The sequence below is a fragment of the Pseudomonas helvetica genome, from assembly GCF_039908645.1.
In the GTDB taxonomy this organism is placed as follows: Bacteria; Pseudomonadota; Gammaproteobacteria; order Pseudomonadales; family Pseudomonadaceae; genus Aquipseudomonas; species Aquipseudomonas helvetica.
Window position 1 is genome coordinate 5,195,371 of the sequence record NZ_CP150917.1, and the last position, 114,391, is coordinate 5,309,761.

106 protein-coding genes and 1 pseudogene (2 of these 107 running past the window's edge) are annotated in these 114,391 nt (G+C 59.4%); 53 read left to right on the forward strand and 54 right to left on the reverse strand.

The features are described 5' to 3' along the window. From algK to AABM55_RS24085, 9 genes are all read left to right on the forward strand, one after another. A protein-coding gene (gene algK / locus AABM55_RS24045) for an alginate biosynthesis TPR repeat lipoprotein AlgK (protein ID WP_347927947.1) crosses the window boundary here: on the forward strand, positions 1 to 550 show its 3' portion. 875 nt of this gene lie to the left of the window's left edge; 550 of the gene's 1,425 nt are visible here — the last part of the coding sequence; its start codon lies beyond the left edge, outside the window; its stop codon occupies positions 548 to 550. Then, positions 547 to 2,031 (forward strand): alginate export family protein, encoded by a 1,485-nt coding sequence (locus AABM55_RS24050; protein WP_347927948.1) that lies wholly within the window; start codon positions 547 to 549, stop codon positions 2,029 to 2,031. Before algK ends, AABM55_RS24050 begins: the two co-directional genes overlap by 4 nt. A gap of 26 nt (positions 2,032 to 2,057) precedes the next feature. Further along, positions 2,058 to 3,650, forward strand: coding sequence for a mannuronan 5-epimerase AlgG (algG, locus tag AABM55_RS24055; RefSeq protein WP_347927949.1), 1,593 nt, complete (start codon positions 2,058 to 2,060; stop codon positions 3,648 to 3,650). A gap of 11 nt (positions 3,651 to 3,661) precedes the next feature. Next, entirely contained in the window at positions 3,662 to 5,110 is a 1,449-nt protein-coding gene (locus AABM55_RS24060) for an alginate O-acetyltransferase (RefSeq protein ID WP_347927950.1), read from the forward strand. A gap of 8 nt (positions 5,111 to 5,118) precedes the next feature. After that, positions 5,119 to 6,243, forward strand: a complete 1,125-nt coding sequence (locus AABM55_RS24065; RefSeq protein ID WP_347927951.1) for a mannuronate-specific alginate lyase — start codon at positions 5,119 to 5,121, stop codon at positions 6,241 to 6,243. Positions 6,244 to 6,452: 209 nt separating this feature from the next. After that, positions 6,453 to 7,931: an MBOAT family protein gene (locus AABM55_RS24070; protein WP_347927952.1), complete on the forward strand. Its 1,479-nt coding sequence runs from the start codon at positions 6,453 to 6,455 to the stop codon at positions 7,929 to 7,931. An 11-nt stretch (positions 7,932 to 7,942) separates the two neighbouring features. Beyond that, the gene (locus AABM55_RS24075; protein WP_347927953.1) at positions 7,943 to 9,118 is read left to right on the forward strand and encodes an alginate O-acetyltransferase; all 1,176 of its coding nucleotides are present in this window, start codon (positions 7,943 to 7,945) and stop codon (positions 9,116 to 9,118) included. Between the two features lie 14 nt (positions 9,119 to 9,132). Beyond that, positions 9,133 to 9,786 carry an alginate O-acetyltransferase AlgF gene (locus tag AABM55_RS24080; protein ID WP_103315726.1) on the forward strand — a complete coding sequence of 218 codons (654 nt, stop codon included), beginning with the start codon at positions 9,133 to 9,135 and terminating at the stop codon, positions 9,784 to 9,786. 309 nt (positions 9,787 to 10,095) lie between these two features. Beyond that, positions 10,096 to 11,547 carry a mannose-1-phosphate guanylyltransferase/mannose-6-phosphate isomerase gene (locus AABM55_RS24085; RefSeq protein ID WP_054593914.1) on the forward strand — a complete coding sequence of 484 codons (1,452 nt, stop codon included), beginning with the start codon at positions 10,096 to 10,098 and terminating at the stop codon, positions 11,545 to 11,547. A gap of 74 nt (positions 11,548 to 11,621) precedes the next feature. On the opposite strand, the gene AABM55_RS24090 is transcribed toward AABM55_RS24085, so the two are convergent. Further along, entirely contained in the window at positions 11,622 to 14,360 is a 2,739-nt protein-coding gene (locus tag AABM55_RS24090; RefSeq protein WP_347927954.1) for an RHS repeat-associated core domain-containing protein, read from the reverse strand. 168 nt (positions 14,361 to 14,528) lie between these two features. On the opposite strand from AABM55_RS24090, the gene AABM55_RS24095 reads away from it, so the two are divergent. From AABM55_RS24095 to AABM55_RS24115, 5 genes are all read left to right on the forward strand, one after another. Continuing rightward, complete coding sequence (locus tag AABM55_RS24095) at positions 14,529 to 14,993, forward strand: multidrug transporter (RefSeq protein ID WP_103315727.1); 465 nt, start codon at positions 14,529 to 14,531, stop codon at positions 14,991 to 14,993. A 39-nt stretch (positions 14,994 to 15,032) separates the two neighbouring features. After that, positions 15,033 to 15,857: an SDR family oxidoreductase gene (locus AABM55_RS24100; protein WP_054593925.1), complete on the forward strand. Its 825-nt coding sequence runs from the start codon at positions 15,033 to 15,035 to the stop codon at positions 15,855 to 15,857. 241 nt (positions 15,858 to 16,098) lie between these two features. Then, positions 16,099 to 17,370, forward strand: coding sequence for a hypothetical protein (locus AABM55_RS24105; RefSeq protein WP_347927955.1), 1,272 nt, complete (start codon positions 16,099 to 16,101; stop codon positions 17,368 to 17,370). 197 nt (positions 17,371 to 17,567) lie between these two features. After that, positions 17,568 to 17,966 (forward strand): DUF4440 domain-containing protein, encoded by a 399-nt coding sequence (locus tag AABM55_RS24110; protein ID WP_347927956.1) that lies wholly within the window; start codon positions 17,568 to 17,570, stop codon positions 17,964 to 17,966. Positions 17,967 to 18,191: 225 nt separating this feature from the next. Continuing rightward, positions 18,192 to 18,566 carry a DUF6124 family protein gene (locus AABM55_RS24115; protein ID WP_347927957.1) on the forward strand — a complete coding sequence of 125 codons (375 nt, stop codon included), beginning with the start codon at positions 18,192 to 18,194 and terminating at the stop codon, positions 18,564 to 18,566. A 155-nt stretch (positions 18,567 to 18,721) separates the two neighbouring features. Here AABM55_RS24115 and AABM55_RS24120 read toward each other — a convergent pair whose 3' ends face one another. The 4 genes from AABM55_RS24120 to AABM55_RS24135 are packed head-to-tail and all read right to left on the reverse strand — an operon-like array spanning position 18,722 to position 23,494. Beyond that, positions 18,722 to 19,585 carry an HlyD family secretion protein gene (locus AABM55_RS24120; protein ID WP_347927958.1) on the reverse strand — a complete coding sequence of 288 codons (864 nt, stop codon included), beginning with the start codon at positions 19,583 to 19,585 and terminating at the stop codon, positions 18,722 to 18,724. Between the two features lie 10 nt (positions 19,586 to 19,595). Continuing rightward, positions 19,596 to 19,796 carry a DUF1656 domain-containing protein gene (locus AABM55_RS24125; protein ID WP_054593931.1) on the reverse strand — a complete coding sequence of 67 codons (201 nt, stop codon included), beginning with the start codon at positions 19,794 to 19,796 and terminating at the stop codon, positions 19,596 to 19,598. Continuing rightward, positions 19,786 to 21,972: an FUSC family protein gene (locus tag AABM55_RS24130; protein WP_347927959.1), complete on the reverse strand. Its 2,187-nt coding sequence runs from the start codon at positions 21,970 to 21,972 to the stop codon at positions 19,786 to 19,788. The genes AABM55_RS24125 and AABM55_RS24130 overlap by 11 nt, the downstream gene beginning before the upstream one ends. Before the next feature lie 10 nt (positions 21,973 to 21,982). Beyond that, positions 21,983 to 23,494, reverse strand: a complete 1,512-nt coding sequence (locus AABM55_RS24135; RefSeq protein WP_347927960.1) for an efflux transporter outer membrane subunit — start codon at positions 23,492 to 23,494, stop codon at positions 21,983 to 21,985. 188 nt (positions 23,495 to 23,682) lie between these two features. Here AABM55_RS24135 and AABM55_RS24140 point away from each other — a divergent pair, with 188 nt between their 5' ends. Beyond that, positions 23,683 to 24,651 (forward strand): LysR family transcriptional regulator, encoded by a 969-nt coding sequence (locus tag AABM55_RS24140; RefSeq protein ID WP_054593934.1) that lies wholly within the window; start codon positions 23,683 to 23,685, stop codon positions 24,649 to 24,651. Positions 24,652 to 27,332: 2,681 nt separating this feature from the next. After that, on the forward strand, positions 27,333 to 28,307 hold the full coding sequence (locus AABM55_RS24145) for a D-glycerate dehydrogenase (protein ID WP_103315737.1): 975 nt from the start codon (positions 27,333 to 27,335) through the stop codon (positions 28,305 to 28,307). 60 nt (positions 28,308 to 28,367) lie between these two features. Here the strand turns inward: AABM55_RS24145 and AABM55_RS24150 are convergent, their stop codons facing one another. Beyond that, entirely contained in the window at positions 28,368 to 28,760 is a 393-nt protein-coding gene (locus AABM55_RS24150) for a hypothetical protein (protein ID WP_347927961.1), read from the reverse strand. A 248-nt stretch (positions 28,761 to 29,008) separates the two neighbouring features. On the opposite strand from AABM55_RS24150, the gene AABM55_RS24155 reads away from it, so the two are divergent. After that, complete coding sequence (locus tag AABM55_RS24155; RefSeq protein WP_103315739.1) at positions 29,009 to 29,518, forward strand: DUF2165 family protein; 510 nt, start codon at positions 29,009 to 29,011, stop codon at positions 29,516 to 29,518. Positions 29,519 to 29,566: 48 nt separating this feature from the next. Here AABM55_RS24155 and AABM55_RS24160 read toward each other — a convergent pair whose 3' ends face one another. Then, the gene (locus tag AABM55_RS24160; protein WP_103315740.1) at positions 29,567 to 30,469 is read right to left on the reverse strand and encodes a DMT family transporter; all 903 of its coding nucleotides are present in this window, start codon (positions 30,467 to 30,469) and stop codon (positions 29,567 to 29,569) included. Positions 30,470 to 30,608: 139 nt separating this feature from the next. Between AABM55_RS24160 and AABM55_RS24165 the strand changes: the two genes are divergently transcribed. Then, positions 30,609 to 31,484: an AraC family transcriptional regulator gene (locus AABM55_RS24165; protein WP_347927963.1), complete on the forward strand. Its 876-nt coding sequence runs from the start codon at positions 30,609 to 30,611 to the stop codon at positions 31,482 to 31,484. A gap of 21 nt (positions 31,485 to 31,505) precedes the next feature. On the opposite strand, the gene AABM55_RS24170 is transcribed toward AABM55_RS24165, so the two are convergent. From AABM55_RS24170 to AABM55_RS24225, 12 genes are all read right to left on the reverse strand, one after another. Further along, positions 31,506 to 32,558: a hypothetical protein gene (locus AABM55_RS24170; protein WP_347927964.1), complete on the reverse strand. Its 1,053-nt coding sequence runs from the start codon at positions 32,556 to 32,558 to the stop codon at positions 31,506 to 31,508. Further along, complete coding sequence (locus tag AABM55_RS24175) at positions 32,558 to 34,999, reverse strand: TonB-dependent receptor (RefSeq protein ID WP_347927965.1); 2,442 nt, start codon at positions 34,997 to 34,999, stop codon at positions 32,558 to 32,560. The genes AABM55_RS24170 and AABM55_RS24175 overlap by 1 nt, the downstream gene beginning before the upstream one ends. A gap of 137 nt (positions 35,000 to 35,136) precedes the next feature. Beyond that, the gene (locus tag AABM55_RS24180) at positions 35,137 to 36,837 is read right to left on the reverse strand and encodes a bifunctional metallophosphatase/5'-nucleotidase (RefSeq protein ID WP_347927966.1); all 1,701 of its coding nucleotides are present in this window, start codon (positions 36,835 to 36,837) and stop codon (positions 35,137 to 35,139) included. A gap of 38 nt (positions 36,838 to 36,875) precedes the next feature. Further along, entirely contained in the window at positions 36,876 to 37,520 is a 645-nt protein-coding gene (locus tag AABM55_RS24185) for a MotA/TolQ/ExbB proton channel family protein (protein ID WP_054593943.1), read from the reverse strand. 35 nt (positions 37,521 to 37,555) lie between these two features. After that, on the reverse strand, positions 37,556 to 39,799 hold the full coding sequence (locus AABM55_RS24190; protein ID WP_054593944.1) for a TonB-dependent receptor: 2,244 nt from the start codon (positions 39,797 to 39,799) through the stop codon (positions 37,556 to 37,558). A gap of 58 nt (positions 39,800 to 39,857) precedes the next feature. Then, positions 39,858 to 40,607 (reverse strand): energy transducer TonB, encoded by a 750-nt coding sequence (locus AABM55_RS24195; RefSeq protein WP_347927967.1) that lies wholly within the window; start codon positions 40,605 to 40,607, stop codon positions 39,858 to 39,860. A gap of 4 nt (positions 40,608 to 40,611) precedes the next feature. Further along, entirely contained in the window at positions 40,612 to 41,019 is a 408-nt protein-coding gene (locus AABM55_RS24200; protein WP_054593946.1) for a biopolymer transporter ExbD, read from the reverse strand. 178 nt (positions 41,020 to 41,197) lie between these two features. Next, entirely contained in the window at positions 41,198 to 42,187 is a 990-nt protein-coding gene (locus tag AABM55_RS24205; RefSeq protein WP_347927968.1) for a FecR family protein, read from the reverse strand. After that, positions 42,184 to 42,756 carry an RNA polymerase sigma factor gene (locus tag AABM55_RS24210; RefSeq protein ID WP_347927969.1) on the reverse strand — a complete coding sequence of 191 codons (573 nt, stop codon included), beginning with the start codon at positions 42,754 to 42,756 and terminating at the stop codon, positions 42,184 to 42,186. Before AABM55_RS24210 ends, AABM55_RS24205 begins: the two co-directional genes overlap by 4 nt. Positions 42,757 to 42,958: 202 nt before the next feature. After that, complete coding sequence (locus tag AABM55_RS24215; RefSeq protein ID WP_103315746.1) at positions 42,959 to 43,861, reverse strand: alpha/beta fold hydrolase; 903 nt, start codon at positions 43,859 to 43,861, stop codon at positions 42,959 to 42,961. Beyond that, complete coding sequence (locus AABM55_RS24220; protein WP_103315747.1) at positions 43,861 to 44,643, reverse strand: class II aldolase/adducin family protein; 783 nt, start codon at positions 44,641 to 44,643, stop codon at positions 43,861 to 43,863. The genes AABM55_RS24215 and AABM55_RS24220 overlap by 1 nt, the downstream gene beginning before the upstream one ends. A gap of 195 nt (positions 44,644 to 44,838) precedes the next feature. After that, positions 44,839 to 45,294 (reverse strand): flavodoxin, encoded by a 456-nt coding sequence (locus AABM55_RS24225; RefSeq protein ID WP_216742438.1) that lies wholly within the window; start codon positions 45,292 to 45,294, stop codon positions 44,839 to 44,841. Positions 45,295 to 45,447: 153 nt separating this feature from the next. Here AABM55_RS24225 and AABM55_RS24230 point away from each other — a divergent pair, with 153 nt between their 5' ends. Together AABM55_RS24230 and AABM55_RS24235 are read left to right on the forward strand one after the other, a co-directional pair. Beyond that, the gene (locus tag AABM55_RS24230; protein ID WP_347927970.1) at positions 45,448 to 45,921 is read left to right on the forward strand and encodes a PAS domain-containing protein; all 474 of its coding nucleotides are present in this window, start codon (positions 45,448 to 45,450) and stop codon (positions 45,919 to 45,921) included. A 54-nt stretch (positions 45,922 to 45,975) separates the two neighbouring features. Further along, on the forward strand, positions 45,976 to 46,581 hold the full coding sequence (locus tag AABM55_RS24235) for a hypothetical protein (RefSeq protein WP_054593953.1): 606 nt from the start codon (positions 45,976 to 45,978) through the stop codon (positions 46,579 to 46,581). 3 nt (positions 46,582 to 46,584) lie between these two features. On the opposite strand, the gene AABM55_RS24240 is transcribed toward AABM55_RS24235, so the two are convergent. Further along, the gene (locus AABM55_RS24240; protein ID WP_347927972.1) at positions 46,585 to 47,535 is read right to left on the reverse strand and encodes a MerR family transcriptional regulator; all 951 of its coding nucleotides are present in this window, start codon (positions 47,533 to 47,535) and stop codon (positions 46,585 to 46,587) included. A 206-nt stretch (positions 47,536 to 47,741) separates the two neighbouring features. Here AABM55_RS24240 and AABM55_RS24245 point away from each other — a divergent pair, with 206 nt between their 5' ends. The 7 genes from AABM55_RS24245 (at position 47,742) to AABM55_RS24275 (ending at position 52,532) form a co-directional block, all read left to right on the forward strand. Beyond that, positions 47,742 to 48,311: an antibiotic biosynthesis monooxygenase gene (locus tag AABM55_RS24245; RefSeq protein WP_054593955.1), complete on the forward strand. Its 570-nt coding sequence runs from the start codon at positions 47,742 to 47,744 to the stop codon at positions 48,309 to 48,311. A 170-nt stretch (positions 48,312 to 48,481) separates the two neighbouring features. Beyond that, complete coding sequence (gene folM / locus AABM55_RS24250) at positions 48,482 to 49,192, forward strand: dihydromonapterin reductase (RefSeq protein ID WP_054593956.1); 711 nt, start codon at positions 48,482 to 48,484, stop codon at positions 49,190 to 49,192. A gap of 23 nt (positions 49,193 to 49,215) precedes the next feature. After that, complete coding sequence (gene folE, locus AABM55_RS24255; protein ID WP_054593957.1) at positions 49,216 to 49,776, forward strand: GTP cyclohydrolase I FolE; 561 nt, start codon at positions 49,216 to 49,218, stop codon at positions 49,774 to 49,776. 2 nt (positions 49,777 to 49,778) lie between these two features. Continuing rightward, entirely contained in the window at positions 49,779 to 50,150 is a 372-nt protein-coding gene (gene folX, locus AABM55_RS24260) for a dihydroneopterin triphosphate 2'-epimerase (RefSeq protein WP_054593958.1), read from the forward strand. Between the two features lie 68 nt (positions 50,151 to 50,218). After that, on the forward strand, positions 50,219 to 50,515 hold the full coding sequence (locus AABM55_RS24265) for a DUF1244 domain-containing protein (protein WP_054593959.1): 297 nt from the start codon (positions 50,219 to 50,221) through the stop codon (positions 50,513 to 50,515). Between the two features lie 734 nt (positions 50,516 to 51,249). Next, positions 51,250 to 52,113 (forward strand): AraC family transcriptional regulator, encoded by an 864-nt coding sequence (locus AABM55_RS24270; RefSeq protein ID WP_054598174.1) that lies wholly within the window; start codon positions 51,250 to 51,252, stop codon positions 52,111 to 52,113. Positions 52,114 to 52,145: 32 nt separating this feature from the next. After that, the gene (locus tag AABM55_RS24275; protein ID WP_054593960.1) at positions 52,146 to 52,532 is read left to right on the forward strand and encodes a cupin domain-containing protein; all 387 of its coding nucleotides are present in this window, start codon (positions 52,146 to 52,148) and stop codon (positions 52,530 to 52,532) included. A 215-nt stretch (positions 52,533 to 52,747) separates the two neighbouring features. On the opposite strand, the gene AABM55_RS24280 is transcribed toward AABM55_RS24275, so the two are convergent. The 5 genes and pseudogenes from AABM55_RS24280 to AABM55_RS24300 all read right to left on the reverse strand — a co-directional run. Then, complete coding sequence (locus tag AABM55_RS24280) at positions 52,748 to 54,292, reverse strand: MDR family MFS transporter (RefSeq protein ID WP_347927973.1); 1,545 nt, start codon at positions 54,290 to 54,292, stop codon at positions 52,748 to 52,750. Further along, positions 54,285 to 55,457 carry an HlyD family secretion protein gene (locus AABM55_RS24285; protein ID WP_347927974.1) on the reverse strand — a complete coding sequence of 391 codons (1,173 nt, stop codon included), beginning with the start codon at positions 55,455 to 55,457 and terminating at the stop codon, positions 54,285 to 54,287. Before AABM55_RS24285 ends, AABM55_RS24280 begins: the two co-directional genes overlap by 8 nt. Beyond that, positions 55,454 to 56,956: a TolC family protein gene (locus tag AABM55_RS24290; RefSeq protein WP_347927975.1), complete on the reverse strand. Its 1,503-nt coding sequence runs from the start codon at positions 56,954 to 56,956 to the stop codon at positions 55,454 to 55,456. Before AABM55_RS24290 ends, AABM55_RS24285 begins: the two co-directional genes overlap by 4 nt. Before the next feature lie 204 nt (positions 56,957 to 57,160). Further along, positions 57,161 to 57,901, reverse strand: coding sequence for a helix-turn-helix transcriptional regulator (locus AABM55_RS24295; RefSeq protein ID WP_054593964.1), 741 nt, complete (start codon positions 57,899 to 57,901; stop codon positions 57,161 to 57,163). 62 nt (positions 57,902 to 57,963) lie between these two features. Beyond that, positions 57,964 to 58,131: pseudogene (locus AABM55_RS24300) on the reverse strand (2-isopropylmalate synthase); the annotation flags it as partial. A 565-nt stretch (positions 58,132 to 58,696) separates the two neighbouring features. On the opposite strand from AABM55_RS24300, the gene AABM55_RS24305 reads away from it, so the two are divergent. Beyond that, positions 58,697 to 59,035, forward strand: a complete 339-nt coding sequence (locus AABM55_RS24305) for a HopJ type III effector protein (protein ID WP_103315751.1) — start codon at positions 58,697 to 58,699, stop codon at positions 59,033 to 59,035. Between the two features lie 164 nt (positions 59,036 to 59,199). On the opposite strand, the gene trxB is transcribed toward AABM55_RS24305, so the two are convergent. After that, positions 59,200 to 60,162: a thioredoxin-disulfide reductase gene (gene trxB, locus AABM55_RS24310; protein ID WP_347927976.1), complete on the reverse strand. Its 963-nt coding sequence runs from the start codon at positions 60,160 to 60,162 to the stop codon at positions 59,200 to 59,202. A gap of 315 nt (positions 60,163 to 60,477) precedes the next feature. On the opposite strand from trxB, the gene cysZ reads away from it, so the two are divergent. Then, positions 60,478 to 61,233, forward strand: coding sequence for a sulfate transporter CysZ (gene cysZ, locus AABM55_RS24315; protein ID WP_347927977.1), 756 nt, complete (start codon positions 60,478 to 60,480; stop codon positions 61,231 to 61,233). Between the two features lie 64 nt (positions 61,234 to 61,297). Further along, on the forward strand, positions 61,298 to 62,509 hold the full coding sequence (locus tag AABM55_RS24320; RefSeq protein WP_103315801.1) for a glycosyltransferase family 1 protein: 1,212 nt from the start codon (positions 61,298 to 61,300) through the stop codon (positions 62,507 to 62,509). On the opposite strand, the gene AABM55_RS24325 is transcribed toward AABM55_RS24320, so the two are convergent. The 3 genes from AABM55_RS24325 to AABM55_RS24335 all read right to left on the reverse strand — a co-directional run bounded on the left by AABM55_RS24325 (position 62,478) and on the right by AABM55_RS24335 (position 64,862). Next, on the reverse strand, positions 62,478 to 63,581 hold the full coding sequence (locus AABM55_RS24325) for an NADH:flavin oxidoreductase (protein ID WP_347927978.1): 1,104 nt from the start codon (positions 63,579 to 63,581) through the stop codon (positions 62,478 to 62,480). The genes AABM55_RS24320 and AABM55_RS24325 overlap by 32 nt on opposite strands. A 188-nt stretch (positions 63,582 to 63,769) precedes the next feature. Next, positions 63,770 to 64,252 (reverse strand): glutathione peroxidase, encoded by a 483-nt coding sequence (locus tag AABM55_RS24330; RefSeq protein ID WP_019691915.1) that lies wholly within the window; start codon positions 64,250 to 64,252, stop codon positions 63,770 to 63,772. A 124-nt stretch (positions 64,253 to 64,376) separates the two neighbouring features. Next, entirely contained in the window at positions 64,377 to 64,862 is a 486-nt protein-coding gene (locus tag AABM55_RS24335; protein ID WP_054593973.1) for a peptidylprolyl isomerase, read from the reverse strand. Here AABM55_RS24335 and AABM55_RS24340 point away from each other — a divergent pair. The 3 genes from AABM55_RS24340 (at position 64,831) to AABM55_RS24350 (ending at position 68,239) form a co-directional block, all read left to right on the forward strand. After that, positions 64,831 to 65,169, forward strand: coding sequence for a DUF3565 domain-containing protein (locus tag AABM55_RS24340; RefSeq protein ID WP_081013853.1), 339 nt, complete (start codon positions 64,831 to 64,833; stop codon positions 65,167 to 65,169). The genes AABM55_RS24335 and AABM55_RS24340 overlap by 32 nt on opposite strands. Before the next feature lie 61 nt (positions 65,170 to 65,230). Then, positions 65,231 to 67,330, forward strand: a complete 2,100-nt coding sequence (gene pta, locus AABM55_RS24345; RefSeq protein ID WP_054593975.1) for a phosphate acetyltransferase — start codon at positions 65,231 to 65,233, stop codon at positions 67,328 to 67,330. Beyond that, positions 67,331 to 68,239 (forward strand): acyltransferase, encoded by a 909-nt coding sequence (locus AABM55_RS24350; RefSeq protein WP_347927979.1) that lies wholly within the window; start codon positions 67,331 to 67,333, stop codon positions 68,237 to 68,239. Between the two features lie 203 nt (positions 68,240 to 68,442). Here AABM55_RS24350 and cysN read toward each other — a convergent pair whose 3' ends face one another. The 3 genes from cysN to AABM55_RS24365 all read right to left on the reverse strand — a co-directional run bounded on the left by cysN (position 68,443) and on the right by AABM55_RS24365 (position 72,195). Next, the gene (cysN, locus tag AABM55_RS24355) at positions 68,443 to 70,341 is read right to left on the reverse strand and encodes a sulfate adenylyltransferase subunit CysN (RefSeq protein ID WP_054593977.1); all 1,899 of its coding nucleotides are present in this window, start codon (positions 70,339 to 70,341) and stop codon (positions 68,443 to 68,445) included. Between the two features lie 9 nt (positions 70,342 to 70,350). Next, positions 70,351 to 71,268 (reverse strand): sulfate adenylyltransferase subunit CysD, encoded by a 918-nt coding sequence (gene cysD, locus AABM55_RS24360; protein ID WP_019691910.1) that lies wholly within the window; start codon positions 71,266 to 71,268, stop codon positions 70,351 to 70,353. A 168-nt stretch (positions 71,269 to 71,436) separates the two neighbouring features. Beyond that, on the reverse strand, positions 71,437 to 72,195 hold the full coding sequence (locus tag AABM55_RS24365; RefSeq protein WP_347927980.1) for a Nif3-like dinuclear metal center hexameric protein: 759 nt from the start codon (positions 72,193 to 72,195) through the stop codon (positions 71,437 to 71,439). Between the two features lie 102 nt (positions 72,196 to 72,297). On the opposite strand from AABM55_RS24365, the gene algW reads away from it, so the two are divergent. The 3 genes from algW (at position 72,298) to AABM55_RS24380 (ending at position 76,440) form a co-directional block, all read left to right on the forward strand. Beyond that, positions 72,298 to 73,452: a Do family serine endopeptidase AlgW gene (algW, locus tag AABM55_RS24370; protein WP_054593979.1), complete on the forward strand. Its 1,155-nt coding sequence runs from the start codon at positions 72,298 to 72,300 to the stop codon at positions 73,450 to 73,452. A 141-nt stretch (positions 73,453 to 73,593) separates the two neighbouring features. Then, complete coding sequence (locus tag AABM55_RS24375; protein ID WP_347927981.1) at positions 73,594 to 75,699, forward strand: TonB-dependent siderophore receptor; 2,106 nt, start codon at positions 73,594 to 73,596, stop codon at positions 75,697 to 75,699. A 12-nt stretch (positions 75,700 to 75,711) separates the two neighbouring features. Further along, positions 75,712 to 76,440: a DUF4198 domain-containing protein gene (locus tag AABM55_RS24380; RefSeq protein ID WP_347927982.1), complete on the forward strand. Its 729-nt coding sequence runs from the start codon at positions 75,712 to 75,714 to the stop codon at positions 76,438 to 76,440. A 162-nt stretch (positions 76,441 to 76,602) separates the two neighbouring features. Here the strand turns inward: AABM55_RS24380 and hisC are convergent, their stop codons facing one another. The 10 genes from hisC to AABM55_RS24430 all read right to left on the reverse strand — a co-directional run bounded on the left by hisC (position 76,603) and on the right by AABM55_RS24430 (position 84,569). Next, the gene (gene hisC, locus AABM55_RS24385; protein WP_347927983.1) at positions 76,603 to 77,655 is read right to left on the reverse strand and encodes a histidinol-phosphate transaminase; all 1,053 of its coding nucleotides are present in this window, start codon (positions 77,653 to 77,655) and stop codon (positions 76,603 to 76,605) included. Positions 77,656 to 77,657: 2 nt separating this feature from the next. Continuing rightward, positions 77,658 to 78,983 (reverse strand): histidinol dehydrogenase, encoded by a 1,326-nt coding sequence (gene hisD, locus AABM55_RS24390; RefSeq protein WP_054593983.1) that lies wholly within the window; start codon positions 78,981 to 78,983, stop codon positions 77,658 to 77,660. A 124-nt stretch (positions 78,984 to 79,107) separates the two neighbouring features. Then, positions 79,108 to 79,743, reverse strand: coding sequence for an ATP phosphoribosyltransferase (gene hisG / locus AABM55_RS24395; RefSeq protein ID WP_007941260.1), 636 nt, complete (start codon positions 79,741 to 79,743; stop codon positions 79,108 to 79,110). 125 nt (positions 79,744 to 79,868) lie between these two features. After that, entirely contained in the window at positions 79,869 to 81,134 is a 1,266-nt protein-coding gene (murA, locus tag AABM55_RS24400) for a UDP-N-acetylglucosamine 1-carboxyvinyltransferase (RefSeq protein WP_054593984.1), read from the reverse strand. Positions 81,135 to 81,156: 22 nt separating this feature from the next. Next, entirely contained in the window at positions 81,157 to 81,408 is a 252-nt protein-coding gene (locus AABM55_RS24405) for a BolA family protein (protein WP_019691904.1), read from the reverse strand. Between the two features lie 114 nt (positions 81,409 to 81,522). Then, positions 81,523 to 81,828 carry a lipid asymmetry maintenance protein MlaB gene (locus AABM55_RS24410; RefSeq protein WP_054593985.1) on the reverse strand — a complete coding sequence of 102 codons (306 nt, stop codon included), beginning with the start codon at positions 81,826 to 81,828 and terminating at the stop codon, positions 81,523 to 81,525. Continuing rightward, a complete protein-coding gene (locus AABM55_RS24415) occupies positions 81,825 to 82,484 on the reverse strand; it encodes a phospholipid-binding protein MlaC (RefSeq protein ID WP_054593986.1) in 660 nt (219 codons plus the stop codon). The genes AABM55_RS24410 and AABM55_RS24415 overlap by 4 nt, the downstream gene beginning before the upstream one ends. 11 nt (positions 82,485 to 82,495) lie before the next feature. Continuing rightward, complete coding sequence (mlaD, locus tag AABM55_RS24420) at positions 82,496 to 82,963, reverse strand: outer membrane lipid asymmetry maintenance protein MlaD (RefSeq protein ID WP_054593987.1); 468 nt, start codon at positions 82,961 to 82,963, stop codon at positions 82,496 to 82,498. Beyond that, positions 82,963 to 83,760 carry a lipid asymmetry maintenance ABC transporter permease subunit MlaE gene (gene mlaE / locus AABM55_RS24425; protein ID WP_347927984.1) on the reverse strand — a complete coding sequence of 266 codons (798 nt, stop codon included), beginning with the start codon at positions 83,758 to 83,760 and terminating at the stop codon, positions 82,963 to 82,965. The genes mlaD and mlaE overlap by 1 nt, the downstream gene beginning before the upstream one ends. Continuing rightward, positions 83,760 to 84,569: an ATP-binding cassette domain-containing protein gene (locus AABM55_RS24430; protein WP_054593989.1), complete on the reverse strand. Its 810-nt coding sequence runs from the start codon at positions 84,567 to 84,569 to the stop codon at positions 83,760 to 83,762. The genes mlaE and AABM55_RS24430 overlap by 1 nt, the downstream gene beginning before the upstream one ends. Positions 84,570 to 84,845: 276 nt before the next feature. Here AABM55_RS24430 and AABM55_RS24435 point away from each other — a divergent pair, with 276 nt between their 5' ends. The 10 genes from AABM55_RS24435 (at position 84,846) to AABM55_RS24480 (ending at position 91,899) form a co-directional block, all read left to right on the forward strand. Continuing rightward, positions 84,846 to 85,820: a KpsF/GutQ family sugar-phosphate isomerase gene (locus AABM55_RS24435; protein ID WP_054593990.1), complete on the forward strand. Its 975-nt coding sequence runs from the start codon at positions 84,846 to 84,848 to the stop codon at positions 85,818 to 85,820. Beyond that, a complete protein-coding gene (locus AABM55_RS24440; protein ID WP_054593991.1) occupies positions 85,820 to 86,344 on the forward strand; it encodes an HAD family hydrolase in 525 nt (174 codons plus the stop codon). The genes AABM55_RS24435 and AABM55_RS24440 overlap by 1 nt, the downstream gene beginning before the upstream one ends. A 7-nt stretch (positions 86,345 to 86,351) precedes the next feature. After that, positions 86,352 to 86,924 carry an LPS export ABC transporter periplasmic protein LptC gene (lptC, locus tag AABM55_RS24445; RefSeq protein WP_103315763.1) on the forward strand — a complete coding sequence of 191 codons (573 nt, stop codon included), beginning with the start codon at positions 86,352 to 86,354 and terminating at the stop codon, positions 86,922 to 86,924. Next, positions 86,911 to 87,456, forward strand: coding sequence for a lipopolysaccharide transport periplasmic protein LptA (gene lptA / locus AABM55_RS24450; RefSeq protein WP_019691896.1), 546 nt, complete (start codon positions 86,911 to 86,913; stop codon positions 87,454 to 87,456). Before lptC ends, lptA begins: the two co-directional genes overlap by 14 nt. After that, complete coding sequence (gene lptB / locus AABM55_RS24455) at positions 87,456 to 88,181, forward strand: LPS export ABC transporter ATP-binding protein (RefSeq protein WP_019691895.1); 726 nt, start codon at positions 87,456 to 87,458, stop codon at positions 88,179 to 88,181. Before lptA ends, lptB begins: the two co-directional genes overlap by 1 nt. 181 nt (positions 88,182 to 88,362) lie before the next feature. Beyond that, a complete protein-coding gene (locus AABM55_RS24460) occupies positions 88,363 to 89,856 on the forward strand; it encodes an RNA polymerase factor sigma-54 (protein WP_103315765.1) in 1,494 nt (497 codons plus the stop codon). Between the two features lie 109 nt (positions 89,857 to 89,965). Continuing rightward, positions 89,966 to 90,274, forward strand: a complete 309-nt coding sequence (gene raiA / locus AABM55_RS24465) for a ribosome-associated translation inhibitor RaiA (RefSeq protein WP_054593994.1) — start codon at positions 89,966 to 89,968, stop codon at positions 90,272 to 90,274. Positions 90,275 to 90,286: 12 nt separating this feature from the next. Continuing rightward, positions 90,287 to 90,751: a PTS IIA-like nitrogen regulatory protein PtsN gene (gene ptsN, locus AABM55_RS24470; RefSeq protein WP_054593995.1), complete on the forward strand. Its 465-nt coding sequence runs from the start codon at positions 90,287 to 90,289 to the stop codon at positions 90,749 to 90,751. Between the two features lie 2 nt (positions 90,752 to 90,753). Next, a complete protein-coding gene (gene rapZ / locus AABM55_RS24475; RefSeq protein WP_054593996.1) occupies positions 90,754 to 91,611 on the forward strand; it encodes an RNase adapter RapZ in 858 nt (285 codons plus the stop codon). A 15-nt stretch (positions 91,612 to 91,626) separates the two neighbouring features. Beyond that, on the forward strand, positions 91,627 to 91,899 hold the full coding sequence (locus tag AABM55_RS24480; protein ID WP_054593997.1) for an HPr family phosphocarrier protein: 273 nt from the start codon (positions 91,627 to 91,629) through the stop codon (positions 91,897 to 91,899). Between the two features lie 218 nt (positions 91,900 to 92,117). Here the strand turns inward: AABM55_RS24480 and pmbA are convergent, their stop codons facing one another. Next, positions 92,118 to 93,464, reverse strand: coding sequence for a metalloprotease PmbA (gene pmbA, locus AABM55_RS24485; protein WP_054593998.1), 1,347 nt, complete (start codon positions 93,462 to 93,464; stop codon positions 92,118 to 92,120). 108 nt (positions 93,465 to 93,572) lie between these two features. Here pmbA and yjgA point away from each other — a divergent pair, with 108 nt between their 5' ends. Beyond that, complete coding sequence (gene yjgA / locus AABM55_RS24490) at positions 93,573 to 94,097, forward strand: ribosome biogenesis factor YjgA (RefSeq protein ID WP_054593999.1); 525 nt, start codon at positions 93,573 to 93,575, stop codon at positions 94,095 to 94,097. Positions 94,098 to 94,145: 48 nt separating this feature from the next. Here yjgA and tldD read toward each other — a convergent pair whose 3' ends face one another. The 8 genes from tldD to mreB all read right to left on the reverse strand — a co-directional run bounded on the left by tldD (position 94,146) and on the right by mreB (position 105,346). Then, the gene (gene tldD, locus AABM55_RS24495; RefSeq protein WP_019691887.1) at positions 94,146 to 95,588 is read right to left on the reverse strand and encodes a metalloprotease TldD; all 1,443 of its coding nucleotides are present in this window, start codon (positions 95,586 to 95,588) and stop codon (positions 94,146 to 94,148) included. A gap of 4 nt (positions 95,589 to 95,592) precedes the next feature. Next, positions 95,593 to 96,453, reverse strand: a complete 861-nt coding sequence (locus AABM55_RS24500) for a carbon-nitrogen hydrolase family protein (protein WP_347927985.1) — start codon at positions 96,451 to 96,453, stop codon at positions 95,593 to 95,595. Between the two features lie 68 nt (positions 96,454 to 96,521). Then, the gene (locus AABM55_RS24505) at positions 96,522 to 100,325 is read right to left on the reverse strand and encodes a YhdP family protein (RefSeq protein ID WP_347927986.1); all 3,804 of its coding nucleotides are present in this window, start codon (positions 100,323 to 100,325) and stop codon (positions 96,522 to 96,524) included. A 69-nt stretch (positions 100,326 to 100,394) separates the two neighbouring features. Continuing rightward, positions 100,395 to 101,852, reverse strand: a complete 1,458-nt coding sequence (gene rng, locus AABM55_RS24510; protein ID WP_054594003.1) for a ribonuclease G — start codon at positions 101,850 to 101,852, stop codon at positions 100,395 to 100,397. A 45-nt stretch (positions 101,853 to 101,897) separates the two neighbouring features. After that, positions 101,898 to 102,515: a nucleoside triphosphate pyrophosphatase gene (locus AABM55_RS24515; RefSeq protein ID WP_347927987.1), complete on the reverse strand. Its 618-nt coding sequence runs from the start codon at positions 102,513 to 102,515 to the stop codon at positions 101,898 to 101,900. A 43-nt stretch (positions 102,516 to 102,558) separates the two neighbouring features. Then, on the reverse strand, positions 102,559 to 103,041 hold the full coding sequence (mreD, locus tag AABM55_RS24520; RefSeq protein WP_019691882.1) for a rod shape-determining protein MreD: 483 nt from the start codon (positions 103,039 to 103,041) through the stop codon (positions 102,559 to 102,561). Beyond that, complete coding sequence (mreC, locus tag AABM55_RS24525; protein WP_256585154.1) at positions 103,041 to 104,165, reverse strand: rod shape-determining protein MreC; 1,125 nt, start codon at positions 104,163 to 104,165, stop codon at positions 103,041 to 103,043. Before mreC ends, mreD begins: the two co-directional genes overlap by 1 nt. Before the next feature lie 143 nt (positions 104,166 to 104,308). After that, positions 104,309 to 105,346, reverse strand: coding sequence for a rod shape-determining protein MreB (gene mreB / locus AABM55_RS24530; protein WP_002555108.1), 1,038 nt, complete (start codon positions 105,344 to 105,346; stop codon positions 104,309 to 104,311). 210 nt (positions 105,347 to 105,556) lie between these two features. On the opposite strand from mreB, the gene gatC reads away from it, so the two are divergent. The 6 genes from gatC to AABM55_RS24560 all read left to right on the forward strand — a co-directional run bounded on the left by gatC (position 105,557) and on the right by AABM55_RS24560 (position 110,879). Continuing rightward, a complete protein-coding gene (gene gatC / locus AABM55_RS24535; RefSeq protein WP_007915356.1) occupies positions 105,557 to 105,844 on the forward strand; it encodes an Asp-tRNA(Asn)/Glu-tRNA(Gln) amidotransferase subunit GatC in 288 nt (95 codons plus the stop codon). A gap of 16 nt (positions 105,845 to 105,860) precedes the next feature. Next, complete coding sequence (gene gatA, locus AABM55_RS24540) at positions 105,861 to 107,312, forward strand: Asp-tRNA(Asn)/Glu-tRNA(Gln) amidotransferase subunit GatA (RefSeq protein ID WP_054594006.1); 1,452 nt, start codon at positions 105,861 to 105,863, stop codon at positions 107,310 to 107,312. Positions 107,313 to 107,322: 10 nt separating this feature from the next. Then, a complete protein-coding gene (gene gatB, locus AABM55_RS24545) occupies positions 107,323 to 108,768 on the forward strand; it encodes an Asp-tRNA(Asn)/Glu-tRNA(Gln) amidotransferase subunit GatB (protein ID WP_054594007.1) in 1,446 nt (481 codons plus the stop codon). Between the two features lie 226 nt (positions 108,769 to 108,994). Further along, positions 108,995 to 109,369, forward strand: a complete 375-nt coding sequence (locus tag AABM55_RS24550) for a septal ring lytic transglycosylase RlpA family protein (protein WP_103315770.1) — start codon at positions 108,995 to 108,997, stop codon at positions 109,367 to 109,369. 50 nt (positions 109,370 to 109,419) lie between these two features. Further along, complete coding sequence (locus AABM55_RS24555; protein WP_347927988.1) at positions 109,420 to 110,490, forward strand: calcium/sodium antiporter; 1,071 nt, start codon at positions 109,420 to 109,422, stop codon at positions 110,488 to 110,490. Further along, on the forward strand, positions 110,487 to 110,879 hold the full coding sequence (locus AABM55_RS24560) for a carboxymuconolactone decarboxylase family protein (protein WP_054594010.1): 393 nt from the start codon (positions 110,487 to 110,489) through the stop codon (positions 110,877 to 110,879). The genes AABM55_RS24555 and AABM55_RS24560 overlap by 4 nt, the downstream gene beginning before the upstream one ends. A 190-nt stretch (positions 110,880 to 111,069) precedes the next feature. Here AABM55_RS24560 and AABM55_RS24565 read toward each other — a convergent pair whose 3' ends face one another. The 3 genes from AABM55_RS24565 to AABM55_RS24575 form a co-directional block, all read right to left on the reverse strand. Then, positions 111,070 to 112,011 (reverse strand): AEC family transporter, encoded by a 942-nt coding sequence (locus AABM55_RS24565; RefSeq protein ID WP_103315772.1) that lies wholly within the window; start codon positions 112,009 to 112,011, stop codon positions 111,070 to 111,072. A 177-nt stretch (positions 112,012 to 112,188) separates the two neighbouring features. Further along, positions 112,189 to 113,742, reverse strand: coding sequence for a galactarate dehydratase (gene garD / locus AABM55_RS24570; protein ID WP_347927989.1), 1,554 nt, complete (start codon positions 113,740 to 113,742; stop codon positions 112,189 to 112,191). An 11-nt stretch (positions 113,743 to 113,753) separates the two neighbouring features. Beyond that, a protein-coding gene (locus AABM55_RS24575) for an MFS transporter (protein WP_347927990.1) crosses the window boundary here: on the reverse strand, positions 113,754 to 114,391 show its 3' end. It continues 724 nt past the right edge of the window; only the last 638 of its 1,362 coding nucleotides appear in the window; its start codon lies off the right edge, out of view — the gene reads right to left on this strand; the stop codon is at positions 113,754 to 113,756.

Consider the following 114,391-nt stretch of genomic DNA (forward strand, 5'->3'; position numbering starts at 1 on the left):
CGAACTGGGTGACGTCGCCAAGATGATGGAATACCTCGAAAACGGCCGAGCCGCCGATCAGCCGCGCGCCGAACTGTTGCTGGGCAAACTCTACTACGAAGGCAAGTGGGTGCCGGCCGACGCCAAGGTCGCCGAAGCACATTTCCAGAAAGCCGTGGGCAAGGAAGTCGCCGCCGATTACTACCTCGGCCAGATCTACCGCCGTGGCTACCTGGGCAAGGTCTATTCGCAAAAAGCCCTGGACCACTTGCTGACCGCTGCGCGCAACGGCCAGAACAGTGCCGACTTCGCCATCGCCCAGTTGTTTTCCCAAGGCAAGGGCACCAAGCCCAACCCGCTCAACGCCTATGTCTTCAGCCAGTTGGCCAAGACACAAAACACCCCGCAAGCCACTGAGCTGGCGCAAACACTCGAAACCCAATTGCCGCCTGCGCAGCTGGCCGAGGCCCAACGTCTGTTGAAACAGGAACAGGCCACACGTGGCGCCTCGAGCCATAGCACGTTGCAAGTCGAGGCCCTGCAAGAAAAAGACGGCGAGGAATCTCTATGAAGCTCAATCCATTCGTTCAAGCCGGAATCGGCCTGACCTTCGCCCTGTTGTGGTCCTGCCCGACATTGGCCGCGATGACTGACACCAAGAACTACGGCCTGGAAGTGAAAGTCACTGGCCAGTCCGAAGACGACAGCGACCTTGGCACCAAGCCCGGCGGCGACGTCAACGGCGTTGCCCTGGACCTGCGTCCATGGGTCTACGGTGAAAGCGGCAACTGGAGCGCCTACGCGATGGGCCAGGCGGTGACTGCGACCGACATCATCGAAACCGACACCTTGCAGTCCGATACGCAAGGCGCCCAGAGCAGCGGCAACAACGGTCGCCAGAGCAAGAAAAACTACCTGGCGATGCGTGAGTTCTGGATCGGTTACAGCGGCCTGACGCCCTACCCCGGCGAGCAGCTGAAACTCGGTCGCCAACGCCTGCGCAACGACGACGGCCAATGGCGCGACACCAACATCGAAGCGCTGAACTGGACCTTCGACACCACCCTGTTGCGCGCCAACGTCGGTGTCGCCGAACGCTTCAGCGAGTACCGCACCGACCTCACCGAATTGGCGCCCAAGGACAAGGATCGCCTGCACGTGTTCGGCGATATCGCAACCCAATGGACGCCTGGTCAATGGGTCGGGCTGCGTGCCCATCACACCCATGATGACGGCAAGCTCGACTTCCCGACACCCGGCGAAGCCCCTGACTCGCTCGCCAAGAAACAAAACGGCGACCTGAGCTGGCTCGGCGTGGAAGCCAACAGCGATGCCTACAACTGGCGCAACACCAACACCGTCAACTACTGGGCCAGCCTCACCGGCATGAGCGGCAACCGTGACACCGTGAATCCATTGAATGCCGATGGCAGCCGCCCGATCGATGCCTCGAAAAACGGCGACGTCAGCGGCTGGGCCACCGACCTCGGCGTGCGTCTGCGCCTCGATCCGCAATGGCAAGTCGGCGCGGCCTACGCCCGTGCCAGCGCCGATTACGAGCAAAACGGTTTACAGAGTAACCGCTCGAACTACACCGGTACGCGCTCGCGGGTTCACCGCTTTGGCGAGGCCTTCCGTAGCGACATGAACAACATGCAGAGCGCCACGCTGTTCGGCTCCTGGATGCTGCAGGACGATTACGACGCCAGCCTGGTCTACCACAAGTTCTGGCGCGTCGACGGCAACAAGCCGGTCGGCAGCAACGGCATCAACGCCGTCGAGAACAACTACGACGACGTCACCGGCGCGCTGCTGTCCAGCACCTCGTTGCCGCTGGTGGATGGCAAGACCGACCTCGGCCAGGAAGTGGATCTGGTGGTCACCAAGTACTTCAAGCAAGGCCTGCTGCCGGCCGGTTTGAGTCAGTCAATCGATGAGCCCTCGGCGCTGGTGCGCTTTCGTGGCGGTGTGTTCAAGCCGGGCGATGCCTACGGCAAACAGGTCGACTCGTACATGCACCGTGCGTTCATCGACGTGATCTGGCGCTTCTGATGCGAGCCGCCAAGGGAGTGCCCCAGATGAACAACCCTGCGCTCAAAGGCTCGCTCAGCCTGCTGGTCGGCGCGATGCTGCTGACCAGCTCAGCGGTGTTCGCCAGCGTTGAGCCGGCAGCTCCTGCCCCAAAAGGGCAGCAAGCGATCGTGGCCAAAGGACTGCAACAGGCCAAGACCTATACCGTCAGCAGCGCTCCGACCGCATCACTGGAACTGGCGGCACCAAAACTGCCCGACCTGTCCGGCTACACCGCGCAAGCCGTCGCGGCGAAGATCGTGCGCAGCAAGGCCGGCAAAGTCAGCGTGCGCCGGATGATGCAGGAAGACGCCTTGAAGGACTTCATCGGCGGCGATAACAAGATGGCTGAATGGGTGGTACGTCAACACGGCATTCCTCAGGCGATCTTCATCGACGACGGTTACGTCAACCTCAAGGACCTGACTCAGAAGCTGCCCAAGCAATACTTCAGCGAGACCTCGCCCGGCGTGTTCCTCGCCAGGTTGCCGATCGTGGTCGGGCAAAAAGGCATCCTCGAAATCGACCAACAGACCCAGGAGTTGCGTCTGTCCGAAGAGGCCGGTTCGTTCATAGTCAACGACGGCCAGCTGTTTGTGCGTGACAGCAAAATCACCGGCTGGCGCGAGAAGGACAACGGCCCGGCGAGCTTCCGTTCACCCAAGGACTTCCGTCCGTTCCTGCTGTCCTGGGGCGGCACGCAGACCTACATCGTCAACAGCAAGCTGGCCAGTTTCGGTTACTCCAACAGTAAGTCCTACGGGGTGAGTATTTCCCAGTACACGCCGAACATGGCCAAGGTACTCAAGCGCCCGGAACCGACCGGCTGGATCATCGGCTCAGAGTTCTCGGACATGTGGTACGGCTTCTACTGCTATGAAACCCGCGACTTCGTGGTCAAGGGCAACACCTACCGCGACAACATCGTCTACGGCATCGACCCCCACGACCGTTCACACGGCTTGATCATCGCCGACAACACGGTGCATGGAACGAAGAAGAAGCACGGCATCATCATTTCCCGCGAAGTGAACGACAGCTTCATCTTCAACAACCGCAGTTACGACAACCACCTCTCGGGGCTGGTGATCGACCGTAACAGCGTCAACAACCTGATCGCCTACAACGAGATCTACCGCAACCACACCGACGGCATCACCCTCTACGAGAGCGCCGACAACCTGCTGTGGGGCAACAAGGTGATCAGCAACCAGCGCCACGGCATCCGCATTCGTAACAGCGTGAACATTCGCCTCTACGAAAACGTCGCCATGAACAACGGCCTGACCGGGGTCTACGGGCACATCAAGGACCTCACCGACACCGACCGCGACATCAAGCTCGACCCGTTCGATGCCGAGGTCTCGCTGATCGTCGTCGGCGGCGAACTGGCGGCCAATGGCAGCGGACCGCTGTCCATCGACTCGCCATTGAGCGTCGAGCTGTACCGGGTGTCGATGCTCGCCCCGACCAAATCCAGTGGCATCAGCTTCTCGGGAATCCTTGGCGAACGCCAGGACGAAATCCTCGACCTGCTGGTGCGCCAACAGAAAGCCGTGCTGATCGACCCCGTCGAACGCCAGACCGAAATGCGCGACTGAGGATGACTTTCATGAAACCCCATTTGATCAAACTGTTCAGCCTCGCCGGCCTGACTGCCGCGATGTCTGCCGTAAGCTTTACGGCGAGTGCAGACGACGCCAAGGCACCGAACTTCAGCGCCGAACCCTGCTGCAACCTATGCCCGGAAGCGCACGACGCGAAGAACTACACCACGCGTTATCAGCAAAACTTCACCACCCTGGTGCAAGCGCAAGGCGACTGGTTGTTCCGCACCCAGGAAGACCTGCGCACCGAATTCAACACCACGCCCGAAGGCTATCGCCGGCTCAAGCAACTGCACGACGCCTTCAAGAGCAAAGGTGTTGAACTGGTGGTGGTGTATCAGCCGACCCGTGGTCTGGTGAACCGCAACAAGCTCAACCCGCAAGAAAAAGCCGCGTTCGATTACGACAAGGCGCTGAAAAACTACCAGGGCATGCTCGGGCGTTTTGCCGAGATGGGCTATGTGGTGCCGGACCTGTCGCCACTGACTAACGAATCGCTGCCAGACACCCTGCCCGCCCACGATTTCTACTTCCGTGGCGACCAGCACTGGACGCCTTACGGTGCCCAGCGCACGGCGAAAATCGTCGCCGAGAAGGTCAAGCAGCTCCCGGCCTTCGCCGGCATTCCCAAGCGCGAATTCGAGACCAAGCGGTCCGGGCGCATGGGCAAGACCGGCACCCTGCACAACATGGCCGGGCAGCTCTGCGGTACCAGTTACGCGATCCAGTACATGGACCAGTTCACCACCGAGCCTAAAGGCGAAGCGGCAGACGGCGACCTGTTCGGCGATTCCGGCAACCCGGAAATTACCCTGGTCGGCACCAGCCACAGCGGCAAGAACTACAACTTCGCCGGGTTCCTCGAAGAGGCCATCGGTGCCGACATTCTCAACGTCGCTTTCCCCGGCGGTGGTCTGGAAGGTTCGATGCTGCAGTACCTGGGCAGTGAAGACTTCCAGAAGAAGCCGCCGAAAATCCTCATCTGGGAATTCTCGCCGCTCTATCGCCTCGACCAGCAAACCATCTACCGCCAGATGATGGCGCTGCTCGATAACGGCTGCGAAGGCAAAGAGGCACGGATGTCCGGCAGCGCCACGCTCAAGCCGGGCAAAAACGAGTTGATGGTCAACAGCAAGAACATCGACCTGCGCAACAGCGACCATCAGGTCGACATCCGTTTCGCCGATCCATCGGTGAAAACCCTGCAAGCCACTCTCTGGTACATGAACGGTCGCCACGAAGACATCAAGATCGACAAACCCCACACCGCAGATACCGACGGGCGTTTCGCCTTTGAATTGCGCACCGATGAAGACTGGGCCACGCAGAACCTGTTGGCGGTCGAAATCCAGGGCCCGGAAGCGGGTGCTGCGCCACAAAAAGTCGAAGCGAAAATCTGCAAACGCAACGTGTTCCCAGGCGCCGAGCAACGTACCGCTCAGGTCGGGCAATGAGGTCTGTTATGCGAAATCAGAAACTGAAAACCCTGCTTGCACCTACGCTCTTGAGCCTGGCGATGTTCGCCGGGGCGACCCACGCAGCCGCGCCACTGCGTCCGCCGCAGGGCTATTTTGCGCCTGTGGATAAATTCAAGAACGGCGACAGCAGCGAAGGCTGCGATGCGATGCCGACGCCGTACACCGGCGCCCTGCAATTTCGCAGCAAATACGAAGGCTCCGACAAGGCACGTTCGACCCTCAACGTCGCGTCGGAAAAAGCCTTCCGCGACACCACCGCCGACATCACCACACTCGAACGCGGCACCAGCAAACGGGTGATGCAGTTCATGCGCGACGGTCGTCCGGAACAGCTGGAATGCACGCTCAACTGGCTTACCGCCTGGGCCAAGGCCGATGCGTTGATGTCCAGGGACTTCAACCACACCGGCAAGTCGATGCGCAAATGGGCGCTGGGCAGCATGGCTTCGGCCTACATCCGCCTGAAGTTCTCCGACTCTCATCCGCTGGCAACGCATCAGCAGGAAGCCCAAGTGATCGAGGCGTGGTTCAGCAAGATGGCCGATCAGGTGGTCAGCGACTGGGACAACCTGCCGCTCGAACAAACCAACAACCACTCGTACTGGGCCGCCTGGTCGGTGATGGCAACGTCGGTCGCGACCAACCGCCACGACCTGTTCGACTGGGCCGTGAAGGAATACAAGGTCGGCGCCAATCAGGTCGACGCCCAGGGTTTCCTGCCCAACGAACTCAAGCGTCAGCAACGGGCCCTGGCCTATCACAACTACGCCCTGCCACCGCTGGCGATGATCGCCAGTTTCGCTCAGGCCAACGGTGTGGACTTGCGCCAGGAAAACAACGGCGCACTGAAACGCCTCGGTGACCGGGTGCTCGCCGGGGTGAAAGACCCGCAAACGTTCGAGCAGAAGAACGGCAAGGAACAGGACATGACCGACCTCAAAGTCGACTCGAAATTCGCCTGGCTCGAACCCTTCTGCACGCTCTACACCTGCCCGACCGATGTGCTGGAACGCAAGCATGCGATGCAGCCGTTCAAGAGCTTTCGACTGGGTGGGGATTTGACCAAGGTCTACGACCCAAGCCATGAAAAGGGCAACAAAGGTTCATAAGCCGAGACGCAAAACCCGTAGGAGCAAGGCTTGCCCGCGATGAACGATGACGCGGTCCATCTGCTACACCGCGTTGCGGCCATCGCGGGCAAGCCTTGCTCCTACGGGGGGCGTGACGGGATCGAATGCAATACAACCTTCCGGTTTTTCACGGGGGGTTTGGGGGGGCCGTTGGCCCTTGACTGTTGGTTACACAAGGAGAGATCAGGATGGTGTTTTCATCCAATGTGTTCCTGTTTTTGTTCTTGCCGATCTTTCTCGGCTTGTACTACTTGAGCGGGCAACGCTATCGCAACCTGCTGCTACTGATCGCCAGCTATGTGTTTTATGCCTGGTGGCGCGTGGACTTCCTGGCACTGTTCGCCGGCGTCACGCTGTGGAACTACTGGATCGGCCTGAAAGTCGGGGCGGCCGGCGTACGGAGCAAACCGGCGCAGCGCTGGCTGTTGCTCGGCGTGGCGGTGGACCTGTGCATCCTCGGCTATTTCAAGTACGCCAACTTCGGGGTCGACAGCATCAACGCGATCATGAGCTCCATGGGCCTGTCGCCGTTCATCCTGACCCACGTGCTGTTGCCGATCGGAATCTCGTTCTACATCTTCGAGTCCATCAGCTACATCATCGACGTCTACCGCGGCGATACCCCGGCGACCCGCAACCTGATCGACTTCGCGGCGTTCGTGGCGATCTTCCCGCACCTGATCGCCGGCCCGGTGTTGCGCTTTCGCGACCTGGCCGATCAGTTCAACAACCGCACTCACACCCTCGACAAATTCTCCGAGGGCGCGACGCGGTTCATGCAGGGTTTCATCAAGAAGGTGTTCATCGCCGACACCCTGGCGGTGGTCGCCGACCATTGCTTCGCCCTGCAAAACCCGACCACGGGCGATGCCTGGCTCGGCGCACTCGCCTACACCGCGCAGCTGTATTTCGACTTCTCCGGCTACAGCGACATGGCCATCGGCCTGGGCCTGATGATGGGTTTTCGCTTCATGGAAAACTTCAAGCAGCCGTACATCAGCCAGTCGATCACCGAGTTCTGGCGCCGCTGGCATATCAGCCTGTCGACCTGGCTGCGCGACTACCTCTACATCACCTTGGGCGGTAACCGCAAAGGCACACTGATCACCTACCGCAACCTGTTCCTGACCATGCTGCTCGGTGGCCTGTGGCACGGCGCGAATATCACCTACATCGTCTGGGGTGCGTGGCACGGCATGTGGCTGGCGATCGAAAAAGCCATCGGCCTGAACACCTCGCCACGCAGTTTCAACCCGATCCGCTGGGCGCTGACCTTCCTGCTGGTGGTGATGGGCTGGGTGATTTTCCGTGCGGAAAACCTGCACGTTGCCGCTCGCATGTACGGTGCAATGTTCAGCTTCAGCGAGTGGTCGCTGTCGGAACTCAACCGCGCCAGCCTCACCGGCCTGCAAGTCGCGACCCTGGCAGTGGCGTACGCCACGCTGGCGTTCTTCGGCCTGCGGGACTTCTACCGCAACCGGCCTGCGGCGCGGCTCGACGCCACGGCGAACAACCCTGTCAACGGTGACGCCCAGGTGTTGGCGGCCAGTTGGGTCGCGGACTGGCCGCGTTATGCCATGCGTGCGCTGGTGCTGCTGCTGTTCATCGCGTCAATCCTGAAACTCTCGGCGCAAAGCTTCTCGCCGTTCCTTTACTTCCAGTTCTGAGGGATCTGACCATGACCCGCTCATTACGCCTGTTCTACATCGCCCTGTTCCTCGTGACTCTAATGGTCCTGGGCCTGTGGTCAGTGCGCAGCTTCTTTGGTTTCAGCACCAACGCCGATGCAACCGTGCTCAACGGCCGCTGGAGCAAAGCCGTGGAGACTCACTACGACGACCATTTCCCGATCAAACGCCTGGGCACCAACCTCTGGGCTCTACTTGATTTCAAACTGTTCAACGAAGGTCGTCCAGGCGTAGTGCTCGGTCGCGATCAGTGGTTGTACAGCGATGAAGAATTCAACCCGGTGGTCAATGAAGAGCTGAACCTGCAAGGCAACTACGCGCTGGTCGAAGGCGTGCGCCAAACCCTGAAAGCCAAAGGCGTGCAACTGGTGATGGCGATTGTCCCGGCCAAGACTCGCCTGTACCCGGAACACCTGGGTGAAGTGAAACCGGCGCGCATCCATGCCGACCTCTACAAGGATTTTCACGCCCGTGTCGCCGCCGACAAAATTCTCGCCCCCGACCTGCTCGGTCCGCTGCAGAAAGCCAAGCAGAATGGCCAGCAAGTGTTCCTGCGCACCGACACGCACTGGACGCCAGAGGGCGCGCAAATCGCCGCCGAACAACTGGCCAAAACCATCGCCGACAAATCCCCGCTCAGCGGCCAGCCGCAGCGCTTTGTCACCGAGCCGGCGGAGCAAGTCAGCCACAAGGGCGACCTGAGACTGTTCCTGCCGCTGGACCCGCTGTTCGAAAACCTGATGCCGGCGCCAGAGCCCCTGCAAAAGCGCAACACCCACGCGGTTGAGAACCAGCCTGCCGGTGACGATGCCTTGTTCGCCAACAACGAAGTGCCGGTGGCGCTGATCGGCACCAGCTACAGCGCCAACCCGAACTGGAACTTCGTCGGCGCGCTCAAGCAAGCGCTGCACAGCGACGTGGTCAATTACGCCGAAGACGGCCATGGCCCGATCCTGCCGATGCTCAGCTACCTGAACAGCGATGCCTTCAAGAACAGCCCGCCACAAGTGCTGATCTGGGAGTTTCCTGAACGTTATCTGCCTGTGAACAACGAAATCGGCGACGCCGACCCGCAGTGGGTCGCAGAGCTCAAACAAGCCGGTGCCCGCCAGCAAAACGTAGCAATTAACCGCAAATCCGAGACGCCCGACCGGGCGCAAAACTGAAAGAGGTAACTCCTATGACTTTCACCAAAACTCCTCGTCGTCTCGCCAAGACCTTCGTCCTCGTAGCTGGTATGGGTCTGCTGTCCCAGGCCTTCGCTGGCGGCGACGCGGCGCTCTACGGCCCAGTCGCACCGAAAGGTTCGACCTTTGTGCGGATCTACAACGCCAGTAACGCCGAAGTCAGCGCCAGCGTCGGCAGCACCGCCATCAGCGATGTCGCGCCACTGGGCAGCAGTGACTTCAGCTTCATGCCCGGTGGCGACTACAGCGCCAAGGTCGGCAATCAGAGCCTGCCCCTGAGACTCGCCGCCGACCACTATTACACCCTGGTCAACAACGCCAGCGGCCAGCCGCAACTGATCGAAGAACCACCGTTCAAGAACAAGCAGAAATCCCTGGTCCGCGTGCAGAACCTCAGTGACAAGGCACTGACCCTCAAGACCGCCGACGGCAAGACCGAAGTGGTCCAGGCCGTCGCGGCCAAGAGCCGTGGCGAGCGTGAAATCAACCCGGTGAAAGTCAGCCTGGCGCTGTTCGAAGGCGACAAGAAAGTCAGCGACGTGAAGCCGGTCGCCCTGGAACGCGGTGAAGCGGCAGTGCTCTACGTCACTGGCAACAGCAGCAGCCTGTCGCCGGTCTGGGTAAAACGCCCGGTCTCGACGCGTTAATGAATTTGCCCGGAATGCCTGCCGATCATCCTAGGTATCGAGTCAAGTGAAGTACTTGTGGCGAGCGGGCTTGCCCGCGCTGGAGCGCGCAGCGGTCCCAAATCTGGCGATCGCGGTGTGCCAGATCGAACGCGCTCAGCGGTTTTACGACTGCTATGCAGCCGAGCGCGGGCAAGCCCGCTCGCCACAGTCTTTGGACCGACCGGCATTGTGGTCACCCCAAAAAGGTGACCGACACGAAATAAGAACAAGAGTGAAACGACAAAACCTCGTCGCTCTAACCCATTACGATTTTGAAGGAGTAACACCATGATTCCAGTGATCTTGTCAGGTGGTAGCGGCTCACGTCTTTGGCCGCTTTCGCGCAAACAGTTCCCCAAGCAATTTCTCGCCCTGACCGGGGAACAAACGCTGTTCCAGCAAACCCTCGAACGCCTGGTGTTCGAAGGCATGGACAGCCCCATCGTGGTCTGCAACAAGGACCACCGCTTCATCGTCAACGAGCAGTTGAGCAACCGCAAACTGGAAGCCCAGCGCATCCTCATGGAACCCTTCGGCCGTAACACCGCACCTGCGGTGGCCATGACCGCGATGATGCTGGTCAATGAAGGTCGTGACGAACTGATGCTGGTGTTGCCGGCCGACCACGTACTGGAAGACCAGAAAGCCCTGCAACGCGCCCTGGCCCTGGCGACTGTAGCCGCCGAGCGCGGTGAAATGGTGCTGTTCGGCGTACCGGCAACCAAACCGGAAACCGGTTACGGCTATATCAAGTCCGCCAACGATGCGTTGCTGCCTGAAGGCGTCAGCCGGGTCTCGCACTTCGTCGAAAAACCCGACGTGAAACGCGCCACCGAGTTCGTCGAAGCCGGCGGTTATTTCTGGAACAGCGGCATGTTCCTGTTCCGCGCAAGCCGCTTCCTCGAAGAGCTGAAAAAACACGACCCGGACATCTACGACACCTGCCTGCTGACCCTGGAACGTAGCGAACAGGACGCCGACACCATCACTTTCGACGAAGCCACCTTCGCCTGCTGCCCGGACAACTCCATCGACTACGCGGTCATGGAAAAAACCCGACGCGCCTGTGTGGTGCCGTTGTCGGCTGGCTGGAGCGATGTCGGTTGCTGGTCGTCGCTGTGGGACGTGCATGAAAAAGACGCCAACGGCAACGTCACTAAAGGCGACGTGGTGATCCAGGACAGCCGCAACTGCATGATCCACGGCAACGGCAAACTGGTGTCGGTGATTGGCCTTGAGAACATCGTGGTGGTCGAAACCAAAGACGCCATGATGATCGCCCACAAGGACAAGGTCCAAGGCGTCAAGCAGATGGTCAACACCCTCAACGAACAGGGTCGCAGCGAAACCCAGAACCACTGCGAGGTCTACCGTCCGTGGGGTTCCTACGATTCGGTGGACATGGGCGGGCGTTTCCAGGTCAAGCACATCTCGGTCAAGCCGGGCGCCTGCCTGTCATTGCAGATGCACCACCACCGCGCCGAACACTGGATCGTGGTCAGCGGCACCGCCGAAGTGACCTGCGACGAAAACGTGTTCCTGCTCTGTGAAAACCAGTCGACCTACATCCCGATCGCCTCGGTCCATCGCCTGCGCAACCCGGGCAAGATCCCGCTGGAAATCATCGAAGTGCAATCGGGCAGCTATCTGGGCGAAGACGATATCGAGCGCTTTGAAGATATCTACGGTCGCTCTACCCCGATTGAAAGAGGAGTGTCGGTGAAAACCATCGCCCAGTGATTGATCGGTAAAACAAGTAGCCTCCGTCCAGCCGACTGCGCGCCCTATCCGCAGTGGGTTGGGTGGGGGCTTTTTTAGCTGGATCTGCTTCGTCTGCGTATTGGCGCTTTAGGGGCATCGGCGGGAGCACTTGACTGTTCATTTGCAGGAAACCCAGTAGCCAGTAAACGCATCGCCAGAGAGCTCGGTGGGCGAGACGAGGACTCCGGAGTGTCAAACAACGACACTTGGGCAGGCACCAATCTATCAGCGATGGGGGCAGGCGGGCCTTCAATTACCGCAACCCGAAGGTGGGTCAGTTGCCGGTACTGCATTTGCGTCTGAGCTTCCGAAACCCTCATCAGTTGCGCATAGGTCACTGCGACACTGCCCACTGCACTCAGGGCAGGGTTTCGAGAATATGAAGCCATTCTGCCGGCTATCTGTATAACGTTAGCCACGCCTTCGCGCCGATCAGCAAGCACTTGCGGCGATTCGACCGGACTATTAAAGGCCACCGACATCGGCCCCATGATGCGACTTGTCATGTCCTCTCCCACTACATGGTTCAACACACCCGACATCACCTCACCCGAGTGATACAGCACAGCACCGGAAGGTGAAGCCGTCTGCGTTCGAGCCGCAGCAATCACGTGTGCCTGGTGGGTGTTGGTGAATACTTTGTTGCCTTCAGCACCCAACTCTTCAAGCGCTATCGGAATTTGACGCCGGTAAGCAAGCGTCGCTGGATCCTGGCTGCCGGCGAAATAATTACGGATCGGCTGCATCCCTGCTGCTTGAAGAGGGTGAACGACCCCCTCTCGAGAAAGGTCGTGATAAACCGCATCCACTGGTACTTGATTAGGCGTAGGTATCAGACCATCCGCATCACGATAAAACAGCGGATTGTTGCGCATGGCCCGGTATCGATTCGGGCCGTCGATGGCGCCCCCGGGGTCAGGGTTGATCCACCGTTGGAGACACGCGGCGTAATACCTTAATCCGTAATAGTGGAGTCCAGTCGCATCTCGCTCCTTGCCCGAATAGCGAAGGGTTTTATGACGGTCTGTGCCCTCGCTCCAGGCGGTCTCGCCATACGAATAAAAAACCTCCTGGCTGATCACGCTGCCGTCGCCAGCGAGCTCAATGGTGCACGAACCCTGATGGTCGGCAAGGCTGTAGCGGTATTGAACGTTGGCAATGCCTCGCGGCGCTGCTGACGGCCAATGCAATACCCGCACGCTAATGAGCCCGGCCTGGAGGGTAATCACATCCAGCACTTCTCCAGTGCCCGAGTCGATACGTAATTCCAGCCCCAATAGATAACGCACCTCGTAAACAACGGTGCGGGCATTGGTTTGCAGTGAGCGAACCTTGCGAACACGCTGCCTGTCTCCGTCGTAGCCATTGACCTCGTAATCGTTCTGTTCGACATCACGCTCCACGGGCGACACGGACAGCAACTGATTACGCCGATCCCACGTCATGACGCCAGCGGGACTCAACTCCAGCAAGTTACCGTTGGCATCAAAAGCGGCTGCGATTTGTTCCTGCGTGGGTGGCTGACCGTCCGGGCGTAAAGGCAGGCAGCGGTTGCTGTACAGCGCGGCCGTCATTTCCAGCCCTAGGCTTCGAGCACCGACATGAGTGCGTTTGAGCAGGTTGCCGCCAGCGTCGTGTCTGTAACGCTGCTGGTAATTGCATGTGGCTGCTGGATCGTTCAACGCCGGTACTTGTGGCCCTTTGTTAAGGGTATTCGCCTCCCAGCCGAATGCCTCAATCAATTGGTATAGGCTGTCATAGCGATACCTCCGGACGGGATCGATGCGCTGATTGGCAAAGTAACGTACGGGCATTGCCGCATCGGTAATGCTCAACACATTGCCCATTCGGTCATAGTCATGGATCAGCCATTGCAACACCTTGCCGTTGCGATCCTTGCGCTCCATCAGCCAACCGTCTTCGGGTCGGTACTTTTGGGTCGTTACCACGCCGTTACCGGCCACCTGTCGCTCGATTTTGCCCTCGGCGGTGTACTCGATCGCGCTGACAACGGTGTGCCAATCGCTTTCACCGTTCAGTTTCCAACGGCTTTCGCGCACGCGGCCGTCAAGGGTGTAACGGTGCTGCTGACGATTACCTTTGGCATCGCGCTGCTCGTGTAAATCGTCAAGGGGGTTGAAACGCCGCAGGGTTTCATAGGACTGCGACTCCAGCAGTGGCTCGCGGTCGTCGGGCAATAGCGGCCAGTCAGGTTGAACGGGATCAACGGTAAATCGTCGGGCCTGGCGGATGCAGTTGCCGCGAATGTCGAACTCAGTGGAGAGAAGCATTCCCGCCGGGTCGTCGTGACGAATCAGCTGACCGCACTGATTGCGTTCGCGACTGGCGTCATCCGGTCTAGCGTATTCGAAGCATTCCACGAAAAGGTCTTGTTCAAGCACAGCCAACGGTCGCAACAGGCGATCGTATCGAGTCTCCTGTCGAGTGCAGCGACTGTCCCAGCTTCGCAACAGCTCATCGGCAAGCCCCAACAACTGCACGCGCATCCCGGCGTCGACACTGAGGGTTTTCAAAGCCTTGGTAGAAAGTGAGTAAACCGTTGTCTGGTTGGCCGGAGTCTTGGGATCATCCTTTTGCAGGTCCCAGAGCCGCGGATCCCACTGTTCGATGGCACGTCCTGCCTTATCGAACACGCTACGACTAATTCGGGCTTGCGCCGCTACGCTTTCTTCAGCGCGATAGTAATCCACCGTGCGCACAGACAAGCCCCGCGGATCACTGACCATGAGTCGGGGTGTCTTGAAATGCATGCCGCTGGTCCAAGCCTGCACAACGCAACCTCCTTCTTGTTTGTCTGCAAGATGTAGCTCACTCCAGACAACAACGGCTACTGTCAGAAATTACAGTGCCGACCAACGGCATCCAATGCGTTGCGCCGATGTCCAGAAGTGCAGGCCTTCGGTAGGATGATAACCATGCACCCTGGGAGGGTTTGAAGCATGTTCATCGGCGTCCTGCTGGTCATCACCTGGTTGATCCTGTTGCTACGCTACCCGGCCAAGGCCTTGCCGGTGTCTCTGGCGGCGGCCATCGGGCTGGGGTTGGTCGCAACCTGGGTCATGTGGCTGGACAACCGCGAGATCAAGCAACTGGCGCGGCTGGAGTTGCGCATCACCTACGCACCGGAACACTGCCCGGCGGATCGTCCGCTGGAACTGAAGCTGAACAACGGCAACGACGTGCCGCTGACCGAGTTGCGCTGGCGGGTCGCCGCCTATGCGCCGGGCGATACGGTCAATCTGGCGGACAATCAATACGCCGCGCCGCGCTACCGTGGCCCCGGCGAATTGCAGGCCGGCGCCACGTGGGAAGACTGCTTGCCGATGCCGCCGCTGCGTCCGGGATATCGCCCACAAACCCTGGAGTTTCGCGCCGAGCATTTGCAAGGTAGTTTCTCTGACTGATCCTTCTCCCCCCTCTTCTCCTTGCACAAGGACCGCGCCATGCCCGTCGCATTAATCACCGGTTGTTCCAGCGGCATTGGCCGCGCCCTGGCTGACGCCTTCAAAAACGCCGGGTTCGAGGTCTTGGCCACCGCGCGCAAGGCTGAAGATGTAGCGATACTCGCCGCAGCCGGGTTCACCGCCGTGCAACTGGACGTCAATGACGGGCCGGCACTCGAACAATTGAGTGAGCGGATCAACCAGCAACACGGCGGCCTTGACGTACTGATCAACAACGCCGGTTACGGCGCCATGGGGCCACTGCTCGACGGCGGTGTCGCGGCGATGCAACGGCAGTTCGAAACCAATGTGTTTGCCGTGGTCGGTGTCACCCGCGCGCTGTTTCCCGTGCTGCGTCGCGCCAAGGGATTAGTGGTGAATATCGGCAGCGTCTCCGGCGTTTTGGTCACACCATTCGCCGGTGCCTATTGCGCCTCGAAAGCCGCGGTGCATGCCTTGAGCGATGCGCTGCGCATGGAACTGGCGCCCTTCGGCATCCGGGTGATGGAAGTCCAGCCCGGCGCCATCGCCTCCAGTTTTGCCAGGAATGCAGGCGTTGAAGCCGAACAACTGATCAGCGAACAATCGCCCTGGTGGCCGCTGCGCGAGGGAATTCGCGCCCGGGCCAAGGCGTCTCAGAACAACCCGACCCCGGCGAGCACATTTGCCAACGATCTGCTCAAGGCTGTGCAGCATAGCAAACCGCCGCACTTGTTGCGTCTGGGTAATGGCAGTCGAGCGTTGCCGCTAATGGCCGCGTTACTGCCCAGAGGTCTGCTCGATATCATCCTGAAGAAGAAGTTTGCGCTCAATAACACGCTCTAACATCCGCCCTCGCGCTGCGGACATCGCTCCGCAGCCAACCGCAATAAACCTCAACTAAGCAATCAAACAACAGACATAAACAAACACATTAAACCAGCAACTAAATATAGCAATAGCATCTACCGATCTATAACTTGCTCACTCATGAGGCCTGCCTATCAGCCCCCATGAAAAACCACATCTAAAAAACAATTAATCCGTTCTTCATATCGGACACTGAAACTCATACAAGGTAAATACCATGGACGCTATTACCCATAACCAGATTACTTTTTTCATCCCGGGAGACCGTGATCCGCATTTCGGTCTCGAAGGCGTTATCACTCTGTTTGAACTCAAGCACGCACTTGACACCGACCGGCATGTGAAAGGTTTCACTGTGTTGGCAGACGACAAGATTCTGGTGAGTGCATGGCTGGCCCGCGACCTGAAAGGGATCTATGGGCTGGCACGCTTCAATCCTGATGGCAGCGTCGACACCTCGTTTGCCGACATGGGCCTGGCGCAAGGCAACTTTGCCAATGGATACGACTCGACAGGCGGCCAGCTCGCCGTTCAGGACGACGGCCACATCATCATGCTGGGCTGGTCCCGCGAAGTAGACGTTTACAGCCCGAAACGCCTGGTCATTGCTCGCTTCGATATCAATGGCCTGGTTGACCACAGCTTTGGTGAACAGGGCTGCGTGGTCATTGAAAACAGCGCCCTCGGGGAGTTGGTTGACGACTCCAGCACCCTGCAATTGCTGGCCGACGGAACAATCCTCGTCAGCGCAACCTACTTGAAAGGGGATACCTCTAGCGGTGTGGTATTGCGAGTCGACACTCGCGGCAATCTGGATAAAAGCTTCAATAAAACCGGACAACTCGAGATCAATCATCAGGCGTTCACCCGTCTGTCAGTCACTGCCATCCGGGTGCAGGCCGATAACACTATTCTGGTCGCGGGTAGTGCTCAACGTTCACTGTCTGAAACACAAGGCTATGTCGCTCGTTATTCTCACGCGGGTGAACTTGACACTCACTTTGGCGGCACTCAAACACCCGGTTTCTCCCTGGTGAACATTCCGAATGGTACGGTTATCTTTCACGAACTTATCGACACCGCCGCCGGTAACGTCGTGGGTATTGGCCAGGCAAGTTCCGGTCAAAGAAACTGGGGCCTGCTCGTGGGCTTCGACACGACCGGCAACCCATTCCCCGAGTTCAATCAGGGTCGCCCGGTATTGACTTCGTTCAATGCCGACCATGGGAACGAGTGGGTGTGTGCGACCCGGCAGGCGGATGGCAGCATCGTCACCGCTGGCGGCTCCAGTCGCCTGTATATCGCGCGCTATCTGGCCAACGGCTCCGTTGACCGAAGCTTCGGTCAAAACGGTTGCATCCAGGAAGACACTCAACTGGTGACCACACCAGCGCTTCTACAAACACAAGCAACCGGCCGTATTCTGCTGGCGGGCAACACCCTGGGCTTAGGTGGCGCACTCGGCCATGTTTACGGCTATCAGGGCTGATTCTCCCTACCCTGGCAAGCGCCCCTGACCACACAGCTTGTTAGAGCTGTGTGGTCAGCCTTTAACCTTCATGAAATCAATAAACGCCTGCACCTTCAGTGGCCCTTGCGCTATTCCCCTTGTCAGCCATCCTGCGTCTGGACACCACCAAGCTGCTGACGCACATTACCCCTCACTCACCCAAGGAGAAAAACCGCATGACGGACTATCGCGAATACTTCAACGAAGTGACCCAGACCCTTGCCGACATCGAGCAATGGTTTTCCGGCAGCGCCGACAAAGGCCTACTGACGCAGTTGCTGGCACGTTTCTCGCCGCAGTTTTCGATGATCGCGCCCGGCGGCAATGTGCTGGATTATCCGGGTTTGAGCGAGCTGTTCGATAAACTCGGCGGCGCTCGCCCGGGCTTGAAAATCAGCCTGAGCGAATGGAGCGGGATTGACCAACATGCAGGCGGCGCCACCGTCAGCTACCGCGAGGTGCAATCCGATGCGAGCGGCGTGCTGAATGATCGGCGTGCGACGGCGGTGATTGAAAAACTGCCGTCAGGTGCGTTGCTGTGGCGGCATTTGCATGAGACGTATTGTCAGGGCTGAATGAGATCGCTCCCACTGAAGAGTGGGAGCGATCAAAAGGACGTTTATCTCGCGTAGGTTTTTGAAGGACAATGGCCCGCGCGCCTGAGGACGGTTCCGACACGTTTTGACGGGTGCGTTGGGTGATGGAGGACGGATAACCTTTTCGGGTCGCTGCCCATTCAGCGATCGGGTGTGGTAGCCCGGATATCTCATAGGAGTGACTTAACCTATTGGAGCATCACCATGTCTAAAGCTACCCCCAATCCCACTGAAACCGACAGCACCTCCCCTTACGCCTCCCTCGATTCAAAAGAACTCCACGCCGCCGCGCACCGTGCGCTCGACCATTACCTGGTGCTACCCGAGACCAAGCAATTGTTGGCCGACCGACGTCCCGGCTGCATTTTCGTCATCGCCCCCGATGTCGACAGTGAAACCCTGCTGGCCCACGCCTGCGAGACGCTCGCGTCGGTGAACGTCATGGCCAGCGATCTGGCGTTTGAGCTTGAAGGTCCCAAGCGCAATACCGCGCTGGCGATTCAGCAGATGATTTCACTGGCCGAGTTGGCGGTGAATCGCGCGCTGGATCACCTTGATCCACCGGACTCACCGCAGTAACCAATCCGGCGTCAGTCATTGTGGCGAGGGGGCTTGCCCCCGTTGGGTCGCGAAGCGGCCCTAAAATCGATGATCGTATTGCGTCAGAGAGAACGCATCTGTCGGTTTTACGACTGCTTCGCAGCCGAACGGGGGCAAGCCCCCTCGCCACAGGGTTACTCCGCACCGTCCTGATTCACCACCACCGTACAAGTAATCCCCGCCGCCAACAGCACCCCGTCCGGCACTTCATCAATGTGAATTCGCACCGGCACCCGTTGTGCCAAACGCACCCAGTTAAAGGTCGGATTCACGTCGGCGATCAGCTCGCGGCTTTCCGGGTTATCGCGGTCGTAGATGCCGCGCGAAATGCTCTCGACATGGCCCTTGAGCACTTCGCCGCTCATCAATTGCATGTCGGCCTGATCGCCGACTTTCACATGCGGCAGTTTGGTTTCTTCGAAGAAGCCGTAGACCCAGAACGAGTTCATGTCGACCACGGCCATTTTCGCTTCGCCGATGCGCGCGTAGTCGCCGCGATGGACGTTGAGGTTGGTGACATAACCGTCCACCGCCGCCAGCACTTTGGTGCGCTTGAGGTTCAACTCTGCGGCCTCAAGCTGTGCCTGGGCCTGTTGGTAATCGGCCAGCGCCGAGTCGGCAATGTTGCTGGCGTCGTCGCGGTTTTCCTTGGAGATCACCAGGTTGTCGAGGTCGGCGCGACGGTGCGCGTTGACCTTGCGCATCTCCCACGTGGCTTTGCGCGAAGCGACCAGCGATTGCGCCTGTTTCACCGCGATCTGGTAGTGCTCGGGATCGATCTGCATCAGCAGGTCGCCCTTTTTCACCAACTGGTTGTCACGTACCGGCACGTCGACCACTTCGCCGGTGACGTCGGCGGCGACATTGATGATGTCGGCGCGCACCCGGCCATCACGGGTCCACGGAGTGTCCATGTAATGCACCCAGAGGATCCGGCCGATCCACAGCGCGAGGGCCAGTACCAACAAGGTCGCGAGCAGGCTGAAGAGTTTTTTCATCGAATCGGTCTCAAGAGTAAACAGTCAGCGCAAGAGCGCCGAACAAACAGGTGAAGAGGCTCAGGCGCAGCAGCGCCGGGTGCCAGAAGAAGCGGTACAGATCAAACCCGGACAAAAACCGGTCGAGTGCCCAGGCCATTGCCGCAGCGATGAAAAACATCAGGGTCATGGTCGGCATGTACACGCCGTGGAAGGCGATTTCACGAGGCATGGTCAGGTCCTTGCGGGGCAGCGAGCGCTGCCAGCGGTGATTGCGGGTCGAGCAACGAAGTGCGGATGAAATGCAGGTAGCTCTTCACCCGGCGCAAGGCCGAGGTGTCGAAGTGCGGGGCGAAGGGTTCGTCGGTGGCCTGGACGCGGCTGATGGCGTGGTCGACCGCCACCAGGCTGCGCTCCAGATTGCTCTGGCTCGGTTGCAGAAATAGCCGCACCAGCGAGCGGCCCATGACCCGGATCGCCTGGCGCCACAGTTGGGTTTCGGCATAGGCCGGGTGCACCGGCAAGATCGCCTGTTCCTTGCGCAACTCGATGATCGCGTGGCCGACTTCCAGCACCACGAACATCCAGCGCAGCAGATCGCGTTGCACCTTAGGCTGTCCGGTGGCCAGGCCATAAGCCTGGTGCACCAGATCGCGGGTGCTGCTTTCAAAACCCGATGCCAACCCCTTGAGCTTGCCGCTGATAGCGAACACCACTTGCCCGCGCAAGTCCTGCTCCAGTCGCCGCCACAACCAGCGACTATTGGGCGGCAGGATGATCGCCCCGGCTGCCGCGCACACCAGCATGCCCATGATCATCGCGATGTAGTCGTTGATGAAGGTGTAGGGGTTGTAGACCGTCAGGTTGTCCGGCACTGAACCGGTGCTGAAAAAGATCAGCAACCCCAGGCCGACACCGGCGTACTGCGGCCGTGAGGTGAGAAACGAACCGAGCACGATCACCGGCGCCAGCATCACGCACAGCAGTGGGAAACCGTCGATCCACGGGAAGATGAAAAACATCTCGACGAAGCCGATCAGCGCACCGAGCAACGTCCCGCAGGCCATCTGGAACGCCATGCGCTTGGGGTTTGGCGTGGCCGCCGAGAGACCGACCGTGGCAGCAGCGATCAAGGTCATGGTCGCGCCGCTCGGCCACGCGGTGGCGACCCAGTAACTGCCCAGCACAATCAGAATGAACGACGCCCGAATGCCCGCCGCGGTCGACGCCAGCCAGTTGGTTTTCGGGGTGTAGGGCTCATCCCATTGCTCGCGTTCGTGGCGGTGCTCGGCCAGCGAGGCGTGGGTCTGTGCATAACTGTGCACTTCGTCGACGAAGCGGTAGAGCAACTCGTAGGCGGTGTGGAAATCCAGTTGCTCGGCGTCGCTCGGTTCGCTCTGCTGAAAGCTCGCCCGCAAGCTGCGCACCCGCGCCGGCAGCCCTTCTTTATAGGCGGCCAATTGCGCTGCCAGACGCGCTGCGTCGGCATGCGTCAGCGCACGACCCGAGAAGCCATCGAGCACTTCGGCGAGGTCCTGCAACCCGGGTTTGATCGCAGCCACTACCTGTTCGGTGCCGCTGCTGCGCAAGCGTTCGAGCAATTGGTGCAAGGCGTTGAACCGGGTGGTGATGCCCATGAATTCGCTGTTCAAGCGACTGAGCCGACCATTGCGCCGACGCATGTGCGGGTCTTCGAACACGGTGACGCTGCGCAAGCCTTCCAGGCCCACGGCTTCGGCGATAAAGCGCACGTTGCCGGCTTCGAACGCCTCGCGTTGGCTGCGCCCGCGCAAGCCATCGGTGACGAACAGCGCAAACACTCCGAAGCGCTGATACAAGGCGTTGCGCATCGCGGCGCTGGCGGTTTGCGGGAGAATCGCGGCGCTGACCAGGGTTGAGCAGAGAATCCCCAGGGAGATTTCCAGCACCCGCCAGACTGCCGCCATGAACGCGCCGTCCGGGTGCGCCAGCGCCGGCAAGCCGACCATCGCCGCCGTATAACCGGCGAGCACAAACCCGTAGGCGCGGAAGTTGCGATAACGCGCGGCACCGGCCGTGCAGATGCCGACCCAGATCGCCAGCGAGCCGAGGAACAGTTCGGTGTTCTGGGCGAACAAGGCAATCAGCGCGACCATCACCGCCGAGCCAGCCAGCGTACCGAGGAAGCGATAGAAGCTCTTGGCGAACACCTGGCCGCTCTGCGGCTGCATGACGATGAACACGGTGATCATCGCGGTGCGCGGTTGCGGCAGCTCCAGGCGCATGGCCAGCCAGAGGGTCAGGAACGCGGCGGTCAGCACCTTGAAGATGTAGACCCAGGTCACGCCGTCACTGCGTGCCCAGTCGAAAAAACCCCGGCGCCATTCAAGGGAATACAGCCAGCGCAGCGGTGCAGGCAAGGGAGTCATGGTGTCCTGTTCAGTGGTCGAGGGCAGAGAGAATGGCTGGGGTTTTCGGCGCCTGGACTTTGCTGTCGGGCGGCACGTCGTTACCGGCGCCGAGCCCGCCACCAAGGGCAGTGACCAGTTCGGCATGGGCGCTCAAACGCGCGGCCTGAACCTGTTGTTGCACTTGCTGCTGCTTGAACAGCAGGCTTTGGGCATTCAGCACGTTGAGGTAATCAGTGAGCCCGCGCTGATAGGCGATCATCGCGATGTCGTAGGTTTTCTGCGCCGCCGCCACCGACTCCTCGGCGAAGGCTTGCTGTTTGTCCATGGACTCGCGGCGGATCAACTGATCGGAGATGCTTTTGAGCGCATCGACCAGGGTCTGGTTGTACTTCGCCACGGCGATGTCATAGCCGGCCGAGGCTTCGCCCAACTCCGAGCGCAAGCGCCCACCGTCGAAGATCGGCAGGGAGATCGCCGGCCCGACGTTGTAGTTGAGCTTCTTGCCGGTCAGGAACTCCAGCGCCCCGCCACCGGTGGCCATGTAACCAAGGCTGCCGACCAGATCGACGTTGGGGTAGAAGCCAGCGTGCGCCACCTCGATCCCGCGCGCCTGGGCCGCGACTTGCCAGCGACTGGCGACCACGTCCGGGCGTTGGCCGAGCAATTGCGCAGGCAATGCCGAGGGTAGTTTCAGTGCGGTACCAAGGGACAGCGTCGGACGCTGCAACTGTGCGCCCTCCCCTGGACCTTTGCCTGCCAATGCCGCAAGTTGATTGCGGCTCAGGGCGATTTCTTCGTCCAGTGCATCCAGTTGTCGATGGGTTTCCGGCAACGGGGTTTGTGCCTGGCTGACTTCGAAATGGGTACCGATGCCGCCATCCAGGCGCTTTTGTGCAAGCTCGAGAATCTGCTGTTGCTGCTTGAGGGTCGCGGCCACGATGTCCCGCTGCGCGTAATGCAGCGACAGCTGGATGTAGGCGCGGACCACGTTGTTCTGCAATTCGAGCTGAGCCATGCGCGCTTCGGCGGCGCTCATGTGGGCCATGTCGACGGCGCGTTCGGTGGCATTGCTTTCGCGGCCCCAAAGGTCGAGGGCGTAGCTGAAACCGAGAGCGGCGTTGTTGTCCCAAGTGGTGGTGTTGGCCAGCTCGCCCGGACCGTAAAACTGATCGGTGGGCCAGTTATGGCGCTTGAGGGTGGATTGGCCATTGACCTGCAACGACTCGGCCGATTCGGCAACACCGGCCATGGACTTGGCCTGACGCACACGAGCAGCGGCCATGGCCATGCTCGGACTGCCTTGCACGGCGAGGTCGATCCAGTGATTGAGTTGCGGGTCGCCATAGGCCTGCCACCACTGCGCGGTGGGCCAGTGAGCATCCTTGGCGGCGCTTTGAATGGCCTCGTCGGTGGCCAATGTATTGGCGTCGAATGCCTTGCCCTGTGGCGCAATACCTCCGGTTCCGATGCAGCCGCTGATTGCTAACGATAAAACCCAAACACTGAGAGTCTTCAGCTCTCTGCTGATGCGACGCGGCACTGCTGCAAATTCCTGAGGTGGGGAGGACGTCCCGTAAGAGATGGGCGCAATTCTAGGGGTGGGCTTGAGCAGCGATAAGCCGGGAATCCTGTGAATCTTTGTTACCGTTCACGAGATAATCCCTTGGTCGGGGTCACAGCACTCCGTAACTTCGTGTCACAATTTGTCATCGCACCCGAGAGCACCCCATGGACACTTTGCAAAACATGCGCGCCTTCAGCTGTGTCGCCGAAGCCGGCAGCTTCACTGCCGCTGCCGTGCAGCTCGATACCACGACAGCCAACGTCTCGCGCGCGGTTTCCAACCTGGAAGCCCACCTGCAAACCCGTTTACTCAACCGCACCACCCGCCGCATCGCCCTGACCGAGGCCGGTAAACGTTATTTGCTGCGCTGCGGGCAGATCCTCGCCTATGTCGAGGAAGCCGAAGCCGAGGCCAGCGACGCCCATGCACGCCCGGCCGGACAGCTCAAGGTGCATACCATGACCGGGATCGGTCAGCACTTCGTGATCGATGCGATCGCCCGCTATCGCAAGTCCCACCCGGACGTGACCTTCGACCTGACCATGGCCAACCGCGTACCGGATTTGCTGGACGAGGGCTACGACGTATCGATCGTGCTGGCCAGCGAACTGCCGGACTCGGGTTTCGTTTCGCAACGGCTGGGCATCACCTACAGCATCGTTTGCGCGTCGCCTGCTTATGTAAAAGCCAACGGCTGCGCGCAGAAGCCCAGCGACCTGTTGAATCACGCCTGCCTGCGCCTGGTCAGCCCGGTGATTCCGCTGGAGAAGTGGCTGTTCGACGGCCCGGAAGGCCAGGAAATGGTCACCATCAACAGCTCACCATTTCTGGTGAACTCCGCCGACGCGATGAAAACCGCGATCATCAGCGGCATGGGCGTCGGTGTGTTGCCGGTCTATGCCGCCATCGAAGGTCTGCGCAATGGCAGCCTGGTGCGGGTCATGCCCAACTACCGCTCGCAGGAGCTGAACCTGTACGCCATCTACCCGTCGCGCCAGTACCTGGATGCGAAGATCAAGACCTGGGTCGAGTACCTGCGCGGCTCGCTGCCGGAGATCCTCGCGGCGCATCAGGCGGAATTGGCGGCGTATGAGCTGAGCGGGAGTCTGGGTGGAGCTCGGTTGGCCAATTGATCCTAAGGATTGAAGCGATCCAGTGTGGCGAGGGAGCTTGCTCCCGCTCGAGTGCGCAGCGCTCGCAATCGCGTCAATAAGCTAATTCAGGTAAGTCGAGATTGAAAGGCTGACGACTGCTGCGCAGCCGAGCGGGAGCAAGCTCCCTCGCCACAGGGTTTGTGTTCGCCCACAGCCTGCGGCTCTCGCATGGCGGCGTATGAGTTGAGCGGGAGTCTGGGCGGGGCACGGCTGGCCAATTGATCCTAAGGATTGACCCGATCCAGTGTGGCGAGGGAGCTTGCTCCCGCTCGAGTGCGCAGCGCTCGCAATCGCGTCAATGAGCTAATTCAGGTAAGTCGAGATTGAAAGGCTGACGACTGCTGCGCAGCCGAGCGGGAGCAAGCTCCCTCGCCACAGGGTTTGTGTTCGCCCAAAGCCTGCGGCTCTCACATGGCGGCGTATGAGTTGAGCGGGAGTCTGGGTGGGGCTCGGGTGGCCAATTGATCCTAAGGATTGACCCGATCCAGTGTGGCGAGGGAGCTTGCTCCCGCTCGAGTGCGCAGCGCTCGCAATCGCGTCAATGAGCTAATTCAGGTAAGTCGAGATTGAAAGGCTGACGACTGCTGCGCAGCCGAGCGGGAGCAAGCTCCCTCGCCACAGATTTTGTGTTCGCCCACTGCCTGTGGCTCTCGCATGGTGGCATATGAGTTGAGCGGGAGTCTGGGTGGAGCTCGGGTGGCCAATTGATCCTAAGGATTGACCCGATCCAGTGTGGCGAGGGAGCTTGCTCCCGCTCGAGTGCGCAGCGCTCGCAATCGCGTCAATGAGCTAATTCAGGTAAGTCGAGATTGGAAGGCTGACGACTGCTGCGCAGCCGAGCGGGAGCAAGCTCCCTCGCCACAGGGTTTGTGTTCGCCCAAAGCCTGCGGCTCTCACATGGCGGCGTATGAGTTGAGCGGGAGTCTGGGTGGGGCTCGGGTGGCCAATTGATCCTAAGGATTGACCCGATCCAGTGTGGCGAGGGAGCTTGCTCCCGCTCGAGTGCGCAGCGCTCGCAATCGCGTCAATGAGCTAATTCAGGTAAGTCGAGATTGGAAGGCTGACGACTGCTGCGCAGCCGAGCGGGAGCAAGCTCCCTCGCCACAGGGTTTGTGTTCGCCCAAAGCCTGTGGCTCTCGCATGGTGGCGTATGAGTTGAGCAGGAGTCTGGGCGGGGCACGGTTGGCCAATTGATCCTAAGGATTGACCCGATCCAGTGTGGCGAGGGAGCTTGCTCCCGCTCGAGTGCGCAGCGCTCGCAATCGTGTCAATGAGCTAATTCAGGTAAGTCAAGATTGAGAGGCTGACGACTGCTGCGCAGCCGAGCGGGAGCAAGCTCCCTCGCCACAGGGTTTGTGTTCGCCCACAGCCTGCGGCTCTCGCATGGCGGCGTATGAGTTGAGCGGGGTCTGGGTGGGGCTCGGGTGGCGAATTGATCCTAAGGATTGACCCGATCCAGTGTGGCGAGGGAGCTTGCTCCCGCTCGAGTGCGCAGCGCTCGCAATCGTGTCAATGAGCTATTTCAGGTAAGTCGAGATTGAAAGGCTGACGACTGCTGCGCAGCCGAGCGGGAGCAAGCTCCCTCGCCACAGGGTTTGTGTTCGCCCACAGCCTGTGGCTCTCGCATGGCGGCGTATGAGTTGAGCGGGAGTCTGGGCGGGGCACGGTTGGCCAATTGATCCTAAGGATTGAAGCGATCCAGTGTGGCGAGGGAGCTTGCTCCCGCTCGAGTGCGCAGCGCTCGCAATCGTGTCAATGAGCTAATTCAGGTAAGTCGAGATTGAAAGGCTGACGACTGCTGCGCAGCCGAGCGGGAGCAAGCTCCCTCGCCACAGGTTTGTGTTCGCCCACAGCCTGTGGCTCTCGCATGGTGGCGTATGAGTTGAGCCGGAGTCTGGGCGAGGCACGGTTGGCCAATTGATCCTAAGGATTGACCCGATCCAGTGTGCCGAGGGAGCTTGCTCCCGCTCGAGTGCGCAGCGCTCGCAATCGCGTCAATGAGCTAATTCAGGTAAGTCGAGATTGAAAGGCTGACGACTGCTGCGCAGCCGAGCGGGAGCAAGCTCCCTCTGCCACAGGGTTTGTGTTCGCCCACAGCCTGTGGCTCTCGCATGGTGGCGTATGAGTTGAGCGGGAGTCTGGGCGGGGCACGGTTGGCCAATTGATCCTAAGGATTGACCCGATCCAGTGTGCCGAGGGAGCTTGCTCCCGCTCGAGTGCGCAGCGCTCGCAATCGCGTCAATGAGCTAATTCAGGTAAGTCGAGATTGAAAGGCTGACGACTGCTGCGCAGCCGAGCGGGAGCAAGCTCCCTCGCCACAGGGTTTGTGTTCGCCCAAAGCCTGCGGCTCTCACATGGCGGCGTATGAGTTGAGCGGGAGTCTGGGTGGGGCTCGGGTGGCCAATTGATCCTAAGGATTGACCCGATCCAGTGTGGCGAGGGAGCTTGCTCCCGCTCGAGTGCGCAGCGCTCGCAATCGCGTCAATGAGCTAATTCAGGTAAGTCGAGATTGAGAGGCTGACGACTGCTGCGCAGCCGAGCGGGAGCAAGCTCCCTCGCCACAGGGTTTGTGTTCGCCCACAGCCTGTGGCTCTCGCAAAAACCCGTCAGAGAATGTTAGCGTGCTTGGCATTCTCCTCCGCCTGACGAGCCTTCCTGCGATGAAAAAGACCGTACTTGCCTTCAGCCGTGTCTCGCCCGAAATGGTCGAATCCTTGCGACACGACTTCGATGTGATCGTGCCCAACCCCAAGCTGGGTGACATCAATGCCCAGTTCAATGAAGCCCTGCCCCACGCACACGGCTTGATCGGCGTCGGTCGCAAGCTTGGTCGGGCCCAATTGGAGAACGCCAGCAAACTCGAAGTGGTGTCCAGTGTCTCGGTCGGCTACGACAACTACGACCTGGCCTACTTCAACGAACGCGGGATCATGCTCACCAACACCCCGGACGTGCTGACCGAAAGCACCGCCGACCTGGCCTTTGCCTTGCTGATGAGTAGTGCCCGACGTGTCGCCGAGCTGGACGCCTGGACCAAGGCCGGGCAATGGCAGGCCACGGTCGGTGCGCCGCTGTTTGGTTGCGACGTGCATGGCAAGACCCTGGGCATCGTCGGCATGGGCAACATTGGCGCGGCCATTGCCCGACGCGGTCGCCTGGGCTTCAACATGCCGATTCTGTACAGCGGCAACAGCCGTAAGCCCCAGCTTGAACAGGAGCTCGGCGCGCAGTTTCGCAGCCTTGATCAGTTGCTGGCCGAAGCCGATTTCGTTTGCCTGGTAGTGCCGCTCAGCGACAAGACCCGGCACCTGATCAGCCATCGCGAACTGGCACTGATGAAGCCGAGCGCGATTCTGGTGAATATTTCCCGTGGCCCGGTGGTCGATGAACCGGCGCTGATCGAGGCCTTGCAGAACAACCGGATCCGCGGGGCGGGGCTGGATGTCTACGAGAAGGAACCGCTGGCCGAGTCGCCGCTGTTCCAGCTGAAGAACGCCGTGACCTTGCCGCACATCGGTTCGGCCACCCACGAAACCCGCGAAGCCATGGCCCACCGCGCCTTGGCCAACCTGCGCAGCGCGTTGTTGGGCGAGCGGCCGCAGGATCTGGTGAATCCGCAGGTGTGGAAGGGTTGATAGAAACAGGGCACGTTCCAGCTGAACGCGCCCTGCCCCTCGTTACGACAACGCATCATGTCATTCGACGACATCAAAGTACTTGAAATTAGACGGTGTCGTGTCATTCACGAAGTACAGTGCAAATGCCGTTTCGCCAATCAATCGATTGATCATGTCTTCAGGCACCTGCGCCTCGATTTTCTTCTCTTCGTTCAGCGTAAATCGGTCTTCATAATCGACAATTCCGGGGGTGGCGCTCCCCAGATAAAAAAGGACTGTATTGCCGGGCTCGAATTCGTCATAACCAAGCCCCACCCAAAGCCCATCCTTCGAAACACACGCATGACTCAATTTGCCATTAGCCCCCAGCAACTGGATAACTGGCGCCGGCGGCAAAGCCTCGTTTGAGTAATCCTGATTATTTAAAGATTTACGAATATTCGCGATGATTGCAAGTTGATCTTTATTCATGGTAATTCCACCCTAGGTATGATCGAGACACCTTCCAGAATCCAGACCACGCTAAACAGAACACACCCAGGTGTCTACTGTCACAGTTGACAGTAGACAACCCTGAAATAACAGTGACCACCCGAGCATTCAAACTACGACAGGACACAACTTGCAATTCAGTCCCCTGCCCGGCATTTTTTTTGCGTTATAAACTCCTGCCCCGACAGCCTGCATAGTGCAGGCCCCGGATGTGGAGAGTGCGCAACATGATAAATTTCACGACGGCCTGCTTAATCAGGCGCAGTAAGTTGCTCCTGGTTTTAATGGCAGGAGGATTTGGCCTGCTTATTGTATTCAGCAATGTGACTGACTACGCCTCAAACTACGAGTTTGTGGGACATATCCTCAGCATGGACACAACCCGTCCCAACGAAACCCTGCGCTATCGCGCCATCACTTCCCCCATGCTGCACCATAGAATCTACTGGATGATCATCACCCTGGAGACAACCTACACCGCCTGTTGTTTATTGGGGGCCTATCAGCTTTACACAAAACTCAATGCGCCGCGCAAAGAGTTCCACGAGGCAAAGAAATACGGAATTGTCGGTTTGATGATCGGCATTTTCGTGTATTACTTCTGTATACAGGTGATCGCCAATGAATGGTTCGACATGGACACTTCCGCAGAATGGAATGCCATGGCATGGACCCGAAGCATTATCGGTTACATGATGACCGCACTTATTTATCTGTCACTGAAAACCGACAATTAACCCACATCGTACGGATCACCCCGATAAGGCAAAGTGTAACTTGATCGATCACGCCAACTTGCCACTGCCCACCGTCACTCGCGCCTTGGGTTTGCGAAACACCAACACGTTACCCAACATGACCAGTACCAACCCGGCCAAAGCCGGCGTGGTCCATTGATAGCCTTCGGCGAAGGCCGACACGTTCAAAGCCACTACCGGGAACAGCACCGTGCAATACGCCGCACGTTCAGGGCCCATGCGTCCGACCAGGGTCAGGTACGCGGTGAAACCAATCACCGAGCCCGGAATCACCAGGTACAACAACGAGCCGATGTAACGAGTATTCCATTCAATGTCGAAGGGAATACCTTTGACCAGGCAGTACATCGACAGCATCGCGGCGCCATAGGCCATGCCCCAGGCGTTGGTGGTCAGTGGCTTGAGGCCGGCTTTCTGTTGCAGGCTCGAGAGCATGTTGCCGGCCGAGAAGCACAGCGTGCCCAGCAGCGCCAGAGCCAGGCCAAGCAAGGTTTGCGGGCTGGCGGTATGGCCGACCAGTTCCGGCCAGAACAACAAGCCCAGCCCGATCAACCCCAGCGCGCCGCCCATCAACACATTGCGGGCCACTTTCTGGCCGAAGAACACCCGCGCATTCAGCGCATTCCACAGCGTGGCAGTGGAGAACACCACGGCGACCAGACCGCTGGGAATCCACTGGCTGGCGGTGAGGAAGCACATGAAATTGATGCAGAACAAGCACAACCCCTGGGCCAGGCAGATCAGATGACCGCGCCGGTTCATCACTTGCAGGCGTCGGCTGAGCAGTAACATCACGAACAGCACCAGCGATGCCAGGCCGAAGCGATAAACGATCGACACCGGAATCGCCACCACCCCCAGTTGCAGTTTCAAGGCGATCCAGGTGGTGCCCCAGATCAGCACCGTTAGCAGGTATAGCGAGAGGTTCATGTCGGCAACTCCTGAAGATGGCCTTCAGTCTGTTCTCGAGGCAGGCCGTGCGCTTGCATAAACTTGCGCTTTTGTCAGGCGACGGGCTGGCAGCGTCGAGGCGACGGAGTAGGATGCAAGGCGTTGGAGAGAGCCGATCATGCCCGCACTGGAAACCCTGCAAGTCTTTCAAGCCCTCAACCGCTCGCCGAATGCTCGCCTTGAGCACAGCGCCGAGCTCGGTGACGGCATGGCTGCAGCCCTGTGGAGCAATCATCACGACGCCCAGGACTATGAAGCGCCCGGTCATCACACCCTCTCCTGCTACATCGCCGGTGGCACCGGGACCTTTCGCCGCGAGCAGCCCGGCACCAAGGGCGGCCCGGACAAACTCTGCATCCTGCCTGCCGAGCACCAGTCGGCCTGGGTGATCAACGGTGAAATCCGCCTGGCTCACCTGTACTTCAGTCCCGAGCAATTTGCCCTCGGCTGCGTCACCCTGCTCGACCGTGAACCGCGTGAACTGCAATTGCAGGAAAGCACCTTTCTCGAAGACCCGGTGCAAGCCCGGCGTTTCCGTCAGTTGATTGAATTGAACTGGGACGAGCCCGGCGAACGTCTGCTGACCAGCAGCCTCGCACACGAAATGCTCAGCCACACGTTGCTCAGCCAGGTTGGCCTGCGCCAGGGTTTGCGCCTCAAGGGTGGGCTGGCGGCGCATCAGCGTCGACAGCTGATCGAGTACATCGACCAGCAATTGGCCGAGCCAATCAGCCTCGGTCAATTGGCCGGCTTGTGCGCCTTGTCGGAGTACCACTTCGCGCGGATGTTTCGCGAAAGCTTCGGCCTGCCGCCGCATCAATACCTGTTGGCCCGCCGCCTGGCTCACGCCCGGCATTTGCTGCGCAACAGCTCACAGCCGCTCGGTGAGATTGCGCTGGCCTGCGGTTTTGCCAGCGCCAGCCATTTCACCAATCGCTTTCGCCAGGCCATGAAGGGCACGCCCGGCGAATACCGCCAGGCGTTTTTGCGTTAACACGGCCCCGATGCAATGCTCCTACGGAGCCAGGGTGGTGACCGAAAAGGTGTTGGCGTGAAACAGCGGATCCGGCTTGGGCTCAGCCTTGCTCGGCACAGGCTGGGTGAAGTCCATCGCTGGCAGGTAAACCTTTTTACTGAGTGGATCGAAGGCCATGTTGTAGGCCATCGGCAAGGTGCTGACGCTGGCCTGCGCCTGGTAATGATCGGCATCGAGTTGCTTGACGATGCTCAGGTTGGCATCGACTCCGCTGGGGATCAGCAACTGCCGGTTGTCCGCGTCATAGACCAGCGCGTTGACGTCACGGGTGATCGGCAGACGGGCCTTCAACGCACCGCTCAGAAGATCGGCGACGACCAGTTGCGGCTTTTCGCCCCGGCAGGCAATGAACAAACGTCCGCGCTCGGCATCCTGCGCCAGCGCACTGGGTCGCGCGCAGCCTTCGAATTGCCAGGTGTCGAGGACTTCAAAACTGCTCGCCGAGAAACGAGCGACCTTGCCCTCATCACGCATCGGCAGGAAGAAACTGCCGTCGCCCTTGACCAGCAACGGGTCGATTTTCTTCACGTCCAGTTCATGCGCGGCGCTGATGCGCTCTTGCTTCGGATCGAACACGAACAAGGTCGAACGATCGGCGCGCCGACCGCTGACGATGATCACCTGACCCGTGCGCGGTTCATACACCGCGCTGTTGAGGTTGCTCTGGGCCACCGGGATGCGCTTGAGCAGTTTGAGTGTGGACAACTCGACCACGCCCAGGCTGCCGTCGGTATTGAGCACAAATACCCGGTTCAATGTCGGCACGAACACCACGCCGTTGGCGCCCGCTGAGTCCTCGATGGTTTTCAGCAGACGTTGCTGCTCGACATCGAACACGCTCAGGCCGTTTTCCCGGCGGGCCAAAAACAGATAAGGCCGCGTCGGGTCGAGGGCAACAAAGCCCCAGCTGTCTCCCGAGCCGGGCAAGCTCACCTGTTGCTCGCGATGGTAAACCCGGGCATCCGGTGCCGGCGCGGCAGACGCCGCGCCGCTGAATGCCAGAGCCAACATGGCAATTATCAAGGTTTTCATCAGAACTCCAACGTGCTGGACAGCGAGATCTGGCGCGAATCGCCCATCGACACAAAGAACCGGTTGACGGCCGAGGTGTAGTAGGTGCGGTCGAAGAGGTTTTTCACGTTGAGCTGGAACTTGACCTTCTGCCCGTCGAGTTTGGTGTCGTAGGTGGCGAAGGCATCGGCCACGGTATAGCTCGGCAGGTCGAAGTCGTTCACCGCGTTACCGGCCCGCTCGCCGACATACCGCGCGCCTGCGCCGACCCGCAGTTGGTCGCCACCGATGATGGTGCCGAAGTCATAGACTGCCGACAGCGAGCCGGTGTTTTTCGCCACGTTTTGCAGTCGTTTTCCTTTGTAGGTCGGGTCTTCGGTGACCTCGGCGTCGGTGTAGGCGTAGCTGCCGATCATGCTCCAGCGGTCGCTCAACTGACCGGTCAGGTCCACTTCCAGGCCACGGGAACGCACTTCACCGGCCGCACTGTAGGTGGTGACCAACGGGTTCTCGGAGTTGGACACCAACACGTTGCGTTTCTTGATGTCGAACAGCGCAATGTTACCGGTCATGCGGCCCGGCATGTCGAGCTTGGCCCCCAGTTCCCAGGACTTGGCTTCTTCCGGTGCAATGCTGCCATCGAGCACGATCGAGCTGCCGCTCAACGGCGCAATGGTCGAGTTCGGTTTGAAGGATTCGGTGTAACTGCCGTAGAACGACAACTCGTCGGTATAGCGATACACCAGGCCGGCACGCGGCACCCATTTCTGACCGTTGCTGTCGGTGTTGGCCTTGAACGGACGGCCCTTGCCGGCGTACTGGTCGTACTCCTGGAAGCGTCCGCCAGCCACCAGAATCCACTGGTCGTTCAGGTGGATCGAGTCCTGCAGGAACACCGAATCGCTGCGCAGCAGATCGGTCTGATTGCTGTCCGCTGCGCTGACCGTGGTGCCGGCCACTTCACGACCGTAGACCGGGTCCAGATAGCTGAAGGACGGGAACAGGCTCTTCTGCCGGATCAGGTCGGCGCGGTAGATCTTGCGGTATTCGTCATCCACACCGAATACCAGATCGTGTTGCATGCCGGCCACATCGACCTTGCCTTCAAGGCTGGCGGTGGTGAAACGGTCGGTGGTCAGGGCGCCCTGGGTGCCGTCCATGCTGCGGGTCAGTGTGCCTTTTTTCGGGTCGATGGCGGTGATGCGAACCTGACTGGCGTCGTAGGTTTCGCGGTTCCAGCTGTAGCCGAAGTGGGCTTTCCAGTTGTCATTGAGCTCGTGGTCGGCTTCGAAATGGTACAGGTCCGAACGGCCTTCCATATTGTTGAACGGCTCGTCGAGACGCCGGCCACGCGGGATGTCCAACGGATGATTGGTGCGCGGGTCAATGGCCGTGCCACGGTCGAACGGTGCAAGAAACTCGCGGTGCTCGTAGGCAAACAAGAGCTTGGTGCTCTCTCCGAACCAGGCCAGGGATGGCGCGATCAACGTCTCGCGATGCGTGCCGAAATTGCGCCAGTAGTCTTCATCTTCGTGGTCCAGCACCATTCGGTAAGCCAGACCGGAGTCGCCCAGTGGCCCGGTGCTGTCGAGGCTGCCACCGCTGCCGTTCTTGCCGTTGCCATAGCTCGAGCCGCGCAGGGTCAAGGCGTTGTATTGCGTCAGTTCGGGCTTCTTGCTGACCATGTTCACCACGCCACCGGGGTCCTGGATGCCGTAGAGCAACGAAGCCGGTCCCTTCAAGACTTCAACCCGATCCACCGAGGCGTTCAGGCCACGGCCCTGCACCAGCGGCATGCCATCGCGCATGATCGAGCCGTTGCGGTTGTCACCGAACCCGCGAGTCATCACCGAATCCTGAGTACTCCCCAGCGTGTTGCCTTGGGTAATGCCGCTGACATTGGCCAGCGCATCGTCCAGATTGCGCGGCACCTGGTCACGCAGCACCTGGGCCGGGATCACGTTGATGGTCTGGGGGATTTCCTGAAGCGAGGCCGATGAACGTGCCACGGAGGTGGTGGACGGCGGCTGATAGCTCATCGGTTGCTCAACCGCCGAGGTGATGGTGGTCGCGCCGAGATTCAGCGCGCCTTCGGTGGGTTGTGGTTCAAGGGCCAGCGTGTGGGCGTCGGTCTGGCGGAAGGTGAAACCGGATTTGCCGAGCAAGCGCTGCATCGCTTGCTCGGCACTCATCTCGCCGTTGATGGCCGGTGCGCTGAGACCGTAGGGCGCTTCATCGGTGTAAACCACACTGATGCCGGTGATTCGGCTGAAGTCGCTCAACGCCTGGGGCAAGGGTTTGGCGGCGATGCTGAAGCTAAATAGCGCGCGGTGTTGTTCGCTGGCCGGCGCGGCGCACGCCACGCTCAATGGCAACAAGGCCAACGCCGAAACGGTCAGCGCAGAAGCGCCAAACCACTGTTTAACCAAACCGCCTGCCGCCGATTTTGCCCTGGACTTCATTGCTCGTGACCTGTGTGTAGAAATGCTGCGGATGCGAATGAATCGCACTTTCACCACTACACGAATGTCACTCGGGTTTACCTCACATGAAAATTGAAAATAGTTTCAAAGCCCCTTACACAGCCAGACATGCAGCGCTATTTCACCTTCACGATGCGCCCTGCACTCTTCGCAGAACCAACGGGTTTGCCTTGTTGATCCATGCGGTGCAAGTAATTGATCAGGCTATCCAGGTCCGTCACTTCCAAATCGCTACGGTTGATGCCCTGTTTGAAAAGACTGAAGCGATCGCCACCGTCGGCCAGAAAGCCGTTCACCACCAGTCGATAATTGCGCTCAGGCTGCACTGGCTTACCGTTGAGACGAACACTGCCGGGGATCACCCGACTCCCCAACGGGCGCGTAGAGTCCCAGCGATAGCTGAAGCCCCTGGAAACTTGCAGCGCATTAAAATCACCTGCGGTTTTCCATTGCTGATTAAGCAATTGTTCGAGTTGCCGCCCCTTCAGGTCGAAGGCGATCAGGGTGTTGTTAAACGGCTGCACCGTCGCCACCTGCCCATAATTCAGGCGTTTGAGACCAGGCTCCAGGGCCAGGTCGCCACGAATGCCACCGTTGTTCATGAAAGCGATTTGCGCACCATGTGTGGCGCCTGCCGCCAATTGAGCATCGGCGATCAAGTCACCCAACGGCGTCTCCCCCGCCGCATTGGCACGTCGAGTGATCGGTGAAGCCGCGATAGCGCCGACCGGTTTGAGCAGCACGTTATTGCTGCGTACTTCAACTTCCCGCTGCAAGGCAAGCATCTGTGGATCGGCTGGATACTGCGTCGGATCGGCCAACAGATTAGTCGCGTGAATACCCGTGACCCGATGCTGACCAGGAGTCACATCGAGCGTCAGGCGGGTCATCAGATGCCCATACGAACTGCCCTGAGTCACCAGCAGAGGACCGACCTTGCACAGATAACCTTGATGGGAATGCCCGGAGATCAACACATCGACCGCCGGATCGAGTCGCTTGGCCACGTCAACGATATCGCCTCTCAGTTGGCTGCAGTCCTGTTTGTCGTAGGGTTCGGGGGTTGAGCCGCCCTGGTGCACCACCGCGACAATCGCATTGACGCCCTGGCGGTTGAGTTCCGGGATCAGCCGATTGATCGACTCGGCCTCGTCCTCGGTACGCAAACCCTGTAGGCCCTTGGCGCTGACCACGGAGGCAACATCGCGCAGCACCGCGCCGACAAAGGCGATTTTCTGGCCTTTGACCTCTTCGATACGGTACGGCGGCAACAGGGTTTTGCCGGTATCGGTGTCGATCAGGTTCGCCGCCAGGTACGGGAAACCGCTGCCGGGATAGCGGGCGCGAAACTGACAGGCCTTGGTCGGACGAGTCGATTCGCAGCCGCCATTGAGCTGGCGCAGGAACTCCGCCTTGCCGTTGTCCAGCTCATGATTGCCGATGGCGCTGAGTTTCATGTCCATGGACCGCAGCGCTTCGAGCGTCGGTTCGTCGGCCCACATCGCCGACAGCGGCGGACTGCCACCCACCAGGTCACCGGCACCGATGAACAACAGCTGTGGGTCGTCCTTGCGCAGTTGCGTCAGCATCCCGCCGAGGGTCGCAATGCCCCCGGCCTTGAGCATGCGCACACCATCAGCGGCCGCGCTGTCACGAACCGAATACGGGTTGGCCTGCAAATAACCGTGCAGATCGTTGATTGCCACGATGCTCACGGTAACCGGTTGGGCTGGTGGCTGAACATGGGCGCAACCGCCCAGCGCGGCGACAGCCAGGGCGACTGCACTGAGCAGCCTTGGCAGGGAATGATGTGTCATGGGGTCATCCTTGTTCGCTAATCGAAATCCGCAGGAGATCAGGCCGATTGCAGTTGGCCGTGTATCGCTTGCGGCACTTCAACCTGTTTTAGCGTAGTCCCCATCCCTGCACGCAGCAGGAGGATTTTCAGGTGGTCGGTAATACGCTCGACCCGGTCCTGGAAGTGGTTGTGGAAAATCATGCTGCCCAACGCGACGGCGATCCCAAGCGCCGTGGCGTACAGCGCAGTCCCAATGCCTTTGGAGACTTCACCGGGGTCCGAAACGCCGGTCTCGGCCAATGCCTTGAAGGTGTCGATGATCCCCAGAATCGTCCCCAGCAGCCCCAGCAATGGCGCTGCGGTAACCACGGTTTCAAGCAACCACAAACCGTGCATCAGCTTGCTGCGGGTAGAAATGTAGATCGACTCACTGAGGTCTTCCAGATCCTTGTGCGTCGCCAGCCCTTGTTTGTGCGCAAACAGCGTTTCAAGCATTTCCAGTGGCAGGCTGTTGCGCTGGCACAACGCGGCGGGAAGGTCCTCGACAGCGTGCATGGTCGGGTTTAGCACTGCTTCGAGTTTTTTCGCCTGCCGCAGGCTGAAGCTGAAGTAAATTCCGCGTTCGACGGCGATGAAAGCGGCAATCGCAGCCGCGCCGTACAGGGTGTAGAAGGTAATGTCGTGCAGCAGATTCATGTCCATCGGTAAACCCTCGGGTCAGAACGAATTCAGCGAAATCAGAAAGCCGCTTCCAGCGAAACCACGGCCGTGCGTTCTTCGCCGACGTTGTAGTACGCGGTACTTGGGGCCAGGCCATTGGTGGGTTGCGAGTTGAACGACACGGTGCGCACCGAGGCCAGGTATTCCTTGTCGAATACGTTGAGCATCGAGAAGCGCAGGGTCGCCTTCTTGAACACCTTCTTGTCGACTGGCAGGTACACGCCGGCATTGAGGTCGACCACAGTGCGCCCGGCGATCTTCTCGTCGTTGGTCAAATCGCCGTAGTAACTGCCCACGTACTTGCCCGCGACGTTGCCGTAGAAGCGGTTGTCGTCATAACCCAGGCTGAGGTTGAGCATGTTTTGCGGCACGTTGGTCAGCTGCTTGCCGGAGGTTGGCAGCAACACGCCCTTGTTCTTGAAATCGTCCTGCTGCTCGGAACGGGTGTAGGTGTACGAGGCGTAATAGTTAAAGTTGTGCGGCAGTAAACCACTCCACTCCAGCTCCAGGCCTTTGTTGGTCACCTCACCGACGTTGGCCACGACAAAGTCGCCATTGAGGTCGGTAGTCGACAGCTGCCGATCCTTGAAGGTGATGTAGAACAGGCTCGCACTGAGCGCCATGGCCTCTTCGCTGTAACGCCAACCCAACTCCTGGTTCCAGCTCAACTCGGGTTTCAGGCTGATGGAGTCGCCCTTGTTGTACAGCACGTAATTGGGTGGGGTGCGCATGTTGCGGGTGACGTTATAGAACGTCTGGTTGCGCGCATCGATCTGGTACTTGGCGCTGAAGCTGGGCAGGAACTCGTGGTAGCGGGCGTCCTTCTTTTCCGGCTTGTCGGTCAGGCTGCCAAGGTTGTCGCCTTCACGCTCGACGTACTGATACGCCAGTGCACCGGTCAACGTCAGGTCCGGCGTGGCGAGCCAGGTGTCCTGAATCCACAGTTTTTGTGCCGGGGTCACGGTGTATTGATGGCGGCCCTGAACGGTCTTGCCGTTTCGGTCGACCAATTGATTGGACGCACCGTAGTCGCCCCATATATCCACCGGGCTGCCACCGGGATCGATCGCGATATACGGCTGGGTCTGGCGTTGGCGAGCGCGTTCGTACCAGTAGCCAACGTCCAGGCTGTGCTCATCGTTGATGTCCCATTTGAGTTTGCTGGTCATGCCGGGGCGCCAGGTCTCGGTCCAGGACGGTCGGTAGTAGGTATTGGCACCCAGCCCCGTGAGGTCAAAGTTACCGGCCTTGTCCGAGGTGCTGGAGAGTGCCGTGGAGGTCTGGCTGCTGTAGCTGCCGCCGCTGGACCAGACGTAATACGGGTTGAATGTCAGGCTCAGGTCATCGCGCAGTTGAAAGCGCTGAGTGACCGAAGACGTCACGCTTTCAAAGGGATTGCGATTGAGCTTGAAGGACTGCAACACCTGGCCGGCCTTGTTGTATACGGTGTTTTCGGCGTAATCCAGTCGTCGCCCCTGGTTCTCGAACTGGGCTTTGCTCAGGGTGTTGTAGTTGTAGTTTTCCTGCCGGTTGTATTTGACGATGGCGTTGGTCGAGTTGCCATTGCCGTCCTCGAACAAGGTGTTCCATTCCACCTTGTCAGCCAGCAATGAGCCCTTGCCCCGCCATTTGTCGCCCTCGGTATGCGACGCCGAAACCCAGGTCTTGAAGCCGCCCAGATCACCGGTGTTGATCCGCGCGAAGGTCTTGTGCAGGTTGTTTGAACCCAGGGCCTGTTTGACGAAGACGCCGGGATCCTTCTCCGGGCGAATCGTCACCAGACCGATATTGCCGCCACTGGAGCCGATGTGCGGACCGTCAGCCTCGGCGGAGCCCTGAGTGACAAACACTTCGGCGAGGTTTTCCGGATCGCCAAGCAGGTTCGGGTAAATGTTGTAGTCACCCGAATCATTGATCGGGAATCCGTCGGAAGAAAGACCGACCTGATCGGAGTTCATCCCGCGCATAGTGAAACTGGTGCCGCTCAGTCCGGTGGCATCGGTGCTGGAAACGTTGATCCCCGGTGTGTACTTGAGCTTGTCCAGGGCGTTTGCCGTGGGCGCCATTTCGTCCATGGCTTCTTTGGTCACGGTGGAGCGCGATTTGGCACTTTCTTCCTTGATCATATGGCCGTTGCCCAGGGTTTGTTTGCCGGTCACATTCACCGCGCCGACATCTACCGAGTCATCAGCCAGTACCTGCGGCGCAAAGCCGCCCAGGCCCGATGCTAATAGCAGGGCATAGAGTTTATTGATCTTCACGGGTAATCCCTTACATACATCTATCTGTTAGTGGATGGCGGGTTATTCCAGGTTGAAACTATTCAAGGTTGTAACTAAAGGTCGCGGTAAACCGCTGTTTGTCTTTGCCGGAAAACGCATCAGAGGGAAATGGCGAGACTTTCTCCACCCGACGCAAACTGGTTTGCGCCGCCCGATTGAGCAACATGTTCGGTGCCTTGCTTTCGATACCACTGTTCAACACGTTGCCGGCGCGATCGACTTCCAGCCAGATCACCACATCGCCATGCGGGCGTTGCAGTGACGCTTCGCGGCTGCTGGGGTATTGCTTGTGCTTTTCCAGTTCTTTGCGCAGCGCGGTGGTGTACACACTTTCCAGCGCTGCATTGCTCGGCGCCGCGGCCGCTGTTGCAACGGTTGTGGCGGGTTTTGGCGCGGCGGTCGTGATCACCGGAGCCGGTACCGGCGCAATGGTTTTCGCCATGGCTGCGGTGGCGGCAGGCGCTGGTGCTTGCTTGACCACTACCGGTTTTGGCGCTGGCGGCCGGGGTTTCACCACAGGCTTTGGTTTAGGCGGTTCGATGGCCACCGGCTCCACTACTTCGGGCTCGACCAGCGGCGTCTCGGGTTCCGGGGGTGGAGGCTCGGGCGTGGGTTCGACGGCGGCCAGCAACTCGGCGGCATCCATCAGCGCGATTTCTACCGTGCTGTCGTCATACACCGGTTTGATCTGCAAACTCTGCAACTGGCTGGTGTAGATCACGATAACCACCAGGCAAGCCGGCAGCAGGCACGCGATCCATTGGCGAGCTTTATAAAGACTGAACATGGCGTCAGGTCTTGCGCGTAGCAATAGAAACGGAGGAGAAGCCATTGCCCTTGAGCAAATCCATCACCGACACCAGGCGTTTGACTTCAACGCCCTGATCGCTGTTGATGATAATGACCAACTTCTCGGCGCCGTTATTCAGCACTTTAAGTTGCGCTAGCAAGGTACTTTCGTTGATGTCCTGACCGTCGAGTTGCAAGCGCTCGTCAAGGCCAAGAGTAATGATGGCTTTGTTTTGTGGCTTGAGTTGTTGTGCCTGACTGGCGACCGGCAACTGGGTCTTGATGCCCACGGCCGGAATCACGTTCAGGCTGATCAATACGAAGAACACCAACAGAAACATCATCACGTCGATCATCGGAATGATCTCGATGTGAGCTTTTTTCTTGTGGGTAACATCCCAACTGCGCATCGCACCTCTCCCTGTTATTCAATCATCTGAACGATGAATGTGCCCTCCGGCGGTTCCTGACCATTTGCTCAGGAATGCGAAGATCATCCTCGGGAGTTGTATCGTTTTGGTTACAGAAAGGGACTATTGAGATGACCATTGGATGACGCATCGTGAGGGCTCGATATCGCCCTCACCCTCAGCGCAGAATAATCACCCGTCCCAACAGGCTGTGCTGCTCGAACCCCAACACCCCTTGCAGGGAATCGAGCACCGCTTGCGGGTCTTTGCTTGGAAAGCTGCCACTGATCCGTCGCGCGGCCAGGTCGTCGTTGAGCACCACGATCCGCCCCGGGTAATAGCGGTCGAGGTCTTTCACCACATCGGCCAAGGGTGACTTGTAGTAATTGAGCCAGCCCTGACGCCAGGCCAGTTGCGCTTCACTGTCGACGGCGTGGAGTTTTGCTGCGCTGCCGGCGCCATAAGCCACTTGCTGACCGGCCGTCAGCACCTGCTGCTCGGCGCCCTTGGTCGGCGTCACACCGACGCGTCCAGAAAGTACCGTCACCTGCGCGCCCGCCGGTTGCAAGCGCACTTCGAACTGCGTGCCGAGCACCCGCGCCTCGCCTTTTTCGGCATCGACCACAAAGGGCTCGCCGGTATGGCTCACGTTGAAAAAGGCTGCACCGCGGCGCAGCCGAACATGCCGCTCACCGTGGCTGAAATCCACGGCAATGGCGCTGTCGGCATCGAGAATGACTCGGGATTGATCGCCCAAGGTCACGTTGCGCACTTCACCCGGTGCCGAGACATAGTCCGCCGTTAAATCATCGAACCAATGCGAGGGCTGCCAGCCGGCGCCTATCGAAACCATCAGCAGCAAGCAGGCGGCCATGGCCAAACCGCCAGACCAGCGCCGCACGCCGGAACGCCTGGAGCGCTGCATCGCATTGAGATAACCCTGCAAGGCAAAGGCATCTTCGTCGGCCAGGGTACGAGCCGGTGCTTCGCTCATTTCCCAGACCACCTGCGCTTGGGCATAGGCTTCGGCATGCGCCGGATCGGCCTGTAACCAACGGCTGAACGTGGCGTGATCGCCGCTGCTTGGTTGGTCGTGCAACAGGCTCAGCCAGGCCAGCGCGACCTGCTCCTGAGCCGGCGTCGGAGTGACATTGACGGTGTGATTCACGGGGCTGTCCCTGGCGTGCGTGATTCAGGTTCTCGCAGACTGGCCTTGCAGGCTTCGAGGGCGCGCATCATATGTTTTTCAACGGCACTTTGGGAAAGCCCCATGGCCTTGGCGATTTCGGCGTACTTGCGCCCGTGGATGCGGTTGAGCAGAAAAATCTGCCGGGTACGTTCGGGCAAACCGCGCAACGCCGCCTCGACATGGCGCAGGTCATTGCCGGCTTCCAGCGCCGCTTGCGGCTCGACGCTGAGGTTGTGCTGTTGCTCCGGCAGCCAGCCTTCGTTGAGTCGCACCCGCGCGCCTTCGCTGCGTAGATGGTCGATAGCAATGTTGCCGGCGCAGCGCAACAGGTAAGTGCTGAGTTCTTCGACTTGCACCAATGGTCGGCGCCAGAAACGTAGAAACAGGTCCTGCACCAGATCGGCAGCCGTCGCCCGACAACCCACGCGCCGACTGACCAACGCTTCCATTTGCGGACGCTGGGACAGGAAGACCTGCAGAAAATACGCGCGACTGTCCGGGCTGTCAGAGCCGTCGATGTTCCGGGATTCGGGTGGAGTATTGATCATCAAAGGCCGACTCAACGTGGTCCATGCCCTACGCAGGGTCAACGGTGCGCCAATATTAATGATAAATATTCTCATGTGCAAAAGACTCTGATCAGAGCCCGCTACTCAGTCGGTCTGAGCTGATTGGCGAATGCAGTGATTAGCGACGCGGGAACCAGGCTGCTCCCGTGTGATGGGTGACAACAAGGGTCGAGACGCGGGGTCAGGAACAGGCGGTTTTCAACGCGGGGGGATCCAGCTGGTCACGAAACGCCAGGTAGTGCTTGAGCACCTGGATCGGCGCCTCGATTTGCGGGTAATGACCGATTCCGCGTAGCAATACCGTGTCCGGATTGGGGATCAACTGGCGGTAGCGTTCGACCATGTGGGCGCCGGACACCGGGTCGACTTCGCCATCGATCACCCGCATCGCAACGGTGCCCGCTTGCATGGCCTTGACCCACCTGTCCCGCTGTATGCGGCGTTGCGGGATATAGTTGATCAGCTTGTGCATGATCCGCGTGCCACGGTTGTTGTCGATCAGGCTCCAGAAATCATCCAGCTCGCTTTCACTTGGACGGGTCCGGGGACCAAAGATCTGCCGGAAACTCTTGACCAGCCCATCCCGACTGAACGCCCGTCCGATCATCCAGCCCAACGGACTGAGCAACAATTTTTGCATCAACACCGGCTGATGGGTTTCGGGAAACAGGCCACCGTTGAGGAACACACAACTGCCAATCTCGACACGCGCCTCATTATGTCGGGCCAACAACTCCTGAGCCACGCTGTCACCGTAATCATGCGCCAGCAGGTGCACAGGCTGCCGGACACCCAGATAGTCCAGCAGTGCCTGCTGCAAATCGGCCTGCTCCAACAGGCAATATTCATGGTCCAGTGGCTTGGCCGAGTCACCAAAACCGAGCATGTCGCAGGCGATCACTCGATACCGCTGGGTCAAGGGTTGCCAAAGGTAATGCCAGTCCCAACTGGCGGTGGGGAATCCGTGGATCAGCAACAAGGGCTCACCTTGCCCGGCCACCCAATAGCGAATGGTCTGGCCACGGAACACAAAGCTCTGTCCGCGTTTGCGCCAGACGCATAAAGGGATCTCGGAGAGTGGCATTAGAGTCTGAAACCCGGAGCTTGTTGATCGAGTTTACGCAGCAGCGCCGGCCAGGCCAGCGCGCCGCCCATCCCTTGAGCACTTTTGGTCACGCCGGCAATCATCGCCTTGGCGCCTGCAAGGATCTGCGGTTCGATGGCAATCAGTTCAGCCCCGCCGTTCTGCGCCAGCACCTGGATCTCGCAGGCACGCTGGAAGGTAAACATCATCAAGAAGGTGTCGGCAATGCTGCTGCCACAGGTCAGTAGCCCGTGGTTGTGCAACATCAGAAAACTGTTTTCACCGAGGTCGGCTTGCAGGCGCGCCTTTTCGTCGTGGTTGAGTGCGACACCTTCATAGGCGTGATACGCCAGGCTGGAGAGCACAAACAGTGATTGCTGGCTGATGGGCAATACGCCCTGCTTCTGCGCGGAAACCGCCACACCGGCCGCCGTGTGGGTATGCAGCACGCACACCACGTCGTGACGCACTTCATGCACGGCGCTGTGAATGGTGTATCCGGCGGGATTGATCTCGTAGGGGCTGTCCATCAGCTTGTTGCCGGCCTGATCGACTTTCACCAGGCTCGACGCGGTAATTTCGTGAAACATCATTCCGAACGGATTGATCAAAAAATCTTCAGTCCCCGGCACTTTGGCGGAGATATGGGTAAAGATCAGATCGTCCCACCCCTGCAGCGCCACCAGCCGATAGCAGGCCGCCAGATCGACACGGGTTTGCCACTCGGCGGCGCTAACCTGGTCTTGCACATCGGATGTCGATTGAACGGGGGTTACGCTCACGGCAAGGACCTCTGGTTCTTATTATTTATTTCGTAGGGGTAAACGCAGTCTAGTCAGCTGTCGGGGTTCGTGTAGTTGCATTCGCAGCCAGCTTACTGACCCAACGAGTCAGCAAGCCTTCGGCTGCTAAAAGCCGTGAGCGATGTCACAACACCCGGATTATTAGCGGCGTCGCAAACAGGTGCATGTGTGCGGTCAGCCGCGTAGCGCGCTGATCAGTTCCGCCAGCCAAGGTTCGGCGTCAGTTTCCGGGGTCACGCTTTCGCTGGCGTCCAGGCGCAGCATGGGCAGCACTTCGCGCACGCCCAATTCACCGAACAGCTCACGCATTTGTTCACCGCCACCACAGAAAGTATCGCCGTAGCTGGCATCCCCCAGGCCAATCACCGCTCCCGGCAAACCGCGCCAGGCAGCGGGCAGTTGATCGCGAATCATCGAATACAGCGGTTGCAGGTTGTCCGGCAACTCGCCCATACCCGTGGTCGAGGTTACGACCAGGAAGGCTTGTGGAGCGAATGCCTGGACATCGGCCAGGGTTGCACGCGGGTTGTGCCAGGTTTCAAAACCTGCAGCCTTGAGAAGGTTGGCCGCATGCCGGGCGACTTCTTCAGCCGTGCCGTACACCGAGCCGGAAAGAATGGCGACTTTCATCAATCTGATCCTGAAGCAGAGTAAAAGACCCGGATATTAACAGCTGAGGCAAAAAAGCTGCGATTGCCTCGCAATTAGGTCTGGTGGCCAGTGGACAGTCCACAGCCATGTCATAGAATGCATCTCGTCATTCGATGCAGAAAGGATTCTCTGATGATCAATGCCCAACTGATGCAATTGGCAATCAACGCTTCGAACGATGGAATCGTCATCGCGGAAAGGGAAGGCGAAGACAACATCCTGATCTACGTTAACCCCGCCTTCGAAAAACTGACCGGCTATAGCGCTGAAGAAATCCTGTATCAGGACTGTCGCTTTCTCCAGTCCGTGGACCGCGACCAGGCTGCACTCAGCATGATCCGCGAAACGTTGAAGGGTGGAAAATCCTGCCGGGAAATACTGCGCAACTATCGCAAGGACGGCACACACTTCTGGAATGAGCTGTCGCTTTCAACCGTCTACAACGAAAATGACAAGCAGACTTACTTTATCGGCGTGCAGAAAGACGTCACCATTCAGGTCAAGACGCAACAACGGGTTAACCAACTGGAAGCCCAACTAGCCGAAGTTCAAGCGGAACTACAGGCACTCAAAGCGACAAACGGTCAAAACAAGCTGTCGAATTAATGGTCATTAACTACAATCACCAGTGACTTTGTAATTACTTCTTTCGAGCCAACCATGCATCGCGATACCCTCCTGACTCAGGATGAACTGGATTTCATCCAGACCATGCAGCACAACCCGCAGCTCAATGTTCGCGATGCGACGTCGAGCCTGCTGGTGAATGGGGGCTCGCAAATCCGCGATTTATTGACACGCCTGGCGGCCAACGAGCAGGTCACCATCCAGGCACACTTCGAAAATCAGCAAATGACCTTTCCTCTGCACCTGGTGGAGGATGAGTTTCATGCGCTGCATTTGCGCCTGGGCGTACCGAGCATCTACGAGGACGGACCGATGGTTCGCCCCTGGCGCCTGGCGCTTGAAGAACCCGTAGCCCTGGAGAACGCCAAAGGCCAACCCGGCACGCTATGGGTGCACGAAGTGTCGTTCAAGGGAGTCTTGCTGGAGGTACGCAACCGTACCAAGCCGCCGAAAAGTTTCGCACTGTGGTTCAGCCCTTCAGGCTACGAACGCATTGCATTGCGCGGGGCTTTCGAGCGAGAAACCGAACAGGGTTATTACGCCTATCGGCTCAACCAAAGCGACAAGGATGAAACCGAACGCCTGCGTCAGTACATTCTCCAGCAGCATCGCCTGACACATCCCGCGCTGCACATCTGAGCCTCAGGTATCGAGCGTTCCCGCGAGGAACTGCTGCAAACGTTGCTGCATCAGTCCCCCTTCACTTCCAATACAGCCAATCGACGATCCGACCAGGCTCTCCTGTGCCAGATCCGCCGAATCACCAGCGAGCATCAGGCGGCAATCCAGGCCCATCGCCAAGCGATTCAGACGACGGATAAAGTCGGGTGTAGGCGATTGATTGGAGAACAGCACCAGCGCGTGCGGCTTGATCTTTTCACAGACCAGAGTCAGTTCATCAAAGGGCTGCCCCAGTGCCAACAGCCTGATTCCCACCTGCACACTGCCCATATACAAAGCCGCCAAGAGCAACTCAAGCTTGCGGCACTGCCCATCAATAGCAGAAACGACTACCCGCAACGGCTGCGTCCCCCGCAACAAAAATAAACGCTGAAGAACCCTGGTACGTAGAAACCCGTCCAGCATCACCCACTCGCTGGTTTCTCCGAACAGATCGTGTTGCTGGAGTAACTGTATCCACAGCGGCATCAAAATGTGCTGGAACACCACGGTCAGGGAATACGTGGAAAATACCTGCCCATAAATCCGGCCCAATTCCACATCGTCGAAATGATTGAGCGCCGCTTTGATCTGTGTTTGCCATTGAACATAGTCAGCCTGAACTGACTCGTCCTCAATGATACTGGGCGATGCTTGGACTTCGCTGATCTTCGCCAGAATCCTGCCCACCTTGCTGACTGCCACACCCCGTCCGATCCAGCCAAGAATGCTCTGAACCCGTTCAATATCGGTCATGGAGTACAGCCGATGCCCACTTTCGGTGCGTGCTGGTTGAATCAAACCATAGCGCCGCTCCCAGGCACGCAAGGTCACCGGATTGACGCCTGTCAGGCGTGACACTTCACGAATAGGGAACAGCTGCTCCTGCTTTATCAAGAGCGGAGGCGGGTGAGGCATAGCCGTAATAGCCATTACTAGGACGTCCGTGTCAGATTGGATCCCATTTAGCCCTGATCGGTCTTCTACATTCAAGAGGGGCTTATTCGACCAACATCTTTGGAGTATCGAGTGAAATCGGGAATAATCCTTGCTTGCTTTTAAACGCAGCCCTTTACCCCGGTGCTGCGTTTTGTACGCCTCCTACCCGGAACCGCGTGCTTGTCCTACGGAGATACACAATGTCTACCTCACCCGTCACCCTGATGGTTGCACGTCGCGTTGCCAACGGGCGTTATCAGGACCTGATCGCCTGGTTGCGCGAAGGCGAACAACTGGCCACTGATTTTCCTGGTTATCTCGGCTCTGGCGTGCTTGCACCGCCGCCCGGCGATGACGAATTCCAGATTATTTTCCGCTTCGCCGATGAGCAAACCCTGCATGCGTGGGAGCATTCCGTCTCGCGCACGGCGTGGCTGGCACGTGGCAGCGAGTTGTTTGCCCACCCTTCCGAGCATCGGGTCAGCGGCATCGACGGTTGGTTCGGTGCAGTCGGGCAACGTCCACCTCGCTGGAAACAGGCCGTGGCGATCTGGCTGGCATTTTTCCCGGTCTCGCTACTGTTCAACTTTGTACTCGGCCCACTGCTGGGCGACATAAGCCTGCTGCCCCGAGTGTTCGTCAGCACCCTGGCCCTGACGCCTTTGATGGTCTACTTCTTCATCCCGCTGTCGACCCACCTGCTGGCCGGCTGGTTGAACAACACACAGGGGCGGCCATTGCCCACGGCACCGTCCACCCAGAATCGCTAGCCCTCCTGTAGGAGCAAGGCTTGCCCGCGATAAACGATAACTCGTTGTAACAGATAGACCAGGTCGCCTTCATCGCGGGTAAGCCTTGCTCCTACAGGGGTAGCGCTTGACGTAGGTATGCAGCACTCGTCGCTGGTATAGTTTTGCCATACCCGCGATGCGAGCCATCCATGACCTCTTCCTCAGCTCCGATCCTCATTACCGGCGCCAGCCAACGTGTCGGCCTGCACTGCGCGCAGCGGCTGCTGGAAGAAGGTCACCGCGTGATCATCAGCTACCGCAGCGAACGCCCGGGCGTGCAAACACTGCGCGACCTAGGCGCGATTACACTGTTTGCCGACTTCTCCAGCGAGGCCGGAATCCTGGCGTTTATCACGCAACTCAAAGCCCATACCCAGAGCTTGCGGGCGATTGTGCATAACGCTTCTGCCTGGCTGGCCGAAACCCCTGACACCGAAGTGGCTGCGTTCACCCAGATGTTCAGCGTGCACATGCTTGCGCCCTATCTGATCAACCTGCATTGTGCCGACTTGCTGGAGCGCTCCAGCCCCGCCGACATCGTGCATATCAGCGACGATGTCACGCGCAAGGGCAGCAGCAAGCACATTGCCTACTGCGCCACCAAAGCCGGGCTCGACAGCCTGACCTTGTCCTTCGCGGCGAAATTCGCCCCGAAAATCAAGGTCAACGGTATCGCGCCAGCCCTGCTACTGTTTAACCCCGACGATGACGCGGCGTATCGCGCCAAGGCCCTGGCCAAGTCTGCGCTGGGTATCGAACCCGGCAGCGAGGTTGTCTACCAGAGCCTGCGCTACTTGCTGGACAACCCTTATGTCACCGGCACGACCCTGACCGTCAACGGCGGACGGCACGTCAAATAGGCCGCCCCCCGCGAGGATGTTCCATGACCCTATCGCTGCCCCAGAATTATCGTGAAATCTTAATAGGCTTGGGCGAAGACCCTGAACGCGAAGGTTTGCTGGACACTCCGGCCCGAGCGGCCAAGGCCATGCAGTACCTGTGTCATGGTTACGAGCAGAGCGTCGACGAGATCGTCAATGGCGCGCTGTTCGCCTCTGACAACGATGAAATGGTGATCGTCGACGACATCGAGCTCTACTCGCTCTGCGAACATCACCTGCTGCCCTTCATCGGCAAGGCCCATGTGGCTTATATTCCTACCGGCAAGGTGTTGGGCCTGTCGAAGATCGCGCGAATCGTCGACATGTTCGCCCGGCGCTTGCAGATCCAGGAAAACCTCACCCGGGAAATCGCCGAGGCGGTGCAGCGCGTCACCCAGGCCGCCGGTGTTGCGGTAGTGATCGAAGCCCAGCACATGTGCATGATGATGCGCGGCGTCGAGAAACAGAATTCGACCATGAACACCTCGGTGATGCTCGGCGCCTTCCGCGAGTCGAGCAACACCCGTCAGGAGTTCCTGCAATTGATTGGACGGAGCAAGTAGCAATGCCACAACTTCAACCAGGAATGGCCCGCATTCGGGTCAAGGACCTGTGTCTACGGACCTTCATCGGAATCAATGAGGACGAAATCCTCAACAAGCAGGATGTGCTGATCAACCTGACCATCCTCTATGCCGCGCAAGACGCCGTGCGCGACAACGATATCGATCATGCGCTCAATTACCGCACCATTACCAAGGCGATCATCGCCCATGTGGAAGGCAACCGGTTCGCCCTGCTCGAACGCCTGACCCAGGAGATACTCGATCTGATCATGGCCAACCAAAGCGTGCTTTACGCCGAAGTCGAAGTCGACAAACCCCACGCCCTGCGTTTCGCCGAGTCGGTATCGATTACCCTCGCCGCGAGTCGCTGACCGTGCCTGGCGCATAAACCGCCAGGCTTTTATTATCCGCGCCACGATTTGATAGCACCGAGCCCATCATGACCGAACAACAACGCCTGGAACTTGAAGCTGCTGCCTTCCGCCGACTGGTCGCGCACCTGGACAGTCGCAAGGATGTGCAGAACATCGACCTGATGAACCTTTCGGGTTTCTGCCGCAACTGCCTGTCCAAGTGGTACAAGGCCGCCGCCGACGAACGCCAGATCGAGGTCAGCCTCGATGACGCCCGCGAAGTGGTTTACGGCATGCCGTACGCCGAGTGGAAAGCCCAATACCAGCAAGAAGCCAGCGCCGACCAGCAAGCGGCGTTCGCCAAAGGAAAAACCCATGATTAGGCACTTGCCAGTCGTTGGTAACAGGTTAGCTTTACAAACAAGGAGTTAAACAGCTTCAGACGCTATGGCTTAAGCCTCTGACTCTGATTCTATTCGATAAGGATTTTCGATTCATCAGAGTCGGGCTGGCTGATGGAGCTTGTTTGGGCTACCGAAGATCTGGTGATTGCCGGGCGTCCGTATACCAGCTTTCCGATCCTGCTTTGGGACACGATGGAAAGTGGTGTTCCTTCGCTACCTTCTGCACGGGGTCATAGGGTCAATGAAGTCCTGGCCAAGTACTGGCCGTGCTCTGTAAGACTTCTTCAGCTTCCTCCAGGCGCATGACATCGATTGGCGCGACGTTGACCGTGGCGAGGCCAAGAGCATTTGATCAACGAACTGATCAACGGCTATCTCGGCCACATGGCTGACCAAGGGGGGCTACTACCTCCCGGAGACGCATCCATGACTGTACAAAGTCCGTGCTTCAGGCGCTCGGCCGGCGTGGTCTGACTATCCTGATCATCACTGGTGACGCAGCCACCTTCCCACGCAGCCCTTTCCCGAACAGCAACCGAAAGACAACGGGCGAAACACCGCTATCGAAAGCCCAGCGCCAATTGTTCGCGGATGCGTTTCAACACTCTGGCTGGCAAGAGGCCCCTGACACCAACCCTTGATCGCAGGTATATTGATTTTATAACGCTCATTCACCGAGCAGAGATACCGTCGTCCTCTTGGGTGCCGAATTCATGGATCGAACCGAACTGGCACCAGCCACCGACTGGGTCGTGCGAAACGCTCAACCAGGGCGAGTTGAGCGAATCGAAGCCTGGTTCGGCGGTCATGGCTACGATCCGCACCGCCACGATACCTACTCCATTGGTCGAACACTCTCGGGCGTGCAGAGTTTTCACTACAAGGGCGCACTGCGCCACGGTTTGCCGGGAAACACGCTAATACTGCACCCGGATGAACTGCATGACGGCATGGCGGGAACAGAGGCGGGTTTCCGCTATCGTATGGCCTATGTTGATCCGGCCCTGATTCAGCAAGTACTGGGTGGTGAACCATTGCCATACATTGTCGGCGGGCTGTCGAACGACCCTCGCCTGTATCAGGCCAGTGAATCTTTTGTGCAGGCAATGGATCATCCTCTCGACGCGCTGGAAGAACAGGACGCACTGTTTGATCTGGCAACTGCATTACGGGCGGTCGCAGGTAAACCGCGCGGGCGCAAGCGCCTGGATTACCGGGCTACCGAGCGGGCAAGGGAATTCATCATGGCTCATCTTCACCTGAGCATTACCCTGGAGATGCTTGAGCACATTAGCGGGCGCGAACGCTGGAGCCTCTCCCGAGACTTCAGGGTCTTGTATGGCACCAGTCCTTACCGGTTCGTGACCTTGCGTCGTCTGGATCAATTCCGCGCATTGATCCTGGATGGATTCACGCTGGTGGATGCCGCTCTTGCGGCCGGCTTCCATGACCAGAGCCATATGACACGGCACTTCACTCGTTGTTATGGCGTCCCCCCATCGTCTTGGCTAGAACGCATCCGAGCACACCGTCAACTTGCAGGATCGTACAAGAATGCCTCAGCGCTCCTTCGCTAGGCTGACGACTCCCGTTTGATAGAGGATCCGTCATGCACCACGCCCATAACGAACCGAACTTGCAAGCCATTAACCTCGCGCACAAAGCCTCGCTCATAGATCAGCAATGGAGCCCGCGGGTCGTCGCCGAAATGAACGACTACCAGTTCAAGGTCGTGCGCATCGAAGGCGAGTTCATTTGGCATTCCCACCCTGAGACCGACGAGGCATTTCTCGTGATCGAGGGAAAGCTGCGTATCGACCTACCCCATGGCTGCGTATACGTAGGTCCAGGCGAGTTGTATGTCGTGCCACGAGGAGTGGAGCACAGAACAGCCGCAGAAGGTGAGGCAAGACTGATGATGATCGAACCTCGTGGGATACTGAATACGGGCCATGAAGGTGGAGAGCGCACGGCCAACAACGACATTTGGATCTAAATAGCTGGCGCCGTCTCGCCTGGGTTTGACGGCGCTCGCCTTTCACAGAAGATCTTTGCCAGTCTTGTGCAGCGAATGGCGGTTTTCAGCCCTGGCTGCGTAAAAACGTTTTTGGGTAACCGCAGTGGATGATCCAGGGCCAGTTAAAAACTGTTACCTATGTGCTTGAACCGTTTTGTTACCTATGTGGGTCAGTCATACCGCTGCGATTTTTTTCAGTCCTTCGGTTGTTGCCGTAACACCAGCGCTGCCAACCCACACAGGGTCAGGGCAATACAGGACACATAAAACGCATCGCTGTACGCCATCAGGTACGCCTCACGGCGCACGGTGTGAATCAGGCCCTCGATCACTTGTTGTTGAGCGGGCAAAAGCTGGTTGAATACGAACGCCTCGCTGTCCGCCATGCCAATGCGCAGGCGCTCCTGAAGAGAAGGGGAAAATAAGGTGATGGACTCTCCTACCCGCTCGGAATGAAAGCGTTCGCGCAGAGCGACGACCTGCGTCAGCCCTGCAGTGCCTACGGCACCGCCGAGGTTGCGCAACATGGAGAACAATGCAGAAGCGGAGCCTGCTTCACTTTTGGCCAACCCGGAAACCGCCAGTACCGAGAGAGCCACCATGATCAGGGGCTGTCCGATGCCCCGCACTACGGTGGAAGGAATGATCACGTTGGCCGCGCTGTCGACGTTCAGGTGCGCACCGAGATAGCAACCCAAGGCCATGATGAAAAACCCGCAGGCGACCATGACTTTAGGGTTCAGCCACTTCATCAGGCGCGGCATGAACGGCGCCAGCACCAGTTGCACCATGCCGTAGGCAATCAGGCTGATGCCAATTTCTCTGGCGTTATACCCCTGCAGTTGGGAAAGGTAGTTGGGGACCAGGAACACGAGGCCGAAGGTAGCTCCGCCGAAAATGAACATTGCCGCGCTGGCTACCCCGAAGTTGTAGCTTTTGAGCAAGCGCAGGTTGATAAAGGAACGGCTGCCGTACAGCTGTGACAGTACGAAGTACAACAGTGCCACGCAGGCTATCACCGACATCCAGACAATAAAGTCAGAGCCGAACCAATCCTTGCGGCCGCCTTCTTCAAGGACAATCTGCAATCCGCCCAAGCCGACGATCATGGCGGTAATACCGCCCCAGTCGCCGCGCTTGAGCAAGCTCAATTGCATGGGTTTCGCGTCGATTGACCACGCCACCGCCAGCAGCAAAAGAATGCCCGGAGCCAGCTGTAGATAGAAGATCCAGCGCCAGGAATAGGCGTCGGTCAGCCAGCCGCCGATGGACGGCCCGGCCGCCTGGGCAACGCTGTTGGACAGGGCGAACAACGCCATGCCCATCGCAATCCTGCTGGGCGGCAGCTCGGTGATGATCAACTGAAATGACAAGGGAATCAGCACCGCGCCGGCAGCCCCCTGAATCACCCGAATAATGATCATCACCTCAAGGTTCGGTGCCCAGGAACAGGCAATGGATGCCACTAGAAATACACATGAGCCCACAAGCATCACGCGACGCAGGGAGAATACCTGCACCAGCCAGGCGGTCAGCGGGATCATCACGATTTCTGCGACCAGGTAAGCAGTGGAAATCCAGGACCCCTCCTCGAAGGTCGCCCCCAATGAGCCTTCGATTTCCGGCAGCGCCGCGCTCGTCACATGGACGTTCATGCCTGCCATGAAACAACCGAACAGCCCTCCGATCACCGCAACCCATGCGCGAAAGGAAACCGCTTTCTCTTCGGCGTCAGTCATGCGAATCGCCCTGCCCGGCTGGGTGGGTGTCGACGGTCGTGATCACGGACATGCCCGGCAGAATGGGGCCGCCGTCATCGTGCTGATCAATCACGATCTTCACGGGAAAACGCTGCACGATCTTGGTGAAGTTACCGGTGGCGTTGTCCGAGGGCAGCAAGGCAAACATCGCACCCGAACCTGGCGAGAAACTGACTACGTGGCCCTTGAGCTTGCGCCCCGAATAGCTGTCGACACTGATATCAACCGCTTGCCCGGCGCGCATGTCGCGCAGCTGGGTTTCCTTGTAGTTGGCCACCACGTAGGCCTGCTGCGTTGGCACCACCGCCAGCAGCGGCAACCCCGGCGCCACATATTGGCGAGTACGCACCTTGCGCTGCCCCACGACACCGTCGATCGGCGAGCGGATCAACGTATCCTCCAAAGCGTTAGTCGCCAGGCTCAACTGAGCCTGAGCCTGGCTGCGCCGGGCGATCTTCTGCTTGAGTGAGGCTTCAGCCATTTGACGCCGGGTAATGGCGACATTCAACCGAGTATCTTGCTGACGCTGCATCGCCTGGGAAATTTCCACCGCGGCATTGGCCTGGGCGTAGCTGGCGGCTGCACTTTCCAAACGCTGGGCACTGGCGGCGTGTTCGCGGACCAAGCCTTCGTAGCGTTGCTCATCGAGGCTCGCGCGACGCCGCTCGGCATGCGCGCTGCGCAGGCGAGCGTCAGCTTGGGTAAGGCCGGCCTTCTGCTGGGCGATCAGGCTGTCGGTGACTTGCAGGTTGGCCTGCTGCGCTGCCACCGATGCTTCAGTTTCAGCCAATTCGGCGCGCGCCTGTTCCAGCCGCGCCAGATAGTCTCTATCCTCGATGCGCACAAGCACATCCCCGCGCTTGACGGGCTGATCATCCTCCACCAGCACTTGAGCCACGTATCCGGAAATCCGGGGGCTGATGGGAATCCAATCAGCACGCACATACGCATCATCGGTCTGCTCCAGGTAACGGCCGACTGTCATCCAATACATGCCGAACGCCACCGCCCCGACCAACACCGCGCCACCTCCCAGCAGGATCAGAGTTCTTTTGCGACGCTGCTTACGCTCATGCATGAGCTGCTGGATCACACTCTCATGCTCATGCTGGAAAGCGGTTTTATCATCAACGGCGATATTCATGGCTGGGTACCGGAAAAGGTGAGGGGAGCGTGAGAAGGCGCATCGACCGGGATATCAGAGGAAGACGACTGCCAACCGCCGCCGAGGGCGCTAAATAGAGCGATCTGGCGCTGCAGCAAACGGCCATCTGCATCGGCGCGCGTGGCCTGCAAGCGAATCAGCTCGCGCTCACTGTCCAGCACGTCAAGGAAGTCGATAGACCCGGCGTTGTAATTGAGCTGGGCCAACTTGTAGGCCTGGCGACTGCTGTCCAGCGCCTGACTCAAGGCTGCGTGGCGCTGCCGCTCTCCGTCATACAAAGCCAAGGCCTGACGCACTTCCTTGAGGGCCTTGAGCACACTGGCCTCGAATTGCGCCACGTCGACCTGCTCGAGTGCCCGGGCCTGGTTGACCCGTGCGCGATTGACTCGCCAGTTGGGAAACTGCCAGGAAATCAGCGGACCGATACCAAACATCACCGCGCTGCTGTCTCCCAGCTCATGGGGTGTGTGGCTGGATGAGGACACCGAAGCGCCAAAGGTCACCTTCGGGTACAGATCGGCCTGAACAATATCCACCTGCAGCGAAGCCGCTTGCAGCACTCGCTCGGCCTGGCGAATATCAGGGCGACGCGCCAGCAGTTGCCAGCCATCCCCCACGGGAAGCGCAGCATTGAGCTTCGGCACCACTTCACAGGTCGCCGCGCCAGAGCCCTGCTCCAGATCGGCCACACCGGTCAACATCGCCAGTTCGTACAGCGCTGCTTGCCGACGCGCCTCCAGCATTGGCAGAAGGGCCAGGGTTTCCCCCTGCAACGCCTGCATCCGAACATATTCAAAATCAGTCACCACACCGGCCTGACGCTGACGGTCAATCAACGCCAGACTTTGACCAACCACTTCCAGTGAATGGCGCTCGACCTTGGCCCGTGCGCCCAAGACACAAGCATTCACATAGGCCCGGGTGGTTTGCGCCACGATCGTGATGCGCAACAAGTCTTCAGCATCCTGTGCGGCAGCGGCCTGAACCTGAGCTCGCTCGATGGCGTGCTGAACCTGGCCCCAGATATCAACTTGATACGCCAATTCGAAGCCGGGATTGAACGCCCATTGAGACGGGGCGTGGCTGTCGGTGGCCTTGGCGAGTGTCTGGTCATCGGCAGTTTTGCCATAGGCGGCTCCCAGTGACGCTTGAGTGGACGGCCAGCGCTCGGCATCGGCCTGCATGATCCCGGCCAGCATCGATTGAACGTGGGCCTGGGCGGCCGCCAGATCTCGGTTGTGCTCCAGCGCCTGCTGCACCAGCGCATCGAGTTTCGGATCGTTGTACAACTGCCACCAACGTTCGGGCAACGCCTGGGCTGAAACGCCTTGGGGCAGGTGGCTCAGGGCATTGATGCGCTCCGGGTGCGGCTGCGCCGGCTGATGAGTCGTCCATGCGGCACAGCCAGCCAAGACAATAGAGGCCATGCCCACAAGCGAAAGACGGCCGTGCCACGCGGTAAAAAAGGGCGAACGCATCGCAGAAATCCAGAGTTCTGAGTAGGGATGCAGGTTATGAGAGCGCAGGTCTGCGCTTCTCCCGAGTTCCAGACAACTGTCGTTTCGATTGAGACAACATGCCCTTCGCGACCGCCTTGAGAGCTCCCGAGCCGCAGGCAAGCGCAAGCATGGCCCACATAAAGTGAGCCATGCTCTGTAAGGATTGCTGACTACAGGAGGAAGCTACGCCGAACGGCAGTGGCTCGGAGTGAAGCCCATGGTGCGCTTGAACATGGCGGCGAATGCGCTGGGGCTTTGGTAACCATGTTCCAGTGCCACATCCAGAATCGACACGCCAGAAGCCAACCGCTGCAGGCAGAGAAGCAACCGGGTGCGCTTGCGCCACTCCCCATAGCTCATGCCCAGTTCTTTCTGGAACAGGCGAGCCAGGGTGCGAGAGCTCATGTTGAGCTGTTCAGCCCAACTCTCCAGCTTCGAGTCCTGAGATGGATTATCGATGAAGCCAGCGCACAGCAACTTGAGCCGAGGCTCGGTAGGGATCGGTACATGAGCCAGCACCTTCTGTGCCCTGTCGAGCTCCGAGAAGATCAGCTCGACAATCTGTGCATGGCGCGCCAGAGCACCTTTATCGTCGGACTGATCGCCAGCCGCTACGATCAGCTCACGCAGCAGCGGCGAAACCTTGATGACTTGACACTCTTGCGTCAGAACGTCGTGGGCGCCAGGCGTAATCAGCAAGGTGCGCATGCGTACCTCGCCAGTCATGCGAATCTCGTGCTCCATACCCGAGGGTACCCACAGCGCATGACCAGAAGGCACCACCCAAGTCGTCCCGGAGACCGAGACCAGCATCACGCCACTGATGGCGTACACCAACTGCCCTTCGGCATGCCGATGCGAAGCCACTATGTCCCCATGACCGTAGTTACCGGCGAGCGTCGCCAGGGCTGTACGCGCAGTCATGTCAGCAAGGCACTGCAACGTTCATTACGCTGAGCAGCCCAAGGTGCGACGCACGATTGACAGCGCTTGCGTTCGGCATTCATTGGCTCAATCAAGGCCTGATTGCCGTCGCGCATATCGACGCTGCACCACGTAGGCGCAACTGACTGGACGTTGCCGGGCCATGCGCGGCCTGGCAGGTCTACCGTGGTGAAATGTCGATATTTGCTGGAAGGGTCCTTCAGCATCATAGCGCTTCTCCTTTTCAGAACAGTCCGTCTGACGGCAGGCTCGGCACCTGCCGCCATCGATCACTGGATCAAATACTAAACGAACATGGTTTGACACAAATTGTGTTCTCACACTCAGAACATCAAAAAAATCACAATTTTCACTAAAAATATTAAATTCATGAGTTCTTTATGCTTGAGCATGGCAAAAAAGCACAATTTGAATTCTGAAAGGAGGGAGTTCAGCTACATTGCCAGATCGCTGCAGTCCAATGACCGCGAAGCTCTTGTGGTCAAGTGGAGTGCAGTTCCGCACCTTGTGTTTGTGACACTCAGGACTCGTGCCTACGCAAACGTCACGGGTGTCTATACGGAGCAATCAGCAGCCAGATGCGAAATACTCCTGAAGCTCCATACACTCTCTCGCCATAACTCAGCAGGTGCTCGGACGATAGCAAAGGACCGCGTCTGCAAGCTTGCATGTGGTTCGAAATGAGCTCAAAGAAAGTAAAAAAAGTTACTATCTGCAACTACCTGAATACACTCGTAAATATCGCATATAACAGTTAAGAAGGATCCGTAAGCGATGACCGATCTGAACACCCTGCGCGCCAGCCTCAAGAGCGGCGAACACGCCTTCGCCGATACCCTGGCGTTCATCGCCGCTGGCTATGATTACCAGCCTCAAGCCTTCAACAATGGTGGCGTGGAAAACGCCGCCGGACAGAACGAAGGCTCGTGCAAGACCCTCGGCCTGGCGCTGCTGGAAGGCTTGAGCGATGAAGAAGCGCTGCTGGCGTTTGGTGAGCATTACCGCTCGGTGGTTGCTACGCCGGATGGCAGCGACCATGGCAACATCCGGGCATTGATGGCGCAGGGTTTGGCTGGGGTGAAGTTCACAGCGCAGCCACTGACCCGTCGCTGATTTCCAGATTGGATGCAACACCCTGTGGGAGCTTGCTCGCGATGGCTGCGTCACATTCAAAACTGATGTCGACTGATACATCGCTATCGCGAGCAAGCTCGGCTCCCACAAAAGCAGTGGGTGCAAAAAAACCGGCCGAGGCCGGTTTTTTCATTTCAACGATTTCAGAACTTGGCGTTCTGCAGGTCGTCCAGGTAACGCTCTGCGTCCAGGGCCGCCATGCAACCAGCGCCGGCCGAGGTGATCGCCTGACGGTAAACGTGATCAGCCACGTCGCCGGCAGCAAAGATGCCTTCGAGGCTGGTCGCCGTTGCGTTGCCTTCACGACCGCCCTGCACCACCAGATAGCCGTCTTTCAAGGTCAGTTGGCCTTCGAACAGCGAAGTGTTCGGCGTGTGGCCGATGGCGATGAACACGCCGTCGACTTTCAGCTCGTCGAAGCTGCCGTCGTTGTTCTTCAAACAAGCGCCGGTCACGCCCATGTTGTCGCCCAGCACTTCGTCCAGAGTCGAGTTCAGCTTGAGGACAATCTTGCCTTCGGCAACTCGTGCATGCAGCTTGTCGATCAGGATTTTCTCGGCGCGGAAGGTTTCGCGACGGTGAATCAGGGTCACTTTGCTGGCGATGTTGGCCAGGTACAGCGCCTCTTCGACAGCAGTGTTACCGCCGCCGACCACGGCCACTTCACGGTTGCGGTAGAAGAAACCATCGCAGGTTGCGCAGGCCGACACGCCTTTGCCCATGAAGGTTTCTTCCGACGGCAGGCCCAGGTAACGAGCGCTGGCACCGGTCGCGATGATCAGTGCGTCGCAGGTGTAAGTGGCGCTGTCGCCCGTCAGGGTGTACGGCTTGGCGGCGAAGTCGACAGCATTGATGTGGTCGAAAACGATTTCGGTCTCGAAGCGCTCGGCGTGTTCTTTCATCCGGTCCATCAGTGCCGGGCCGGTCAGGCCGTGCACGTCGCCCGGCCAGTTGTCGACTTCGGTGGTGGTGGTCAGTTGACCGCCAGCCTGCATGCCTGTGATCAGCAACGGCTTGAGGTTGGCGCGGGCAGCATAGACCGCAGCGCTGTAACCGGCTGGGCCGGAACCAAGAATAATCACTCGCGAATGACGTACATCAGACATGACTCACTCCTATCGACCGGCCGGTATTACCTGGCGCGGAACGCCGGATGACCGGCTGGAATTAAAAAAGGACTGTGCAAGCACTTGGGGAAGCGCCGTAGTTGGACAGCCCTGAAAAATAGTGGGTGCAGCGTATCGAGGAGGCGAAGATTAAGGAAATACGGAATAACAATCCAGCTCATAGGCGGTCTCTATCCCCTGGAGGCTGATTTAAAGACGCCTTTGTTACAGTTAATGTCGATGTCATTACCGCGCTTTCACCTGTGTGGCAAAGCCGGTAAGGTCGGCGCGTTTTCCCATTGCTCGGAGCCCACTATGCCCGCCCCCGTTCTGTCCGGCCCGCAATACCTGCGCGAAGGCCTGAAGCTGGTCTTGAGTCCCGGCCTGCGTTTGTTCGTGTTGTTGCCGCTGGTCATCAACCTGGTGCTGTTCGTCGGATTGATTTATTTCGCCGGCCATCAGTTCAGCCTGTGGGTCGACACCCTGATGCCTTCACTGCCGAGCTGGCTGAGTTTTCTCAGCTATGTACTTTGGCCGTTGTTCGTCGTTCTGGTGGCGCTGATGGTGTTTTTCACCTTCACCATGCTCGCCAACGTGATCGCCGCGCCCTTCAACGGTTTTCTCGCGGAGAAAGTCGAAGTGGTGGTGCGTGGCACTGACGACTTCCCGACCTTCAGTTGGAGCGAACTGATCGCGATGATCCCGCGCACGTTCGCCCGGGAAATGCGCAAACTCGGCTACTTCCTGCCCAGGGCCCTCGCGTTGCTGATCCTTTCATTCATCCCGGTGGTCAACCTGGTCGCTGCCCCACTATGGCTGGCGTTTGGCGTATGGATGATGGCAATCCAGTACATCGACTACCCGGCGGATAACCACAAACTCGGCTGGAACGAGATGCTCGCCTGGCTGCGCCAGAAACGCTGGCAGAGCATGAGTTTTGGCGGGATCGTCTATCTGGCGCTGCTGATCCCGGTGGTCAACATCCTGATGATGCCGGCAGCGGTGGCTGGTGCGACGCTGTTTTGGGTCCGTGAACGTGGCGCGGAAAATCTGGTGGCCAAAGCTGCCTGATCGCGTCACAAATCCATCATCGCGCTGACACAATGGCGACATGGCCTCAGTCGACACTGAGGCCATGACGACAGCTCTGCATATCACTCTGATCACCGAAACCTTCCCTCCGGAAATCAATGGCGTGGCCAATACCCTTGGCCGCCTGTGCGAAGGTCTGCGCGCGCGCGGGCACCTGGTAGAACTGGTGCGACCGCGCCAGGGCAGCGATCAGACCCGCCTAAGCGACGATGAACTGCTGCTCTGCCGCGGCTGGCCGCTGCCGGGTTATCCGGGGCTGCAATGGGGCCAGTCGTCGATGCACAAGTTGCTCAGGCGCTGGCAGCGTCATCGCCCGGACGTGCTCTACATCGCTACCGAAGGACCACTGGGGTTGTCGGCCTTGCGCGCGGCGCGGCGGCTGGGTATTTCAGTGGTGAGCGGGTTTCACACCAACTTCCAGCAGTACTCCAACCAGTACGGCCTGGGACTGTTGACCCGGTTACTGACGCATTACCTGCGCTGGTTCCATAACCGCACCAAGTTGACCCTGGTGCCCAGCGCCAGCCAGCGAATGGAGCTGGAACGTCGGCAGTTCGAGCGCCTGGCGCTGCTGTCCCGTGGCGTCGACAGTCAACTGTTCCACCCGGCCAAACGCCTGGGTTCGCTGCGTGAAAGCTGGGGGCTGGAGAACGACGACATCGCGTTGATTCACGTCGGCCGGCTCGCTCAGGAAAAAAACCTCGGTCTGCTCAAACATTGCTACCAGGCTTTGCAGTCGTCTTATCCACAACGACGAATAAAGCTGATCGTGATCGGCGATGGCCCACAACGTGCGCTGCTGGAAAAGGCACTGCCCGACGCGATCTTCTGTGGCTCGCAGCGCGCAGAAGCCTTGGCGTGTCACTACGCGTCCGGGGATCTGTTTCTGTTTCCGAGCCTGACCGAAACCTTCGGCAATGTGGTGCTGGAAGCACTGGCCTCTGGATTGGGCGTGGTGGCTTACGATCAGGCCGCCGCCGCTCAACACATTCGCCATGGTTACAACGGTGTGTTGGCGATGCCGGGGGACGAAGAGGCATTTTGCGATGCCGCCCGTTGGTTGTTGGAAGAAGCAGAAACCTTGCGCTGCATACGACTCAACGCGCGTCAGCACGCCAGTCGGCAGGGCTGGGGGGCAATCGTCGAGCAATTTGAAGGACAGTTGCGCGGGGCTTGCGAGGTGCAAATCGGGGCACAGCCTCTGATGGCCATGCCCCATTCGATCAAACCAGCGTCATCAACGCCTCACGACTGAACGGCAGGATGTCCTGCTCGCGACCTTCGCGGACTTTCTGCGCCCAGTCCGGGTCGACCAGCAAGGCGCGTCCCACAGCCACCAGGTCGAACTCTTGGTTGTTCAAACGTTCCAGCAGGTTCTCCAGGCTGGCCGGTTGCGCGACTTTGTCGGTGTTGACCATAAACTGCAGGAACTCACCGTCCAGCCCCACACTGCCCACGGTGATCGTCGGCTTGCCCGTCAGTTTGCGGGTCCAGCCTGCCAGGTTCAGTTCGGAACCGTCGAACTCCGGCTCCCAGAAACGCCGCGTAGAGCAGTGGAAAATATCCACACCGGCATCGGACAGCGGCTGGAGAAACTCGCCCAACGCCTCCGGAGTTTGCACCAGACGTGCGGTGTAGTCCTGCTGCTTCCACTGCGAGTAACGGAAGATGATCGGGTAGTTCGCACCGACCGCCGCACGCACGGCCTGGATCAGCTCAACGGCAAAGCGCGAACGATTGGCCAGGCTGCCACCGTATTCGTCGGTGCGCTGGTTGCTGCCTTCCCAGAAGAACTGGTCGACCAGATAGCCGTGGGCGCCGTGGATCTCGACGCCGTCCATGCCAATACTCTGCGCGTCTTTGGCGGCCTGGGCGAAGGCCGCGATCACATCCTGAATGTCTTGTTGGGTCATGCCGTGAACCACGACCTGACCGTCCTTGAGTTTTTCCGATGGCCCGTAGCCCGGCACGCTCGCATCCGGCTCGGTGCCGATGCGCCGTACGCTGCCGACGTGCCACAACTGCGGAACGATCTTGCCGCCTTCGGCGTGGACCGCATCAACGACTTTTTTCCAGCCGGCCAACGCCGCTTCGCCGTAAAAGTGCGGGACGTTCGGGTAACCGTTGGAAGCCTTGTGGCCAACCGTGGTGCCCTCGGTGATGATCAGGCCTACACCCGCCGCAGCACGGCGACGGTAGTACTCGATGACTTTCGAATTCGGTACGCCGCCCGGGGAAAACGAACGGGTCATCGGCGCCATGACCACACGGGTTGGCAGCTCCAGGGCACCGAGGCTGAACGGTTTGAACAAGGCTTTGACGGGCATGGGACGCTCCACGTGAAAATAACTTTATGACGGCGATAATATGGAGGCTTGCCAGCCTTGAATAGCACTATTGATTTAGGTGATTAAGGTTCAAAAGACAGGGAGGGGTCTGTAGGAGCACGGCTTGCCGGCGATGGCGTTCTTGAGATCACTATCGCCGGCAAGCCGTGCTCCTGCGGGAGACAGGTTCAGACCAGGGCTTTTTCGATCGCCTGGACGATCGTCGGATCATCCGGTGCAGTACGTGGCGAGAAACGCGCCAGCACGCGACCATCTTTGCCGAGAAGGAATTTTTCAAAGTTCCAGGTGATGTCACCCGGGAATTCCGCGCCCTCGCCCGCCAACAACCGGTACAGCTGATGACGGTCGTGACCGTTGACTTCCAGCTTGCTGGACAGCGGGAAGGTCACGCCGTAGTTGAGGCTGCAGAACTCTTTGATCTCGCTTTCAGTGCCTGGCTCTTGCCCGGCAAACTGGTTGCACGGCAAACCCAACACACTGAAACCTTTGCCCTTGTATTGCTGGTAGAGGTTTTCCAGAGCAGCGTACTGTGGGGTCAAACCACACTTGGAGGCGACGTTGACCACCAGCACGACGTGCCCTTTGAAGGGCGCCAGAGGTAACTCCTGGCCATCCAAAGCTTTCAATGTAAGGTCGTGAAAAGCACTCATGACGAACTCCAAATTTCCCGTGTTCTTCTCGAAACAGCCTCTTGGCGATGTCGCCAAGGACAGCCGCGGACTAAAAAGGCGCCCCTCGGGCGCCTCTCCAGTTCTCGAAGCTTAGCGCAGAAAATCAGTGGTGATGGCCACCTTCGCCATGGACGTGACCATGAGCGATTTCTTCCTGGCTGGCATCACGGATGTCGATGATCTTGACCTTGAAGTTCAGACGCTGACCGGCCAACGGGTGGTTGCCGTCAACGGTCACGTCGTCGCCGTCCAGATCACGGATGGTGACGATTTGCATCTGGCCGTCTGGCGCGGAAGCGTGGAACTGCATACCCACTTCCAGTTCGTCGACGCCTTCGAACATGCTGCGGCTCAGGGTGCTGACCAGTTCGGCAGCGTATTCACCGTAGGCATCTTCAGGTTCTACGGCGACGTTGAGTTCGTCACCGACTGCTTTACCTTCCAGGGCTTTTTCCAGGCCCGGGATGATGTTACCTGCGCCTTGCAGGTACACCAGCGGTGCGCCGCCGGCGGAGCTGTCGATGACCTCACCAGCGTCGTTGGTCAGGGTATAGTCGATGGAGACAGCCTTATTGGCGGCGATCAGCATGGGGCGAGACCTTTTGCATAAGAATATAGAAAGACCCAGTTTAGCGAAGCAAACGCCCGAAAGCGAACAGAACCCGGACGGACGGGTCGCTTCGGCAGGGTCGACGATCCAGGGCTTCCATCAGGACGAGGACGGACACTGGGTTGTCGAGCTTTCCTGCGGCCATACCCAGCATCTGCGCCACCAGCCACCCTGGCAATCACGAACCTGGGTTCTGGACCCCGCCAAGCGTATTGAAAAAATAGGCCAACCCTTTGATTGCGGTTGGTGCGCTCAGGGCTCGGTTAGCGATAACCTTGACGTCTGAAATATCGGTAGAAGGCCAGTCATAGGCGTTCACCCTTGCCATGCACCTCCAGAGAATCCGCATGCAAACTTTTTTTATCGCGCCCACCGATTTTGGTGTGGGTCTGACCTCCATCAGCCTCGGGCTGGTACGTACCCTTGAGCGAGCCGGGTTGAAAGTCGGCTTCTTCAAACCGATTGCCCAGCCGCACCCTGGCGACACCGGCCCTGAACGTTCCACCGAACTGGTGGCCCGCACCCACGGCCTGAAGCCGCCGCAGCCGCTGGGCCTGGCTCACGTCGAGCGGATGCTCGGCGACGGTCAGCTGGATGAACTGCTGGAAGAAATCATCACCCTGTACCAGCAAGCCGCCATCGGCAAAGACGTGCTGGTCGTCGAAGGCATGGTCCCGACCCGCAGCGCCAGCTACGCCGCGCGGGTCAACCTGCACCTGGCGAAAAGCCTGGATGCCGAGGTGATTCTGGTCTCGGCACCGGAAAACGAAGTGCTCACCGAATTGTCTGGCCGGGTCGAGTTGCAAGCGCAATTGTTTGGCGGTCCAAAAGACCCGAAAGTGCTCGGCGTGATTCTCAACAAGGTCAAAACCGATGAAAGCATGGAGGCTTTCGCCGCGCGCCTGAAGGAACACTCGCCCTTGCTGCGCAGCGGCGACTTCCGGCTGCTTGGCTGCATTCCGTTCCAGCCGGAACTGAACGCCCCGCGCACCCGTGACGTCGCGGACTTGATGGGCGCTCAGGTGCTCAATGCCGGCGACTATGAAACCCGCCGCATGAGCAAGATCATCATTTGCGCCCGCACCATGCGCAACACGGTCGAACTGCTCAAGCCCGGCGTGCTGGTGGTAACCCCCGGCGATCGCGACGACATCATCCTCGCCGTCAGCCTCGCCGCGATCAACGGCGTGCCGCTGGCCGGGCTGCTGCTGACCAGCGGCACCCTGCCCGACCCACGGATCATGGACCTCTGCCGAGGCGCCTTGCAGGCCGGTCTGCCGGTATTGTCGGTGAGCACTGGCTCCTACGAAACCGCCAACCAGTTGAACGGTTTGAACAAGGAAATCCCGATCGACGACCGCGAGCGTGCGGAGATCATCACCGATTTCGTCGCCAGCCACCTCGACGCCAACTGGTTGCACCAGCGCTGCGGCACGCCGCGTGAAATGCGCCTGTCGCCAGCGGTGTTCCGCTATCAACTGATCCAGCGCGCCCAGGCTGCCAACAAACGCATCGTCCTGCCAGAAGGCAGCGAACCTTTGACGGTACAGGCGGCAGCGATCTGCCAGGCCCGCGGGATTGCTCGCTGCGTGTTGCTGGCCAAACCCGAAGACGTGCAAGCAGTCGCGCGCGCCCAGGGTATCGAGTTGCCTGAGGGCCTGGAGATTCTCGACCCGGACCTGATCCGTCAGCGGTATGTCGAGCCGATGGTCGCGTTGCGCAAGACCAAAAGCCTCAACGCGCCAATGGCCGAGCAACAGCTGGAAGACACCGTGGTGATCGGCACCATGATGCTCGCACTGGATGAAGTCGACGGACTGGTGTCCGGGGTCATCCACTCCACCGCCAATACCATTCGCCCGGCATTGCAACTGATCAAGACCGCACCCGGCTGCACGTTGGTGTCGTCGGTGTTTTTCATGCTGTTCCCGGAGGAAGTGCTGGTCTACGGCGACTGCATCATGAACCCGCACCCGAGCGCCAGTGAACTGGCCGAGATCGCCCTGCAAAGTGCCGACTCTGCCGCCGCCTTCGGGATCACGCCACGAGTGGCGATGCTCAGCTACTCCAGCGGCGAATCGGCCAGCGGCGAAGAAGTCGAGAAAGTCCGCGAAGCCACTTTGCTCGCCCACGAAGCGCAGAACGCGCTGCTGATCGACGGGCCGTTGCAGTACGACGCCGCGGCCAACGAAAACGTGGCCCGGCAACTGGCGCCGAACAGTCAGGTAGCCGGTCGGGCAACCGTGTTCATTTTCCCCGACCTGAACACCGGCAACACCACTCACAAAGCCGTGCAACGCAGCGCCGACTGCGTCAGCCTCGGACCGATGCTGCAAGGCCTGCGCAAACCGGTAAATGACTTGCCGCGCGGCGCCCAGGTCGACGACATCGTCTACACCATTGCCCTGACTGCGATTCAAGCCGCCAACCGACCTATGGATGTTTAAATGCTGGATTCTCTACCTGCACCCTTGCGAGGCGTGATCGCCTCGCTGTTGTTGGCGCTGAACACGATCGTCTGCTGCACACCGCTGTTTGTCGTGGCAATCTTCAAATTGTTGCTGCCCTTCCCGACCGCACAGCGCTTCACCGATTGGCTGATGAGCCACATCCATGAAGCCTGGATCAGCAACAACAAGGCCTGGATGGATTTGCTCGGGCACACGCGCTGGACGCTCAGCGGGCTCGAAGGGCTGGACTATCAGCACTCGTACCTGATCACCAGCAACCACCAGAGCTGGGTCGACATCATGGTGTTGCAGTACGTGCTCAATCGCCGGATTCGCCCGCTGAAGTTCTTCCTCAAGCAAGAACTGATCTGGGTGCCGGTGATCGGCTTGGCCTGGTGGGCGCTGGGCTTCCCGTTCATGAAGCGATACTCCAAGGCCTATCTGGAAAAGCACCCGGAGAAGAAAGGCAAAGACCTGGAAACCACTCGCAAGACCTGCGACAAGTTCCGCCATAACCCGGTGGGGATTTTCAACTTCGTCGAAGGCACGCGCTTCACCGAAGGCAAGCATGCGCAGCAGCAATCGCCGTTGCGCTACCTGCTCAAGCCCAAGGCGGGCGGTATCGCGTTTGTGCTGGACGCCATGGGTGAGCAACTGGAAGCCATCGTCAACGTGACCATTCACTACCCGGCCGGGCGCCCCGGTTATTGGGACCTGCTGTGTGGCAACGTGAAAGACGTGGTGGTGCACTTTCAGGAACTGAAGATCCCGCCGCAGTTCATCGGCAAGAACTACGACCAGGATGGCGTGTACCGCCTGGAGTTCCAGGGCTGGATCAACCAGTTGTGGGAAGACAAGGATGCACTGCTTGAGCAGATGCATCGCGAGTATCCCGGAAAACGCTGACCTCCTGTGGCGAGGGAGCTTGCTCCCGCTCGGTCGCGCAGCGGCCGCAAAACCAGCCGACGCACTCTTACAGAAAGAATGCGTTCGCTGATTTCAGGACCGCCTCGCGCTCCAGCGGGAGCAAGCTCCCTCGCCACAAAAGCGGATCAACAAAAAGCCCGCAACCGATCACTCGGTTGCGGGCTTTTTAGTGCGCGTGAAGCTTAAATCGCGCCGCGTTTACGCAGCAGGTCCAGCACTTGCTTGACGCTTTCTTCCAGCGACAGCGTCTGGGTGTCGACCACAAGGTCGGCGTCCAGCGGCACGTCATACGGGAAGGAATCGCCAGGGATGTTGTCGCCACCGGCAGCATACAACCCTTGCGGATCGCGTGCGGCGCAGACCATCGGCGACGCCTGCACGTAAACGGTCAGCAAGCGGTCATCGCCAATCAGCGCCTTGGCCTGTGCACGGCCTTCGGCGTCCGGTGCGACAAACGCCGCCAGGGTCAGCAAACCGGCTTCGTTGAACTGACGTGCGACGTGAGCCGCACGACGCCAGTTCTCGGTACGCCCGGCGCGATCCTGTGGCAGACCTTTGTTCAGGTCGTGACGCAGGTTCTGCCCATCGAGCACAAACACCGCACGGCCCATGTCGAACAGCTTGCGTTCAACTGCATAGGCCAAAGTGCTTTTGCCCGCGCCCGAGAGGCCGCTGAACAGCACGGTAGCCGGTTGCTGGCCGAAGCGCTGGGCACGCTCTTCGGTGGCTACATGGGCCAATTTGCCATGGTGCGTGGAGCTGCCATGCGCCAAAGGTTGGGCGACGATCATGCCGGCGCCGACGGTGCCGTTGGTCAAGCGGTCGATGATGATGAACGAACCGGTGGTGCGGTTGCTTTCATACCCGTCGAGGGCAATCGGCGCGTCGAGGCTGATCTTGACCTTACCGATCTCGTTCAGCTGTAAGGCACTGGCCGGGCCTTCTTCCAGAGTGTTCACGTCGACCTTGTTGACGATGCTGGCGATCGAGCCCGGCACGTAACTGGTGGCGCGCTTGATGTCGTATTTCTTGCCCGGCAGCATCGGCTCCTCAGCCATCCACACCAGCATCGCTTCGAAGCTGTCGGTGACCGGCGGCACGTTGTCGGCATGCACCAGCAAGTCGCCACGGGAGATGTCGATTTCGTCTTCCATGGTCAGCGTTACGGCCTGACCCGGACCTGCGTGTTCCAGCTCACCTTCGAAAGTGACGATGGATTTCACGCGGCTGCTTTTGCCCGACGGCAGCACCACGACTTCGTCGCCCTTCTTGACGATGCCGCTGGCCAGGGTGCCGGCGAAACCGCGGAAGTTCAGGTTCGGCCGGTTGACGTATTGCACCGGGAAACGCAGATCGGTGAAGTTACGGTCGCCCGCGACTTCCACGGTTTCAAGGATCTCCATCAGCGACTGGCCGGTGTACCACGGCGAGCGCTCGGATTTGTTCACCACGTTATCGCCCTTCAGCGCCGACATCGGCACGAAGTGCATGCTGGTAGGCTTCATTTTCAAGCCTTCAGCGAACTTCAGGTAATCGGCCTTGATCGATTCGAACACGCCCTGATCGAAGTCCTTGAGGTCCATCTTGTTGATGGCGACGACGATGTGCTTGATGCCCAGCAACGAGGCAATGAAGCTGTGGCGACGGGTCTGGGTTTGCACGCCGTAACGGGCGTCGACCAGGATGATCGCCAGGTCACAGGTGGATGCACCGGTGGCCATGTTGCGGGTGTACTGCTCATGGCCAGGGGTGTCGGCAATGATGAATTTGCGCTTGGCGGTGGAGAAATAGCGGTACGCAACATCGATGGTGATGCCTTGTTCGCGCTCGGCCTGCAGGCCGTCGACCAACAACGCCAGGTCGATGTCGTCACCGGTGGTGCCGACTTTTTTCGAGTCGCGGGTAATGGCTTCCAGATGATCCTCGTAGATCATCTTGGAGTCGTGCAGCAGACGCCCGATAAGGGTGCTCTTGCCGTCGTCGACGTTACCGCAAGTCAGAAAGCGCAGCAGCTCTTTACGTTCGTGCTGGCCCAGGTAGGCGAGGATGTCCTCGCTGATCAAATCAGATTGATGCGACATGACAGCCCCTTAGAAATAACCTTGACGTTTTTTGTCTTCCATCGAGCCGGCGCCATCGTGATCGATGACTCGGCCCTGGCGCTCGGAAGTTCGCGTCAGGAGCATTTCCTGAATGATGTCCGTGAGGCTTTCGGCCTCGGACTCCACCGCGCCCGTCAACGGGTAGCAGCCAAGGGTACGGAAACGCACTTTCTTTTTGACGATGCGGGCTTTGTCTTCGTCGCTCAGGTGCTCGAGGATGCGCTCGTCGTCGATCATGATCAGCGTGCCGTTCTTCTCGATGACCTCGCGCTCGGCGGCGAAGTACAGCGGGACGATCGGGATGCCTTCAAGGTAGATGTACTGCCAGATGTCCAGCTCGGTCCAGTTCGACAGCGGGAATACGCGGATCGATTCGCCTTTGTTGACCTTGCCGTTGTAGACGTTCCACAGCTCCGGGCGCTGGTTTTTCGGATCCCAGCGGTGCTTGCTGTCGCGGAACGAGTACACGCGCTCTTTGGCGCGGGATTTCTCTTCATCGCGGCGCGCACCACCGAAGGCTGCGTCGAAGCCGTACTTGTCCAAAGCCTGTTTCAGGCCTTCGGTCTTCATGATGTCGGTGTGCTTGGCACTGCCGTGGGTGAAGGGGTTGATCCCTTGAGCCACGCCTTCCGGGTTGACGTAGGTGATCAGGTCAAGGCCCAGCTCTGCGACCATCTTGTCGCGGAAGCTGTACATCTCCTGAAATTTCCATTGGGTGTCGACGTGCATCACCGGAAACGGCAGCTTGCCCGGGAAGAACGCCTTGCGTGCCAGATGCAGCATCACGGCGGAGTCTTTACCGATGGAGTACAGCATCACCGGGTTGTCGAACTCGGCGGCCACCTCGCGGATGATGTGGATGCTTTCCGCCTCCAGCTGTTTCAGATGCGTCAGTTTGTCGACCATGGCTACTCACGAAAGCTTTCTTATGAACGGCCAGCGGGCCGTGTTCGAGCGGCGAATGCTAGCACAGCGACCTCTTCTAATCAGGACGCCGACTAGATCGAAAGAGCATATGAATATACCTGCTCGTTCGGGCGCCGCAGGCCCGCTCCCATCGTTGATTTTCGGTTATCAAATCGGATTCGGGCAATCGATGAAAATGTGTTCAAGGGCAAACCGTCGAGCCAGATAATCCCCCAGCGCCTGTACGCCGAAGCGTTCGGTGGCGTGATGACCGGCGGCGATGAAGCTGATGTCGTTCTCTCGGGCGCTGTGGAAGGTTTGTTCGGACGCTTCACCGCTCAGGTACAGGTCGACACCGGCCTGCACCGCCTGATCGATATAGCCCTGGCCACCGCCCGTGCACCAGCCGACGCGCCGGACCATTTTGCTGCCCTCGATCAGCAACGGCTCGCGGCCCATGACCTCTTGCACCTGACGGGCAAAGTCGCGCGCGGTCATAGGTTCGGCCAACGAGCCGACCAACCCGACCACTTTGAGGTTTTCCGGGTCCAGCGGGCCTTCGACGGTAATGTCCAGTTGGCGAGCCAATTGCACGTTGTTGCCCACTTCCGGGTGCAAATCCAGCGGCAAGTGATAAGCCAGGAGGCTGATATCGTGCTTGAGCAGGGTTTTGAGCCTACGCTGCTTCATACCGGTGATGCAGGGGTTTTCACCTTTCCAGAAGTAGCCGTGGTGTACCAGCACCAGATCGGCCTTGGCTTCGACCGCTGCATCGAGCAACGCCTGGCTGGCCGTGACACCGCTGACGATACGCGTGACCTGCGGCCGACCTTCGACTTGCAAGCCATTGGGGCAATAGTCGGAAATCCGCGAACTGGCAAGGTAACGATCCGCTTCTTCTACCAGGGTGCTCAGGGCGACGGCCATAAAAGACTCCTAAATATCCCGTTCAGAGGCGCGCGCGGCCTCGTATAATGCGCGACATTATGGGCCACAGGCGGCCCTCCGTAACCTCCCAGGATTTGTTCAATGTTCAAGGGTCTGCGTTTTTTTGGCTGGCCGCTGCTGGCCGGCGTGCTTATCGCGTTGTTGATCATCCAGCGTTACCCGCAATGGGTCGGACTGCCAAGTCTGGATGTGAACCTGCAACAAGCCCCACAAACCACTCAGACCCAACAGGGGCCGGTGTCTTACGCCGATGCCGTGGTCATTGCCGCACCGGCAGTGGTCAACCTCTACACCACCAAAGTGGTCAACAAAACCAGCCATCCGTTGTTTGAAGACCCGCAGTTCCGGCGGTTCTTCGGCGACAACGCGCCCAAGCAGAAGCGCATGGAGTCGAGCCTCGGTTCCGGGGTGATCATGAGCCCTGAAGGTTATTTGCTGACCAATAACCACGTGACTACCGGCGCCGACCAAATCGTCGTCGCACTCAAGGATGGTCGTGAAACCCTGGCTCGCGTGATCGGCAGCGACCCGGAAACCGACCTCGCAGTACTGAAAATCGATTTGAAGAACCTGCCGTCGATCACCGTCGGCCGCTCGGAAAACATCCGCGTCGGCGATGTCGCGCTGGCCATCGGCAACCCGTTTGGTGTCGGCCAGACCGTGACCATGGGCATCATCAGCGCCACCGGGCGCAACCAGTTGGGCCTGAACAACTACGAAGACTTCATCCAGACCGACGCCGCGATCAACCCGGGCAACTCCGGCGGTGCGCTGGTAGACGCCAACGGCAACCTCACCGGGATCAACACCGCGATTTTCTCCAAGTCCGGCGGCTCGCAAGGCATTGGTTTCGCGATTCCGATCAAGCTGGCGATGGAAGTGATGAAGTCGATCATCGAACACGGCCAGGTGATTCGCGGCTGGTTGGGGATTGAAGTGCAGCCCTTGAGCCAGGAACTGGCGGAATCGTATGGCTTGTCCGGGCGTCCGGGGATTGTCGTCGCGGGGATTTTCCGCGACGGTCCGGCACAAAAAGCCGGCCTGCAATTGGGCGATGTGATCCTCAGCATTGACGGCGAACCAGCCGGCGATGGCCGCCGTTCAATGAACCAGGTGGCGCGGATCAAACCGACTGACAAGGTCACCGTTCAGGTCATGCGCAACGGCAAGGAGCTCAAGCTGACTGCGGAAATCGGCTTGCGTCCGCCACCCGCCCCGGTCAAAGAAGAAGAGTAAGCCCATAGGAGTTGCCGGAGGCTGTGATCTTTTAACGCCTTCGGCAACACCCAATACCTCTGCTGATGCAGACGAGCCCTAAAAGCATACATTCTCATTAGGCATGTTATATTGTTTCAATATCGCTATTGGAACGCTCTCATGCCGTCTCGTAAATTTGCTCCTCTGGCAGGCCTGGCCCTGGGCCTGCTCGGGGATCCGGTGTTCGCCGAAGACCCACAACCGCTTGAACTGGACACCATCAGTGTCACCTCCGATTACGAGTCTGCCACCGGCCCGGTGAACGGCTATCGCGCCACGCGGTCGTCCAGCGCGACCAAAACCGACACGGCAATCCGCGATATCCCACAATCCATCAGCGTGATTCCTGCCAGCGTGCTCAAGGACCTGGGCAGCCACAATGTCGAGCGCGCTCTGGAGTTTGCCGGTGGCGTATCGAAACAGAACAACTTCGGCGGCCTGACGCTGTATGAGTACAGCGTGCGCGGCTTCACCACCTCGGAGTTCTACAAGGACGGCTTCAGCGCGAACCGCGGTTACCCAAGCACCCCGGACGCCGCGAACGTCGAGCGCATCGAAGTGCTCAAGGGCCCCGCCGCCAGTCTTTACGGGCGCGGCGACCCTGGCGGTACAGTGAACATCGTCACCAAAAAACCGCAGCCCGAAGCCTTCAGCACCTTGCAGACCAGCGCCGGCAGTTGGGATCGTTATCGCACCGCGCTGGACGTCAACACCCCGCTCGACCCGCAAGGCAATGTGTTGTCGCGGGTCAATCTGGCGGTCGAGGACAACCACAGCTTTCGTGATCACGTCGACAACCAGCGGGTGTTCGTTGCGCCGTCGCTCAGTTGGCAACTCAACCCGGACACCAGCCTGCTGCTGGAAAGCGAGATTGTCCGGCACAGCTCGACCTTCGACCGCGGCATCGTCGCGCCGAACAACCGCTGGAGCGGTGTCTCGCGCTCGACCTTCCTCGGTGAACCTGACGACGGCAACATCGACAACCACAACAATCTGTTGCAGGCGACCCTCGAACACCACCTCAACGACGCCTGGAAACTGCGCCTGGCCAGCCATTACAAAGAAGGCAAACTCTGGGGCTTTGCCTCGGAAGCCCGCCCGTTGAACGCCGATCAACACACGGTCAACCGCCGTTACCGTGAGCGCGACAACCGTTGGCACGACAGCATCACCCAGCTCGAACTGCGCGGTTTGTTCGACATCGGCAGCTGGCAACACGAACTGCTGATTGGCAGCGAGTACGAAAACTTCCGCAAGAACGAGCGGGTCACCACTATCGCTGGCGGCCCTTACGCGATCGATATCTACGACCCGGTTTACGGTCAGCCCAAACCCGATGGCAAGCGCTCGGGCCCGGACTTTTTCGAGCAGGTCGAAAGTCAGGCACTGAACCTTCAGGACCAGATCGTGTTCACCGACCGCCTGCGCGGCATGCTCGGGGCACGCTTGGAACACTTCGAGCAAACCATCGACGATCACACGCTGAACAACCGCAGCCGACAGAACCACGACGCTCTGACCCAACGCGCCGGCCTGCTCTATCAACTGACGCCACAGCATGGACTGTTCGCCAACGCCTCGACCTCGTTCAAACCCAACAACGGCCTGGATGCCACAGGCAAATCCTTCGATCCGGAAGAAGGCGTTGGCTACGAGATCGGGATCAAGAGCGAGCTGTTCGATGAGCGCCTGAGCAGCACCCTCGCCGCCTTTCATATCGAAAAAGAAAACGTCCTCGCCCTCGACCCCGCCAGCGATAGTAACCGCGCCATGGGCAAGGCCCGCAGCCAGGGTTTCGATCTGCAAGTGAGCGGGCAACTCACTGACGCTGTGCGAGTGATTGGTGCGTTTGCGTACATCGACGCCGAGGTTACCCAAGGCGACAAAGCCATTGCGACCGGCAGCCGGATTCTCGGCGTGGCCAGGCACAGCGGCAGTTTGCTGGGCGTTTATGAATTTCAGGAAGGTCTGCTGCGTGGCTCGGATGTCGGCGCGGCCTACACCTATGTCGGCGATCGATCGGGCGAAGCCGGCAGCGACTTCGAACTGCCGGCCTACCACACCGTCGACCTGCTGGCCCATTACAAGGCCAGTGAAAACGTCACGTTGGGGCTGAACCTGAACAACCTTTTCGACGAGAAATATTACGAGCGCTCCTACAGCAACTACTGGGTCAACCCCGGCGAGCCGCGCAATTTCACCGTCAGCCTGACACTCAACCTGTAAAAGGAAGTCACCATGCCACACCTCAAACCCGTAGCGCTCAGCCTGCTGCTCGGCCTGATGTTTACCGGCCAGGTCTCGGCCCATGGCCTGTGGACCGAACAACGTCGCGGCAACATCGAAGTCATCTACGGCCACGGCGCCGAAGACAATGCCTTCAAGGCGCAGAAAATCAGCGGCGCCTGGGCCTATGACATCGGCGGCAAGATGATCCCGGTTACCGTAGAACGCCTGGCCGATCACGCGCGCCTGCAACCGCTCAAATCGCCAGCGGTGCTGGCCGTGGCGCTGGACAATGGCATGTGGTCGCAGACCGCCGACAAAAAGTGGATCAATCAGGGGCGCAGCAAAGTGCCGGGCGCTATCGAGTCGACCCAGACGTTCAAGTACAGCCTGGCGATTTATCAGCCAGGAGCGAAGCTACCTGCACTTGATCAGATCAAACTGCTGATTTTGCCGGAAGTTGATCCGCTGACCGTTGGCCCGGGCAAATCATTGCCGGTGCGGGTGTTGCTCGATGGCAAACCGGCGGCGGGGATCAAGTTGATTGGCGACTATCGCAATGCGCCGAACACCTTGAGTACGGAAACCGATGCTGAAGGCCGGGCGCAGGTGCTGGTGCGCAATGAAGGATTGAATGTGATTGCCGCGCAGGTGGAAATCCCGTTGAAGGACAATCCGGATCTCGCGACGCGAGGGGTGTTCAGTTCGTTGACGTTCCTCGGTGAACCGCATCACGAGTAAGACTTGCACATCCTTGTGGCGAGGGAACTTGCTCCCGCTGGGTCGCGAAGCGGCCCTTAAATCAGCTACTGCGTTCTGAACGACAGGTCGCAGGTGCTGGATTTACGACTGCTTCGCAGTCGAGCGGGAGCAAGCTCCCTCGCCACAGGATCAGCTGCAGCTTCAGAGATCGCCGAGGCCGTCGATCAACGCCTGGTTCTGCTCTGGCGTACCGATGGTGATGCGCAGGAACTGGGCAATCCGTTCCTGCTTGAAGTGCCGGACGATCACGCCTTGCTCGCGCAACTTCGCTGCCAGGCCTGCCGCGTCATGCTGCGGGTGACGGGCGAAGATGAAGTTCGCCGCCGACGGCAATACCTCAAAGCCCTTCTCCTGCAATTGCTTGACCACCCACTCGCGACTCTCGATCACCAGCTGGCAGGTCTTGTCGAAGTATGCACGATCGGCAAACGCCGCTGCCGCACCGACAATCGCCAGGCGATCCAGGGGATAGGAGTTGAAGCTGTTCTTGATCCGCTCCAGCGCCTCGATCAGGTCCCGATGCCCCACCGCCAGGCCCACGCGCAAACCGGCCAGCGAACGCGACTTGGAGAGGGTCTGAGTCACCAGCAGATTCGGGTAACGGTCGACCAGGCTGATTGCGGTTTCACCGCCGAAATCGACATAGGCTTCGTCGACCACCACCACCGAATCAGGGCTGGCCTTGAGAATTTTCTCGACGGCGTCCAGCGCCAACAGGCAACCGGTCGGGGCGTTCGGGTTGGGGAAAATGATCCCGCCGTTCGGCTTGGCATAATCCGCAACACGAATCTGGAACTGCTCGTCCAGCGGTACCGCGTCGAATGGAATGCCGTACAAGCCGCAATACACCGGATAAAAGCTGTAGCTGATGTCCGGGAACAGCAGCGGTTTATCGTGTTGCAGCAAACCGTGAAAGATGTGCGCCAGGACTTCATCGGAACCATTGCCGAGGAACACCTGATTGCCCTGTACACCGTAATACTCAGCCACTGCCTGCTTGAGCAGGTCGCTGTTGGGGTCCGGGTACAGACGCAGGTTGTCATTCAGTTCGGTTTGCATCGCCGCCAGTGCTTTAGGCGATGGGCCGTAAGGGTTTTCATTGGTGTTGAGCTTGACCAGCTTCGCCAGTTTCGGCTGCTCGCCCGGTACGTATGGCACCAGATCCTTGACGAATGGACTCCAGAATTTGCTCATGCTCAGTTCCCCTGCTTGTCGTCAACGATGCGGTATTCGGCGCTGCGGGCGTGAGCGGTCAGCGACTCGCCACGGGCCAGCACGGAAGCGGTCTTGCCCAGTTCGGAGGCACCCTGCTCGGAGCAGAAGATGATCGACGAACGTTTCTGGAAGTCATACACACCCAGCGGCGAGGAGAAACGCGCGGTGCCGGAAGTCGGCAGCACGTGGTTGGGACCGGCGCAGTAATCGCCCAAGGCCTCGGACGTGTGGCGGCCCATGAAGATCGCGCCGGCATGGCGGATCTGCGGCAACCAGGCTTGCGGATCGGCCACCGACAGTTCCAGGTGTTCCGGCGCAATGCGATTGGCCACGTCGATGGCTTGCTGCATGTCGCGAACCTGAATCAGCGCACCACGGCCATTGATCGAGGTGTTGATGATTTCGGCGCGCTCCATGGTCGGCAGCAGTTTGGCGATGCTTGCCGCCACCTGGTCGAGGAACCCGGCGTCGGGGCTGACCAGAATCGCCTGGGCGTCTTCGTCGTGCTCGGCCTGGGAGAACAGGTCCATGGCGATCCAGTCCGGATCGGTCTGGCCGTCGCACACCACAAGGATTTCCGATGGGCCGGCAATCATGTCGATACCGACCTGGCCGAACACATGGCGCTTGGCGGTGGCGACATAGATGTTGCCCGGGCCGACGACCTTGTCGACCTTCGGCACGCTTTCGGTGCCATAGGCCAGCGCGGCAACCGCTTGCGCGCCACCGATGGTGAACACCCGGTCGACGCCCGCGATGCACGCCGCCGCCAGCACCAGCTCGTTGACTTCACCGCGTGGCGTCGGTACGACCATGACCACCTCGGTCACACCGGCCACCTTGGCCGGAATCGCATTCATCAACACCGAAGACGGGTAAGACGCCTTGCCGCCCGGGACGTACAGACCGGCGCGATCCAGCGGCGTGACTTTCTGGCCCAGCACCGTGCCGTCGGCTTCGGTGTAGCTCCAGGAGTCCTGCTTCTGTTTTTCGTGGTAGCTGCGCACCCGCGCCGCGGCTTTTTCCAGCGCTTCGCGCTGAGGCACGGTGATCCGGGTCAGTGCCAGTTCCAGGCGCTCGCGCGGCAGGATCAGGTCGGCCATCGACGCCACTTGCAGACCGTCGAACTTCTGGGTGAATTCAACCAGCGCCGCGTCGCCGCGTTCACGCACAGCCTTGATGATGTCCAGCACCCGCTGATTGACCGAGTCGTCAGACACACTTTCCCAGCTCAGCAGATGATCCAGATGATGCGCGAAATCCGGGTCAGCAGCGTTGAGTCGGCGAATTGCAGTCGGTGCGGTCATAGCGAGAGCCTCATAGGTTGGCAAAAACTCAGGCGCCCGAAGCTACCATTCGATCCGCTTGGGCACCTGAGAATTCTGGCTATGAGGCGGATAGACGGGCGCGACTCAACGTCGCGCGGGTGAATCAGCCGCGGTGTCGAGACTCCACTGCCTTGCGCAGGGTGTCGATCAACGCCTGGATACGGGCGTGCTGCATTTTCATCGAAGCTTTGTTGACGATCAGCCGGGAGCTGATGGCAGCAATGAAATCCTGTGGCTCCAGGCCGTTGGCCCGCAGCGTGTTGCCGGTATCGACCACGTCGATGATCTTGTCCGCCAGACCGATCAGCGGTGCCAGCTCCATCGAGCCATATAGCTTGATGATGTCGACCTGACGACCCTGCTCTGCGTAATAACGCTTGGCAACGTTGACGAACTTGGTGGCGATGCGCAGACGACCCTTGGGCTCGACCGCGCCGACTTTACCTGCGGTCATCAGCTTGCACTGGGCAATTTGCAGGTCCAGTGGCTCGTACAGGCCCTGGCCGCCGTATTCCATCAGCACATCTTTACCGGCGACGCCCAGGTCAGCGGCACCATGCTCGACGTAGGTCGGCACATCGGTGGCACGCACGATCAGCAAGCGCACATCGGCCTGGGTCGTGGGGATGATCAGCTTGCGGCTCTTGTCCGGATTCTCGGTCGGCACGATGCCCGCTTCAGCCAGAAGCGGCAGGGTGTCGTCAAGGATGCGGCCCTTGGACAGTGCGATGGTCAACATGGGAAACGTCAGTCCTTATCAAGGTACTCATGCCCGGTCGCAAATGGCGCCGGACACACATCGAGCCGTAACGGGCTCGATCTTAACAAATCAACGGGCACGTCCCTGCGCCCATGAAGCAGAAACTAGCCCGGTACGCGGCGGATTTTCGCGCCGAGCATCTGCAGTTTCTCTTCGATGCACTCGTAACCACGGTCGATGTGGTAGATGCGATCGATCAGCGTGTCGCCTTCGGCGATCAGCGCCGAAATCACCAGGCTGGCCGAAGCCCGCAGGTCGGTGGCCATGACTGGCGCGCCCTTGAGCTTTTCGATGCCGGTGACGATCGCGGTATTACCTTCGACCTGGATGTGAGCGCCCATGCGGTGCAGCTCGTAGACGTGCATGAAGCGGTTTTCGAAGATCGTCTCGATCACAGCGCCAGTGCCTTCGGCAATCGCGTTGAGGGAGATGAACTGCGCTTGCATGTCGGTCGGGAACGCCGGGTACGGAGCGGTACGCACGTTGACGGCTTTCGGCCGCTTGCCGTGCATGTTCAGCTCGATCCAGTCTTCGCCGGTAGTGATTTCGGCGCCCGCTTCCTTGAGTTTTTCCAGAACGGCTTCAAGGATGGTCGGATCGGTGTCCTTGACCTTCACGCGGCCGCCAGTCACGGCAGCAGCCACCAGGTAAGTACCGGTTTCGATACGGTCCGGCATCACTTTGTAAGTGGTCGTGTGCAGACGTTCGACGCCGTCGATGGTGATGGTGTCGGTGCCGGCACCGGAAACCTTCGCGCCCATGGCGTTCAGGAAGTTCGCCAGGTCGACGACTTCAGGTTCGCGAGCGGCGTTAGCCAGAACGCTGCGGCCCTTGGCCAGGGCGGCTGCCATCATGATGTTCTCGGTACCGGTCACACTGACGGTATCGAAGAAGAAATGTGCACCGCGCAGGCCGCCTTCTGGCGCCTTGGCCTTGATGTAGCCGCCTTCCACGTCAATGACTGCACCCATGGCTTCAAGGCCACGGATGTGCAGGTCGACCGGACGCGAACCGATGGCGCAACCGCCAGGCAGTGCGACTTCAGCTTCACCGAAACGCGCGACCATCGGGCCCAGAACCAGAATCGACGCACGCATGGTTTTAACCAGTTCGTACGGAGCGATCAGGGTCTTGATGGTCCGCGGGTCGATTTCGACGCTGAGTTTCTCGTCGATCACCGGCTCAATGCCCATGCGACCGAACAGCTCGATCATGGTGGTGATGTCGTGCAGGTGCGGCAGGTTGGCGACGGTAACCGGGCCATCGCACAACAGCGTTGCCGCCAGAATCGGCAGGGCAGAGTTCTTTGCCCCGGAAATGCGGATTTCGCCATCAAGACGAACACCGCCGGTAATAATCAGTTTATCCATAAGAATCTCGACGCCCTTGGGCTCAGGTGCGCTCGGCCCAGGCCGCGCTGCTGAAAAATTTCATAGTGACCGCATGGATGCTGCCATCGGTGATCCATGGGTTCAAATGGGCATAGATCTGCTGCTGACGCTTGACCGGGCTCAATGCCGCCAGTTCATCGCTAATCACGTTCAGCTGAAAGTTGCAGCCTTCGCCCTCAACTTCTACCTGTACTGATAAAAGAGTTTCGGACAGCTTTCCTTCAAGAAAGCTCTTCACTTCGTTGGCCTGCATGCTCAACCTCAATCGGCGCCCTGTGCGCGCGGGTCGGACATCATACAAAAAAGCCCCGCGCCTGCGAACCCCGCATAGCAGGACTCTGACGGGGGGCTTCTTTATAGATGATAGTTAGGGGTGTGCCAACAGCTCGGTCAATTCGCTGACCTGAGCGATTTCACGCATGTCGTCAGGCAAGGCACGGATGCTCAGCGCCTTGCCCGCCGCTTGCGCGTCACGCATGAAACACAGCAACAACGACAAACCGACGCTGCTGGACTTTTGCACACCCGAGCAATCAACTACCAGGGCTGACGCGGTGCTCGACTTGATCAAGGCCTGGCCCTGCTTGCGCAGGGCCGGCCCGGTACGGTAATCGAGTACGCCGCTGAGCATCAGCTCACCGGCCTCACCCATGCTGACAGCCGACTCACTCATTGGGCGGGCTTCTTCTGAGTCGTTTCTGCGTCGGTCTTTTCCTTGGCTTTGGCGACTTCACCGGCCCAACCATTGATGGTCGCGTCCAGGTTATTGCCATTGCGCTGCATCGCGTCGCTGAACTGATCACGGAACAGCTTGCCAATGTTGATGCCGTTGATGATCACGTTACGCAGCTTCCACTCGCCATTGATCTTTTCGAGTGTGTAGGACACAGGATAGATCGCGCCGTTGCTGCCTTTGACCGTCATGCCAACGCTGGTTCGGTCTCCCGATTCATCCTTGGCCGCATCAACGGTAATGCCCTGATTGTTGTACTCAAGCAAAGCATTGCCATAGAACTGGAAGAGCCCGCGCTTGAAGTTATCTTCAAAGGTTTTCATTTGCGCAGGTGTGGCATTGCGCGAGTACTTGACCGTCATGATGCTCTTGGAGATGCCCTCGGCATCCACCACGGGCCCGACGATGGTGTTCAAGGCATCGTAGAAACCGTTCGGATCCTGCTTGTACTTCGCTTTATTGGCCGACAGATCGGCGAGCAACCGATTGGTGGTGTCCTGCACGATATCGTGCGCGGACTGCGCAGCCACGGCGTTACCCATGAACGGCAAGACCGCCAGTAATACCAACAGGCCACGTCGCAAGGTTGAGATCATGAAAAAACTCCTTATTTGGCGTCTTTGCTAACGGTATTGAGCAGGAATTTACCGATCAGGTCTTCGAGCACCAGCGATGACTGCGTATCATGGATGGTCCCGCCATCCTTGAGCAGGGCCTGTTCCCCGCCCACGCTGATACCGATGTATTTCTCACCCAACAGGCCAGCGGTGAGGATAGATGCAGTGGAGTCGGTCGGCAGATTATCTACCCGCTTTTCCAGCTGCATGGTCACTCGTCCGGTGAAGCTGTCGCGATCCAGATCGATTGCCGTGACCTTGCCGATGGTCACACCGGCCATGGTCACTTTTGATCTGACCGTCAAACCGGCGATATTGTCGAAGTACGCATAAAGTTTATAGCTGTCGGTGCTCGAAACAGGGGACAGTCCACTGACCCGCAGGGCAAGCAACACTAAAGCCAGGATGCCAGCCAGCAAGAAAAGGCCGACACCGATTTCCAGGGTGCGGTTTTGCATCAGAAATCTCCAAACATCAAGGCAGTCAAAATAAAGTCCAGGCCGAGGATGGCCAATGAGGCATACACCACGGTTTTGGTGGTGGCACGACTGATCCCTTCCGAAGTGGGCTCACAGTCATAGCCTTGAAATACGGCGATCCAGGTCACGACAAAGGCAAAGACAATGCTTTTAATGATGCCATTGAATACGTCACCGTCGAACGTCACGCTGTTTTGCATGTTCGACCAGTAGGAACCTTCATACACACCCAACCAGTCGACAGCCACCCAGGAGCCGCCCCAGATACCGACCACGCTGAAAATCATCGCCAGCACTGGTAGGGAAATGAAGCCGGCCCACAGTCGGGGGGCAATGATGTACTTGAGCGGGTCGACGCCAATCATTTCCAGACTGGACAACTGCTCGGTGGACTTCATGTTGCCGATCTCGGCGGTCAACGCAGAACCGGCACGCCCGGCGAACAGCAATGCGGTCACCACCGGCCCCAGCTCACGCAACAGCGTCAGCGCAACCATCTGCCCGACCGCCTGCTCCGAACCGTAGCTGGACAAAATGTTGAAGCCCTGTAGCGCCAGCACCATGCCGATGAATATCCCGGAGACCACGATGATCACCAGGGACATCACGCCGACCGAGTGCAACTGCTTGACCAGCAGCCCAAATCCGCCGCTGACGCCACCACGCCCCAGCAGGGCGTGAAACAGGAACAGTGATGAACGACCGAGCACCGCGATGCTGTCGATGCCGGCCTGGCCGAATCGACGAACTCTCTCTATTAGTGAAATCTTGCGCATCAGCGCTTCCCCAGAAGATCTGCGCGGTAATCCGTCGCTGGAAAGTGGAACGGTACCGGCCCGTCTGGATCGCCCTTCATGAATTGGTGAATCCGCGGATTATCGGAGTTCATCAGTTCATCGGGAGTCCCCTGCCCCAACACCTGCCCATCGCCTACAACATACAGGTAGTCGGCAATACTCGCGGTTTCGGCCAGATCATGGGAAACCACGATGCTGGTGATGCCCAAGGCGTCGTTAAGCAGACGGATCAGGCGCACCAGAACGCCCATGGCGATTGGGTCCTGACCGACAAAAGGCTCGTCATACATCAGAATTTGCGGATCGAGGGCAATCGCCCGTGCCAGCGCAACACGGCGCTTCATGCCGCCGGACAACTCATCGGGCATCAGGTCGATAGCACCGCGCAACCCCACCGCCTGCAATTTGAGCAGGACGATGTCTCGGATCATTTCATCCGGAAGTTTGGTATGAACACGCAGCGGAAAGGCAATGTTTTCGAAAACATCGAGGTCCGTGAACAGCGCGCCGCTCTGAAACAGCACGCCCATATGCTTGCGCGCATCGAACAGGTCGCTACGAGACAGCGTGGGCAAATTTTGCCCGTTGACCCACACTTCGCCACTTGAAGGGCGCAACTGTGCGCCCATCAGGCGCAGCAGCGTGGTTTTTCCGCAACCGGAAGGTCCCATGATGCCGGTGACCTTACCGCGCGGAATGCGAATATCGACATTATTGAAAATGCTGCGCGCGCCGCGCTTGAAGGACACTCCCTTCAGCTCGACCGCGTAGGCGTTATCGGCACTCATCTAAACTCCTTGCGATGCAAGCCTCTCACTCGGACGCCGGGCTCCCTGCCGAGAGCACACAACATCCTGGGCAGGCCGAACTGGCGACGAACTATATCACCGCTAATGCAAAGCGCCCAAGGCCGAAGCCCGCGGTGTTCAGCATCAAGACAGGCAAATAGACACAAGTTTCAGCGTTTGCGGGGGTCGCCTGAATAAAGCACGACGAACTAACGTGAGGGATTTGCTCATTACCGCTATAATCGCCGCCTTTTCTCAGGCTATACGATTTCTGACATGAGCCAATCCAGCGACCTGATTCAATCAGCACAACGCACCATCCGCCTCGAGCTTGAAGCCGTAGAAGGCTTGCTGGCCCACATCGACGCAGATTTCGTACGCGCTTGCGAGATGATTCTGGCCAGCAAAGGCCGCGTGGTCGTGGTCGGCATGGGCAAATCCGGGCACATCGGCAACAAGATTGCCGCCACCCTCGCCAGCACCGGCACCACGGCTTTTTTCGTACACCCCGCCGAAGCCAGTCACGGCGACATGGGCATGATCACTCGCGATGACATCATCCTCGCGCTGTCGAACTCCGGCTCCACCAATGAAATCGTCACGCTGCTGCCGCTGATCAAGCGTCTGGGCATCAAGCTGATCAGCCTGACCGGCAATCCTGATTCGCCGCTGGCCAAGGCTGCCGAGGTGAACCTCAATGTTCATGTCGAGCACGAAGCGTGCCCGCTGAACCTGGCACCGACCTCCTCCACCACGGCAGCGCTGGTAATGGGTGATGCACTGGCCGTTGCCTTGCTGGAAGCCCGCGGCTTCACTGCCGAAGATTTCGCGTTCTCACACCCGGGCGGCGCTCTGGGTCGCCGTTTGTTGCTGAAAGTCGAAAATGTCATGCATGCCGGCCAGGAGCTGCCGCAAGTAGTCCGCGGCACACCGCTCAAAGACGCGCTGATGGAAATGACCCGCAAGGGCCTGGGCATGACCGTGGTACTGGAAGCTGACGGCAAACTCGCCGGCATTTTCACCGACGGCGACCTGCGTCGCACACTCGACCGGACCATCGACATCCATCAAGCCACCATTGACGACGTCATGACGCCGCATGGCAAGACTGCGCGCGCCGAAATGCTCGCCGCCGAAGCCCTGAAAATCATGGAAGACCACAAAATCAACGCACTGGTGGTGGTCGACAACGAGGACCGTCCGGTGGGCGCCTTGAACATGCACGACTTGCTGCGCGCGGGAGTAATGTAATGAGCACGGACCTGCTGCAACGCGGCAAAAACATCAAGCTCGCGGTCTTCGACGTCGATGGCGTGCTGACCGACGGCCGCCTGTACTTTCTCGAAGACGGCAGCGAATTCAAGACCTTCAACACGCTCGACGGCCAGGGCATCAAAATGCTGATGGCCTCCGGCGTGACGACCGCCATCATCAGCGGACGCAAGACCCCGGTGGTCGAGCGACGCGCCAAAAACCTTGGTATTCCTCACCTGTATCAGGGCCGCGAGGACAAACTGGTAGTGCTCGACGAGCTTCTGGCGCAACTGGGCCTAAGCTATGAACAGGTTGCCTACCTGGGCGACGACCTGCCGGATCTGCCGGTGATTCGCCGTGTTGGCCTGGGCATGGCAGTGGCCAACGCCGCCAGCTTCGTCCGCGAAAACGCTCACGGCATCACTCAGGCCCGTGGCGGCGAAGGTGCCGCTCGCGAGTTCTGTGAGCTGATCCTGCGTGCCCAGGGCAACCTTGAAGCGGCTAATGCCGCGTACCTGTGAGCCACTTATGCTGAGCAAGAAAATTCGCAACATAGTGTTTTTCGGGGTCATTGCCGCGTTGCTCGCGGCCGTTGGCTACTGGAACATCAGCCCGGAACGCTTTCTCGACAAGCCGGTAGCGCACGTCGACGAGAGCCAGATCGACTACTACGCCATCAACGCCCACAGCGTGCAGTACCTGCCCGATGGCAAATTGCAGTATGACCTGACATCCGACAAGGTCGAGCACGTCAAAGCAACCGACATCACCCTGCTGACCAACCCCGACCTGAACATGTATCGGGGCACCGCGTACCCCTGGCACATCCAGAGCAAGCGTGGCGAGGTCAATTCAGGCGGCACTGAAGTTGAATTGATCGACTCGGTACGTATCGCACGCACGGACGAGCAGAACCGCCCGATGCTGATTACCAGTAGTCGTATGACGGTATTCCCGCAACAGCAATATGCGCAGACCCAGCAAGCCGTTAGAATCGACGGCGCTGGTGGTGTATCGACTGGTAACGGAATGAAAGCGTATTTGAAAGACAGCAGGATACACCTGCTATCGAACGTAAGAGGACAGTATGAGGCTCGTTAAAACTCTCCCTATTTTGCTCAGTCTGGGCGCAGCACTGGGAAGCGTGAGCGCCTGGGCTCTGCCGAACGATAGCCAGCAACCCATTCGCATTCAGGCTGACGATGCTCAGCTGGACGACAAGAATGGCGTGGCCACCTACAAAGGTGACGTGATCATTACCCAGGGCTCGATGATCATCAAAGGCAACACCGTGACCATCACCCGCACCAAGGCCGGCGATATCGATGTCGTGACCTCGGTGGGCAACCTGGCGTATTTCGAGCAGTTGCAAAAGCCGACCGACACCAAACCCGTCCAGGGCTACGGGGTGACTATCCAGTACCATGCCGCGCAAAACCGCATCGTACTGATCGACCGTGCCAAGGTGATCAACGAAGGCAACACCACCGAAGGCGAGAAAATCGTCTACGACACCGTCAAGCAGGTTGCTAACGCAGGCCGCGCTACCGGTGCCTCGGTCACTGCGCCGCGCCCACGGGTCGATATGGTGATCCAGCCGAAAAAGAAAACCGACGAGCAGAAGGCCCAGTAATGGCAACTCTGAAAGCCCAGCATCTGGCCAAGAGCTACAAGAGCCGCCAGGTCGTGCGTGACGTCAGCCTGTCGATCGACAGCGGCCAGATCGTCGGCCTGCTTGGCCCGAACGGTGCCGGCAAGACAACCTGCTTCTACATGATCGTGGGCCTGGTCCAGGCCGATCAGGGGCGCGTACTGATCGACGACCTGGACGTCAGCCACCAGCCAATGCACGGTCGTGCACGAGCGGGTATTGGCTATCTGCCACAAGAAGCGTCGATCTTCCGCAAACTCTCGGTCGCCGACAACATCATGGCCATCCTCGAGACCCGCAAGGAACTCGACAAGGCCGGTCGTCGCAAAGAGCTGGAAAGCCTGTTGCAGGAATTCCACATCAACCATATCCGCGACAACCTCGGCATGAGCCTTTCCGGTGGCGAACGTCGCCGTGTGGAAATCGCTCGCGCCCTGGCCACGGCACCGAAATTCATCCTGCTCGACGAACCTTTCGCCGGCGTGGACCCGATTTCGGTGGGCGACATCAAGCAGATCATTCATCACCTCAAGGCCAAGGGTATCGGCGTGCTGATCACGGACCACAACGTCCGTGAAACCCTGGACATCTGCGAAACCGCCTACATCGTCAACGACGGTCAATTGATCGCCGAAGGCGACGCCGAAACCATCCTGGCCAACGACCTGGTCAAGGAAGTGTATCTGGGCCATGAGTTCCGCCTGTAAGCACTGAGGTGTCTGGTCAGTCGCCGGAGCGCTTGCCCCAATAAAACTATACGTATTTATTGTTACAGCGCTCTAGGCAAACACTTCAGTTTCAGGCATATAATTTGCTTATGTTTGGCGCTCCGGCGCCCTGTAGTGGATGGCGCATGTGCGCCGGCGAATAAGGTGTTAAGCCCCTGCCATGAAACCATCGCTAGTCTTGAGAATGGGCCAGCAGCTGACGATGACACCGCAGCTGCAACAGGCCATCCGCCTGCTCCAATTGTCGACCCTGGACCTGCAACAGGAAATCCAGGAGGCACTGGAGTCCAATCCAATGCTCGAACGCCAGGAAGAAGGCGACGACTTCGATAACGCCGACCCGATGGCGGACAATATCGAGCAGAAACCCAACACCGACATCCAGGAACCCTCCTACCAGGAAACCGCGCCGACGGTAGACAACCTTGAGGAAGGCGACTGGAATGAGCGCATCCCTAACGAACTGCCGGTCGACACCGCCTGGGAAGACGTTTACCAGACCAGCGCCAGCAGCCTGCCGAGCAACGATGACGACGAATGGGACTTCACCACTCGCACTTCCGCCGGCGAAAGCCTGCAGAGTCATCTGCTCTGGCAATTGAACCTGGCACCGATGTCCGACACCGATCGACTGATCGCGGTGACCCTGATCGATTGCATCAACAATCAGGGCTACCTGGACGAAACCCTCGAGGAAATCCTCGAAGCCTTCGATCCGGAACTGGACATCGAGCTCGACGAGATCGAAGCCGTCCTGCATCGCATCCAGCAATTCGAGCCGGCCGGTATCGGCGCACGCAACCTCAGCGAATGCCTGTCGCTGCAACTGCGTCAATTGCCCGCCAAGACCCCTTGGCTGGCTGAGGCCAAGCGCCTCGTCATCGATTACATCGACCTGCTGGGCAGCCGCGACTACAGCCAACTGATGCGCCGCATGAAGCTCAAGGAAGATGAGCTACGCCAGGTCATCGAACTGGTGCAAAGCCTGAATCCGCGTCCAGGCTCGCAAATCGAGTCCAGCGAAGCCGAGTACGTCGTTCCCGACGTCATCGTGCGCAAAGACAACGAGCGCTGGCTGGTGGAGTTGAACCAGGAGTCGGTTCCGCGCCTGCGCGTCAACCCGCAATACGCCGGCTTTGTCCGCCGCGCCGACACCAGCGCCGACAACACCTTCATGCGCAATCAGTTGCAGGAAGCGCGCTGGTTCATCAAGAGCCTGCAAAGCCGCAACGAAACCCTGATGAAAGTCGCTACCCAGATCGTCGAGCACCAGCGCGGCTTCCTTGAGTACGGCGATGAGGCCATGAAGCCTTTGGTCCTGCATGACATCGCTGAAGCGGTCGGCATGCACGAGTCGACGATTTCACGGGTGACCACGCAAAAATTCATGCATACCCCACGCGGTATTTATGAACTGAAATACTTTTTCTCCAGCCATGTCAGCACCTCTGAAGGCGGCGAATGCTCGTCCACAGCGATCCGCGCAATCATCAAAAAACTGGTTGCAGCGGAAAATCAGAAAAAGCCGTTGAGTGACAGCAAGATCGCTGGTTTACTGGAGGCACAAGGCATTCAGGTGGCCCGCCGCACCGTCGCCAAGTACCGCGAGTCCCTGGGGATCGCGCCTTCGAGCGAACGCAAGCGGTTGATGTGACGGGCTACGCCATAGCGTTCCAGGGTGTGTTCGAAAGCTTTTCGGACACGCTCTAGTGGCAGGCAAGCCAGCCTGCCGCCTTATGCACTGGCAACGAAGGAGAAGCTGTATGCAAGTCAACATCAGTGGACACCAACTGGAAGTGACCGAACCCCTGCGCATCTACATCGGCGAAAAGCTCGACCGATTAGAAAGGCATTTCGACAAGATCACCAATGTGCAGGTCACGTTGACCGTCGAGAAGCTGCTGCAGAAAATCGAAGCCACGCTGCATATCCCCGGTGGAGAAGTGGTCGCCAACGCTGAGCATAACGACATGTATGCCGCGATCGACGCCCTGACCGACAAGCTGGATAAACAACTCAAAAAGCATAAGGAAAAGACCCAGAGCCTCCTCCAGGGCGCGACCGGTCGTTAACACTCCCAACCCATGATCCGACTTGAAAACATCCTGACCCCCGGCCGTTCTTTGGTGAACGTGCCGGGCGGCAGTAAAAAGAAAGCCCTCGAACAAATTGCCAACCTGATCGCCCGCGAAGTGCCGGGTCTGGCCATGCAGGATGTCTTCGAGAGTCTGGTCGCCCGTGAAAAACTCGGCTCCACCGGTTTTGGCAACGGCATCGCCATCCCCCACTGCCGCCTCAAAGGTTGCGAGTCGCCCATCAGTGCCTTGATGCACCTGGACGCTCCTATAGATTTCGACGCCATCGACGGCGCTCCGGTCGACCTGCTATTCGTTCTGCTGGTCCCGCAAGCCGCTACCGATGCGCACCTGGAACTGCTGCGCCAGATCGCCAGCATGCTCGATCGTAAAGAAGTCCGTGATCGCCTGCGCAGCGCAAAAAGTAATGAAGCCCTGTATCAGGTTGTCCTCGACGAGCAGAACGGTCACTAATCATGCGCTTGATCATCGTCAGCGGCCGTTCTGGCTCAGGTAAAAGTACCGCCCTCGATGTACTGGAGGACAACGGTTACTACTGCATCGACAACCTGCCGGCCGGCCTGTTACCGGAACTGGCCGAGCGCGCACTGATTCACACCGAACTGGCGCAACCGCTGGTTGCGGTTTCCATCGATGCGCGCAACCTGCCGAGCCACCTGTCACGCTTCCCGGAACTCCTGGAAGAAGTGCGCAGCCGGCACATTCAATGCGATGTGCTGTACCTGGACGCCGACGAAGAAACCTTGCTCAAGCGTTTCTCGGAAACCCGTCGCCGCCACCCGCTGAGCAGCGCCAACCGCTCGCTGGCCGAAGCCATCGATGACGAAACCAATCTGCTGGGACCGATTGCCGACCTGGCGGACCTCAAGGTCAACACCACCAATCTGAACCTGTATCAGTTGCGCGATACCATCAAGTTGCGCCTCTTGAACCAGCCAGAGCCGGGCACTGCGTTTCTGGTGGAATCCTTCGGCTTCAAGCGGGGCATGCCGGTGGATGCCGATCTGGTGTTCGACGTACGTTGCTTGCCGAACCCATACTGGAAGCCGGAACTGCGCGGTCAGTCCGGGCTGGACCAGCCGGTTGCCGAGTACCTGGCAGCTCAACCGGATGTCGAAGAGATGTTCCAGGACATCTCCACTTACCTGCTCAAATGGCTACCGCGCTTTGCCGCCAGCAACCGCGCTTACGTCACCATCGCCATTGGCTGCACCGGCGGGCATCATCGCTCCGTCTACCTGACCGAACGCCTGGGTCAGGTCCTGCAACAATCCCTGAAGAACGTCCAGGTTCGCCACCGCGACCTTAGCTAAAGGATTCACACCGCGATGCCTGCTCTGGAAATTGAAATCATCAACAAACTGGGTCTGCATGCCCGTGCTTCCGCCAAATTCGTTGGCGTCGCGGGTCAGTTTCCCTGCCAGATCAGAGCCGGACGCACCCCGCAATCCATGGTCGACGGCAAAAGCATCATGGCCATGATGATGCTCGCGGCTGGCAAAGGCACCAAGATCCACCTGAGCACTGAAGGTGAGCAGGAGCAGGAAGCGATGGACGCATTGGTGGCGCTGATCAACAACTACTTCGACGAAGGCGAGTAAGCTCGAGCGGGCTTATGTGGCGAGGGAGCTTGCTCCCGCTGGGTCGCGAAGCGACCCTAAAATCAGCCACCGCGAGTATTCAGATGGAACGCGATTGCCGGATTACGACCGCTTTGCGATCGAGCGGGAGCAAACCCCCTCACCACAGGTTTTGCTTCAGGCAATAAAAAAGCGCGCCACCCATTGGGTGGCGCGCTTTTTTTGTATCGCGGTAGCGCTTAGCTGCCCGCTACCGTCATCCGCTCGATCAACACTGAACCGGTGCGAATGTTGCTGCGCAGTTCCAGGTCATTACCCACGGCAATGATCTGCTTGAACATATCGCGCATGTTGCCGGCAATAGTCACTTCCTGGACCGCGAACTGGATTTCACCGTTCTCGACCCAGAAACCCGCCGCGCCGCGAGAGTAGTCACCGGTGACCATGTTCAAACCCTGTCCCATCAATTCAGTCACCAGCAAGCCACGCCCCATGCGCCGTAACAACGCCGCCTGGTCCTCATCGCCATGGGTAACGAACAGATTGTGCACGCCACCGGCGTTGGCGGTGCTTGGCATGCCAAGTTTGCGTCCGGAATACGTACCGAGCACATAAGACACCAACTCACCCTTCTCGACGAACGGTTTGGCGTACGTCGCCAGACCATCGCCATCGAATGCCGAACTGCCCAAGGCGCGCATCAGATGCGGACGCTCATCGATAGTCAGCCATTCAGGGAACAGTTTCTGGCCCAGTGCACCTTCAAGGAACGACGACTTGCGGTACAGATTGCCGCCCGAAATTGCGCCGAGGAAACTGCCGAACAAACCACCCGCCAGTTCCGCGGAAAACAGCACCGGCACTTCGCAGGTCGGCACCGGACGCGCGCCCAAACGGCTGGCTGCCCGTTGCGCCGCACGCTGGCCAATGCTCAGCGGATCGGCCAGCAGATTGCCCTGGCGATTAACGTCATACCAGTAATCGCGCTGCATCTGACCGTCAGCTTCGGCGATCATCACGCAACTCAGGCTGTGACGCGTCGACGCATAACCACCGATAAAGCCATGGCTATTGCCATAGACGCGGCAGCCCTGGTGAGTGCTCAAGGTGGTGCCATCGGCGTTCTTGATCCGGCTGTCGGTGGCGAATGCCGCCGCTTCACAGGCCAGCGCCCGCTCGATCGCTTGCTCAGGGGTGATGTCCCATTCATGGAACAGGTCGAAGTCCGGCAAGTCCTTGGCCATCAGCGCGGCGTCGGCCAGGCCCGAGTGTTCGTCTTCGGAGGTGTGCTTGGCGATGGCCAAGGCCGCGGCGACGGTTTCGCGAATGGCCTCGGGGCCACTGGCCGAGGTGCTGGCCGAGCCTTTGCGCTGGCCAACATACAAGGTAATGCCAAAACCCTGGTCACGGTTGAACTCAACGGTTTCAACTTCCCGCTGACGCACCGTGGTCGACAGGCCTTGCTCCAGAGACACAGCCACTTCGCAGGCGCTGGCGCCCTGGCGCCTGGCTTCGGCGATGATCTGCTCGACTTGCTCTTGCAGTGCCGGCAACGCTTGTGGGCCGACGCTTTCAACTGCACTCATGCTGTTCTCCACTCAAATTCTGCTTTCGGTTAAGGTCATCGAGCGACCGGGCCGGACAAGCGGCCCCCGACTGGTTATCATGGCGGCGTTTCTTTGCGGACTGCCACCATGGTTGATTCTTACGACGACTCCCTCGACGGGGGAGAAAAAAGCAAATCCCAGGTCAAACGCGAGCTGCATGCTCTGGTTGACCTTGGCGAGCGCCTTACAACACTCAAGCCTGACTTGCTGGCAAAACTGCCGTTGACCGACGCTTTGCGCCGGGCCCTGGCCGATGCGCCCAAGCACACCGCGAATATCGCGCGTAAACGGCACCTGCAGTTCATCGGCAAGCTGATGCGCGATCAGGACACCAGCGCCATTTTGGTGCTGCTTGACCAACTCGATGCCTCCACTCGCCAGTACAACGAACGTTTCCACGGTCTGGAACGCTGGCGCGATCGCTTGATCGCTGGCGACGATGCCGTACTGGAAAAGTTCGTCGTCGACTACCCGGACGCGGATCGCCAGCAACTGCGCTCCATGATCCGTCAGGCCCAGCACGAGCTCGCCCAAAGCAAGCCTCCTGCCTCCAGCCGAAAAATCTTCAAGTACATCCGTGAGCTGGACGAGACTCAACGCGGTTTGCGTTAGTCTTCGACCGGGGTGTTCGGCCATGCCGCGCACCCCAGGCTCCATCCCTTACGCGCCCGTGCCACCCACGGTAATCGCGTCGATTTTCAAGGTTGGCTGGCCGACACCCACCGGCACCGACTGACCATCCTTGCCGCACGTCCCTACCCCGCTGTCCAGCGCCAGATCGTTACCGACCATCGACACCCGGCTCATGGCTTCCGGACCGTTACCGATCAATGTTGCGCCTTTGACCGGCGCAGTAATCTTGCCGTCCTCGATCAGGTACGCCTCGCTGGTGGAGAACACGAACTTACCGCTGGTGATGTCGACCTGACCACCGCCCAGGTTGGCGCAGTAGATACCCTTCTTCACCGAAGCAATGATTTCTGCCGGATCGCTTTCGCCGCCGAGCATGTACGTGTTGGTCATGCGCGGCATCGGCAGGTGCGCGTAAGATTCGCGGCGACCATTGCCGGTGCGCGCCAAGCCCATCAGGCGAGCGTTGAGCTTGTCCTGCATATAGCCCTTGAGCACGCCGTTTTCGATCAGCGTGGTGCACTCGGTCGGGGTGCCTTCGTCGTCGATACTCAGCGATCCACGGCGACCGGCCAGTGTGCCGTCATCGACGATGGTGCAGAGTTTGGACGCAACCATTTCACCCATGCGGCCGCTGTAGGCCGAACTGCCTTTGCGGTTGAAGTCACCTTCCAGACCATGACCGACCGCTTCGTGCAGCAACACGCCGGACCAGCCCGAACCCAGAACCACCGGCAAGGTGCCCGCCGGCGCCGGAATGGCTTCGAGGTTCACCAGCGCCTGGCGCAATGCCTCACGGGCATAACTCATGGCACGGTCTTCAGCGAGGAAATAGCGGTAATCGGTACGCCCGCCGCCGCCATGACCACCGCGTTCGCGGCGACCGTTCTGCTCGACGATCACACTGACATTGAAGCGCACCAGCGGTCGTACATCCGCCGCCAGACCACCGTCGGTGGAGGCCACCAGAATCCGCTCCCAGACACCAGCCATGCTCACGGTGACTTGCTGGATACGCGGATCGAGCGCGCGAGTGGCCACGTCGATACGCTTGAGCAGCTCGACTTTCTCGGCGCGGGTCATCACTTCCAACGGGTTATCAGGGCCGTACAAACGGGCAACGTCCTGGGTACTGAACGCCTGAACCGTACCGTTTTGCCCGGCACGGGAGATCGAACGCGCAGCACGGGCAGCCAGACCCAGGGCTTCCAGGGTGATCGCATTGCTGTAGGCAAAACCGGTTTTTTCACCCGATTGCGCACGCACGCCGACACCCTGATCGAGGTTGAAGCTGCCTTCCTTGACGATACCGTCTTCAAGCGCCCAGGATTCGGAGATCTGTCCCTGGAAATACAGGTCGGCCGCATCGATGCCCGGGCCGGCCAGGTCACCCAACACGCTTTGCAGGTTCTCGATCGTCACGCCGCCAGGCGCTAACAGATGTTCACTGACTGAGGACAACAACTCGCTCATAGGTTTACGCCTTAATTCCACGTTCTGAGGCAGGTCGCTGTGCGCCCTGCGAGAAAAAGCGCCGGTGACTGGACACCGGCATCCGCGCCCGGATGGACGCCTGTTCGCTGCTATCGCGTTCGGCCAGCAGCACGGCCTCGCCTTGATCCTGTTCCGCCAGCACGCGCCCCCACGGGTCAACAATCGCTGCATGGCCAAAGGTTTCACGCGGTCCCGGATGAGTTCCACCCTGGGCAGCGGCCAACACGTAACACTGGGTTTCGATGGCCCGCGCGCGAATCAACACTTCCCAATGGGCCGCGCCCGTCACCGCCGTAAACGCTGACGGTGCAGTAATCAGTTCTGCCCCGGCGGCGCGCAATTCGCTGTACAGCTCCGGAAAGCGCAAGTCGTAGCAAACTGTCAGGCCAACCCGACCGACCGGCGTATCGGCAACCACCACCTTACTGCCATGAGCATAGTCATCGGATTCACGGTAGCGTCCGCGATTGTCCGCCACATCGACATCGAACAAATGCAGCTTGTCGTAGCGCGCCACCGTGTCACCGTGCTCATCGATCAGTAACGAGCAGGCATTGGACTTCGCCAGCGGTTGATCCACCGGCGGCAACGGCAAGGTGCCGGCCACTATCCATAACTTGAGGTCGCGAGCGGTCTGTTTCAACCAGGGCAGGATCGGGCCGTCGCCCAAGGCTTCGGCGCGACCGATGTCGGCGATGTCGCGACGGCCCATGGCCGCAAAGTTTTCCGGCAACACCGCCAGTCGCGCACCGCCCGCTGCAGCTTGCTCGAGCAGATGCCGAGCCTGGATCAGGTTGGCCGGCACATCGCTCTGGCTGACCATTTGAATCACCGCAAGAGACATGGCGCACTCCGTATCAGGTATGCGGCCATGCTACTCCATAGGACGAACCGTGGCTTTTCAAAAAAGACTCAAAAAGGTTTGTCGTAAGAGATTTTCGGCTCTTTCCACGGGCCTTTAATGGTGTATTTGACGCTGGCAAAGCGCGCTACGCGATCACCGATCAACTTGTCGATCAGAAACAGTGCACCGCCTACCGCAGGCGCACCGACGATCAGCGCAGCAATCGGCAGGTTGTTGGTCAATGGCAAGGTCACCAACAGGTTCGCATCGACCCTGTCACCCACAAGGTCCAGCGTACCGTTGAGTTCCAGGTTGCTCGACGGGCCAGTCATGATGATCGGCTCACGAGTGACGTAAACACCGTTGCTGGCCACCAGCAGGCCCTTGACCCGGTCATAACTCAGGCCTTTACCGAACAGGTCGGAGAAGTCCAGGCGCAAGCGACGGCCGATCGAGTTGAAGTTGAGCAGGCCAAATACCCGCAACGCCTGCGCGCCACCTTCGACTTCGACGAACTGACCTTTGCGCAGCGTCGCATCCAGGCTACCAGAGTAACGCTTGGGTCCGACCCAGGCCGGCGAGCCAGGCCAACGGCCGTCGATGTCCATATGGAACTCTTCGCTGGTCACTGTCGGTGCGAACCCCCAGCCCTTGAGCACGTCACCGAGGTTCTTGCCCTCAATGCGTCCCTTGTACCAACTGCTGGTGGATCCCGGCACACCTTCCCAGCCACCTGCGCCCTGCAACTGTATGCCTTTGAGGCCCAGATTCATGCTGTTGAAGGCAATGCCCTTGACGATCGGGCGGACCTTCAACGACCAGGCACCTACCAGGTCCGGGCCCTGAAACAACTGGTCAATACTGATATCCAGTGCAGGAATTTTCGTTGGGTCGACCGACGCCAGCGGGTCCGGTGCATTCTCGTCGGCCTGCACTTTCGGATCAGGCGCCGGCAAACGCACATATTGCAGGTTGATCGCAATCGGCGCGGACTTGGCATCGGGAATCCCGACAGTGCCTTTGGCCTGCTGGCTATCGAGTTGCAATGCCCAGGCTGTCGGCTTGCGATCCAGTTGCAGGCGGGCCTGATCCAGCGTGGTACCAAACCCCGTGAGCTTGTCGACCTTGAAGTCTGCGCCACTGAGCAATTGCTTGGCGTTGCCGCCCGGATCCTTCCCGGCGTATCGATCAATCAGGGCTTTCCACGGTTCGACATCCAGCTCCGACAGCACGCCCCGTATACGCAGGCCTTTATCGCCCGGCAACAGTGCGTTGCCGTTACCCAGGAACAACTCGCCACGGCCATCGGCAAAATTGCCGCTGGGCGCCGCGTAAGTGAAGTCCGCCAGATCACCATAGTCGAGCCAGTAACGCCGTTCCGGCCCTTGCAGGGTCATGCGGAACACCGTGTCGCGGCCTTGCGCGGCGGGCATGCCGAACGGTGCCGGCAAGTCGACGACTACGCCCTTGAGGCTGGAACTGACCATCAATCGGCTGTCGGGGCCGTCGAGGTTGAGCTGCAACTGATAAGGGATCGTCCCGGAAACCGGCAACGGCTGAGTGATGTTCAGCCAATCGGTGAGTTTTTTCACCGCCACCTGGCCGCTGGCGGTGACCCGGGTGTTGAACTTGCCAGGGCTGCCATCGGCATAGATCTGTGCACTGATCGGTCGTTCAAAGGCCTGTGCCGTAATGTTCTGGCCACTGAGCCCCTTGGCACTGTCAAAACGGAAATCACCTTTGAGCTGCGTCAGCTCCAGCACAGGATCAGTCAATTTCAGACGCGACTTGGCGGTTTTGAAGTCGACCACAATCTTCGGCTCTTCGCCCTTGGCCAAGGGGATATCCAGTTTCAGGCTGCCCTGCAATTCACCCTCGCCCTGCCAACCGGCGAAGGTCGAACCGGTACCGATCGGTGCGTCCTGAAGAATCTTCAGGCCATCGCCCAGACCACCGTCGAAAGTGCCATCGAGGAACAGGTGCGGGTTCTGTCCGGCAGGCGCATGGGGGATGTTGACGTAAATATCGTGAACCTGAGTGTCGAGCAACTGGCCCTTGCTGGCCAGAATGCGCACCCCACTGTCCTCGATGAACACATCGCCGCTGACCTTGCCGACATGCGGCCAACCCGGCTGGAAGGCCAGCTCGGCGTCATGCACTTTGAAAAACAGGCTGATGCTGCGCGCCGCGGCGACCGCATCGTGGTTCAGCGAACCCTGGTACTGGAAGAAACCTTCATCCACCGCGCCTTTGAGAATCGCCGTGCGCAACCATTCATCCAGCGCGGGGCTCAAGACCGTGGGCAGGTACTTGGCGGTGTAGCGTCCATCACCTTCCAGCAGACCGACCCGCAGGTCCATATAGTCTTCCTGGGTGTGATCGAAATGCAGGCGAATCAGGAAATCGCCGGCAATCTTGCCCTCTTCGCCCAGCACCTTCAGGTACGGCGCAATCAGGGTGAAACCTTGTTGATCGAGTTTCCAGGTCAGCCGGGCATTCGCCTGGATGTACTGCCATGGCTTGGCAAAGATCGGGTCCAGGTGCAGGGAAAAATCCTTGCTGTCCATGCGCAGCTCACCCTTGCCGAGGTCACCGCTGATACTCCCGGAAACGTTACGCGCCGCCGGAGCACCGTGATAAGCATCAAACCCGACACGCTCCAGATTGGCGGCAAAACTGAATTTGCTGTCATCGGTCGCCTCGGGCCGGACATCGATCAGCACGTTGCGCAACGCACCGGTGACCTTCAGCCGCTCGACCACCGTGGCAAAGTCCTTGGGCAGTGGTCCCAGGGCATTCAGTAACGGAGTGATCGGGGTGAGGTCGAAGCGGTCGGCTTGCAGGTGCCAGAGCTCGGAGGTCGTTTCAGTGGTCGCGGTCTGCTGAAGTTGCAGACGGGTTTCCCAGCGGATGTCCTCCAGGGTCATGGCCAGGGAATCGAACGACACCTGGAAACCTTCGGTATTGCGCTGGAAATACCCGTTGAGCGCCAGATTGTTGATCTGGATCGGCTTGCGTTCGGCGTAGGCACCGTTGAGTTGCGGTGCATTGAGACGAATCGCAGCACGCTGCAGGGCTCCCTTGCTCCAGTTAACCCAAAGCTCGCCACCGGCCTTGATCTCGGAAAAATTCCATTTCCCGGTCAGGCTCTCAGGCAACCATTTCGACCAATCACTCTGCGGCAAGCTCAGGTAGGCATCGATTTCAGCCTCTTTCCACTGACTGGCTTGAGTCCGGCTGCTCAGGCTCATGGCCAGCGGCTGGCCGTCAGGCAAGGTCAACCGGGCATCGAGGCGCTGCTGGCTGATACCGGTTTTAAGATTCAGGCCGACATAGGTCAGGGTCAGCGGCACGTGGTCGATCGGCAGCAAGGTGATCTGGCTGTCGAGCACCGACAATTGCTCCACCATCTGCATGCGGTTGAGCAGTTGCTCGGGGTCCAGCGGCTGATTCTCCTGCACCGGCAAGCCTTCGAGCGCCCATTGCCCCTGCGGGCCCTGCTTGAGGCTGATCTTCAGGCCGTTGAGTTCCAGGTGTCCGATCCGCACCGCACGCGCCAGCAAGCTGGCCCAGACATTCGGCACCACCCGCACCTGATCCAGGTGCAAGGCATTGGCACCCTCGCCGACCACCACGTCATGTGCCAGCAAAATTGGCGCCATGCCACTCCAGCGGCCTTCCAGGCGGCCGATGTGCAACGGCATGCCCAGCGCTTCTCGAGCCTTGGCTTCGACATCCGCGCGATACTCGGCCACCAACGGAATGAACTCACGACCGAGGCTGCTGTAAAGCGCCGCCAGCACCAGCAATAATGCGCAAAGCCCCAGCCCCCAGCGGGTCAACGTGGTCAAGATGCGGATCAGACGATCCATGTCAGTTGGCTCCCATGGCGAAATCGTGCAGCAAGCTGAGGCCGGCCGTTAGTAATGAAACACAGCGGATCAGAGCAGCACCACGTCGTATTGTTCCTGGGAGTACATGGTTTCCACCTGAAAACGAATGGTTCGCCCGATAAAACCTTCAAGTTCCGCGACATTACCCGACTCTTCGTCAAGCAACCGATCAACCACTTTCTGGTTAGCCAGTACACGATAGCCTTCAGCCTGATAGGCGCGAGCTTCACGCAGGATCTCCCGGAAGATTTCATAACACACGGTTTCCGGGGTCTTGAGCTTGCCACGGCCCTGGCAACTGCTGCACGGTTCGCAGAGCACTTGCTCGAGGCTTTCGCGCGTACGCTTGCGCGTCATCTGCACCAGGCCCAACTCGGTGATGCCGATGATGTTGGTCTTGGCGTGATCGCGCTCCAGCTGTTTCTCAAGCGTACGCAGCACCTGGCGCTGATGTTCCTCATCTTCCATGTCGATGAAGTCGATGATGATGATCCCGCCCAGATTGCGCAGGCGCAGTTGCCGGGCAATCGCGGTGGCCGCTTCCAGGTTGGTTTTGAAGATGGTTTCTTCAAGATTGCGGTGCCCGACGAAAGCGCCGGTGTTCACATCGATGGTGCTCATGGCTTCTGCCGGGTCGACCACCAGATAGCCGCCGGACTTGAGCGGCACTTTGCGCTCAAGGGCCTTTTGAATTTCATCCTCGACACCATACAGATCGAAAATCGGTCGCTCGCCCGGGTAATGCTCCAGGCGGTCGGCGATCTCCGGCATCAGCTCGGCAACGAACTGCGTGGTTTTCTGGAAGGTTTCCCGCGAGTCGATACGAATTTTCTCGATTTTCGGGCTGACCAGATCGCGCAAGGTCCGCAGGGCCAGGCCGAGGTCTTCGTAGATTACGTTCGGCGCGCTGACTGTCTTGATCTGCGTGCCAATTTGATCCCAGAGGCGGCGCAGGTAGCGAATGTCCATCAAGATCTCATCGGCACCGGCGCCTTCAGCCGCGGTGCGCAGAATAAAACCGCCGGCCTCCTTGATGCCTTCCTTCGCGACACAATCGGTGACCACTTGCTTGAGGCGCTCGCGCTCGGTTTCATCCTCGATTTTCAGCGAAATACCGACATGAGCCGTGCGCGGCATGTACACCAGATAGCGCGAGGGAATCGACAATTGGGTCGTCAGGCGCGCGCCCTTGGAGCCGATCGGATCCTTGGTGACCTGCACCACCAGGCTCTGGCCTTCATGCACCAGCGCGCTGATGCTTTCCACCGCCGGGCCTTCACGCAGGGAGATTTCCGAGGCGTGGATAAAGGCTGCCCGGTCCAGACCGATATCGACGAATGCCGCCTGCATGCCTGGCAGAACGCGAACGACCTTGCCTTTATAAATGTTGCCGACAATCCCGCGACGCTGGGTGCGCTCGACATGAACCTCTTGCAGGACACCGTTTTCGACCACCGCCACGCGCGACTCCATCGGCGTGATGTTGATCAGAATCTCTTCACTCATGGCAGGGTCTCGTTCAGGCATATTCACGATTATGGCCGCATCAAATCAGTACGGCGCTTGGCGCGCGACAAGGTTTTGCCAACAGGGTATGCCGAAATGGCCGAGCAGTTCCGCGGTTTCGCACAGCGGCAGGCCAACCACGGCGGAATAACTGCCGTTGAGTGCCGCGACAAACACTGCACCAAGGCCCTGAATGCCATAGCCGCCAGCCTTGTCCTGTGGCTCGCCGCTGGCCCAGTAGGCCGCTGCCTCTTTATGACTGATGAAGCGAAAACGCACCAGACTACGCACCACGCGTGATTCGCAATACTGGCCATCAAGCACGGCGATGGCGGTCAGCACCTCATGTTCACGCCCCGACAGGTTCATCAACATGCTCAGCCCTTCGGCCTCGTCGAGCGGTTTGCCAAGTATCTGCCCATCGAGCACCACAGCCGTATCGGCACCCAACACACAAATGGGTGCCCCCGGTTGGTTGAGCGCCAGCAGTGCACGACCAGCCTGGGCCTTGGCGCGCGCCAGACGCTCGACATAGGCCGCCGGGGACTCGTTAGTCAAAGGGGTTTCATCGATGTCCGCGCTGATGGCGGTGAACGGCACGCCGATCTGCGTGAGCAGTTCACGCCGACGCGGCGAGCCTGAGGCGAGGAATAGCGGATTCATCAAGACATCTCCCTGTCGAGGTGCGGGCTAATGCCTGACCGAATTAATTGATTTTGTAGCGGCGGCTTAACCCACGCAATCCAAAACTGACCCAGGGCCAGAGCAAGGCGCTGATCAGTGCAGGCAAAAGTACGGCCAGCGTCTGACGGTTACCGGTCAAGGCGCTGAGCCACAATTGCAGCAGTTGTGCGAGTCCCAGGATCACCAGGATCACCAGGCTTTGTTGCCACATCGGAAACATCCGCAAACGCGGTCGCAGCGTCATGATCAAAAAGGTGATCAGGGTCAGAATCAGTGCGTTGTGTCCCAGCAAGGTGCCGAACAGCACGTCTTGCGCCATGCCCAGACACCAGGCCGTGAGCATCCCGACTTTCTGCGGCACTTCCAATGCCCAATACGCCAACGGTAGCGCGAGGAACATCGGACGCAAAATCTCGACGTGCGGGAACGGTACGATACTGAGCAACAAGCCGATGACAAACGTCAGCCAGATCATCCAGCCATTACGGGAGCGGGTGCTGGCCATTATTCTCTACCCTGAGTGGTGGCTGCAGGCGCCGCGGCAGGCGGTTTGGCCGCCGCCGGCTTGGCGACCGCTGCCGGTTTGACTGCTGCGGAATGCGCAGCAGGCTTGGCCGGGGTCGAAGGTTTGCTCGCAGGCTTGGCCGCCGCGGGTGTTGCGGTTGCTGGAGCAACTGCAGTGGCGGCTGGCGCCGGGGCAACTGCGGCAGCAGGTTTTGGCACGGTGGCTGGCACAAATGCCGCACCGCCGGGATGCTGATCTGCGTCCTGGGCCTGAGCAGCTTCGTTGGCACGCTCTTCCGGGGTGCGGCTATCGCTGAACACCAGCAACATGTAACGACTGCGGTTGAGCGCTGCGGTCGGTACCGCACGCACGATGGCGAACGGCTGGCCGGAATCGTGGATCACTTCCTTGACAGTCGCCACCGGGTAACCGGCCGGGAAACGCTGGCCAAGACCGGAACTCACCAGCAAGTCGCCTTCTTTAATGTCAGCCGTGTCCGCCACGTGACGCAATTCCAGGCGTTCCGGGTTGCCGGTACCGCTGGCAATCGCCCGCAAACCGTTACGGTTCACTTGCACGGGAATGCTGTGGGTGGTGTCAGTCAGCAACAACACCCGCGAGGTGTAAGGCATCAGCTCGACCACCTGCCCCATCAGCCCACGGGCATCGAGCACCGGTTGGCCGAGCACCACGCCGTCGCGCTCACCCTTGTTGATGATGATGCGATGAGTGAAGGGATTGGGATCGACGCCGATCAACTCGGCCACTTCGACCTTCTCATTGACCAGTGCCGACGAGTTGAGCAACTCGCGCAGCCGAACGTTCTGCTCGGTCAAGGCCGCAAGCTTTTGCATGCGCCCCTGCAGCAGCAGGTTTTCAGTCTTGAGTTTTTCGTTTTCGGCGACCAGTTCGGTACGGCTGCCAAATTGACTGCTCACCCCCTGCCACAACCGCTCCGGCAGGTCGGTGATCCAATAGGCGTCCATCAAGACCAGCGACATCTGACTGCGCGCAGGCTTGAGCACTTCAAAGCGGGCATCGACCACCATCAGCGCGACCGATAGCACGGCCAGCACCAGAAAGCGCACGCCCATTGAGGGGCCTTTGGCGAAAAGCGGTTTAATAAGCCGCTCCTCCCAGGCAAATGTTCTCTTTATTCATACGCCATCAAACCGGCCTGGATGCAGACTGACAGAAGATAAACGCCAACAGGCAGCACTGCAAAGTGCTGCCTGCGCGCGAAACAGCATAGAAGCCTCCCGCGAAATTATTCGCTGGAGAGCAGGTCCATGGTGTGTTTATCCATCATTTCCAATGCACGGCCACCGCCGCGAGCAACGCAGGTCAGCGGGTCTTCGGCGACGATCACCGGCAGACCGGTTTCCTGGGCCAGCAACTTGTCGAGGTCACGCAGCAAGGCGCCACCACCGGTCAGTACCAGGCCACGCTCGGCGATATCCGACGCCAGTTCCGGCGGCGATTGCTCCAGTGCGCTTTTCACGGCCTGAACGATGGTTGCCAGGGACTCTTGCAGAGCTTCCAGCACTTCATTGGAGTTCAGGGTGAATGCACGTGGAACGCCTTCAGCCAGGTTACGGCCGCGAACGTCGACTTCGCGAACTTCACCGCCCGGGTAGGCAGTACCGATTTCCTGTTTGATGCGCTCGGCGGTGGATTCGCCGATCAGGCTGCCGTAGTTGCGACGCACGTAAGTGATGATCGCTTCGTCGAAGCGGTCGCCGCCAACCCGTACGGATTCCGCGTAAACCACACCGTTCAGGGAGATCAGCGCGATTTCAGTGGTACCACCACCGATATCGACGACCATCGAACCGCGCGCTTCTTCAACCGGCAGGCCGGCACCGATCGCAGCAGCCATTGGCTCTTCGATCAGGAACACTTCACGAGCACCGGCACCCAGGGCCGATTCACGGATGGCACGACGCTCGACCTGAGTGGATTTGCATGGAACGCAGATCAGCACACGAGGGCTAGGTTGCAAAAAGCTGTTTTCGTGAACCTTGTTGATAAAATACTGCAGCATCTTTTCGCAGACGCTGAAGTCGGCAATAACGCCGTCCTTCATCGGACGAATGGCAGCAATGTTGCCCGGTGTACGGCCGAGCATGCGCTTGGCCTCGGTGCCGACAGCAACGACACTTTTCTGATTACCGTGGGTCCGAATGGCCACAACCGATGGTTCATTCAGGACGATACCGCGCTCGCGCACGTAAATAAGGGTGTTGGCAGTGCCCAGGTCAATGGAAAGATCGCTGGAAAACATGCCACGCAGTTTCTTGAACATGGGAAAGGGACCCTAGGCAACGCGTGGGTAAAAAAGTGCGGCAAACTCTAACAACGACAGGGATTTTGGGCAAGGCGCCAATATGTTAAATTGGCCGCTTTTCTGTGCACCAACCCCCACAATCGCGGCCTTATGACCGTAGAAATGCGGTAGTGTTCCGACAATCTAACACACGGACAGCGTCCGTTCTGTTTTCCACTGGAGAATCCCATGGCGCTTGAACGCTCCGACGTGGAAAAAATCGCTCATCTGGCCTGCCTTGGCCTTAATGATGCCGATCTTCCACACATCACTTCGGCCCTGAACAGCATTCTCGGGCTGGTCGACGAAATGCAGGCTGTCAATACCGACGGTATCGAGCCTCTGGCCCACCCGCTGGAAGCCAGTCAGCGCCTGCGCGCAGACGTCGTGACCGAGTCCAATCACCGCGAGGCCTATCAGTCCATCGCACCAGCGGTCGAAAACGGCCTGTATCTGGTTCCGAAAGTCATCGACTAAAGGGAAAGAGCCTGCAATGCATCAATTGACTCTGGCCGAGATCGCCCGCGGACTCGCCGATAAAAAGTTTTCTTCCGAAGAGCTGACCAAAGTGCTGCTGGCGCGTATCGCCCAGCTCGACCCTCAGCTCAACAGCTTCATCAGCCTCACCGAAGACCTCGCACTCTCGCAGGCGAAAGCCGCGGACGTACGCCGGGCCAATGGTGAGAGCGGCGCCCTGCTCGGTGCGCCGATCGCTCATAAAGACCTGTTCTGCACCCAGGGCATCCGCACCAGCTGCGGCTCGAAGATGCTCGACAACTTCAAGGCGCCGTATGACGCCACCGTGGTCGCCAAGCTGGCCGCTGCCGGGGCCGTGACCCTGGGCAAGACCAACATGGACGAATTCGCCATGGGCTCGGCCAACGAATCGAGCTACTACGGCGCGGTGAAAAACCCGTGGAACCTGGAGCACGTACCCGGCGGTTCGTCCGGCGGTTCGGCGGCGGCCGTTGCCGCTCGCCTGTTGCCAGCAGCGACAGCCACCGACACCGGCGGTTCTATCCGACAGCCGGCCGCCTTCACCAACCTCACCGGTCTGAAACCGACGTACGGTCGTGTTTCGCGCTGGGGCATGATCGCTTACGCGTCCAGCCTCGATCAGGGTGGCCCATTGGCGCGCACCGCTGAAGACTGCGCGATCCTGCTGCAAGGGATGGCCGGTTTCGACCCGAAAGACTCCACCAGCATCGACGAACCCGTGCCGGACTACAGCGCCGGCCTCAACGGTTCGCTGCAAGGCCTGCGCATCGGCGTGCCGAAGGAATACTTCAGCGCAGGTCTCGACCCGCGTATCGCCGAGTTGATCCACAACAGCGTCAAGGAGCTGGAAAAGCTCGGCGCGGTGGTCAAGGAAATCAGCCTGCCGAACATGCAGCACGCGATTCCTGCGTACTACGTGATCGCCCCGGCCGAAGCCTCCTCCAACCTGTCGCGTTTCGATGGCGTGCGTTTCGGTTATCGCTGCGAAAACCCGAAAGACCTGACCGACCTCTACAAGCGTTCGCGCGGCGAGGGTTTCGGCCCGGAAGTGCAGCGTCGGATCATGGTCGGTGCCTACGCGCTGTCGGCCGGTTACTACGATGCCTACTACCTGAAGGCGCAAAAAATCCGTCGCCTGGTGAAAAACGATTTCATGGCAGCCTTTAATGAAGTCGACATCATCCTCGGCCCAACCACGCCGAACCCGGCCTGGAAACTCGGCGCCAAGAACAGCGACCCGGTCGCTGCGTACCTGGAAGACGTCTACACCATCACCGCCAACCTCGCGGGCCTGCCGGGCTTGTCGATGCCAGCCGGTTTCGTCGATGGTCTGCCGGTTGGCGTGCAATTGCTCGCCCCGTATTTCCAGGAAGGCCGTCTGTTGAACGTCGCCCACCAGTATCAGCTCAACACTGACTGGCACACCCGCACCCCGACAGGCTTCTGAGGAGAAACACATGCAATGGGAAGTCGTGATCGGGCTGGAGATTCATACCCAGCTCGCCACCCAATCGAAGATATTCTCCGGCAGCGCCACCACGTTTGGCTCTGAGCCCAATACCCAGGCCAGCCTGGTAGACCTGGGCATGCCCGGCGTACTGCCGGTGCTGAACCAGGAAGCGGTGCGCATGGCGGTGATGTTCGGCCTGGCGATTGACGCCGAAATCGGCCAGCACAACGTGTTCGCCCGCAAGAACTACTTCTATCCGGACCTTCCGAAGGGCTACCAGATCAGCCAGATGGAGTTGCCGATCGTCGGCAAGGGCCACCTGGACATCCCGCTGGAAGACGGCACGGTCAAACGCGTCGGCATCACCCGCGCGCACCTGGAAGAAGACGCCGGTAAAAGCCTGCATGAAGAATTCAACGGCGCCACCGGCATCGACCTGAACCGTGCCGGCACGCCGTTGCTGGAGATCGTTTCCGAACCGGACATGCGCAGCGCCAAGGAAGCCGTGGCCTACGTCAAGGCGATCCACGCGCTGGTGCGTTATCTGGGCATCTGCGACGGCAACATGGCCGAAGGTTCGCTGCGTTGCGACTGCAACGTGTCGATCCGTCCAAAAGGCCAGGTCGAGTTCGGCACGCGCTGCGAGATCAAGAACGTCAACTCGTTCCGTTTCATCGAGAAGGCGATCAACACCGAAGTGCGTCGCCAGATCGAACTGATCGAAGACGGCGGCAAGGTGATCCAGCAGACGCGCCTGTACGACCCGAACAAAGACGAAACCCGCGCCATGCGCAGCAAAGAGGAAGCCAACGACTACCGTTACTTCCCCGATCCGGACCTGTTGCCGGTGGTCATCGAGGACTCGTTCCTCAATGACATCCGCGCCACCCTGCCGGAATTGCCACCGCAAAAACGCGAGCGCTTCCAGGAGCAGTTCGGCCTGTCGGTCTACGATGCCAGCGTATTGGCCTCGAGCCGCGAGCAAGCGGACTACTTCGAAAAAGTCGTGAGTATCGCCGGTGACGCCAAACTGGCAGCCAACTGGGTCATGGTCGAACTGGGCAGCCTGCTGAACAAGCAAGGCCTGGAAATCGACGAAGCACCGGTCTCGGCCGAGCAGTTGGGCGGGATGCTGTTGCGCATCAAGGACAACACCATCTCCGGCAAAATCGCCAAGACCGTGTTCGAAGCCATGGCCAACGGCGAAGGCAGCGCCGACGAGATCATCGACAAGCGCGGCTTGAAGCAGGTCACCGACAGCGGCGCAATCTCGGCCGTACTCGATGAAATGCTCGCAGCCAACGCCGAACAGGTTGAACAGTACCGCGCGGCAGACGAAGCCAAACGCGGCAAGATGTTCGGCTTCTTCGTCGGCCAGGCGATGAAAGCCTCCAAAGGCAAAGCCAACCCGCAACAGGTCAACGAACTGCTGAAAAGCAAGCTCGAGGGCTGACCGGAATGGAGCCAGCTCTGACTACTGGCTCAATTCCCTGTGGGAGCGGGCTTGTTGTGGCGAGGGGGCTTGCCCCCGTTGGACTGCACAGCAGTCCCAAAACTTGGTGGCACGGTTTATCAGATACAACCGGAATCCAGGTTTTGGGGCTGCTTCGCAACCCAGCGCGGGCAAGCCCCCTCGCCACAACAGGCTCGCTCCCACATTTATTTGGGGAGCTCTTTCAATGAAACGTCTACTTGGCGCGTGCGCCCTGCTCTCTCTACTGGCCGGTTGCGCCAGCACGGATGTCATCGATCCACACGGCTACGACAAGACCGGCGTGGCCTCGTACTACGGCGCCAAACACCAGGGTAAACGCACCGCCAGTGGCGAGCGTTTCAACGCCAATTCCCTGACCGCTGCCCATCGCCAATTACCCTTTGGCACCCGGGTGAAGGTCACTAACCTCAACAACGATAAATCCTGTGTCGTGCGTATCAACGATCGCGGACCACACACCCGTGGGCGCCTGATCGATCTGTCTCGCGAAGCGGCCCAGCGGTTGGGCATGCTGGGTAGTGGCACTGCGCAAGTTCGCGTGCAATCCCTCGACAACTGACAGACGGAGCCCAGGCCATTTTCGGACTTGCCGATTTACCACTGCTCAGCGTGCTGCAACTGTTCAGTGGCCTGGTACTGCTGATCGCCGGCGCCGAGTTACTGGTCCGCGCCGCCGTGCGCCTGGCCGCACGCTTGAAGGTGCGACCGCTGATCATCGGCCTGAGCGTCGTAGCCCTCGGCAGCAGCGCACCGCAAATGGCAATCAGCCTGCAAGCGACGCTGATGCAAAACACCGACATCGCCGTCGGTAGCGTGATTGGCAGCAACATCTTCAACATCCTGGTCACCCTCGGACTCTCGGCGCTGATCATCCCGTTGCGGGTCTCCCGGCAATTGGTGCGCCTGGATATCCCGGTGATGATCGGCGCCAGCCTGCTGGTGTTCGCCCTCGCCTGGAATGAACGACTGACGCCGCTCGACGGCACGATTCTGTTAGCCGCGCTGGTGCTGTACCTCGGGTTGCTGCTGCATCAGTCGCGGCACTCGGTGCGCCCGCAGACCACCCCGGCGGACAGCAACAACGCATCCGGCGCGCCGTGGTTGAGCAGCCTGTTGCTGATGCTCTCGGGGCTGGCGTTGCTGGTGTTTGCCGGGCATCTGTTGCTCAGCGCAGCGGTCGAGGTGGCGACCGACCTCGGCCTGTCAGAACGCATTATCGGTTTGACCATCATTGCCGTCAGCACGTCGCTGCCGGAACTGGCCACCTCGCTGATCGCCGCCCTGCGTGGTCAGCGCGACATCGCCGTGGGCAACGTGATCGGCAGCAATCTGTTCAACCTGCTGGGCGTGCTGGGCGTCACCGCCCTGGTCGCGCCGACGCCGCTGTCGGTATCGCCCAACGCACTGGACTTCGACTTGCCGGTGCTGCTGGCGGTCAGCGTGCTGTGTTTACCTATGTTCTATTCAGGCTATCGAATCACCCGCGCCGAAGGCCTGCTGTTTCTGGCCTTGTACCTGGCGTATGGGCTGCATGTCGTGTCGTTTACCACGGGCATGCCACTGGCCGGCAAGCTTGAACACCTGATGCTGTTTTTCGTCCTGCCGGCGCTGGTGGCGTTTTTGCTGTTTACGTCACTGCGCGCCTGGCACCGCCAACACCACAAGAGGGAATCGCCATGACCGACAAACCCGGCTCCAGCCAACCGACCGGCATTGAAGTACGGCGCCAGGTCATGGGCGACGCCTTCGTCGACCGTTCCATGGGCAATGCCACCGAGCTGACCCGACCGTTTCAGGAGTTCGTCAACGAACACGCTTGGGGGGCGGTATGGAACCGCGGTGGTCTGGAATTGAAGACCCGCAGCCTGATCACCCTCGCGGCCCTGACCTCGCTCAAGTGCCCGCAAGAACTCAAAGGCCACGTGCGTGGCGCGCTGAACAACGGCTGCACGGTCGACGAGATCCGCGAAACGCTGATGCACTGCGCGGTCTACGCCGGCGTGCCAGCAGCGATGGAAGCGTTTCGGGCAGCGCAGGAAGTGATCGACAGTTACCAGAAGTCTGAGTAACAGGCTGGACGAATCCATTGTGGCGAGGGGGCTTGCCCCCGTTGGTCTGCGTAGCAGGCCCATCATGTGCAAATGGGCTCTGTCAGGAAAGTCACTGTCGCCGATTTTACGACCGCTACGCGGCCGAACGGGGCGGTGCGGCGTTCCGACAAGCCCCCTCGCCACAAGTTCCGGTTTGGCACAGAAGCGGCTAAATCCACCCGCCCCATTGCAACACAAAGATCCCGAGGTTGGTGGTGACCGCCGCCATTAACGTGGTAATGACGATGATCGCCGCCGCCAGTTCATGGTTGCCATTGGCCGCCCGGGCCATGACAAAACTGGCGGCGGCCGTCGGACTGCCGAAGTACAGGAACAAAATCCCCAACTCGGGACCACGAAAACCCCAGAGCCAGGCCCCCAGCGTGGCCAAAATCGGCAAGCCGATCATCTTCACCAGACTTGAACTCAACGCCAGGTCACCACTCTTGCGCAACGCCGCCAGCGACAGCGTGCCGCCAATGCAGATCAACGCCAGCGGCAAGGTCATCTGCGCCAGGTAGTTGCCGGACGTCTCCAGCCAGCCGGGTAAGCCGATCTTGAAATAGGCGAACGGCGCGGCGGATATCACACTGATGATCAACGGATTGCTGAGCACGCTTTTGCAGATGCTCCAGGGATCGGACTTGATCACCGGGCTGTACACCGCCAGCACGATGGTCGACAGCGTGTTGTAAAACAGGATCACCAGCGCGGCAAGAATCGCCCCGAGGGAAATTCCGTAGTCGCCGTACATGCTCGCCGCCAGCGCCAGGCCGATGACTCCGTTATTGCCGCGAAACGCGCCCTGGGTGTAGATCCCGCGATCCTCGCGCGGGCAACGCCAGATCGCCCAGCCCCAGGCAATGGCGAAACACGCCAGGGTCGCCAGGGCGAAATAGATCAGCAGCGCCGGCTTCAAGGCCGCGTGCAGGTCGGCGTGCACAATCCCGAGAAACAGCAGTGCCGGCATGGTGACGTTGAACACCAATGCCGAGGCGGTGTGGATAAAGTCGTCGTTGATCCAGTTGATGCGCTTGAGCAGAACGCCCAAAAACAACATGGCAAAGACTGGCGCGGTGATGGTCAGCGTTTCGAGAAAGATTGCCAGCATGCCGGGTGAACCTTGAGGGGCGTCGTTAGGGGGCTAATGATAAGCCACTGAAGACGCTGGCGTCTGGTAGACCGCCATCGCGGGCAAGCCTTGCTCCTACAATATTTTTGCCGGGCACAAAACGACGCTACAAAACTTGTAGGAGCAAGGCTTGCCCGCGATTGAGGTGACTCGGTCTCAGGTGATGGGCGCCGGGTTGAACAAGGTAATGTCGTTGTGCAGTTTGTGCTGCTCCGCCCAGGTCTGCTTCCTGCCACTGGCCACGTCCAGATAGAAGTGGAACAACTCCCAGCCCAATTCCTCGATGGATGCGCGCCCCGTGGCAATCCGCCCCGCATCAATGTCGATCAGATCCGGCCAACGCTGGGCCAGCTCGGTTCGGGTCGAGACCTTGACCACCGGCGCCATCGCCAGGCCATAAGGCGTGCCGCGCCCGGTGGTGAACACGTGCAGGTTCATCCCGGCCGCCAGTTGCAAAGTGCCGCAGACAAAATCACTGGCCGGGGTTGCGCAGAAAATCAGCCCTTTGCGCTTGAACCGTTCGCCCGGGCCGAGCACGCCGTTGATCGCGCTGTTGCCGGATTTGACGATCGAGCCCAGGGATTTCTCGACAATGTTCGACAACCCGCCTTTCTTGTTACCCGGCGTGGTGTTGGCACTGCGATCCGCTTCGCCCTTGGCCAGGTAACGGTCGTACCAGTCCATTTCGCGCACCAGTTCCTGGGCGACTTGCTTGGTTTCTGCCCGCGAAGTCAGCAGATAGATCGCGTCGCGCACTTCAGTGACTTCGGAAAACATCACCGTCGCCCCGGCCCTTAGCAACAAGTCCGAGGCATAACCCAGCGCCGGGTTGGCGGTGATCCCGGAAAACGCATCACTGCCACCGCACTGCATGCCGAGGATCAACTCGGACGCCGGTACGGTTTCGCGGCGACGCAGGTCGAGTTTCTTCAGACGGACTTCGGCCAACGCCATGATCTGTTCGATCATCTCGCCGAAACCGTGACTGGAGTCCTGCAAGCGATACAACCACGGCTCGCTGAGGTCCACCGAGCTGTCGTTCTCGTGCATCACCTGCCCGGCCTGCAATTTCTCGCAGCCCAGACTGATCACCAACGCTTCGCCGCCCAGGTTCGGGTTGCGCGCCAGATTGCGCACGGTGCGAATCGGGATGTAGGCGTCGGTGGCGGTAATCGCCACGCCGCAGCCGTAACTGTGGGTCAATGCGATCACGTCATCGACGTGCGGGTACTTGGGCAGCAACTCGTCCTTGATGCGCTTGACCGCATGGTCGAGCACCCCGGTGACGCATTGCACGGTAGTGGTGATCCCGAGAATGTTGCGCGTACCGACGGTGCCGTCAGCATTGCGATAACCCTCGAAGGTGAAGCCTTCCAGCGGCGCTTGTGCGGCCGGCACCTCGGTGGACAGCGGCAGGCTGTCCAGCGGCGGTGCGGTGGGCATGCGCAGTTGATCTTCCTTGACCCAACTGCCACGCGGGATCGGCTGCAAGGCGTAACCGATGGTCTGGCCGTAACGGATCACCTGGCCGCCCTCGGGGATATCCTCCAGCGTCACCTTGTGGCTCTGCGGCACGAACTCCACGGTCACCAAGCCGTCCGGGAATTCAGTGCCGGCCGGTACGCCCTGGTCATTGACCACGATCACCACGTTGTCGCGCTCGTGCAGCCGGATGTAGCGCGGCGAGTCGGAATGTTCAATCAACTGCATGACGCCGCTCCTCAGGAATGCGCTTGAGACAATTTGTTAGTCACTTGGGAGTCATTGGCGGGTGGCTCTTTGAGTACCACGCGCTTGATCGGGCCGACGATCACCAGATAGCTGAACACCGCGACCAGCGCGTTGCAGCCGACAAACACCAGCGCCCATTTGAAGGAGCCGGTGGTACTGATGATGTAGCCAATCACGATCGGTGTAGTGATCGACGCGATATTGCCGAACATGTTGAACAGCCCGCCACTCAAGCCCGCGATCTGTTTTGGCGAGGTATCGGAAACCACCGCCCAACCCAATGCGCCCACACCTTTGCCGAAGAAGGCCAGGGCCATGAAGCCCACGACGATCCATTCAATGTTCACGTAGTTGCAGGCCACAATGCTGGTCGACAGCAACAGCCCACCGATGATCGGCGCCTTGCGGGCGAAGGTCAGCGAGTGGCCCTTGCGCAGCAGATAGTCGGAAATCAGTCCGCCCAGCACCCCACCGATAAACCCGCAGATCGCCGGCAATGAGGCAATGAAACCGGCCTTGAGAATGGTCATGCCACGCTCCTGCACCAGGTACACCGGGAACCAGGTCAGGAAGAAATAGGTGATGCCATTGATGCAGTACTGGCCCAGGTACACGCCAAGCATCATGC

Excerpts from the sequence above, each read along its gene's own strand:
- AABM55_RS24050 (WP_347927948.1), top strand. The coding sequence starts at position 547 with ATGAAGCTCAATCCATTCGTTCAAGCCGGAATCGGCCTGACCTTCGCC.
- algG (WP_347927949.1), top strand. The coding sequence starts at position 2,058 with ATGAACAACCCTGCGCTCAAAGGCTCGCTCAGCCTGCTGGTCGGCGCG.
- AABM55_RS24060 (WP_347927950.1), top strand. The coding sequence starts at position 3,662 with ATGAAACCCCATTTGATCAAACTGTTCAGCCTCGCCGGCCTGACTGCC.
- AABM55_RS24065 (WP_347927951.1), top strand. The coding sequence starts at position 5,119 with ATGCGAAATCAGAAACTGAAAACCCTGCTTGCACCTACGCTCTTGAGC.
- AABM55_RS24070 (WP_347927952.1), top strand. The coding sequence starts at position 6,453 with ATGGTGTTTTCATCCAATGTGTTCCTGTTTTTGTTCTTGCCGATCTTT.
- AABM55_RS24075 (WP_347927953.1), top strand. The coding sequence starts at position 7,943 with ATGACCCGCTCATTACGCCTGTTCTACATCGCCCTGTTCCTCGTGACT.
- AABM55_RS24080 (WP_103315726.1), top strand. The coding sequence starts at position 9,133 with ATGACTTTCACCAAAACTCCTCGTCGTCTCGCCAAGACCTTCGTCCTC.
- AABM55_RS24085 (WP_054593914.1), top strand. The coding sequence starts at position 10,096 with ATGATTCCAGTGATCTTGTCAGGTGGTAGCGGCTCACGTCTTTGGCCG.
- AABM55_RS24095 (WP_103315727.1), top strand. The coding sequence starts at position 14,529 with ATGTTCATCGGCGTCCTGCTGGTCATCACCTGGTTGATCCTGTTGCTA.
- AABM55_RS24100 (WP_054593925.1), top strand. The coding sequence starts at position 15,033 with ATGCCCGTCGCATTAATCACCGGTTGTTCCAGCGGCATTGGCCGCGCC.
- AABM55_RS24105 (WP_347927955.1), top strand. The coding sequence starts at position 16,099 with ATGGACGCTATTACCCATAACCAGATTACTTTTTTCATCCCGGGAGAC.
- AABM55_RS24110 (WP_347927956.1), top strand. The coding sequence starts at position 17,568 with ATGACGGACTATCGCGAATACTTCAACGAAGTGACCCAGACCCTTGCC.
- AABM55_RS24115 (WP_347927957.1), top strand. The coding sequence starts at position 18,192 with ATGTCTAAAGCTACCCCCAATCCCACTGAAACCGACAGCACCTCCCCT.
- AABM55_RS24120 (WP_347927958.1), bottom strand. The coding sequence starts at position 19,585 with ATGAAAAAACTCTTCAGCCTGCTCGCGACCTTGTTGGTACTGGCCCTC.
- AABM55_RS24125 (WP_054593931.1), bottom strand. The coding sequence starts at position 19,796 with ATGCCTCGTGAAATCGCCTTCCACGGCGTGTACATGCCGACCATGACC.
- AABM55_RS24130 (WP_347927959.1), bottom strand. The coding sequence starts at position 21,972 with ATGACTCCCTTGCCTGCACCGCTGCGCTGGCTGTATTCCCTTGAATGG.
- AABM55_RS24140 (WP_054593934.1), top strand. The coding sequence starts at position 23,683 with ATGGACACTTTGCAAAACATGCGCGCCTTCAGCTGTGTCGCCGAAGCC.
- AABM55_RS24145 (WP_103315737.1), top strand. The coding sequence starts at position 27,333 with ATGAAAAAGACCGTACTTGCCTTCAGCCGTGTCTCGCCCGAAATGGTC.
- AABM55_RS24150 (WP_347927961.1), bottom strand. The coding sequence starts at position 28,760 with ATGAATAAAGATCAACTTGCAATCATCGCGAATATTCGTAAATCTTTA.
- AABM55_RS24155 (WP_103315739.1), top strand. The coding sequence starts at position 29,009 with ATGATAAATTTCACGACGGCCTGCTTAATCAGGCGCAGTAAGTTGCTC.
- AABM55_RS24160 (WP_103315740.1), bottom strand. The coding sequence starts at position 30,469 with ATGAACCTCTCGCTATACCTGCTAACGGTGCTGATCTGGGGCACCACC.
- AABM55_RS24165 (WP_347927963.1), top strand. The coding sequence starts at position 30,609 with ATGCCCGCACTGGAAACCCTGCAAGTCTTTCAAGCCCTCAACCGCTCG.
- AABM55_RS24170 (WP_347927964.1), bottom strand. The coding sequence starts at position 32,558 with ATGAAAACCTTGATAATTGCCATGTTGGCTCTGGCATTCAGCGGCGCG.
- AABM55_RS24175 (WP_347927965.1), bottom strand. The coding sequence starts at position 34,999 with ATGAAGTCCAGGGCAAAATCGGCGGCAGGCGGTTTGGTTAAACAGTGG.
- AABM55_RS24180 (WP_347927966.1), bottom strand. The coding sequence starts at position 36,837 with ATGACACATCATTCCCTGCCAAGGCTGCTCAGTGCAGTCGCCCTGGCT.
- AABM55_RS24185 (WP_054593943.1), bottom strand. The coding sequence starts at position 37,520 with ATGGACATGAATCTGCTGCACGACATTACCTTCTACACCCTGTACGGC.
- AABM55_RS24195 (WP_347927967.1), bottom strand. The coding sequence starts at position 40,607 with ATGTTCAGTCTTTATAAAGCTCGCCAATGGATCGCGTGCCTGCTGCCG.
- AABM55_RS24200 (WP_054593946.1), bottom strand. The coding sequence starts at position 41,019 with ATGCGCAGTTGGGATGTTACCCACAAGAAAAAAGCTCACATCGAGATC.
- AABM55_RS24210 (WP_347927969.1), bottom strand. The coding sequence starts at position 42,756 with ATGATCAATACTCCACCCGAATCCCGGAACATCGACGGCTCTGACAGC.
- AABM55_RS24215 (WP_103315746.1), bottom strand. The coding sequence starts at position 43,861 with ATGCCACTCTCCGAGATCCCTTTATGCGTCTGGCGCAAACGCGGACAG.
- AABM55_RS24225 (WP_216742438.1), bottom strand. The coding sequence starts at position 45,294 with ATGAAAGTCGCCATTCTTTCCGGCTCGGTGTACGGCACGGCTGAAGAA.
- AABM55_RS24230 (WP_347927970.1), top strand. The coding sequence starts at position 45,448 with ATGATCAATGCCCAACTGATGCAATTGGCAATCAACGCTTCGAACGAT.
- AABM55_RS24235 (WP_054593953.1), top strand. The coding sequence starts at position 45,976 with ATGCATCGCGATACCCTCCTGACTCAGGATGAACTGGATTTCATCCAG.
- AABM55_RS24240 (WP_347927972.1), bottom strand. The coding sequence starts at position 47,535 with ATGGCTATTACGGCTATGCCTCACCCGCCTCCGCTCTTGATAAAGCAG.
- AABM55_RS24245 (WP_054593955.1), top strand. The coding sequence starts at position 47,742 with ATGTCTACCTCACCCGTCACCCTGATGGTTGCACGTCGCGTTGCCAAC.
- folM (WP_054593956.1), top strand. The coding sequence starts at position 48,482 with ATGACCTCTTCCTCAGCTCCGATCCTCATTACCGGCGCCAGCCAACGT.
- folE (WP_054593957.1), top strand. The coding sequence starts at position 49,216 with ATGACCCTATCGCTGCCCCAGAATTATCGTGAAATCTTAATAGGCTTG.
- folX (WP_054593958.1), top strand. The coding sequence starts at position 49,779 with ATGCCACAACTTCAACCAGGAATGGCCCGCATTCGGGTCAAGGACCTG.
- AABM55_RS24265 (WP_054593959.1), top strand. The coding sequence starts at position 50,219 with ATGACCGAACAACAACGCCTGGAACTTGAAGCTGCTGCCTTCCGCCGA.
- AABM55_RS24270 (WP_054598174.1), top strand. The coding sequence starts at position 51,250 with ATGGATCGAACCGAACTGGCACCAGCCACCGACTGGGTCGTGCGAAAC.
- AABM55_RS24275 (WP_054593960.1), top strand. The coding sequence starts at position 52,146 with ATGCACCACGCCCATAACGAACCGAACTTGCAAGCCATTAACCTCGCG.
- AABM55_RS24280 (WP_347927973.1), bottom strand. The coding sequence starts at position 54,292 with ATGACTGACGCCGAAGAGAAAGCGGTTTCCTTTCGCGCATGGGTTGCG.
- AABM55_RS24285 (WP_347927974.1), bottom strand. The coding sequence starts at position 55,457 with ATGAATATCGCCGTTGATGATAAAACCGCTTTCCAGCATGAGCATGAG.
- AABM55_RS24290 (WP_347927975.1), bottom strand. The coding sequence starts at position 56,956 with ATGCGTTCGCCCTTTTTTACCGCGTGGCACGGCCGTCTTTCGCTTGTG.
- AABM55_RS24295 (WP_054593964.1), bottom strand. The coding sequence starts at position 57,901 with ATGACTGCGCGTACAGCCCTGGCGACGCTCGCCGGTAACTACGGTCAT.
- AABM55_RS24305 (WP_103315751.1), top strand. The coding sequence starts at position 58,697 with ATGACCGATCTGAACACCCTGCGCGCCAGCCTCAAGAGCGGCGAACAC.
- trxB (WP_347927976.1), bottom strand. The coding sequence starts at position 60,162 with ATGTCTGATGTACGTCATTCGCGAGTGATTATTCTTGGTTCCGGCCCA.
- cysZ (WP_347927977.1), top strand. The coding sequence starts at position 60,478 with ATGCCCGCCCCCGTTCTGTCCGGCCCGCAATACCTGCGCGAAGGCCTG.
- AABM55_RS24320 (WP_103315801.1), top strand. The coding sequence starts at position 61,298 with ATGACGACAGCTCTGCATATCACTCTGATCACCGAAACCTTCCCTCCG.
- AABM55_RS24325 (WP_347927978.1), bottom strand. The coding sequence starts at position 63,581 with ATGCCCGTCAAAGCCTTGTTCAAACCGTTCAGCCTCGGTGCCCTGGAG.
- AABM55_RS24330 (WP_019691915.1), bottom strand. The coding sequence starts at position 64,252 with ATGAGTGCTTTTCACGACCTTACATTGAAAGCTTTGGATGGCCAGGAG.
- AABM55_RS24340 (WP_081013853.1), top strand. The coding sequence starts at position 64,831 with ATGGAGACAGCCTTATTGGCGGCGATCAGCATGGGGCGAGACCTTTTG.
- AABM55_RS24335 (WP_054593973.1), bottom strand. The coding sequence starts at position 64,862 with ATGCTGATCGCCGCCAATAAGGCTGTCTCCATCGACTATACCCTGACC.
- pta (WP_054593975.1), top strand. The coding sequence starts at position 65,231 with ATGCAAACTTTTTTTATCGCGCCCACCGATTTTGGTGTGGGTCTGACC.
- AABM55_RS24350 (WP_347927979.1), top strand. The coding sequence starts at position 67,331 with ATGCTGGATTCTCTACCTGCACCCTTGCGAGGCGTGATCGCCTCGCTG.
- cysN (WP_054593977.1), bottom strand. The coding sequence starts at position 70,341 with ATGTCGCATCAATCTGATTTGATCAGCGAGGACATCCTCGCCTACCTG.
- cysD (WP_019691910.1), bottom strand. The coding sequence starts at position 71,268 with ATGGTCGACAAACTGACGCATCTGAAACAGCTGGAGGCGGAAAGCATC.
- AABM55_RS24365 (WP_347927980.1), bottom strand. The coding sequence starts at position 72,195 with ATGGCCGTCGCCCTGAGCACCCTGGTAGAAGAAGCGGATCGTTACCTT.
- algW (WP_054593979.1), top strand. The coding sequence starts at position 72,298 with ATGTTCAAGGGTCTGCGTTTTTTTGGCTGGCCGCTGCTGGCCGGCGTG.
- AABM55_RS24375 (WP_347927981.1), top strand. The coding sequence starts at position 73,594 with ATGCCGTCTCGTAAATTTGCTCCTCTGGCAGGCCTGGCCCTGGGCCTG.
- AABM55_RS24380 (WP_347927982.1), top strand. The coding sequence starts at position 75,712 with ATGCCACACCTCAAACCCGTAGCGCTCAGCCTGCTGCTCGGCCTGATG.
- hisC (WP_347927983.1), bottom strand. The coding sequence starts at position 77,655 with ATGAGCAAATTCTGGAGTCCATTCGTCAAGGATCTGGTGCCATACGTA.
- hisD (WP_054593983.1), bottom strand. The coding sequence starts at position 78,983 with ATGACCGCACCGACTGCAATTCGCCGACTCAACGCTGCTGACCCGGAT.
- hisG (WP_007941260.1), bottom strand. The coding sequence starts at position 79,743 with ATGTTGACCATCGCACTGTCCAAGGGCCGCATCCTTGACGACACCCTG.
- murA (WP_054593984.1), bottom strand. The coding sequence starts at position 81,134 with ATGGATAAACTGATTATTACCGGCGGTGTTCGTCTTGATGGCGAAATC.
- AABM55_RS24405 (WP_019691904.1), bottom strand. The coding sequence starts at position 81,408 with ATGCAGGCCAACGAAGTGAAGAGCTTTCTTGAAGGAAAGCTGTCCGAA.
- AABM55_RS24410 (WP_054593985.1), bottom strand. The coding sequence starts at position 81,828 with ATGAGTGAGTCGGCTGTCAGCATGGGTGAGGCCGGTGAGCTGATGCTC.
- AABM55_RS24415 (WP_054593986.1), bottom strand. The coding sequence starts at position 82,484 with ATGATCTCAACCTTGCGACGTGGCCTGTTGGTATTACTGGCGGTCTTG.
- mlaD (WP_054593987.1), bottom strand. The coding sequence starts at position 82,963 with ATGCAAAACCGCACCCTGGAAATCGGTGTCGGCCTTTTCTTGCTGGCT.
- mlaE (WP_347927984.1), bottom strand. The coding sequence starts at position 83,760 with ATGCGCAAGATTTCACTAATAGAGAGAGTTCGTCGATTCGGCCAGGCC.
- AABM55_RS24430 (WP_054593989.1), bottom strand. The coding sequence starts at position 84,569 with ATGAGTGCCGATAACGCCTACGCGGTCGAGCTGAAGGGAGTGTCCTTC.
- AABM55_RS24435 (WP_054593990.1), top strand. The coding sequence starts at position 84,846 with ATGAGCCAATCCAGCGACCTGATTCAATCAGCACAACGCACCATCCGC.
- AABM55_RS24440 (WP_054593991.1), top strand. The coding sequence starts at position 85,820 with ATGAGCACGGACCTGCTGCAACGCGGCAAAAACATCAAGCTCGCGGTC.
- lptC (WP_103315763.1), top strand. The coding sequence starts at position 86,352 with ATGCTGAGCAAGAAAATTCGCAACATAGTGTTTTTCGGGGTCATTGCC.
- lptA (WP_019691896.1), top strand. The coding sequence starts at position 86,911 with ATGAGGCTCGTTAAAACTCTCCCTATTTTGCTCAGTCTGGGCGCAGCA.
- lptB (WP_019691895.1), top strand. The coding sequence starts at position 87,456 with ATGGCAACTCTGAAAGCCCAGCATCTGGCCAAGAGCTACAAGAGCCGC.
- AABM55_RS24460 (WP_103315765.1), top strand. The coding sequence starts at position 88,363 with ATGAAACCATCGCTAGTCTTGAGAATGGGCCAGCAGCTGACGATGACA.
- raiA (WP_054593994.1), top strand. The coding sequence starts at position 89,966 with ATGCAAGTCAACATCAGTGGACACCAACTGGAAGTGACCGAACCCCTG.
- ptsN (WP_054593995.1), top strand. The coding sequence starts at position 90,287 with ATGATCCGACTTGAAAACATCCTGACCCCCGGCCGTTCTTTGGTGAAC.
- rapZ (WP_054593996.1), top strand. The coding sequence starts at position 90,754 with ATGCGCTTGATCATCGTCAGCGGCCGTTCTGGCTCAGGTAAAAGTACC.
- AABM55_RS24480 (WP_054593997.1), top strand. The coding sequence starts at position 91,627 with ATGCCTGCTCTGGAAATTGAAATCATCAACAAACTGGGTCTGCATGCC.
- pmbA (WP_054593998.1), bottom strand. The coding sequence starts at position 93,464 with ATGAGTGCAGTTGAAAGCGTCGGCCCACAAGCGTTGCCGGCACTGCAA.
- yjgA (WP_054593999.1), top strand. The coding sequence starts at position 93,573 with ATGGTTGATTCTTACGACGACTCCCTCGACGGGGGAGAAAAAAGCAAA.
- tldD (WP_019691887.1), bottom strand. The coding sequence starts at position 95,588 with ATGAGCGAGTTGTTGTCCTCAGTCAGTGAACATCTGTTAGCGCCTGGC.
- AABM55_RS24500 (WP_347927985.1), bottom strand. The coding sequence starts at position 96,453 with ATGTCTCTTGCGGTGATTCAAATGGTCAGCCAGAGCGATGTGCCGGCC.
- AABM55_RS24505 (WP_347927986.1), bottom strand. The coding sequence starts at position 100,325 with ATGGATCGTCTGATCCGCATCTTGACCACGTTGACCCGCTGGGGGCTG.
- rng (WP_054594003.1), bottom strand. The coding sequence starts at position 101,852 with ATGAGTGAAGAGATTCTGATCAACATCACGCCGATGGAGTCGCGCGTG.
- AABM55_RS24515 (WP_347927987.1), bottom strand. The coding sequence starts at position 102,515 with ATGAATCCGCTATTCCTCGCCTCAGGCTCGCCGCGTCGGCGTGAACTG.
- mreD (WP_019691882.1), bottom strand. The coding sequence starts at position 103,041 with ATGGCCAGCACCCGCTCCCGTAATGGCTGGATGATCTGGCTGACGTTT.
- mreB (WP_002555108.1), bottom strand. The coding sequence starts at position 105,346 with ATGTTCAAGAAACTGCGTGGCATGTTTTCCAGCGATCTTTCCATTGAC.
- gatC (WP_007915356.1), top strand. The coding sequence starts at position 105,557 with ATGGCGCTTGAACGCTCCGACGTGGAAAAAATCGCTCATCTGGCCTGC.
- gatA (WP_054594006.1), top strand. The coding sequence starts at position 105,861 with ATGCATCAATTGACTCTGGCCGAGATCGCCCGCGGACTCGCCGATAAA.
- gatB (WP_054594007.1), top strand. The coding sequence starts at position 107,323 with ATGCAATGGGAAGTCGTGATCGGGCTGGAGATTCATACCCAGCTCGCC.
- AABM55_RS24550 (WP_103315770.1), top strand. The coding sequence starts at position 108,995 with ATGAAACGTCTACTTGGCGCGTGCGCCCTGCTCTCTCTACTGGCCGGT.
- AABM55_RS24560 (WP_054594010.1), top strand. The coding sequence starts at position 110,487 with ATGACCGACAAACCCGGCTCCAGCCAACCGACCGGCATTGAAGTACGG.
- AABM55_RS24565 (WP_103315772.1), bottom strand. The coding sequence starts at position 112,011 with ATGCTGGCAATCTTTCTCGAAACGCTGACCATCACCGCGCCAGTCTTT.
- garD (WP_347927989.1), bottom strand. The coding sequence starts at position 113,742 with ATGCAGTTGATTGAACATTCCGACTCGCCGCGCTACATCCGGCTGCAC.